General features: G+C 74.1%; 100 protein-coding genes, 2 tRNA genes, 2 pseudogenes and 1 riboswitch (1 of these 105 running past the window's edge). Of the genes and pseudogenes, 44 read left to right on the forward strand and 60 right to left on the reverse strand.

The features are described 5' to 3' along the window. Together SNE206_RS08605 and SNE206_RS08610 are read left to right on the forward strand one after the other, a co-directional pair. Nucleotides 1-500, forward strand: the final stretch of a protein-coding gene (locus SNE206_RS08605) for a class I adenylate-forming enzyme family protein (protein ID WP_407912783.1). The gene continues 1,132 nt to the left of window position 1, outside the view; the window shows 500 of its 1,632 coding nt (coding positions 1,133-1,632); its start codon lies beyond the left edge, outside the window; its stop codon occupies nt 498-500. After that, nucleotides 497-877, forward strand: coding sequence for a hypothetical protein (locus SNE206_RS08610; protein ID WP_407912784.1), 381 nt, complete (start codon nt 497-499; stop codon nt 875-877). The genes SNE206_RS08605 and SNE206_RS08610 overlap by 4 nt, the downstream gene beginning before the upstream one ends. Nucleotides 878-1,072: 195 nt before the next feature. On the opposite strand, the gene SNE206_RS08615 is transcribed toward SNE206_RS08610, so the two are convergent. Beyond that, complete coding sequence (locus SNE206_RS08615) at nt 1,073-2,263, reverse strand: hypothetical protein (protein WP_407912785.1); 1,191 nt, start codon at nt 2,261-2,263, stop codon at nt 1,073-1,075. A gap of 98 nt (nt 2,264-2,361) precedes the next feature. Continuing rightward, nucleotides 2,362-3,057 (reverse strand): HAD family hydrolase, encoded by a 696-nt coding sequence (locus SNE206_RS08620; protein WP_407912786.1) that lies wholly within the window; start codon nt 3,055-3,057, stop codon nt 2,362-2,364. A gap of 197 nt (nt 3,058-3,254) precedes the next feature. Here SNE206_RS08620 and SNE206_RS08625 point away from each other — a divergent pair, with 197 nt between their 5' ends. From SNE206_RS08625 to SNE206_RS08635, 3 genes are all read left to right on the forward strand, one after another. Then, complete coding sequence (locus SNE206_RS08625; protein ID WP_407912787.1) at nt 3,255-3,887, forward strand: ScbR family autoregulator-binding transcription factor; 633 nt, start codon at nt 3,255-3,257, stop codon at nt 3,885-3,887. A gap of 221 nt (nt 3,888-4,108) precedes the next feature. Then, nucleotides 4,109-5,134: a ScbA/BarX family gamma-butyrolactone biosynthesis protein gene (locus SNE206_RS08630; protein ID WP_407912788.1), complete on the forward strand. Its 1,026-nt coding sequence runs from the start codon at nt 4,109-4,111 to the stop codon at nt 5,132-5,134. After that, nucleotides 5,134-5,652 (forward strand): LysR family transcriptional regulator, encoded by a 519-nt coding sequence (locus SNE206_RS08635; protein WP_407912789.1) that lies wholly within the window; start codon nt 5,134-5,136, stop codon nt 5,650-5,652. Before SNE206_RS08630 ends, SNE206_RS08635 begins: the two co-directional genes overlap by 1 nt. Here SNE206_RS08635 and SNE206_RS08640 read toward each other — a convergent pair. The 4 genes from SNE206_RS08640 to SNE206_RS08655 all read right to left on the reverse strand — a co-directional run bounded on the left by SNE206_RS08640 (nt 5,553) and on the right by SNE206_RS08655 (nt 9,648). Continuing rightward, nucleotides 5,553-6,146, reverse strand: a complete 594-nt coding sequence (locus SNE206_RS08640; RefSeq protein WP_405012396.1) for a TetR family transcriptional regulator — start codon at nt 6,144-6,146, stop codon at nt 5,553-5,555. The two genes, SNE206_RS08635 and SNE206_RS08640, sit on opposite strands and share 100 nt — an antisense overlap. A 185-nt stretch (nt 6,147-6,331) precedes the next feature. Further along, nucleotides 6,332-7,999 carry an AMP-binding protein gene (locus tag SNE206_RS08645; protein ID WP_407912790.1) on the reverse strand — a complete coding sequence of 556 codons (1,668 nt, stop codon included), beginning with the start codon at nt 7,997-7,999 and terminating at the stop codon, nt 6,332-6,334. Then, nucleotides 7,996-8,769: a class I SAM-dependent methyltransferase gene (locus tag SNE206_RS08650; protein ID WP_407912791.1), complete on the reverse strand. Its 774-nt coding sequence runs from the start codon at nt 8,767-8,769 to the stop codon at nt 7,996-7,998. Before SNE206_RS08650 ends, SNE206_RS08645 begins: the two co-directional genes overlap by 4 nt. A gap of 147 nt (nt 8,770-8,916) precedes the next feature. Next, nucleotides 8,917-9,648: a helix-turn-helix transcriptional regulator gene (locus SNE206_RS08655; protein WP_407912792.1), complete on the reverse strand. Its 732-nt coding sequence runs from the start codon at nt 9,646-9,648 to the stop codon at nt 8,917-8,919. A gap of 301 nt (nt 9,649-9,949) precedes the next feature. Between SNE206_RS08655 and gap the strand changes: the two genes are divergently transcribed. The 3 genes from gap to hisC all read left to right on the forward strand — a co-directional run bounded on the left by gap (nt 9,950) and on the right by hisC (nt 13,171). Beyond that, nucleotides 9,950-10,957, forward strand: coding sequence for a type I glyceraldehyde-3-phosphate dehydrogenase (gene gap / locus SNE206_RS08660; protein WP_407912793.1), 1,008 nt, complete (start codon nt 9,950-9,952; stop codon nt 10,955-10,957). Nucleotides 10,958-11,168: 211 nt separating this feature from the next. Further along, entirely contained in the window at nt 11,169-12,068 is a 900-nt protein-coding gene (locus SNE206_RS08665; protein WP_407912794.1) for a pyridoxamine 5'-phosphate oxidase family protein, read from the forward strand. A 29-nt stretch (nt 12,069-12,097) separates the two neighbouring features. After that, nucleotides 12,098-13,171, forward strand: a complete 1,074-nt coding sequence (gene hisC / locus SNE206_RS08670; protein WP_407912795.1) for a histidinol-phosphate transaminase — start codon at nt 12,098-12,100, stop codon at nt 13,169-13,171. Nucleotides 13,172-13,265: 94 nt separating this feature from the next. On the opposite strand, the gene aroA is transcribed toward hisC, so the two are convergent. The 12 genes from aroA to SNE206_RS08730 form a co-directional block, all read right to left on the reverse strand. Further along, on the reverse strand, nt 13,266-14,504 hold the full coding sequence (gene aroA, locus SNE206_RS08675) for a 3-phosphoshikimate 1-carboxyvinyltransferase (RefSeq protein ID WP_407912796.1): 1,239 nt from the start codon (nt 14,502-14,504) through the stop codon (nt 13,266-13,268). Next, a complete protein-coding gene (locus SNE206_RS08680; RefSeq protein ID WP_407912797.1) occupies nt 14,501-14,974 on the reverse strand; it encodes a type II 3-dehydroquinate dehydratase in 474 nt (157 codons plus the stop codon). The genes aroA and SNE206_RS08680 overlap by 4 nt, the downstream gene beginning before the upstream one ends. Before the next feature lie 13 nt (nt 14,975-14,987). Continuing rightward, entirely contained in the window at nt 14,988-16,151 is a 1,164-nt protein-coding gene (locus SNE206_RS08685) for a prephenate dehydrogenase (protein WP_407912951.1), read from the reverse strand. Beyond that, nucleotides 16,151-16,525 carry a chorismate mutase gene (gene aroH, locus SNE206_RS08690; protein WP_407912798.1) on the reverse strand — a complete coding sequence of 125 codons (375 nt, stop codon included), beginning with the start codon at nt 16,523-16,525 and terminating at the stop codon, nt 16,151-16,153. Before aroH ends, SNE206_RS08685 begins: the two co-directional genes overlap by 1 nt. Further along, on the reverse strand, nt 16,525-17,910 hold the full coding sequence (locus tag SNE206_RS08695; RefSeq protein WP_407912799.1) for a class II 3-deoxy-7-phosphoheptulonate synthase: 1,386 nt from the start codon (nt 17,908-17,910) through the stop codon (nt 16,525-16,527). Before SNE206_RS08695 ends, aroH begins: the two co-directional genes overlap by 1 nt. 217 nt (nt 17,911-18,127) lie before the next feature. Next, on the reverse strand, nt 18,128-19,387 hold the full coding sequence (locus SNE206_RS08700) for a multidrug effflux MFS transporter (RefSeq protein WP_407912800.1): 1,260 nt from the start codon (nt 19,385-19,387) through the stop codon (nt 18,128-18,130). 138 nt (nt 19,388-19,525) lie between these two features. Then, a complete protein-coding gene (locus tag SNE206_RS08705; protein ID WP_407912801.1) occupies nt 19,526-20,164 on the reverse strand; it encodes an NAD(P)-dependent oxidoreductase in 639 nt (212 codons plus the stop codon). A 46-nt stretch (nt 20,165-20,210) separates the two neighbouring features. Continuing rightward, the gene (locus SNE206_RS08710) at nt 20,211-21,011 is read right to left on the reverse strand and encodes a class II aldolase/adducin family protein (protein ID WP_405012409.1); all 801 of its coding nucleotides are present in this window, start codon (nt 21,009-21,011) and stop codon (nt 20,211-20,213) included. 97 nt (nt 21,012-21,108) lie between these two features. Next, nucleotides 21,109-22,656 carry an FAD/NAD(P)-binding protein gene (locus SNE206_RS08715; protein ID WP_407912802.1) on the reverse strand — a complete coding sequence of 516 codons (1,548 nt, stop codon included), beginning with the start codon at nt 22,654-22,656 and terminating at the stop codon, nt 21,109-21,111. A 157-nt stretch (nt 22,657-22,813) separates the two neighbouring features. Next, nucleotides 22,814-23,833: a hypothetical protein gene (locus SNE206_RS08720; RefSeq protein WP_407912803.1), complete on the reverse strand. Its 1,020-nt coding sequence runs from the start codon at nt 23,831-23,833 to the stop codon at nt 22,814-22,816. Nucleotides 23,834-23,853: 20 nt separating this feature from the next. Further along, nucleotides 23,854-24,351, reverse strand: coding sequence for a flavin reductase family protein (locus SNE206_RS08725; protein ID WP_407912804.1), 498 nt, complete (start codon nt 24,349-24,351; stop codon nt 23,854-23,856). 58 nt (nt 24,352-24,409) lie between these two features. Next, nucleotides 24,410-25,951 (reverse strand): 4-hydroxyphenylacetate 3-hydroxylase family protein, encoded by a 1,542-nt coding sequence (locus tag SNE206_RS08730; protein WP_407912805.1) that lies wholly within the window; start codon nt 25,949-25,951, stop codon nt 24,410-24,412. Nucleotides 25,952-26,198: 247 nt separating this feature from the next. Here SNE206_RS08730 and SNE206_RS08735 point away from each other — a divergent pair, with 247 nt between their 5' ends. Continuing rightward, nucleotides 26,199-26,939 (forward strand): CGNR zinc finger domain-containing protein, encoded by a 741-nt coding sequence (locus SNE206_RS08735; RefSeq protein WP_407912806.1) that lies wholly within the window; start codon nt 26,199-26,201, stop codon nt 26,937-26,939. A 106-nt stretch (nt 26,940-27,045) separates the two neighbouring features. Here SNE206_RS08735 and fbaA read toward each other — a convergent pair whose 3' ends face one another. Then, on the reverse strand, nt 27,046-28,068 hold the full coding sequence (gene fbaA / locus SNE206_RS08740; RefSeq protein ID WP_407912807.1) for a class II fructose-bisphosphate aldolase: 1,023 nt from the start codon (nt 28,066-28,068) through the stop codon (nt 27,046-27,048). Nucleotides 28,069-28,334: 266 nt separating this feature from the next. Between fbaA and SNE206_RS08745 the strand changes: the two genes are divergently transcribed. Next, nucleotides 28,335-29,048: a DedA family protein gene (locus tag SNE206_RS08745; protein WP_407912808.1), complete on the forward strand. Its 714-nt coding sequence runs from the start codon at nt 28,335-28,337 to the stop codon at nt 29,046-29,048. Between the two features lie 152 nt (nt 29,049-29,200). Here SNE206_RS08745 and pyrE read toward each other — a convergent pair whose 3' ends face one another. From pyrE to SNE206_RS08795, 10 genes and pseudogenes are all read right to left on the reverse strand, one after another. Continuing rightward, a complete protein-coding gene (pyrE, locus tag SNE206_RS08750; RefSeq protein WP_407912809.1) occupies nt 29,201-29,740 on the reverse strand; it encodes an orotate phosphoribosyltransferase in 540 nt (179 codons plus the stop codon). Nucleotides 29,741-29,772: 32 nt separating this feature from the next. After that, entirely contained in the window at nt 29,773-30,915 is a 1,143-nt protein-coding gene (locus SNE206_RS08755) for an SRPBCC domain-containing protein (protein ID WP_407912810.1), read from the reverse strand. Nucleotides 30,916-31,111: 196 nt separating this feature from the next. Next, on the reverse strand, nt 31,112-32,800 hold the full coding sequence (locus SNE206_RS08760) for a spermidine synthase (protein WP_407912811.1): 1,689 nt from the start codon (nt 32,798-32,800) through the stop codon (nt 31,112-31,114). A gap of 110 nt (nt 32,801-32,910) precedes the next feature. Beyond that, nucleotides 32,911-33,471, reverse strand: coding sequence for a DUF2617 family protein (locus SNE206_RS08765; RefSeq protein ID WP_407912812.1), 561 nt, complete (start codon nt 33,469-33,471; stop codon nt 32,911-32,913). 295 nt (nt 33,472-33,766) lie between these two features. Then, nucleotides 33,767-33,964, reverse strand: a pseudogene (locus SNE206_RS08770) (aminotransferase); the annotation flags it as partial. A gap of 126 nt (nt 33,965-34,090) precedes the next feature. Beyond that, the gene (locus tag SNE206_RS08775; RefSeq protein ID WP_407912813.1) at nt 34,091-35,266 is read right to left on the reverse strand and encodes a Fic family protein; all 1,176 of its coding nucleotides are present in this window, start codon (nt 35,264-35,266) and stop codon (nt 34,091-34,093) included. Between the two features lie 300 nt (nt 35,267-35,566). Next, nucleotides 35,567-36,733, reverse strand: a complete 1,167-nt coding sequence (locus SNE206_RS08780) for a pyridoxal phosphate-dependent aminotransferase (RefSeq protein WP_407912814.1) — start codon at nt 36,731-36,733, stop codon at nt 35,567-35,569. 148 nt (nt 36,734-36,881) lie between these two features. Next, nucleotides 36,882-37,433: a YbjN domain-containing protein gene (locus SNE206_RS08785; protein ID WP_405012421.1), complete on the reverse strand. Its 552-nt coding sequence runs from the start codon at nt 37,431-37,433 to the stop codon at nt 36,882-36,884. 328 nt (nt 37,434-37,761) lie between these two features. Next, entirely contained in the window at nt 37,762-40,365 is a 2,604-nt protein-coding gene (clpB, locus tag SNE206_RS08790; RefSeq protein WP_407912815.1) for an ATP-dependent chaperone ClpB, read from the reverse strand. Nucleotides 40,366-40,501: 136 nt separating this feature from the next. Next, on the reverse strand, nt 40,502-41,416 hold the full coding sequence (locus tag SNE206_RS08795; protein WP_407912816.1) for a LysR family transcriptional regulator: 915 nt from the start codon (nt 41,414-41,416) through the stop codon (nt 40,502-40,504). 70 nt (nt 41,417-41,486) lie between these two features. On the opposite strand from SNE206_RS08795, the gene SNE206_RS08800 reads away from it, so the two are divergent. From SNE206_RS08800 to SNE206_RS08815, 4 genes are all read left to right on the forward strand, one after another. Then, complete coding sequence (locus SNE206_RS08800) at nt 41,487-42,689, forward strand: C4-dicarboxylate ABC transporter (RefSeq protein ID WP_407912817.1); 1,203 nt, start codon at nt 41,487-41,489, stop codon at nt 42,687-42,689. Nucleotides 42,690-43,567: 878 nt separating this feature from the next. Further along, nucleotides 43,568-44,545: a LuxR C-terminal-related transcriptional regulator gene (locus SNE206_RS08805; RefSeq protein WP_407912818.1), complete on the forward strand. Its 978-nt coding sequence runs from the start codon at nt 43,568-43,570 to the stop codon at nt 44,543-44,545. Continuing rightward, nucleotides 44,538-45,515: a LuxR C-terminal-related transcriptional regulator gene (locus SNE206_RS08810; RefSeq protein ID WP_407912819.1), complete on the forward strand. Its 978-nt coding sequence runs from the start codon at nt 44,538-44,540 to the stop codon at nt 45,513-45,515. The genes SNE206_RS08805 and SNE206_RS08810 overlap by 8 nt, the downstream gene beginning before the upstream one ends. Before the next feature lie 243 nt (nt 45,516-45,758). Further along, nucleotides 45,759-46,721, forward strand: a complete 963-nt coding sequence (locus SNE206_RS08815; protein ID WP_407912820.1) for a LuxR C-terminal-related transcriptional regulator — start codon at nt 45,759-45,761, stop codon at nt 46,719-46,721. 246 nt (nt 46,722-46,967) lie between these two features. Here SNE206_RS08815 and SNE206_RS08820 read toward each other — a convergent pair whose 3' ends face one another. The 6 genes from SNE206_RS08820 to dnaK form a co-directional block, all read right to left on the reverse strand. After that, nucleotides 46,968-47,588: a hypothetical protein gene (locus SNE206_RS08820; protein ID WP_405012428.1), complete on the reverse strand. Its 621-nt coding sequence runs from the start codon at nt 47,586-47,588 to the stop codon at nt 46,968-46,970. 590 nt (nt 47,589-48,178) lie between these two features. Next, entirely contained in the window at nt 48,179-49,192 is a 1,014-nt protein-coding gene (locus tag SNE206_RS08825) for a helix-turn-helix domain-containing protein (RefSeq protein WP_407912821.1), read from the reverse strand. A 225-nt stretch (nt 49,193-49,417) separates the two neighbouring features. Further along, nucleotides 49,418-49,936: a heat shock protein transcriptional repressor HspR gene (locus SNE206_RS08830; RefSeq protein ID WP_407912822.1), complete on the reverse strand. Its 519-nt coding sequence runs from the start codon at nt 49,934-49,936 to the stop codon at nt 49,418-49,420. Nucleotides 49,937-49,940: 4 nt separating this feature from the next. Next, a complete protein-coding gene (dnaJ, locus tag SNE206_RS08835) occupies nt 49,941-51,101 on the reverse strand; it encodes a molecular chaperone DnaJ (RefSeq protein ID WP_407912823.1) in 1,161 nt (386 codons plus the stop codon). Nucleotides 51,102-51,191: 90 nt separating this feature from the next. After that, a complete protein-coding gene (gene grpE / locus SNE206_RS08840) occupies nt 51,192-51,800 on the reverse strand; it encodes a nucleotide exchange factor GrpE (RefSeq protein WP_407912824.1) in 609 nt (202 codons plus the stop codon). Then, nucleotides 51,797-53,641: a molecular chaperone DnaK gene (gene dnaK, locus SNE206_RS08845; RefSeq protein WP_407912825.1), complete on the reverse strand. Its 1,845-nt coding sequence runs from the start codon at nt 53,639-53,641 to the stop codon at nt 51,797-51,799. The genes grpE and dnaK overlap by 4 nt, the downstream gene beginning before the upstream one ends. Before the next feature lie 308 nt (nt 53,642-53,949). On the opposite strand from dnaK, the gene SNE206_RS08850 reads away from it, so the two are divergent. The 5 genes and pseudogenes from SNE206_RS08850 (at nt 53,950) to SNE206_RS08870 (ending at nt 60,432) form a co-directional block, all read left to right on the forward strand. Next, a complete protein-coding gene (locus SNE206_RS08850) occupies nt 53,950-56,172 on the forward strand; it encodes a (Fe-S)-binding protein (RefSeq protein ID WP_407912826.1) in 2,223 nt (740 codons plus the stop codon). A 363-nt stretch (nt 56,173-56,535) separates the two neighbouring features. After that, a pseudogene (locus SNE206_RS08855) lies at nt 56,536-57,600 on the forward strand (sugar phosphate nucleotidyltransferase); the annotation flags it as partial. Between the two features lie 203 nt (nt 57,601-57,803). After that, nucleotides 57,804-58,730: a Yip1 family protein gene (locus SNE206_RS08860; RefSeq protein WP_407912827.1), complete on the forward strand. Its 927-nt coding sequence runs from the start codon at nt 57,804-57,806 to the stop codon at nt 58,728-58,730. Between the two features lie 139 nt (nt 58,731-58,869). Further along, the gene (locus tag SNE206_RS08865) at nt 58,870-59,760 is read left to right on the forward strand and encodes a metal-dependent hydrolase (protein WP_407912828.1); all 891 of its coding nucleotides are present in this window, start codon (nt 58,870-58,872) and stop codon (nt 59,758-59,760) included. Between the two features lie 174 nt (nt 59,761-59,934). Further along, nucleotides 59,935-60,432 carry a hypothetical protein gene (locus SNE206_RS08870; protein WP_407912829.1) on the forward strand — a complete coding sequence of 166 codons (498 nt, stop codon included), beginning with the start codon at nt 59,935-59,937 and terminating at the stop codon, nt 60,430-60,432. Between the two features lie 74 nt (nt 60,433-60,506). Here the strand turns inward: SNE206_RS08870 and dcd are convergent, their stop codons facing one another. Beyond that, nucleotides 60,507-61,082 carry a dCTP deaminase gene (dcd, locus tag SNE206_RS08875; RefSeq protein ID WP_407912830.1) on the reverse strand — a complete coding sequence of 192 codons (576 nt, stop codon included), beginning with the start codon at nt 61,080-61,082 and terminating at the stop codon, nt 60,507-60,509. Nucleotides 61,083-61,165: 83 nt separating this feature from the next. Continuing rightward, a complete protein-coding gene (locus tag SNE206_RS08880; protein ID WP_405012439.1) occupies nt 61,166-61,402 on the reverse strand; it encodes a hypothetical protein in 237 nt (78 codons plus the stop codon). Nucleotides 61,403-61,671: 269 nt separating this feature from the next. Here SNE206_RS08880 and SNE206_RS08885 point away from each other — a divergent pair. Then, nucleotides 61,672-61,745 (forward strand) — tRNA-Gly (locus SNE206_RS08885). A gap of 121 nt (nt 61,746-61,866) precedes the next feature. Here SNE206_RS08885 and SNE206_RS08890 read toward each other — a convergent pair. Next, entirely contained in the window at nt 61,867-62,457 is a 591-nt protein-coding gene (locus SNE206_RS08890) for a hypothetical protein (RefSeq protein ID WP_407912831.1), read from the reverse strand. 39 nt (nt 62,458-62,496) lie between these two features. Next, a complete protein-coding gene (locus tag SNE206_RS08895; RefSeq protein WP_407912832.1) occupies nt 62,497-63,096 on the reverse strand; it encodes a transglycosylase family protein in 600 nt (199 codons plus the stop codon). A 287-nt stretch (nt 63,097-63,383) separates the two neighbouring features. Between SNE206_RS08895 and SNE206_RS08900 the strand changes: the two genes are divergently transcribed. Further along, entirely contained in the window at nt 63,384-64,205 is an 822-nt protein-coding gene (locus SNE206_RS08900; protein WP_407912833.1) for a putative protein N(5)-glutamine methyltransferase, read from the forward strand. A gap of 24 nt (nt 64,206-64,229) precedes the next feature. Here SNE206_RS08900 and SNE206_RS08905 read toward each other — a convergent pair whose 3' ends face one another. Then, the gene (locus SNE206_RS08905; RefSeq protein WP_407912834.1) at nt 64,230-65,219 is read right to left on the reverse strand and encodes a LysR family transcriptional regulator; all 990 of its coding nucleotides are present in this window, start codon (nt 65,217-65,219) and stop codon (nt 64,230-64,232) included. Nucleotides 65,220-65,326: 107 nt separating this feature from the next. Continuing rightward, nucleotides 65,327-65,872, reverse strand: a complete 546-nt coding sequence (locus SNE206_RS08910; protein ID WP_407912835.1) for a carboxymuconolactone decarboxylase family protein — start codon at nt 65,870-65,872, stop codon at nt 65,327-65,329. Nucleotides 65,873-65,996: 124 nt separating this feature from the next. Between SNE206_RS08910 and SNE206_RS08915 the strand changes: the two genes are divergently transcribed. Then, nucleotides 65,997-66,581 (forward strand): TetR/AcrR family transcriptional regulator, encoded by a 585-nt coding sequence (locus SNE206_RS08915; RefSeq protein ID WP_407912836.1) that lies wholly within the window; start codon nt 65,997-65,999, stop codon nt 66,579-66,581. A 64-nt stretch (nt 66,582-66,645) separates the two neighbouring features. On the opposite strand, the gene SNE206_RS08920 is transcribed toward SNE206_RS08915, so the two are convergent. From SNE206_RS08920 to SNE206_RS08950, 7 genes are all read right to left on the reverse strand, one after another. Then, nucleotides 66,646-68,358, reverse strand: a complete 1,713-nt coding sequence (locus SNE206_RS08920) for an AMP-binding protein (protein ID WP_407912837.1) — start codon at nt 68,356-68,358, stop codon at nt 66,646-66,648. Continuing rightward, the gene (locus SNE206_RS08925) at nt 68,355-71,627 is read right to left on the reverse strand and encodes an FAD/NAD(P)-binding protein (RefSeq protein ID WP_407912838.1); all 3,273 of its coding nucleotides are present in this window, start codon (nt 71,625-71,627) and stop codon (nt 68,355-68,357) included. Before SNE206_RS08925 ends, SNE206_RS08920 begins: the two co-directional genes overlap by 4 nt. Continuing rightward, the gene (locus tag SNE206_RS08930) at nt 71,624-72,118 is read right to left on the reverse strand and encodes a cobalamin-dependent protein (protein ID WP_407912839.1); all 495 of its coding nucleotides are present in this window, start codon (nt 72,116-72,118) and stop codon (nt 71,624-71,626) included. Before SNE206_RS08930 ends, SNE206_RS08925 begins: the two co-directional genes overlap by 4 nt. A gap of 164 nt (nt 72,119-72,282) precedes the next feature. Beyond that, on the reverse strand, nt 72,283-72,702 hold the full coding sequence (locus SNE206_RS08935) for a cupin domain-containing protein (RefSeq protein WP_405012451.1): 420 nt from the start codon (nt 72,700-72,702) through the stop codon (nt 72,283-72,285). Beyond that, complete coding sequence (locus SNE206_RS08940; RefSeq protein ID WP_407912840.1) at nt 72,695-73,561, reverse strand: sulfurtransferase; 867 nt, start codon at nt 73,559-73,561, stop codon at nt 72,695-72,697. Before SNE206_RS08940 ends, SNE206_RS08935 begins: the two co-directional genes overlap by 8 nt. 112 nt (nt 73,562-73,673) lie before the next feature. After that, entirely contained in the window at nt 73,674-74,213 is a 540-nt protein-coding gene (locus tag SNE206_RS08945; RefSeq protein ID WP_407912841.1) for an HPP family protein, read from the reverse strand. Between the two features lie 27 nt (nt 74,214-74,240). Further along, nucleotides 74,241-75,755 (reverse strand): vanadium-dependent haloperoxidase, encoded by a 1,515-nt coding sequence (locus SNE206_RS08950; RefSeq protein WP_407912842.1) that lies wholly within the window; start codon nt 75,753-75,755, stop codon nt 74,241-74,243. Between the two features lie 325 nt (nt 75,756-76,080). Here SNE206_RS08950 and SNE206_RS08955 point away from each other — a divergent pair, with 325 nt between their 5' ends. From SNE206_RS08955 to SNE206_RS08965, 3 genes are all read left to right on the forward strand, one after another. Next, nucleotides 76,081-76,992 carry a BTAD domain-containing putative transcriptional regulator gene (locus SNE206_RS08955; RefSeq protein WP_407912843.1) on the forward strand — a complete coding sequence of 304 codons (912 nt, stop codon included), beginning with the start codon at nt 76,081-76,083 and terminating at the stop codon, nt 76,990-76,992. A gap of 230 nt (nt 76,993-77,222) precedes the next feature. Continuing rightward, the gene (locus SNE206_RS08960) at nt 77,223-77,720 is read left to right on the forward strand and encodes a hypothetical protein (RefSeq protein ID WP_407912844.1); all 498 of its coding nucleotides are present in this window, start codon (nt 77,223-77,225) and stop codon (nt 77,718-77,720) included. A gap of 96 nt (nt 77,721-77,816) precedes the next feature. Further along, nucleotides 77,817-78,707, forward strand: coding sequence for a GNAT family N-acetyltransferase (locus tag SNE206_RS08965; RefSeq protein WP_407912845.1), 891 nt, complete (start codon nt 77,817-77,819; stop codon nt 78,705-78,707). A 3-nt stretch (nt 78,708-78,710) separates the two neighbouring features. Here the strand turns inward: SNE206_RS08965 and SNE206_RS08970 are convergent, their stop codons facing one another. After that, nucleotides 78,711-79,286, reverse strand: coding sequence for a TerD family protein (locus SNE206_RS08970; RefSeq protein ID WP_405012458.1), 576 nt, complete (start codon nt 79,284-79,286; stop codon nt 78,711-78,713). A gap of 239 nt (nt 79,287-79,525) precedes the next feature. Between SNE206_RS08970 and SNE206_RS08975 the strand changes: the two genes are divergently transcribed. The 3 genes from SNE206_RS08975 to SNE206_RS08985 all read left to right on the forward strand — a co-directional run bounded on the left by SNE206_RS08975 (nt 79,526) and on the right by SNE206_RS08985 (nt 81,870). Further along, complete coding sequence (locus SNE206_RS08975; RefSeq protein WP_407912846.1) at nt 79,526-80,065, forward strand: BlaI/MecI/CopY family transcriptional regulator; 540 nt, start codon at nt 79,526-79,528, stop codon at nt 80,063-80,065. Between the two features lie 9 nt (nt 80,066-80,074). Next, a complete protein-coding gene (locus tag SNE206_RS08980) occupies nt 80,075-81,013 on the forward strand; it encodes a M56 family metallopeptidase (protein ID WP_407912847.1) in 939 nt (312 codons plus the stop codon). Nucleotides 81,014-81,111: 98 nt separating this feature from the next. Beyond that, nucleotides 81,112-81,870, forward strand: a complete 759-nt coding sequence (locus SNE206_RS08985) for a sporulation protein (protein ID WP_407912848.1) — start codon at nt 81,112-81,114, stop codon at nt 81,868-81,870. 106 nt (nt 81,871-81,976) lie between these two features. On the opposite strand, the gene SNE206_RS08990 is transcribed toward SNE206_RS08985, so the two are convergent. Continuing rightward, nucleotides 81,977-82,387, reverse strand: coding sequence for an organic hydroperoxide resistance protein (locus tag SNE206_RS08990; RefSeq protein WP_407912849.1), 411 nt, complete (start codon nt 82,385-82,387; stop codon nt 81,977-81,979). Nucleotides 82,388-82,512: 125 nt separating this feature from the next. On the opposite strand from SNE206_RS08990, the gene SNE206_RS08995 reads away from it, so the two are divergent. The 8 genes from SNE206_RS08995 to SNE206_RS09030 all read left to right on the forward strand — a co-directional run bounded on the left by SNE206_RS08995 (nt 82,513) and on the right by SNE206_RS09030 (nt 87,057). Further along, nucleotides 82,513-82,980 carry a MarR family winged helix-turn-helix transcriptional regulator gene (locus SNE206_RS08995; protein WP_407912850.1) on the forward strand — a complete coding sequence of 156 codons (468 nt, stop codon included), beginning with the start codon at nt 82,513-82,515 and terminating at the stop codon, nt 82,978-82,980. Nucleotides 82,981-83,086: 106 nt separating this feature from the next. Beyond that, on the forward strand, nt 83,087-83,509 hold the full coding sequence (locus tag SNE206_RS09000) for a cupin domain-containing protein (protein ID WP_407912851.1): 423 nt from the start codon (nt 83,087-83,089) through the stop codon (nt 83,507-83,509). Between the two features lie 29 nt (nt 83,510-83,538). Beyond that, nucleotides 83,539-83,967: a MerR family transcriptional regulator gene (locus SNE206_RS09005; RefSeq protein WP_407912852.1), complete on the forward strand. Its 429-nt coding sequence runs from the start codon at nt 83,539-83,541 to the stop codon at nt 83,965-83,967. 9 nt (nt 83,968-83,976) lie between these two features. Continuing rightward, nucleotides 83,977-84,333 carry a thioredoxin gene (trxA, locus tag SNE206_RS09010; protein ID WP_407912853.1) on the forward strand — a complete coding sequence of 119 codons (357 nt, stop codon included), beginning with the start codon at nt 83,977-83,979 and terminating at the stop codon, nt 84,331-84,333. Nucleotides 84,334-84,537: 204 nt separating this feature from the next. After that, on the forward strand, nt 84,538-84,819 hold the full coding sequence (locus SNE206_RS09015; RefSeq protein ID WP_407912854.1) for a hypothetical protein: 282 nt from the start codon (nt 84,538-84,540) through the stop codon (nt 84,817-84,819). A gap of 72 nt (nt 84,820-84,891) precedes the next feature. After that, entirely contained in the window at nt 84,892-85,308 is a 417-nt protein-coding gene (locus tag SNE206_RS09020) for a PPOX class F420-dependent oxidoreductase (RefSeq protein WP_407912952.1), read from the forward strand. 99 nt (nt 85,309-85,407) lie between these two features. Beyond that, on the forward strand, nt 85,408-85,965 hold the full coding sequence (locus tag SNE206_RS09025) for a flavodoxin family protein (protein ID WP_407912855.1): 558 nt from the start codon (nt 85,408-85,410) through the stop codon (nt 85,963-85,965). 327 nt (nt 85,966-86,292) lie between these two features. Continuing rightward, nucleotides 86,293-87,057, forward strand: coding sequence for a MerR family transcriptional regulator (locus SNE206_RS09030; protein WP_407912856.1), 765 nt, complete (start codon nt 86,293-86,295; stop codon nt 87,055-87,057). Nucleotides 87,058-87,192: 135 nt separating this feature from the next. On the opposite strand, the gene SNE206_RS09035 is transcribed toward SNE206_RS09030, so the two are convergent. Next, the gene (locus SNE206_RS09035; protein WP_407912857.1) at nt 87,193-88,281 is read right to left on the reverse strand and encodes a hypothetical protein; all 1,089 of its coding nucleotides are present in this window, start codon (nt 88,279-88,281) and stop codon (nt 87,193-87,195) included. 229 nt (nt 88,282-88,510) lie between these two features. Continuing rightward, nucleotides 88,511-89,548 (reverse strand): helix-turn-helix domain-containing protein, encoded by a 1,038-nt coding sequence (locus SNE206_RS09040; RefSeq protein ID WP_407912858.1) that lies wholly within the window; start codon nt 89,546-89,548, stop codon nt 88,511-88,513. Between the two features lie 168 nt (nt 89,549-89,716). On the opposite strand from SNE206_RS09040, the gene SNE206_RS09045 reads away from it, so the two are divergent. Continuing rightward, the gene (locus SNE206_RS09045) at nt 89,717-90,169 is read left to right on the forward strand and encodes a rhodanese-like domain-containing protein (protein ID WP_407912859.1); all 453 of its coding nucleotides are present in this window, start codon (nt 89,717-89,719) and stop codon (nt 90,167-90,169) included. A gap of 495 nt (nt 90,170-90,664) precedes the next feature. Here SNE206_RS09045 and SNE206_RS09050 read toward each other — a convergent pair whose 3' ends face one another. Both SNE206_RS09050 and SNE206_RS09055 read right to left on the reverse strand, forming a co-directional pair. Beyond that, entirely contained in the window at nt 90,665-92,158 is a 1,494-nt protein-coding gene (locus SNE206_RS09050; RefSeq protein WP_407912860.1) for an aminopeptidase P family protein, read from the reverse strand. Nucleotides 92,159-92,326: 168 nt separating this feature from the next. Continuing rightward, the gene (locus SNE206_RS09055) at nt 92,327-93,799 is read right to left on the reverse strand and encodes a PP2C family protein-serine/threonine phosphatase (protein WP_407912861.1); all 1,473 of its coding nucleotides are present in this window, start codon (nt 93,797-93,799) and stop codon (nt 92,327-92,329) included. 463 nt (nt 93,800-94,262) lie between these two features. On the opposite strand from SNE206_RS09055, the gene SNE206_RS09060 reads away from it, so the two are divergent. After that, the gene (locus tag SNE206_RS09060; RefSeq protein WP_407912862.1) at nt 94,263-94,913 is read left to right on the forward strand and encodes a bifunctional DNA primase/polymerase; all 651 of its coding nucleotides are present in this window, start codon (nt 94,263-94,265) and stop codon (nt 94,911-94,913) included. 308 nt (nt 94,914-95,221) lie between these two features. On the opposite strand, the gene SNE206_RS09065 is transcribed toward SNE206_RS09060, so the two are convergent. The 4 genes from SNE206_RS09065 to SNE206_RS09080 all read right to left on the reverse strand — a co-directional run bounded on the left by SNE206_RS09065 (nt 95,222) and on the right by SNE206_RS09080 (nt 99,583). Next, entirely contained in the window at nt 95,222-96,202 is a 981-nt protein-coding gene (locus SNE206_RS09065; RefSeq protein WP_407912863.1) for a DUF5926 family protein, read from the reverse strand. A gap of 97 nt (nt 96,203-96,299) precedes the next feature. Next, the gene (locus SNE206_RS09070) at nt 96,300-96,893 is read right to left on the reverse strand and encodes an ATP-binding protein (RefSeq protein WP_407912864.1); all 594 of its coding nucleotides are present in this window, start codon (nt 96,891-96,893) and stop codon (nt 96,300-96,302) included. A 331-nt stretch (nt 96,894-97,224) separates the two neighbouring features. Further along, a complete protein-coding gene (locus SNE206_RS09075) occupies nt 97,225-98,049 on the reverse strand; it encodes a glycerophosphodiester phosphodiesterase (RefSeq protein WP_407912865.1) in 825 nt (274 codons plus the stop codon). Nucleotides 98,050-98,173: 124 nt separating this feature from the next. After that, entirely contained in the window at nt 98,174-99,583 is a 1,410-nt protein-coding gene (locus tag SNE206_RS09080; protein ID WP_407912866.1) for a purine-cytosine permease family protein, read from the reverse strand. Continuing rightward, nucleotides 99,576-99,718, reverse strand: a riboswitch (TPP riboswitch). Its footprint overlaps the gene before it by 8 nt. A gap of 217 nt (nt 99,719-99,935) precedes the next feature. On the opposite strand from SNE206_RS09080, the gene SNE206_RS09085 reads away from it, so the two are divergent. From SNE206_RS09085 to SNE206_RS09095, 3 genes are all read left to right on the forward strand, one after another. Beyond that, complete coding sequence (locus tag SNE206_RS09085; RefSeq protein WP_407912867.1) at nt 99,936-101,681, forward strand: S1C family serine protease; 1,746 nt, start codon at nt 99,936-99,938, stop codon at nt 101,679-101,681. A 60-nt stretch (nt 101,682-101,741) separates the two neighbouring features. Beyond that, nucleotides 101,742-101,829: transfer RNA gene (locus SNE206_RS09090), tRNA-Ser, on the forward strand. A gap of 234 nt (nt 101,830-102,063) precedes the next feature. After that, on the forward strand, nt 102,064-103,428 hold the full coding sequence (locus SNE206_RS09095; protein WP_407912868.1) for an FAD-binding oxidoreductase: 1,365 nt from the start codon (nt 102,064-102,066) through the stop codon (nt 103,426-103,428). Between the two features lie 675 nt (nt 103,429-104,103). Here the strand turns inward: SNE206_RS09095 and SNE206_RS09100 are convergent. Next, nucleotides 104,104-105,144 (reverse strand): EamA family transporter, encoded by a 1,041-nt coding sequence (locus tag SNE206_RS09100; RefSeq protein ID WP_407912869.1) that lies wholly within the window; start codon nt 105,142-105,144, stop codon nt 104,104-104,106. Nucleotides 105,145-105,284: 140 nt separating this feature from the next. On the opposite strand from SNE206_RS09100, the gene SNE206_RS09105 reads away from it, so the two are divergent. From SNE206_RS09105 to SNE206_RS09115, 3 genes are all read left to right on the forward strand, one after another. Continuing rightward, entirely contained in the window at nt 105,285-106,160 is an 876-nt protein-coding gene (locus SNE206_RS09105; RefSeq protein ID WP_407912870.1) for a DUF1906 domain-containing protein, read from the forward strand. A 152-nt stretch (nt 106,161-106,312) separates the two neighbouring features. Continuing rightward, the gene (locus SNE206_RS09110; protein ID WP_407912871.1) at nt 106,313-107,971 is read left to right on the forward strand and encodes a long-chain fatty acid--CoA ligase; all 1,659 of its coding nucleotides are present in this window, start codon (nt 106,313-106,315) and stop codon (nt 107,969-107,971) included. Between the two features lie 84 nt (nt 107,972-108,055). Then, nucleotides 108,056-108,565, forward strand: coding sequence for a DUF4396 domain-containing protein (locus tag SNE206_RS09115; RefSeq protein WP_407912872.1), 510 nt, complete (start codon nt 108,056-108,058; stop codon nt 108,563-108,565). 78 nt (nt 108,566-108,643) lie between these two features. On the opposite strand, the gene SNE206_RS09120 is transcribed toward SNE206_RS09115, so the two are convergent. After that, a complete protein-coding gene (locus SNE206_RS09120; protein ID WP_407912873.1) occupies nt 108,644-112,306 on the reverse strand; it encodes a PAS domain-containing protein in 3,663 nt (1,220 codons plus the stop codon). Between the last annotated feature and the right edge of the window lie 213 nt (nt 112,307-112,519).

Raw genomic sequence — 112,519 nt, forward strand, 5'->3', positions numbered from 1 at the left:
ACGGCGACGCCCCCGCGCCGTCGGTGCTGGTCGACCTGGCGGACGGCCAGGGCCCGCGCCCGTTCCTGCTGACCGGGGACGACGGCGTCCTCGACTACGAGGGACGGCTCGAACTGACCGGCCGCACGGCCGGCGCCGTCCGGGTCCGCGCGGCGGGCGAACAGGACAGCGCCTTCTTCGGGCTGGAGACCGAGCTGCTCGACCAGCCCGCGGTGCACGACCTGGCCGTGCTCCGGGTGAACGTGCCCGACCACGGTCCGGTGCTCGCCGTGCCGTTCGTGCCGGTCGGCCGCGACGTGGAGACCGCCGCGTACCGCGCCGTCAGCGCCGTCTGCGCCCGGCGGGTGCCGTGGATCACGGCCCACGTCATCGCGGTCGAGGCCATTCCGTACAGCCCCACCGGCACCATCCGGTCCGCCGAACTCCTGACCGAGATCATGCCGCTGGTCAACCTCTACATCCACCTGGACAAGCAGTCAGCTACGGAGATCCCCGCATGACCACGCCTGTTCCGCCGCAGACCTCCGACGACGAGCTGCACGAGGACGACATCGAGTCCCGGCTGCTCCTGCTGGAGCGGGCCCTCTCCGAGCTGCCGGCCTCCCGGCAGACCGCCGTCATGATCGGCGAACTGCCCGCCCACGGGGACCTGCTCATCGTCGCCTTCGTGCCCGCCGACGCCGGGCGCGAGGAGTCCACCCAGCGGGCCGCCCGGGCCGCCTGCGCCCGGCTCGTCCCGGCGCTGCCCGCGCTGGTCGTGCCGGTCGACGACATCCCCTACACGCTGGACGGCGAGCTGCGCGGCCAGCAGCTCTTCGACGAGATGCTGCCGCAGATCGCCCGCGACCTGCTGCTGCCCACCGAGATGTCGGCCTGAACCGCCGCCTCCTGCCGCGGGCACACCCGCCCGGGGCAGGAGGCGGCGGGCGGCCGCCCGGCAGCGGCGCACTGCCACGGCGGCCTCCACGGCCCGCAGCAGGCGGCCCCGGTACGGATCCCTCCGTACCGGGGCCGCCTGCCGTCCCGTGCCGTCCCGTGCCGTCCCGTGCCGTCCCGTGCCGTGCGGGCCCGGTCAGCGGGCGAAGGCGGGCAGCTCCGTCCGGGTGTACTCGGCGGCCGCGGCCTCCCAGTTGAGGGCGCCGTGCGCGGCCAGCGTGTGGACGTCGCGCCAGGCGCGCTGGACGGCGGAGTTCTGCTCCTGGGCGGCGATGCCGCCGGCCCGGTAGAGGCGCTCCACGGCGGCCACCGTCTGCTCGACGGCGAGGGCGATGTCCCGCAGGTTGCGGCCCACCGCCTGCTCGGTGACCGGGCCCTGGTCGGCGCGGGCGGCCGCGCCGGCGAGCAGCGACTCCGCGATCTCGATCTCCGCCGAAGCGCGCGCGAGCACCTCGCACCGGGCCGGGCTGACCTGGGCGGCTCCCGGGCCCGTCCGGGCGTCGGCCAGCGGTGCCGCCCACGCCCGGAGCGCCCCGCGGGCCGCGCCGATGGCGGGCGCGGCGAACGCCAGGCCGGCGACGAGCCGGGGCGGCACGCCGTGACAGCGGGCGACGTCGGTGCGGGCGGACTGCCGCAGGACGTCCGTGAAGCCCATGCACCGGTGGGCGGGCACGGTGAGCGGTTCCGCGAGCGCGATGTCGTGGCTGCCGGTGCCGCGCAGGCCCGCGCTGTGCCAGGTGTCGTGCACGGTGACGTCCGCGCGCGGCACGGCGACCACGAGGAAGTCGCCCGGCCGTGCGGCCGGGTCGGGCACCGCCAGGAGCACCCACGCGGCGTGCTCGACCCCGCTCACGCACCTCCAGCGGCCCTCGACGCGTGCGCCGCCGTCGGGCGTCCTGGTCATCCGGCCGGCGGGCGGCACCACGGCGGCGGCGATCGGCACGTCCGCGGAGCCGCTCCAGATCTCGGCCCGGCCCGCCTCGGGGAAGTACGCGGCGAGGCGCCCGTGCGCGGCCTGGAGGGCCGCCCACCACGCCGCGGAGGTGCAGCCCTCGGCGAGCAGCGCGGTGGCGGTCACCAGGTCGGTGAAGGTGCCTTCGGCGCCGCCCCGGTCGGCGGGCACGAAGTGCCGGGCGAAGCCCGCCTCGACGAGGCGCGCGGCCAGCCCGGGTGCGAGGGTGCGTTCGCGGTCCGCCTCCGCGGCGCCGTCGAAGGCGGTGGCGGGCAGGGCGCGCGCCGCCGCGGTGAGCGGTCCGCCGAGGGGGGCGAGGACGCCCTCGGAGAGCGGTGCGGCGGGTACGGCGTGCGGACGGTCGACGGTGGTCACAGCTGTTGTCCCCCTGGATCGATTGACGGTGTTCTCCGGGAGGCGCCGGCGCGCCCGGTGGGTGCGGTGCGTCCGGCACGTACGGCGCCCCGGGTGGTTCAGGCGGGCCGGCCCGCCGGGGCCCGGTCGATGCCGGGCAGCCGCCGCCAGCCGAACCGTTCGGCCCGGCGGCGGAGTTCGGGATCGTCGCCGACCACGACCGGGCGTCCCACGGCGTGGAGCAGCGGCAGGTCGGTGGCGTCGTCGGCGTACGCGGTGGCGTCCTCGGCCCGGGCGCCGAGGCGGTCGAGCAGGGCGCGGGCGGCCACGGCCTTGCCGGCGCCGATCAGGGGCTGCCCGGTCTCGCCGGTGAGCTGCGGGTCGGGGCCCCCGGTGGTGCGGAGTTCGGTGCCGAGCACGTGCGTGATGCCCAGGTGGTCGGCGATCGGGCGGATGCAGGCCTCGCAGGAGCCGGAGATGAGCACCGGGACGTCGCCGTCGCGCTGGTGCCGCCGCACGGCCTCGACGGCGGGCGGGTGGAACAGCCCGCCGTCCCGTACCTCCGCGAACCAACGGATCCCGCTCTCCTGCAGCCGGTGCAGCGGGCTGCCCGCGAGATGGCGGAAAAACGCACGGTTGAGCGTCTCGCGGGGCGTGCCGGCGGCCACCATGGCCCAGAGTTCGCGCAGGATCCGGTCGGTCTCGCCGGCCGGGTGCCCGGAGTCCGTGCGGTGGCGCACGAAGAAGCCGGCGAGGCTCTTGACGGTGATCAGGGTCTCGTCGACGTCGAAGAAGGCCAGCCTGGGACCGTTCACGGTCTCCCCCTCGGTACTGTCGTCGGGTGCCGCCGGACGTTCTCCGGCGGGCTGGTGCCGTGCCGTGCGGGCTGCCGGGACGCCGCGCCCGGCGGGTTCGTCCGGCCGTGCGCTGTCGGAACATACCTTCGTGACGTTATGCTTTCCGCGCACCGCCGGTACGATGCGGGCCCCGCGCCCCTCTGGAGGGTTGAGAGATGACCACACCGAAACCAGGGGGCGCCGTCGCCAAGAGGGCCGCCGAGCGGACGCCCGGGCCCCGGCAGGCCCGCGCCGTCCGCACCCGGGCGCTCGTGCTGGAGGCCGCCGCCCAGCTGTTCGCCAGGCGGGGCTTCCAGTCCGTCACCATCCAGGACATCGCCGAACTCGCCGGCGCCACCAAGGGCGCCGTGTACTTCCACTTCGCCAACAAGGAGGCGATGGCGGTCGAGCTGGTGCACTCCTTCTACACGGCCGCCACCCGCCAGGCCTCCGAGCTGGTGGACCCGAAGCTGGAGCCGCTGGAAGCCGTGCGCGAGCTGACCCGCGCCACCGGCCGGAGCCTGCGGGACGAGCCCGTGGCCCAGGCCGCGGTGCGGCTGCAGGCGGAGCGCGTCAGCATCGACGTGGACCTGCCGCTGCCGTTCGTCGACTACATCGCCTTCATCAGTCTGCTGCTCACCCGGGCCGCCGACGCGGGCCTGCTGCCGGCCCACGTCGAACCGGCCGCGCTGGCAAGGACGCTGGTGAGTTCGTTCTTCGGTGTCCAGCATGTCTCGTGGATCCTCAACGATCGGGCGGACATCGTCGAGAGGATCGACGAGCTTCTCGATCTGCTGCTTCCCTCGTAGCGAGGGGGAGCACCGGAGCCCGTGCCGCATCTGCGGCGCGGGCTCTCTGTGTTTTCTGTGGAGGTCCTGTGGTGGTCTCGTTACAAATCTCGACCCCTTCGTCACTCTACAGCGAGCAACAGGCTTGGCAACATACCTTCTCGTAGGTATATTTTTTCGCAGTCCGAGCCTGGACTTCGGCTAGAGCCACGTTGTTCACAGCCCTGCGGGGGAGGCTTGCGATGAACACACTTGCACCAGCCCACCGGATCGCCGCCGCGGATGCCGTACCGGCACCGAGGGCGGCCGCGCAACTCGACTTCCACCGGACGGTATCGCGGAAGCTGGTCCACAAGTCGGCAGTCTCGGAGGTTTTTCTGACCGACTCCGAGCGGGCCGCCGGCGACCGCTTCCTGCTCGCCGCCCAATGGCCGCGTGATCACGCGGTCTTCCAGCCGGGCCCGGGAGGGCTCACCGACAGCATGGTCGTGGTGGAGACCGCGAGACAGGCGTCCATATTCGTCTTCCACCGTTATTACGGTGTGCCGCTGGACGTCCCGTTCCTCGTGCGTTCCATGGACTTCGCCATCACCGATCTCGACGCCCTGGCGGACCCTTCCGGGCCCCAGGAGGTCACCCTCGACCTCACCGTCGAACTGCCCGCCGGGCGGTCGGCGTCGAGGATGCCGGTGCTCACCCGTGCGGTGGTGCGCACCGCCGACGGGAGGCCCTGTGCGGAGGTCTCCATGGCCGGTGACATCCTTGACCGAAGGATTTACCAACGGATCCGCGGCAGGCGCGCCCTGCCGCCCGTGAACCGTGCCCCGGCCCGTCCGGACGGACCGTGCGCCGTGGAGGTGCCGCCCGCGGCGGTCGGCCGCCGTCGCGCCGACGACGTCGTGCTCGTACCGGCCGGTGACGACCGCTGGCGCTTACGCGTCGACCAGCACCACCCGACCTTCTTCGACCACTCGTCCGACCACGTCCAGGCGGTGCTGCTGCTGGAGGCACTGCGGCAGTACGGCATGCTCGCCGCGGAGGTCCGGTCCACCAGGCCGTCCGACGTCCTGTGCGGCCTGAGCGTGGAGTTCCACGGCTACGCCGAACTCGACTCCGCCATCCTGCTCGCCCCCGGTCCGGCCGCGCACGCCGACCGCAGCACCGGGGAGCGGGTCGTACGGGCCCGCGCGACCCAGGACGGCGCCGTCATCCTCAGTGCGCGGCTCGCCTTCAGATCGGCCTGGCAGCACGTATCCGAGGAGATCTGATGGAACTGCAGCACCTGCGCTCGTTCCTCGAGGTGTCGAGCGAACTGAGCTTCACCCGGGCCGCCAAGAAGCTGAACTACGCGCAGTCCAGCGTGACCGCCCAGATCCAGCACCTGGAGGCCTCGCTCGGCGCGGTGCTCTTCGACCGGCGCGGACGGCGGATCGCCCTCACCGAGAGCGGCATGCGGCTGCGGCCGGTGGCCGAGCGGATCGTCGCCCTCGCGGACCTGGCCCACCGCGAGGTGGCCGGCGCCGAAGGGCGGCCCGGAGGCCCGCACGCGGGGCGCCACGGCACCCGCGGCGCCGCCCTGGAGCGCATCGCCGACCGGCGGCCCGAGCGCCTCCCCGAAGGCGCCCTCGGGCGGGTGGGTCCGGCCGGGCGGCCGGGCCCATCGCTCCCGCCCCGGCGGGTCGCCGTTCAGCTCACCCAGCGGGCGCCCAGCGCCGGCAGCAGGACGTCCCAGGAGGATCTGACCCGGGTGATGAGGTCCAGCTCCTCGCGGACCGAACCGAGGTAGTGCGCACCAAAGATCACGGTGGTCATCAGCTGCGCCACCGGCTCCGCCGGGTAGCCGGCGTCCATCTCGCCCGACTGCTGCGCCTGCACCACGAGGCGCAGCAGTGTGCGTTCCACGTCCGACACGAAGGCGGGCGTGCGCTTGGTCGACTGCGCCTCCTCCAGCAGCAGCCGCAGGGCGGCGTTCACCCTGATGTCGCGGTGCAGCCGGGCGACCAGCGCGCAGGTGACGTGCTTGAGGGTCTCGACGGGTGAGTCGGGGTGCTCCCCGACGCCGTCCTCGATCAGTTTCCAGGCCTCGTCGAGGTGTTGGACGAGAGCTGCGGCCAGTTCCTCCTTGGAGGCGAAGTGGCCGTACAGGGCCCCCTTGGTCACGCCGGTGCTCGATGCGACGTGGCCGAGGTTGGTGTTGGCGTAGCCGTGCGCGGCGAATTCCCGGGCGGCGGCGTCCAGCACCGCCTCGTACGTCCTGCGGGCCCGCTCCTGTTGTGCCATCGGCTTCCTCTCGCTCAGCCCAAGTGGCCATGAACTCAGGTACCGCACTTCATGGTTCGAGGGCAAACCCCGGTCCGGCCGCACGGCCGGGCCGCGGGCCGGATCTCCGTGGAACACGGCGAGCGGCCCTCGGCCGGTTCGGAGTCCGGACCGGGGGCCGCTCGTGCCGTGCGACGGGCGCCGGGTCAGGCCCGGGCGGCCGGTCCGGCGGCGCTGCCCGCCTCGTGGCGCTTGCGGAGCTCGGCCCGGCGGAGCTTGCCGATGCCGGTCTTCGGCACGTCCTCGCGGGCGATCGCGACGACCGCGCCGAGCCGGATGCCGTAGCGCTCGGTGACGAGGTCGCGGATGCGGCGGTCGGCCTCGTCGGCGCTCTCCGGGCCCCGGGGGTGGTAGAAGACCACGAGCTCCTCCCCGCCGGCGGGCGAGGTGCAGGGCGAGACGATGGTGAAGGACGGCTCGACGAAGGGGAGTTCCTCGACGAGGGCCTCGATCTCGTGGCCGTGGTACTCGGCGCCGTTGAGCCGGATCAGGTCGTCGACCCGGCCGGTGACGGTGAGGATGCCGTCCTCGATGACGGCGAGGTCGCCGGAGCGGAACCAGCCGTCGTCGGTGAACGACTTCGCGTTCTGCGCGGGGTTGTCGTAGTAGCCGGAGAACACCGGGGCGCCGGTGACGTGCAGCCGTCCGACGGTGCCGGCGGGCAGCACGTTCTCGTGCTCGTCGACGACGCGCAGCGAGACGCCGGGGTGCGGGCGGCCGACCGGCACGAAGCGCTCGTCGCCCATGGTCTCGGGGTCGAAGACGAAGTCGACGACGCCGGCGGACGTCTCCGACATGCCCCAGCCCGGGTGCATGGAGGTGCGGGGCAGGCCGAACGGCGCCAGCAGGTCGAGGAAGCGGCGGATGACGCGGGCCTTGACCGACTCGCCGCCGTTCATGATGTAGCGCAGGCTGCGCAGGTCCCAGTCGCGGCCGGCGATCTCGGCGGCCCGGTCGTTGACCAGGTTGAACGCGAAGTTCGGTGCCCACGTGGTGTCGCAGCGGTGCCGGGAGATCTGGTCGAACCAGCGGGTCGGGTCCTCCAGGATCCAGTCGGTGCCCGCGTGCACCTGGGTGCAGGCGAGCAGCACGTCCCGGGCGTGGAACATCACCAGGCCGCCGATGTGGTCCAGCGGCATCCAGTTGAAGGAGCGGCTGGTGGCGTCGAGGCGGCGCACGGCGGCGGTGGCCGTCGAGCGGGCCAGGATGTTGCGGTGGGTGAGGGCGACGGCCTTGGGCACGCCGGTGCTGCCGGAGGTGAGCAGCAGCACGGCGAGGTCGTCCGGGGCGGCCCGGTGCAGGTCGGCGGCGGGCTCGTTGGTGCGGAGCTCGCCGGTGCGGCCGAGCCAGCGGCCGGTCCCGGCCATCGCGGGGCCGGGGGCGGCCCCGTCGTCGCCGACGACCACCCAGGGGCGCTGGTAGCCGGACCAGATCCACTCCAGCTGCTGGGCGGCGGCCTCGGGGGCGTCGGCGCGGCCGGGCGGCACCGGGATCGGCACGAGGCCGCCGAGCACCGCGGCCCAGAACGCGGCCAGCTGGTCCGGGGCGTTCCGGATCTGGAGCAGCACCCGGTCGCCGGGCTCGGCGCCGCCGGCCCGCAGGCCGGTGAGGATGCGCCGGGCGGCGTCGAGGAGGTCGGGGTAGCCGAGGTCGACGGCGGAGCCGTCCGGGCGGACGAAGTGCAGGCGTCCGGCGTCGGGCCGGCCGGCGGCGCGCACGAGCGCGGAGCCGAGGTCGGGCACCGGGAACTCGGGTGCGGGGCCGCCGTCCAGGAGGGCGAGCGGCAGGGTGCGGGTGACGGCGGGCGCGGTCATGCGGCGGCCTCCTGGCCGGTCGTGGCGGAACGGGCGACGAACAGCAGCGGGCCGCGGCCTATGCGCGGCCCGGGCTCCTTGCGGAAGCCGCCGTACTCGGCGACCACCTCGAAGCCGGCGTCGAGGAGCAGGTCGCGCACCTCGGGGGCGGTGAAGACCGTCTGGTCGAAGAAGTTGGCGTACATCGAGACGGTGCCGTCGCCGCCGCGCGCGATGATGGTCTCCTCGTTGCGCCACACGGCGCGGTGCGCGTGCACCGACTGCCGGGCGAGGCGGGTGACGAGGAGGCCGTCGCCCTGGTGGTGGGCGATGATGTGCGGCTGGTAGCCGTCGACGAAGTTGAGCAGGTGGCCGATGTCGATGACGACGTGGCCGCCGGGCGCGAGCCAGCCGTGGACGGACTCCAGGAGCTGCCGGAGCTCGGCCCTGGTCAGCTGGTTGAGGGTGCTGAAGAGGCTGTACACCAGGTCGTAGCGGTGGTCGGTGGTGTGGTCCTCGGCGCGGGTGTGCACGTACTCGACCTCGGCGGAGCCCGGTTCGGTGGCGGCCGCGGCGGCGTACGCCGTGAACGCGGCGCTCTGGTCCAGGCCGGTGCCGGGGTGGCCGAGCGCGGCGAGCGCCCGCAGGTTGCCGCCGGTGGCGCTGCCGATGTCGAGCACCCGGCCGCCGGGCGGCAGGTAGGAGGCGAGGAACTCGGTCTCCGCGGCGAGGTCGCGGAAATCCTTGCGGATCACCTCGTAGAACTCGCCGGGGTATTCGAAGCTGGACAAGGAGAGGGCCTTTCGGTCGGGACCGGGCGGCGCCGGTCGTCCCGGGTGGATCCGTCGGGGCGTGCGTCGGTACGGCCTGCGCCGGTCCGGCGGTGCGTCGGTACCGGCCGGGCATGCGGAGCGGCCGCCCGCGGGTGCGGCGGTGCGTCAGGCGGCCTCGTCCAGGGCGGTGTGGTCGCGCCGGTACGCGCGCGGCGAGATGCCGTAGCGGTCCCGGAACAGCCGGCTGAAGTGCGAGGCCCCGTACAGGCCGGAGCGCTCGCCGATCATGGCGATGGTGAGGTGGGCGAGCCGCGGGTCGCTCAGCTCGGTGCGGCAGCGGTGGAGCCGTTCGTCGCGGATCCAGCTGGCGGGGCTCTCGCCGTGCTCCTGGAAGAGCTTCTGCAGGTAGCGCAGCGAGATGTGGTGGTGCTGGGCGAGCATCTCGGGCTTCAGCTCGGGGTCGGCGAGCCGGCTGCGCGCGAAGTGCTTGACGCGCTGCAGCATGGCGCGGCGGGCGAGGCCCGAACTCCGGGTCACAGCGGGGCCCTGCGGGCCGCGGTCCATGTAGTCGGCGCAGGCCTGCGCGACGAGTCCGCTGATGCCGCGGGCGAGCAGCTCGGCGGTGCGGTCGGCGGGAAGGGCTCCCTGGTCCGCGAGTTGGCGGAGCAGCTCGGGCACGGCGAAGGGATCGGCGAGCGGGCAGCTGACCCTGAGGTAGGCCTCGCCGGCGCGGGTGCGGTGCGGCGGCAGCCGTACGTCGTCACCGGGGGCGTCCTGCGGGCCGCCCTCGACGATCGTGATCCGGACGCGTCCGAGGCTGACCTCGCTGACGTGCTCGGCCTGAGGCTGCAGGAGGACCCGGTCGGGTGGCTGGGTCTCGGTGCGCACAACATCCATGGCTCCCCCGTGGGACATGAGGCCGATCGCTGACAACCCGGTCCGCTCCGGGAGGGCGGACCCCTCCATCATGAAAACATACCTTCTCGAAGGTATCCGGGTTTGATCGGCAGTACTGATGCGGCTGCCGGGTGGGAAGCCGTCAGGGCGGATCATGCGTCAACTCGCAACAAGCCGTGCGCGAATCGGCAAGACCGGGCCCGGGCGCCCGCCTAGCGTCGGCGGTACAGATCAGTGCCGGGCGCGCGGATCACCGGCGCTGCGCGCGCTCCCTGTGCACCCACCAGAAGGGGCCCCACCCGTGGCAATCAAGGTAGGCATCAACGGATTCGGCCGGATCGGCCGCAGCTTCCTCCGCGCCGCACTTGAGCAGAACGCCGACATCGAGATCGTGGCGATCAACGATCTGACCGACGCTGCGACCCTGGCCCACCTCCTGAAGTACGACAGCACGCTGGGCAAGCTCCCGGTGCCGGTGACCGCCGGCGCGGGCGAGATCGTCGTGGACGGCCGCACCATCCGCGTGACCGCCGAGCGCAACCCCGCCGACCTGCCCTGGGGCAAGCTCGGCGTGGACGTCGTCGTGGAGTCGACCGGCGTGTTCACCGACGCGGAGAAGGCCAAGGCGCACCTCGCCGCCGGCGCCCGCAAGGTGATCATCTCGGCCCCGGCCACCAACCAGGACCTCACCATCGCCTTCGGCGTCAACGACGAGGCGTACGACGAGAACGTGCACACCATCGTCTCCAACGCCTCCTGCACCACCAACTGCCTCGCCCCGCTGGCGAAGGTGCTCAACGACGCGCTGGGCATCGAGCACGGCCTGATGACCACCGTGCACGCCTACACGCAGGACCAGAACCTCCAGGACGGTCCGCACAAGGACCTCCGCCGGGCCCGCGCCGCCGCCGGCAACATCGTGCCCACCAGCACGGGTGCCGCGAAGGCCATCGGCCAGGTGCTGCCCGAGCTCAACGGCAAGCTCGACGGCTACGCCCTGCGCGTGCCCGTCACCGTCGGCTCGGTCACCGACCTCACCGTCACCGTCGGCCGCGACACCACGGTCGAGGAGGTCAACGCGCTGTTCGCGGCGGCCGCCGAGGGGCCGCTCGCCGGCATCCTGCGCTACACCGACGAGCCGCTCGTCTCCGCGGACATCGTCACCGACCCCGCCTCCTGCATCTACGACGCCGGCCTCACCAAGGTCATCGGCGGCCGCCAGGTGAAGGTCGCGGGCTGGTACGACAACGAGTGGGGCTTCTCCAACCGGGTCGTCGACACCGTGCTGCTGATCGGCAAGCACGCCTGACCGGCGGCGCCGACCGCACACCGCGGGCCGGGTCCGGGGGGATCGCCCCGGACCCGGCCCGCGGCCGTGACCGGGCAACCGTCCCGACACGAACCCCGGCACCCGCCCGTGCACCCGGTGTGTACGAACCCCGAACACCCCTGGCATCCCGAAAAACCCGAAAGCCCCGAAAGCCCCGAACCCCGAACACCCGCACAGAGAGGGCCGACCGATGGTCAAGACGCCGTACCACGAAGGTGAGCAGGCGGTGCAGCAGCGGGCCGGCGAGGGCAACCCCGGCTGGGGCTCGCCGATGTTCGACTCCGCGATCCCGCCCCAGTTCGACATGTTCCTGCGCCGCCAGCGGATGATCGTGATCGGCGGGGTGGACGGCGCGGGCGCGGCCTGGTCGACCGTCCTCACCGGCCCGCGCGGCTTCACCGGCGCCGTGGACACCCACACCATCCACGTCAAGGCCCTTCCGGTGCCCGGCGATCCGCTGGAGACCGTCTTCGACGGACGGCGCGACATCGGCATGCTCGCGATCGAACCGCAGACCAGCCAGCGCATCCGGATCAACGGCACCGCCGAGCGCGACGGCGACGTCCTCGTCGTCACCACCGAGCAGGTGCTCGGCAACTGCCCCAAGTACCTCCAGCAGCGCGTGCTGCGCCCGGACCGCCCCGGCCCCCTCACCCCGGAGGTCCGCCGCTCGACCGTGCTCGACGCCGGCCAGCAGGCCTGGATCACCGGCGCCGACACCTTCTTCATCGCCAGCCGGGCGCCCCAGCACGGCGCCGACGCCTCGCACCGCGGCGGCGCCCCGGGCTTCGTGCAGGTCACCGCACCCGACCGGATCGTCTGGCCCGACTACTTCGGCAACTCCTTCTACATGACCCTCGGCAACCTCCAGCTCGACCCCGCCTGCGGCCTGACCTTCCTCGACTGGGAGTCCGGGCACGCGCTGCACGTCTCCGGCACGGCCCGCATCGACTGGGACGAGAGCCGCACCAAGGCCGTCCAGGGCGCCCTGCGGCTGGTGGAGTTCGCCGTCGAGCAGGTGGTCGAGGTCCGCGACTTCACCACCCTGCGCTGGAAGTTCGCCGCACCCTCGCCCTTCAACCCGACCTGATCGGACCCCGACCGCAGGAGGCAACCGCCATGAGCCGCTACGACGCCCCCCGGCTCAGAGCCGCCCTGGCCGCCGTGCCGGAGTACGTGCCCGGCCGCGTGCCACGCCAGGGCTGCGAGAACCTCAAGCTCTCGTCCAACGAGAACCCGTACCCGCCGCTGCCCGCCGTGGTCGCCGCCGTCCGCCGCCAGGCCGGCCGCATCAACCGCTACCCCGACCCGGCCTGCACCGCGCTCGGCGAAGCCCTCGCCGACCGCCTCGCGGTGCCCGCCGACCGCCTCGTCTTCGGCACCGGCTCGGTGGCCGTCGGCCGGCTGCTCGTCCGGGCCGCCGCCGGTCCCGGTGACGAAGTGCTGTACGCCTGGCGGTCGTTCGAGGCCTACCCGATCATGGCGGACGTCTGCGGAGCCACGTCCGTACGGGTGCCGCTGCGTCCGGACGAGACGCACGACCTCGACGCCATGGCCGACGCCGTCACCGACCGCACCCGCATCATCTTCCTCTGCACCCCCAACAACCCCACCGGCACGGTCGTCCGCCGCGCCGAACTCGCCCGCTTCCTCGACCGCGTGCCCGCCGACGTCCTCGTCGTCCTCGACGAGGCGTACATCGAGTTCGTCCGCGACCCCGAGGCCGCCGACGGCATGGAGTTCCAGCGCACCCACGGCAACGTCGTCGTGCTCCGCACCTTCTCCAAGGCGTACGGTCTCGCCGGCCTGCGCATCGGCTACGCCGTCGCGCACCCCGACGTGGCCGCCGTGCTCCGCAAGGTCGGGCTGCCGTTCGGCGTCAGCCAGCTCGCCCAGGACGCCGCGACGGCCTCGCTGGCCGCCGAGGACGAACTCCTCGCCCGGGTCGAGCTGCTGGTGAAGGAGCGGGACCGGGTCACCGCCGCCCTGCGCGAGCTCGGCTTCGGCCTGCCCGACAGCGACGCCAACTTCGTCTGGCTGCGCCTCGGCGACCGCACCGCCGAGTTCACCGAGGCGTGCGCCGTGCTCGGCGCCGCCGTCCGGCCGTACGGCGCCGACGGCGTGCGGATCACCGTCGGCGAGCCGTCCGCCAACGACACCGTGCTCCGCGCCGCCGCCGGCTGGCGCCACTGACGCCGCCGCACCGGCACCACGACAGGAGGGGCGCCACCCGCCGCGGGTGGCGCCCCTCCTGTCGTGGTGCCGTCCGGGACGGCGGCCCGTGCCGTCAGCCGAAGAGCCGGCCGAACTCCGTGTGGAACTCCGGGAAGGTCTTGCCCACGCACGCCGGGTCGTCCAGCGTGATGCCCGGTACCCGCAGGCCCAGCACCGAGAAGGACATCGCGATCCGGTGGTCGCGGTGGCAGGCGATCAGGCCCGGACGGACGGGCCCCGGGTGCACGGTGAGCCGGTCCGGCCCCTCGGTCACCTCGACGCCCAGCGTGCGCAGGTTGCCGGCCACGGCGGCGATCCGGTCCGACTCCTTCCACCGGGCGTGCGCGATGCCGTGCACGGTGATCGGCGCGTCCGCCAGCGGGGCGATCGCGGCGAGCGTCATGAAGGTGTCCGAGATGTCGCCCATGTCGACGTCGAAACCGCCGCGCAGCGGCCCGGTGCCGGTCACCGTGGTGTCCTCGGCGCCGATCTCCACCCGGGCGCCCGCCCGGCGCAGCACCTCCACGAAGCGCAGGTCGCCCTGCAGGCTGTCGCGGCCCAGCCCGGGCACGGTCACCGACCGGCCGGTGACGGCGGCCGCCGCGAACACGTACGACGCGGTGGAGGCGTCGGGTTCGATCCGCAGGTCGGTCGCCCGGTAGGCGCCGCTCACCCGCAGGCTCCCGCCCGGGCCCTCCTCGACGGTGGCCCCGAAGCGGCGCATCAGCGCGACCGTCATGTCGATGTAGGGGCGGCTGACCAGGCCCGCCGCGTGCACCGTCAGCGGGGTGCGCATCAGCGGGGCGGAGAGCAGCAGGCCGGTCAGGTACTGGCTGCTCGTGGTGGAGTCCAGCGCGATCTCGCCGCCCTGCAGGCCGGTGGTGGTGATCACCAGCGGCAGGCCGCCGTCCGGGCCGGCGGTGACGCCGGCGCCGAGCCGCACCAGCGCGTCGGCGAGCGGCCCGAGCGGGCGGGCCCGCAGCTGCGGGGTGCCGTCCACCTCGAACCGGCCCGACCCGGCCGCCGCCAGCACCGGCAGGAACCGGGCGGCGGTGCCGGCGTCCTCGCACCAGATCCGGGCCCGGCCGTGCGGGCCGCGGCCCGTGCCGGTGACCCGCCAGCCGTCGTCCTGCCCGGTCACCGGCACGCCGAGCGCCTCCAGGGCCTGCCGGAAGGCCACCGTGTCGTCGCTGACCAGCGGCGCCCGCAGCAGGCTCGGGCCGAGGGCGGCCGCGGCCAGCAGCAGCGCCCGGTTGGTGATGCTCTTCGACCCCGGGATGCGGGCCGTCGCCCCTCGGGCGGTGGTGGTCACGCGCTGGCTCCTTGACGCTCCTGATGGGGGGCGCCCGCCCCGGCGAGGCGGGCGACGGCGTGCAGGCCGAGCCGGTAGGAGTCCGGCCCGAGGCCGGTCACGGTGCCGTCGACCACGTCGGACAGCACCGAGATCCGCCGGAACGGCTCACGCGCGTACGGGTTGCACAGGTGCACCTCGACCGCCGGCGCCCGGCGCAGCGCGAGGGCGTCCCGCACCGGGTACGAGCAGTGGGTGAGGGCCGCCGGGTTGAGCACCAGCGGCACGCGCTCCGCCGCCACCCGGTGCAGCCAGCCGACCAGCTCGGCCTCGCTCTCGGTGCGCAGCACCACGGCGCGCAGGCCGAGGGCCCCGGCGGTGTCCTGGCAGAGCCGGACGAGCGCGGCGTAGGCGCCGGGTCCGTCCGGGCCGTCCGCGGCGAGGCCGAGCCGGTCGAGGTTGGGTCCGCCGAGGACGTGGACCAGGGTCATCTCCGGTCCTCCGTCAGCCCGGCACGGAGAGCCGTGCGGGGGTCTCGCGCTCCGGGCCGCCGTACGGCCGCGCGGTCGCGGTCGGGTAGACCGGGCGGATCCGCTGGACGGTCCAGTTCGCGGCCAGCAGCCGGTCGGCGAGCAGACCGGCCGTGTCGGTCGACACCACGAGTTCGACCAGGCCGCTGGGCCGGCCGGTGGAGTGGTCGATGGAGACGTCCTCGACGTTGATGCCCGTCTCGTGCACGGCGGCGAACAGCCGCGCCAGCTCGCCCGGACGGTCGCCGATCACCACGGGCACCAGGGCGCCGCCCGCCGCTCCCGGCTTGCCGGGCAGGCGGGCCCGGCCGGCGTTGCCGCGGCCGAGCAGGTCGATCACGCGGGTCATCTCCTCCGCCCGCTTGGCGGCGTCGACCTCGGCGAGGCTGCGCAGCGCGGTCACGGTCGTCGCGAGGTCGTCGGCGAACTCCGCGAGCACGTCCGCGACCGCGGTGGCGTTGGCCTCCAGGATGTCGCCCCACAGGCCGGGGTCGCCGCCGGCGATCCGGGTCATGTCGCGCACGCCCTGCCCGGCCAGCCGGGACGCCTCCTCGGGCGCGTGCTCCAGCCGGGCCGCCATCAGCGCCGCCACCACGTGCGGGGCGTGCGAGACCAGGGCCACGGCCCGGTCGTGCGCGGTGGCCTCCATGACCACCGGTACGGCCCCGCACATCGCCACCACGGCCAGGGCCCGGTTGAGCGTCTCGCGGGAGGTGTGCGAGCACGTGGTCAGCACCCAGGTGCGGCCCTCGAAGAGGTTGGCGCATGCCGCCAGCGGCCCGGAGCGCTCGCCGCCGGCCATCGGGTGGCCGCCCACGAAGCTGGTCGGGTCGGGGGCCGCGTCGAGCACGGCCAGCTCGGGCTCGTGCTTGACGCTGGCCACGTCGGTGTAGGTGTGGGCGAGCCCGCGGCGCTGATGCTCGGCGAGCACCCGGCCGATCGAGCTCGGCGGCACCGCCAGCACGGCGATGTCGACGGGCTGTTCCGGCGCGCAGTCCACACCGCCGCCGAGTGCGACGGCGGTGCGGACGGCGTCCGCGTCGGTGTCGATGAGGTGCACCAGCACCCCGCGTCTGCTCAGTGCCAGCGCGACCGAGGTGCCGATCAGGCCCGCCCCGACCACGGCGGCGGTACGGATCACCGGGCACCTGCCATGCGTTCCGCCAGGTCGGGCCGCAGGGCGCGGGCGCCGCCGAGGTAGACGTGGCGGACGCGGTCGCGGGGGAGCGGGGTCTCGGCGGTCACCAGCACCCGGACGGTGCGCGGCAGGCCGCCGTCGATGTCCAGCTCCTGGGCGCACATCAGCGGCACGTCGGTGAGACCGAGGTCGCGGGCGGCGCGGGCGGGGAAACCGCTGCGCAGGTCGGGGGTGGCGGTGAAGAGGATGGAGACCAGGTCGTCGTGGACGAGCGAGTTGGCCGCCATGATCTCCTCCAGCAGCAGCCGGGTGGCTTCCATGACCTCGCCCGGGTCGTCCCGGTCGACCTGAACGGCCCCGCGGACGGCCCGCATCAGCGCACCGCCCGGCTGCTCGACGAGGTGCCGCGGCCGCGGTACATCTCGGCGACGAGGAAGGCGAGGTCGAGCGACTGGCTGCGGTTGAGGCGCGGGTCGCAGGCCGACTCGTAGCGCTGGTGGAGGTCCTCGGCGACCAGGCCGAAGCCGCCGCCGACGCACTCGGTGACGTCGTCGCCGGTGATCTCCACGTGGATGCCGCCGGGGTGGGTGCCGAGGCCGCGGTGCACGTCGAAGAAGCCGCCGACCTCGTCCAGCACCGCGTCGAAGCTGCGCGTCTTGTGGCCGGTGGACGCGGTGAAGGTGTTGCCGTGCATCGGGTCGCAGACCCAGGCGACCTGGGCGCCCTCGGCGGTGACCTTCTCGACCAGGTCGGGCAGCAGGTCGCGGATCTTCTCCGCACCCATGCGGGTGATGAAGGTCAGCCGGCCGGGGGTGCGCTTCGGGTCGAGCCGGTCGATCAGGGTGAGGGCCTGGTCGACCGTGGTGGTCGGGCCCAGCTTCACCCCGATGGGGTTCCGCACCTTGGAGGCGAACTCCAGGTGCGCGCCGTCGAGTTGACGGGTGCGCTCGCCGATCCAGATCATGTGCCCGGAGACGTCGTACCGCTCGTTGGAGCGGCTGTCGAGCCGCGAGAGCGCGCACTCGTAGTCGAGGATCAGCGCCTCGTGGCTGGTGTAGAACTCGGTGCGGTGCAGCTCGGTCGGGTCGACCCCGCACGCCCGCATGAACGACAGCGCGGAGTCGATCTCCTCGGCGAGCTGCTCGTACCGCTGCCCGGCCGGGGAGGTGCGCACGAAGTCCTGGTTCCAGGAGTGCACCTCGCGCAGGTCGGCGTAGCCGCCGGAGATGAAGGCGCGCACCAGGTTGAGGGTGGCCGCGGAGTGGTGGTACATCCGCAGCAGCCGCTTCGGGTCCGGCGTGCGGGCCTCCGCCGAGAACTCCAGGCCGTTCACCGAGTCGCCGCGGTACGTGGGCAGGGTGACGCCGTCGCGGGTCTCGGTCGGCTGCGAGCGGGGCTTGGAGTACTGGCCGGCGATCCGGCCGACCTTCACCACCGGCACGGAGGCGCCGAAGGTGAGCACGGCGGCCATCTGCAGCATGGTCTTCAGCTTGGAGCGGATCTGGTCGGCGGAGACGCCGTCGAAGGTCTCCGCGCAGTCGCCGCCCTGCAGCAGGAACGCCTCGCCCCGGGCGACGGCGGCCAGGCGCGCGGTGAGGTTGTCGCACTCGCCCGCGAAGACCAGCGGCGGGTAGGTGCGCAGTTCGTCGTAGACCTCCTCCAGCGCCTCTGGATCGGGCCAGTCGGGCTGCTGGGCGGCGGGCAGGGTCCGCCAGGACTCCTCCCGGGGCAGGGTCTGGGTCGAGGTTCCGAACGGCATGGCGATCTCCGGCTCGTGAAGTGGAAACGTGCGGCTGGGCGTGACGGCAACCGAGGGGAGCGGTGTTCCGTGGTTCCGGGGCATGACGGGCATGACGGGCATGACGGGGCGCGGCAGGGCACGGCGGGCGCTGCGGCGCAGCAGGGGGGACGGCGGGCGAGGAGGAGGGGTGCGGCCGCCCCGCCGGGCGGGTGCCGGGCGGGGCGGCCGGGGAGGATCAGGCGTGCGCGGCCTGCTCGGCGACGGCCTCCGGCACACCGGCGGCCGCCGGGGCGGCCGGGGCGGCCGCCCCGCGGGTCAGCGCCGCGAACGAGCCGAGGGCGCCGACGCCCAGCACCGCGATGACGATGCCCATCGGCACCGCCGTGCTCTCGCCGGCGAGACCGACCAGCGGCACCACGGCCGCACCGATGACGTGCTGCGACAGGCCGAGCAGGGCGGCCGCCGAACCCGCCGAGTCGCCGTGGTCCTGGAGGGCCAGCGCGGTCGCGGTCGGCATGACGAGGCCCACGCTGGAGACGACCACGAACAGCGCGACGAGCAGCGGCACGAGACCGCCGCCGGCGAGCACCGTGACCAGCAGGCCGAGGCCGCCCACCGCGGAGCCGGAGAGGCCGGTGGCCAGCAGCGCGCGCGGGCCGGTGCGGTGCACGATCCGGCCGCAGATCTGCGCGGCGATCACCAGGCCGGCGGCGTTGACCGCGAAGACCGCGCTGAAGCCCTGCGGCGACATGCCGTGGATGTCCTGCAGGACGAACGGCGAGCCGGCGATGTAGGCGAACATCGCCGCGAACGCCAGGCCGCAGGCCAGGTTGTAGCCGACGAACACGCGGTCCGACAGCAGCTTCCGGAAGACCGGACCGGTGGCCCGCAGGCCGCCGGTGCGGCGCCTCGCGACCGGGTGGGTCTCCGGCAGGGCGACGGCGACGACGGCGAGCATGAGCGCACCGAGGATGCCGAGCAGGGTGAAGATGCCGTGCCACGAGGTGAAGCGCAGCAGCTGGCCGCCGGCCACCGGGGCGAGCACCGGCGCCAGGCCGGTGATCAGCATCAGCAGGGCGAAGTACTTGGCGGCCGCGGCGCCTTCGTGCTTGTCGCGGACGATCGCGGCGGCGATGACGATGCCGACCGCGCCGCCGAGGCCCTGCACCGCGCGCAGCGCGACGAGCAGCCAGATGTTCGGCGCGACGGCGCACAGCAGGGCCGCCACGGTGTAGACGGCCAGGCCCCACAGCAGCGGCTTGCGGCGGCCGGCGGCGTCCGAGATCGGGCCGGCGAAGAGCTGCCCGAAGCCGAGGCCGAGCAGGCAGGCGGTGAGGCTGAGCTGCCCCGCCGAGGCGCTGGCGTTCAGGTCGTGGGTGAGGTCGGGCAGGCCGGGCAGGTAGGTGTCGTTGGACAGCGGGCCGAGCGCGGTGAGTGCGCCGAGGATGGCGACGACCGCGCCCCCGCCCTTGGCCCTGGCGTCGGTGGATGACATGGTGTTCGGTTCCCTCCGGATGGTGGCCCGCCGGGCGCCGGGTGGGGCCGGCGCCCGTACGGGCCGATGGTGCCGATTCGAGGTGCGGACCGCCGGGTGGGGGCCGGCGGTCCGCGGTACGCGGGGGCAGGTCGTCCGTCAGTAGGCGACGGAGACCCTGGTCCGCAGGGCCTGCCCGCCTTCGATCTGGTCGGCGAAGGCGACCGCGTAGTCCGGGATGCTGATCCGGGTCCGGCCCTCCGCGTCGACGAGCAGGTCGTCGCCGCTGAGCCGGTAGACCCCGGTGCGCTCGCCCGGCTCGATCAGCTTGGCCGGCGAGATGTACGTCCAGTCGAGGTCGTCGGCCTCGCGGTAGCGGCCGAGCGCCTCGATCTGGGCGAGGGCGTTGGCCTTCCACAGCTCGGGGAAGTGCGGGTCGTCGACGACCCGGGTGCCGTCGGCGGCGCGCAGGCTGCCGGCGCCGCCGAGCACGACGAGGCGCCGCAGGCCGGCCTTGCGCAGGCCGCCGATCAGGCCGTCGGCGGCGCCGAGGATGATGGTGCGGTCGTCGTCGGCGCCGATCCGCGGGCCGACCGCGGAGGCGACCACGTCGTGGCCCTGGGCGAGCTCGGCCACCTGCTCGGCGTCGGCGACGTCACCGGCGACCAGCGGGACGGCCGAGCCGGTGCCGGCGCCTGCGGAGCGGGTCACGCCGGTGACCTCGTGCCCGCGGGCGGCGAGTTCGGCGGCGATGGCACGGCCGATGTTGCCGGTGGCACCGAACAGCAGAACCTTCATGACCACTCCTCCGTGTCGTGTGCGGGTGCGGGTGCCCGACGGGTCGTCACTCGTCGAGCAGGTCGGGCTGCTCGTGGACGATCTCGTCCCAGAGCAGCTGGAAGCTGAAGCGGCCGAGCTGGGCGTCGCCGAAGCCGGCGCCGGCCGAGAGGGCCTGTTCGTGGGTGAAGCTCTCCGGGGTGCCCGCGGCGAGGGCGAGCAGCTGCACCTCGGCGCAGCTGTCGAAGGTGAAGAACCAGTGCACGGCCTCCTCCAGCGACCCGCCGACCGTGATCAGGCCGTGGTGGCGCAGCAGGATCGCCCGGTTGTCGCCGAGCTTCTCGGCGATGTCGCGGCCCTGCTCGACGGCGACCGAGGGGCCCTCGTACTCGCCGTACAGCACCTGCTTGCCGTAGAACGCCGCCGACTCCTGGTCGATCGGGTCCAGCAGCCGGCCGAGCGACCCCAGGGCCCGGGAGTGCGCGGTGTGGCCGTGTGCGGCGGCCTCCGCGTCCGGGTTGAGGTCGTGGATGGCGGAGTGGATGACGAAGGCGCTCGGGTTGACCTTGTGCCGGCCCTCGACCACGGCGCCGGTGGAGTCGACCAGGATGAGGTCGCCGACGGTCACCCGCTTGAAGGAGACACCGAACGGGTTGACCCAGAAGTGGCCGGGCAGCTCCGGATCCCGGACGGATATGTGGCCCGAGATGCCCTCGCCGAAGCCGTACTTGCCGAAGAGGCGCAGCGAGGCGGCGAGCCGCTGCTTGCGGTGCCTGCGCTCCTCGGCCGGGCTCGCGAACGCGGCGTCGCCGGGCAGCGGCAGACCGGTGGCGGTGTCCGCGAGGTAGCTCGGGGTGGTCGTGGTCACGGGGGTGCTCTCCTTCGGCTGTGGCTCGTGCGGGTGCTCGTGCGGGTGCGGTGCGGTGCGGTGCGGGTACGGGTGCTCGTGCGGCGGGGCCGCGGTGTCAGGCGTGCTGCAGGACGCGTTCGGCGCGCAGGCCGGCGATCCGGTCGGAGTGGGCGAGGACGGCGCGGACGATGTCCTGGCTGCGGTCGACCAGCGAGGGGATGCCGAAGGTGAAGAAGAGCGTGCCGGCGGCGATGTTGCCGAGCGCGTACCAGCGGGGCTCGGGCCTGCCCTCGACCGCGAGGCGGCTGGTGGCGCGGGCGATGTGCAGGCCGCCGTGCGGGTGGCGGTCCGCGAGCCGGTTGCGGGTCAGGGAGTTGACCAGCGGCGCGGCGGCGTTCGGGATCTTGCCCTCGGAGGCGTTGACGGCGTTGATGACGACGTCCGCGCGGAACGCCTCCTGCTCGGAGGTCTCGACGGTGAAGCCGCCGTCGGGGGCCGCGGAGATGTCCTGCAGGCCGGAGATGATCGAGAGCCGGCCCTCGTCGGCCAGGCGCAGCAGCTCGTTGGCGCTGCTCGGCGGCATCGGGCAGCAGAGGCTCATGATGGTGCGGTAGTGGGTGCGCAGCAGCTCGACCTTGTCGCGCTCGGAGAGCAGCGGCCAGATGTCGGGGCCGGTGTCGGGCACGGCCCGCTGCAGGATGCGCAGGCCGAGGTCGGGGGAGTCGACCTCGGAGAGCTGGCGGCGCAGCCGCTCCACCGGGTCCTCGCGGTGGGCGCCGGTGATCTCCTCGATCACGGCGGTCAGGTCGGCGCCGGCCTCGGCGAACTCCTTGCCGATGAGGTCGGCGATCTCGGCGATCCGCAGGCTCGTCTGGCGCTTCGACAGCCGCTGCATCCGCTCCGGGGTGACGTGCTTCAGGTCGAAGTGCACCGGCTTCTGGCGGACGCCCGGCAGCATGCCGCGGCGGGAGAGCAGGCTGATCCGGCCGCGGTGGCCGCGGGAGGCCAGCGAGATGATGATGTCGACGGAGGTCAGGCCGCTGCCGACCACCGCGACGTGCTGGTCGGGGCCGACGGCCTGCAGCTTCTGGGTGATCGGGTACGGGTCGGCGACGAATCCCTGGTTGCCGTTGAGCCCGTACACGTCCTTGGGGCTGTCTCCGCCGACGCAGAGCACCGCGTAGTCGAAGGCACGGACCCGGCCCTCGTTGGTGCGCAGCATGGCGCGCCCGGCGGCGAGGTTCGCCGAGGTCACGGACTCGCTCACCAGGTCGACCCGCCAGCCGCGCAGCCGCAGCTTGGCGAGCGCCGCGTGCGCGGTCTGCTCCAGGTACTCCCCGTACTCGGTGCGCGGTGCGAACCGGGCGCCGGCCTTCGGATCGAGTCCGGTGGTGCCCTCGGGGAGCCCGAGGATGCGGTCGCGGGTCATGAGCCAGCGCTCGAAGTGCCGTAAGTCCCCGGCCCGGACCGACATGTCGTCGGGGGTCGCGTTGACCCGGACCGTCGTGGTGTCGGACTGGTACGCCCGGCCCCGCCACAGGTGCGGCGAGGGCTCGAAGACCGTGATGCTGCCCGGGGCGGTGTCCCGCTGGGCCAGGGCATCGATCAGGCAGACCGCCGAGGCCCCGCCTCCGATGACTGCGAGTGAGATCGCCGATGACATGTCAGATTCCTGCCACTCGTGGATGTCCGGCGCCGTCCATGCGCTCTCCTCCGAGTATCCGAACGGCCTGTGGGTGTGGCCCGGCACCGGGAGCGGGGGTGTCCCCCGGGTGCCGGGCCTGTGGCAGGACGGGGGAGAGCCCTGCCGGTGGGATGGCTCAGCTGTGCTGGTAGTTCTCCATCGAGACGGTGAAGTCGCCGCGGTTGGCCCGGTACTTGATGCAGTAGTTCTTCGGGTAGTACCCGGAGACCTGCCAGGCCTGCGGCTGGGGTATCGGGAAGCACGTGCTCGGGTTCGCGCCGGAGGCCAGGCCGTCGAAGTACGCCTTCGTGATCATCGGCTCCAGGAAGCTGATCTTCGCGTCGTAGGCGCCGTAGATGAACGTCTGGGTGAACGGCGTGCCGTGCCACTCCGGCGAGCTCTGGTCGATCAGGTGGTTGCCCATCGCGACCTCGGCCACGCCGTTGTCGACGTAGCCGGCCGGCAGGTACGGCGCCGGGATCGGCTTCGTCGCCGTGGCGAAGTCCTCGCAGTTGATCGCGAGCGCGCACGGTCCGGGGCGGATCGCGTCCCGCTCGGCCTTCGGCTGCACGTAGAAGTGGAAGTCGAAGTGCGGGGTGTCGTAGATGCCCTCGGGGCCGTGGCCCATCGAGTTGAAGTTCAGCAGCGCCCACTTGTACGGGATGCCCGAGGAGCCGGTGAGCGCGGCCGGCAGGTCGAGCGGACGCTCGTGGCCGCCCATGCACTCGGTGTGCTCGTCGACGACGCCGTTGCCGTTGATGTCGAAGCAGTGGTGCTGGTCCGTCATCGTGGTCGGCAGGTTCTGCAGGGTGGTCTTCGGGAAGACGAACCCGATCGAGAGCGGCTTGCCGGTCGCGTCCTGCTGGGCGTACGTCCGCACGTTGCCGTTGCCCAGCGCGCTCGGCGTGCCGTACGCGGCGCACGGGCCGAGGTACGACGGGGTCGACTGGAGCACCGGCTCGACCGCGACCTTCGGCAGCGTGACGTTGACCTCGTTCGTGGTGCTCGTGGTGCCGGTCAGACAGACCTTCACCGGTGTGGTGTCGACCGCGGCGCTGGCCGAGGTCGCGGTCGGGGCCACCAGTGCGGCGGTCCCGAGCAGCGCTGCCGCGGCCGACGAGGCGATCAGGGGTCTCTTGTAGCGGTTCTTGCTCATGGTGGTGCGATCTCCGTAGATCAGGAACGGGTGAGTTCGAGGGTGTGGAATCCGCCCTGCAGGAAGATGAGCGGCGCGGTGGAGTCGGCGGCGCCGAGCCGCACGACCTCGCCGATCACCATCACGTGGTCGCCGATGACGAGCTCGTCGCGGTACGCGACCTCCATCCAGCCGGCCGCCTCCAGCAGCAGCACGCCGGTGGCGTCGCCGAAGCTGTGCGCGGCGGAGGCCATCGAGGCCTGGCGGGATTCCGGGTCCTTGGCGAACGCCCGTGCGTGGCCCTCGGATTCGCGGTCGAGGATCGACACGCCCCACACCCCGGCCGTCCGGAGATCGGCGAGGAAGCGGGAGTCGTGCCGGAAGCAGAGGGTGATGATCGCCGGGTCCAGCGAGACCGAGGTCAGCGAGTTGACCGTGATGGCGTCGTGCCGGCGCCCCTCGGCACCGTCCGTGTAGGTGCTGACGACGCAGACACCGGTCGCGAAGTGACGCATGACAGTGCGTAGATCGTGGTTCATTACCGCCTCCTGTGAGCGAGGCGGGCGGCCGCCGGGGCGGCCGCCCGCACCGGCCGGATCAGTCGGTCTCGGCCCAGCGGCCGTTGCGCCAGCCGTCGAGGTCGTAGTCGTCCATGGCCTTCTGCACGAAGTCGCCGTACTGGTCGAGCAGTCCGGCCGCCCGGGTCCAGTTCAGGGTGTCCAGGCGCACCTGGTCCGGGCCGCCCGCGTAGTTGAGCTCGTACAGCTCGTGGCGGGCGCCGAACTCGGAGCCGATCGCGTCCCAGGCCAGCTTGAACAGCTTGGCGCGCTCCTCCGCCGTGGTGCCCGAGCCGCGGTAGTAGCGGTCGAACAGCGGGCGCAGCTCGGGGTTCTGCAGGTCGAGGTGGCTGGAGGGCGTCATCAGCAGCGCGCCCGCCAGGTGCTCCTCGAAGAACTTGTGGGTGCGGTCCCAGCTGATCGGGGCGAGTGCCCGGTAGCCGGCCGAGTAGTCCATGCGCGGCAGCACGGTGCCGCCCTCGCCCGCCTCCGGGTCCATCGCCATGGCCGTGGTGACGGCCCAGGTCTGGTGGCGCCAGGCGAGCAGCTCGCCGAGGCCGGCCTGCACGCCGCGGAACTTGTCCGTGCCGTTGAGGCGGGTGCCGCGGTCGAGGATGCCGGCCATGAACTCCAGCTTCACGGCCATCCGGATCGCGCCCTGGAAGAAGCCGCGGCTGAGCAGGCCGGACCGCGGGAAGTACTGGTGGATCTTCTCGGTGTCCCGGTAGATCAGCACGTTCTCCCACGGGATGAACGCCTTGTCGAAGACCAGGACGGCGTCGTTCTCGTCGAACCGGCTGGAGAGCGGGTTGTCGAACGGGCTGTTGGCCTTCTTCTCGTACGACGGCCGGCAGATCACCTTCATGCCGGGCGTGTTGAGCGGCGCCATGAAGGCCAGGGCCATGTCCTCGGCCTTGCCCTTCTCAAGGTTGGCGAGGTGGATCTGGCCGACGAACGCCACGTGGGTGAGGGCCGAGGCGGTCGCCATCAGCTTGGCGCCCTCGACGACGATGCCGTCGTCGCGCTCCTCGACGACCTTCAGGTAGACGTCCGGGATGTCGTGCGCGGCCTTGTGCCGGTCGACCGGCGGGTTGACGATCGCGTGGCTGATCGAGAGGCCCTGGCGGGCGTACTTCTCGTACCAGGCACGGGCGTTGTCGCCGAAGGGCTCGTAGAACGAGTGCGTCACGGCCAGGCCGGCCATGAAGGAGGCCTTGTAGTCCGGCGTCCGGTTCATGAAGCCGAAGCTCAGGCGGGCCCAGTGCTCGATCGCGTCGCGGGCCTTGACCAGGTCGTCCGCGGAGTGGGCCGGGGTGAAGAACCGGTGCACCCGGGCGCCGGTGTACCGGTCGACCGTGGTCATCATGTCCTTGGTGTCCGGGTGGTGCAGCGCGTCGTAGAGGTGCGCCATCGAGCGGGCCGCGTTGCGGAACGCCGGGTGCTCCGTGACGTCCTTGACCAGCTCGCCGTCGATGTACACCTGGCGCCCGTCACGCAGGCTCTCCAGGTAGGCATCGCCGGTCAGAAGGTCGTTGGGCGCCTCGGCGCCCGGCTGTGCCAGGTCAGATTCGGCCTGAGCCATCGTGCTTCACTCTCCCCATCGGGCGTTCGGATCTGCGTGTCCGGGTCTGGCACCTCCGAAGCTAGAAAAGATTCCCGCCGGTCAGTTATGGAGGCGCGCACGGCCTCTGACCGTTGCGCGCACACCGGGCGTGCGGCCGTTCCGGCCCGCGGGGCCCCGGCGCCAGACTGGCCGGGAGCCGCCGCACTGCGCGTGCAGTGCCCGCCCGGAGGGTCCGGGCCGGCGGCCCGGCCGGCCGGGGGAGTCCATGCGCGCGCACGGCACACCGCTCACGGCCCTGGCGGACGCCCGGGTCACCCTGCTCGACCTCGCGCTCGGCGCGGGACGGCCGGAGGCGCGCTGGCACGGACCCGCGGGCGCCGCCGTCCGCACCTGCGACCCGGCGGACCGGCGCCCCCTGCCCGGCGAACCCCTCGCCCTCGACCTGCTCAACACCCGCTGGGACGCCGCCGCCGGCCCCGCCGACCTGCTCGACGGCCTCGACGGCTACCGCGTCTGGCTGTCGTCGGCGGGCCTCACCGGGCTGTGCCCGGCCGACGGCACCGGGCTCGCCGCGACCCGGCACGTCCGCGAGGTGCTGCTCGCCGCCGTCGCCCCGCCCGGCGGACGGCAGCACCCCGGGGAGGCCGCCGCCGGCCCGGACGCCGTCCGCGAGGTCAACCGGCTGCTCGGCCTGGGCACCCTGCGCTACCGGCTCACCGAGGCCGGCCCGGCCACCACCGTGGAGGTCGACGACCCGGCGTGGCTCGCGGGCTGGCTCGCCCTCGACGACTACCTGCAGCTGCTCGGCACCGCCCCGGACCGCATCCGCAGCTGCGCGGGCCCGCACCACCACCCGCTGTGGTTCCTGGACACCTCGCGCAACGGCATGCGCCGCTGGTGCTCGATGGCCGGGTGCGGCAACCGGGCGAAGGCCGCCCGGCACTACCGGCGGGCCCGCGGCGAGCCTGCCGCGCCGGGCGGCGGCGCCCGGGTCGCGGTCGGCTGACCCGCGCCGGAGCACGACGACGGCCGTGCCCCCGGGAGAGGTCTCCCGGGGGCACGGCCGTCAGGTCGTGCGCGGCCCGCGCGGAGCGGGCCGGTGCTGCTGGGCCCTACTTGAGGCGGGTGCCCGCCGAGCGCAGCTGCTGCGCGGCCTCGGTCACGCGGGCGGCCATGCCGGCCTCGGCCAGCTTGCCCCAGGTGCGCGGGTCGTAGGTGTTCTTCTTGCCGACCTCGCCGTCGACCTTCAGCACACCGTCGTAGTTGCGGAAGATGTGGTCCACGACCGGGCGGGTGAAGGCGTACTGGGTGTCGGTGTCGAGGTTCATCTTCACGACGCCGTTCTCCAGCGCGGTGGCGATCTCCTCCGCGGTGGAGCCCGAGCCGCCGTGGAAGACGAAGTCGAACGGGTCGGTCTTGCCGTACTGCTTGCCGAGCTCGTCCTGCAGCTCGCGCAGGAGCTCCGGCTTCAGCACGACGTTGCCCGGCTTGTAGACGCCGTGCACGTTGCCGAAGGACGCGGCCAGCAGGTAGCGGCCCTGCTCGCCCAGGCCCAGGGCCTCGGCGGTGCGGACGGCGTCGTTGACGGTGGTGTACAGCTCGTCGTTGATCTCGTGCGAGACGCCGTCCTCCTCGCCGCCGGTCGGGGTGATCTCGACCTCAAGGATGATCTTGGCGGCGCGCGCCTGGGCCAGCAGCTCCTTGCCGATGGCCAGGTTGTCGGCGAGGGTCTCGGCGGAGCCGTCCCACATGTGCGACTGGAAGAGCGGGTTCAGGCCCTTCGCCACGCGCTCGGCGGAGATCGCCAGCAGCGGGCGGACGTAGCCGTCCAGCTTGTCCTTCGGGCAGTGGTCGGTGTGCAGCGCGACGGTGATGTCGTACTTGGCGGCCACGATGTGCGCGAACTCGGCGAGCGCGACGGCGCCGGTCACCATGTCCTTGCTGTACTGGCCACCCAGGAACTCCGCGCCACCCGTGGAGATCTGGATGATGCCGTCGCTCTCGGCCTCGGCGAAGCCGCGCAGCGCGGCGTGCAGGGTCTGGGTCGAGGTCACGTTGATGGCCGGGTAGGCGAACTTGCCCGCCTTGGCCCGGTCAAGCATCTCGTTGTAGACCTCGGGAGTTGCGATGGGCATGCGAATCCGCTCCTGTCGGTGTGGGGCGATCGGACGACGCTGTCCGATGCTCGATACGCCTCTGGTTCACGGCGCGCATCGCGGTACGAGAAGAGGGTGGTCCTCGACCGCGGGCCGGACACCTGGGCCATCTTCCCAGACTCGTCCGCCGGGGTCACCCACGGCCCGCCAGTCGGGACGGCGGGCCCCCTCCGGAGCCGCGGGCCGGGGCCGGGACGGCCGGTCCCTTTAGGCTCCTCTCAACTTCGGAGCGCTATCCTGCGCCCGTGGACTACAACCAGCTCGCCGTCAATCTCCTTGACGCAAAATCGCTGATCGCGTCACTGGGCGCCATCGGCCTCCTCGCGATCATCTTCGCCGAGACCGGCCTGCTGGTCGGGTTCTTCTTCCCCGGCGACTCACTGCTCATCCTGGCCGGCGTGGCCGCCTCCGGCGCCGCCTCCTCGGTGCTCGGGGAGGGTGCCAAGCTGCCGATCGCCGTCCTGCTGATCGGTGCGCCGATCTGCGCGATCGCCGGCGCCCAGCTGGGGCACTTCATCGGCGCCAGGCTCGGGCCCAGGATGTTCGACAAGCCGGAGTCGAAGATCTTCCGCCGTGAGTACGTGCTGAAGGCGGAGGAGTACTTCGACAAGTTCGGCCCGGGCAAGGCCGTGGTGATCGCCCGCTTCATCCCGATCGTCCGGACGTTCCTCAACCCGGTCGCCGGCACCCTGGAGATGCCCGCGAGGACCTTCTTCGTGTGGAACGTCGTCGGCGGCGTGCTCTGGACGGAGTCGATGCTGCTCATCGGCTACTTCTTCGGCGACGCGATGGCCCCGGTCATCGACAAGTACCTGATCCCCGCGATGGCGCTGATCATCCTCGTCTCCGTCTCCCCGATCCTCGTCGAGGTCGTGCGCGAGCGGAAGAAGAAGAAGGCCGGCGGCGAGGAGTCCGCCCCGGTCGAGCCGGTCGCCGGCGGCCGTCACCGCAAGGGCTGACCCACCGCAAGGGCCGACCCACCGACCCACTCACCCGGACGCACCGACGGCCGGTGTCCCCCGCGACGAACGCGGAGGACACCGGCCGTCGCCGTGTCCGGAGCCGTACGGCCCGCCGGGGCAGGAGCCCCGGGGCCCGGCGGCCCGCGGGCTCAGAGGCCCAGGTCGTCCAGGGTGTAGGCGGTCACGTACGGCAGGTCCGCCGCCTCGATCGCCGGGGCCGCGCCGCGCTCCACGATCACGGCCACGCCCACGACCTCGGCACCGGCCTCGCGCAGCGCCTCCACGGCGGTCAGGACGGAGCCGCCCGTGGTGGAGGTGTCCTCGACGGCCAGCACCCGGCGGCCCTTCACGTCCGGGCCCTCGATCCGGCGCTGCAGGCCGTGCGCCTTGCCCGCCTTGCGCACCACGAAGGCGTCCAGGGTGCGGCCGCGGGCCGCGGCCGCGTGCAGCATCGCGGCGGCCACCGGGTCGGCGCCCAGGGTCAGACCGCCGACCGCGTCGTAGTCCAGCTCCGCGGTCGCGTCCAGCATCACCCTGCCGACCAGCGGCGCCGCCACGGCGTCCAGCGTGATGCGGCGCAGGTCGACGTAGTAGTCGGCCTCCAGACCGGAGGAGAGGGTGACCTTGCCGTGCACGACGGCCTTGTCCTTGATCTGCGCCAGCAGGGCGTCGCGGTCCTCAGTGCTCATGAGCAGCCAGTCTAGGGGCCGCGCGGTGCGCCTCAGCGCCGCCGCAGCGCCCGCACCAGCACCACCGCACCGCCCAGCAGGGCCACGCCGCCGCCGATCACCCACGGCATGGCGTTGCGCTCGCCGCCGTTCCCGGTGAGCAGGGTCGGCTCCGCGCCGCCCCAGCGGCTCGCCGCCCGGGCCCGCGCGCTGCGCGACGGCGGAGTGGGGGCGTACCGCCCGTGCGGCGGCGCGTGGTCCACCTCCTCGGCGGAGCGGCCGACGATCGACCGCCGCACCGGGCCGCTCAGCGCCGGGTCCGGCTGGTAGCCGTACGCGGCGGCGGGCTCCTGCTCGGGGGCCGGCAGGCGGTCGCCGTCGCCGTCGCCGTCGCCGTCGGCGCTGGCCTGGTCGTGGTCGTCGCCGGAGAAGGCGATCAGGTCGGAGAGGTCGTCGTCGAGGTCGCGGACGGCGTGGTCCTCCAGGTACACGACGGTGGCCTCGGCACCGTCAGGGTTCTCCTGACCGTCCTCGTCCCCGGTGTCCTCCGCGGCCGCGTCCCTGTCCTCGTCGTCCTCGCCCGCGGGTTCGTCCGGCTCCCCGTCCGTGCTGCTGTCGTCCTCGGCCGCTGCGTCGTCCCCGGCCTTGGCGGCCTCATCGGCGAGGGCTCCGGCGGCCTCCTCGACGGTGTCCTCGGCGGCCTCCTCGGCGGGTGCCCCGTCCGCGTCGGTGGTGTCCCCGGCCGGGGCGGTGTCGCCCGTGAGCTCGCCCGCGAGGTCCGCGGCGAAGCGGTCGAGCAGTCGGCGGCCGGCCGTGTCCAGGCTCTCCCCGGGCAGCTCGGCGAGCCTGCCGTCGGCACTCAGGTCGGCGGAGAACCGCAGCAGACTGCCGTCGGCGTGCTCCTGCACACCCAGCCGCACGGTCGCGGTGACCTCGCCGCTGCCGCGGGCCTCCTGGCCCTCGGCGAGGGCGGTCAGCACGCCCTCGCGGCCCTCGATCAGGGAGAGCGAGCCGCGGTAGGTGATGGTGGAGCCGCCGATGCGCAGCTTCAGCCGTCCGTCGATCTGCCCGGCCGGGGCGCCCGCGGCGGCCGCGTCCGTGCTGAGCCCGGGAATGCACCGGGCCAGCAGCTCGCGGTCCTGCAGGGCCTGCCGGACGACGGTGGCCGGCAGCGGGACGACAACCTCATGCTCCATACGGCGAGCCTACCCACCCGGCCCCCTGCTGCGGAGGGTTGGCGTCGGGTCGATCGGCCCTCCCCCCGAGCTGTACACGGACGGCCCCGCGGTGTCCGGCACCCGGGCCGCCCACCGCCCCGCCCCCGGCGCGGGCCCGGTGGCGCCGCGCCGGGCCGCGGGTACGGGCCGCAGGGACGGCCGCGCCCGTGCGGCCTCAGCCGAGCAGCCGGTACGGCTCCGGCGGGTGCGCGGGCCGCCGTGCCGCGAGCCGGGCGGCGGACTCCTGCAGGCCGGCGGCGGTCAGCGAGCGGGGCGGCGGGGCGTCGGTGCCGAGCGACAGCCGGGGCTGGGCCCGGGCGGCGAGCAGGAAGGCGGGGCGGCGGTCCGCCGGGTCCGCGGCGGCGGGTGTGCCGGACCGGCCGCGGGCCGCGTGGGTTCCCGGGCAGGCCGGGCCCGCGGGTCCGGCGGCCTGGTAGGCGACCGTCCGCAGGCCGTCCGCGCGCAGGCCGGCCTCGGCGGCCCACAGGCCGTCGGCCACCGGACCGCCGCGGACGGCGAGCCGTCCGCCGGGAGCCAGCCGCCGGGCCGCCATGCCGAAGAACTCGCGGGTGTGCGCGCTGCGGCCGTCGTCCCCGAGCGGTGCGGGCAGGTCGGAGACGATCACGTCGTAGGGCCGTGCGCCGCCGCCGTCCGCGGCGCGGTGCAGCCAGGTCAGCGGGTCGGCCTCGACGCGCCGCACCCGGGGGTCGTCGTAGGCGTGCGCGGTGAGTTCCGCGAGGGCGGTGTCGCCGCGGACGACGCCGGTGAGCACCGGGTCGGGGTCGACCACCAGCACCTCGCGGACGCCGGTGTGCCGGAGCACCTCGCGCAGGGCCATGCCCTGGCCGCCGAGCACCAGGACCCGTCCGCCCGGGCCGCCGCCGAACGCCGGATGCACCAGGGCCTCGTGCTCGCGGTACTCGTCGGGGCCGCAGACGGCGAGCCGGCCGTCCAGGAAGACCTCCAGCGGGCGCCCTCCGCCGGGTGCGCCGCCCGCCACCACGATCTCCTCCGCGCGGCCCTGCACGGCGAGCCGCACCTGGGCGCCGTACAGCGCCTGCCGGGCGGCCCGCTCGATCGCCCCGGTGAACGCGGCGGCGACGGCCAGCACGGCCAGCACCAGCGCGCAGCACGCCCACAGCAGCAGGCGGGCGCGGGGCGCGGGCTCCTCGCGGAACAGCCAGAGCACCACGGCCGCGCCGGCCGCCGCGTTGACGGCCCCGGTGGCGAGCGCCCCGGTGGCCGGGCCGAGGGCGGGCAGCAGCAGGAACGGGAACGCCAGGCCGCCGACGAGCGCGCCCACGTAGTCGGCGGCGAAGAGGTCGGCGACGGCCCGGCCGGCGTGCTCCCGGCGGATGCGCTGGATCAGCGTCATCAGCAGCGGGATCTCCGCGCCGATGAGCAGGCCGATCAGGAAGGTGGTGCCGGTCAGGCCGACGGTGACCGCCCGCTGGCCGCCGAGCCAGGCCCAGGCGGAGTGCAGGGCCAGCACCGACAGGCCGCCGGTCAGCGCGAGCGCGCTCTCCACCAGGGCGAACGAGGCCGCTGGCCGCCGTGCCATCCGCTTCGCGAGCAGCGAGCCGAGGCCCATCGCGAAGACCATGACCGACAGCACCACGGAGGTCTGGGTGACGGAGTCGCCCAGCAGGGTCTGCCCGACGGCGACCAGCTCCAGCTCGTACACCAGGCCGCACGCGGCGCAGATGAACGCGGCCAGCAGCACCAGCGGCCGGGCCGCCCGCCGGCGCGGCCCGGGGGGTGCCGTACCGCCGCTCCACGGCCTGGTCAGCGCGTGCACGCGCGGTGCTCCGGCACGGTGGTCGAGACCCGGCTGGGCGGGCGGACCCGCCGGACGGTTGATCATGCACGAACGCTAGCGACATCGGCGCGCCACGGCCGCATCCGTCCGTCGGACACTGCGGGGGGCGTGTTTGACGGGTCGTCGGTGTGTGCGAAGCCGTTCACCCGCACGGGTCACCCGTGCGTCCCGGACCCGGCCGGGCCCTGCAGCACCAGGGACGACCGGGTGCACACCAGCCGTCCCTCCTGCGGGTAGGCGTGCCAGGTGCGCCACAGCACCCGGTGCTCCTCGCACTGCGCCACCATCGCGGTGAAGGCGCACGGGTCGCCGGGGAAGATCCCCGCGAGGCCGCGCGGATGTTCGGCCACCAGCGCCAGCAGTTCCTGGGCGCGCGCCGCGAAGGTGTGCGCCGGCAGGGCCTCGATCCGCGCGGCGAACTCGTACTCCCACCCCGCCACCCGCTCGGCGACCCGGGCCGGCAGCGGTGTCCGGCGGCCCGGCAGGCAGGCCACCGTCTCCAGGCAGTCGCCCGGGCCCGCGGCCAGCACCACCTGGTGCGAGGCGCCGAGCAGGCGCAGTTGCAGCGTGGCACCCGTCCGGCCGCCCCCGTCGGGTCCGGGGCCGTCGAAGCTGAGCTCCCGCACCGCGAGCGCGGGCAGCGGCTCGCCGCCCAGCTGCCAGGCGAGGTCGCCGGCCCGGGTGTCGGTGTAGGAGGTCTGCAGTGTGGTGAGCATGCTGGCTCCGCGTTTCGAACTCCGTAGCGCACCCCTGCCGGCAGCGTCCGACCCACCGATGGGCTGTTCGAGGCTGTGCGGTCCGGGACGCGGCCGACCGTGGAAGGAGGGATTCCGGCTGGAGACTCAGCAGCAGCGAAGCACGAATTCTCCGGTTCCGTCGGGGATTTACCCATCCGCGCCCCGCATTCACCGTTCCGGGTGCAAGCGGCGGTGCAGCTCGGTCAGTCGGGGTGTCGACTCTGCGAACCGTGTTCCCATGCACCCGCGCACGCGCCGCCCACGCCGGAGGTGCGCCCCGGCGCGCCCCCTGTTCGGCAAGCAGGTCGCGCTTGCGCGTGAGGTCGGCGCGGAGGGTGTCGAAGTAGGCGCGGGGGAGGCGCAGTGCCTCGGCGACGGCGTACTGGAACGGGCCGGCGCTCACGTAGGTGAGGTACTGCTTCGCGGTGCGGACCGCCGCGACCAGGTCGGGGCTCGCCGTCACCCAGCCGACTCCGCGTTCGTGCAGCCATTCGCGGCGGCATCACCTCGGGCCCCTGCATCAGGGAACTCGCGCCCGTAGCCGTCGGTCCTCCGGCCGCCGACCGGCTGGCACCGCGCCCAGGATCCGCTCGGCAGGTCAGCCGACCAGCACTCGCATCGTCTCGTCATTGATGAAGATCCGGCCGTACTTTCCCTCCGAGAACTGGCGCAGCAGTCCGAGGCTGACGAGCTTGTTCACCGCATTGCTCGCAGCCGGGTAGCTGACGCCGTGGCGCTCGGCTGCCCAGGTGATCGTCAGCATGGGGTAGCCGACCAAGTCATCGACGATCCGTTGCGTGACGCCCTTGGACCCCGCACGGTGCAGTGTGTCGAGCATGTTCTTCTTCAGGTCGACGAGGGTCCTGATGCGCTCGACGGCCTCCTTGGCCTGTGCGGTCACCGCATCGCAGAAGAACTGGACCCATGGCTCGAAGTCGCCGGTGGCGCTGACCTCGAACAGCTGGTCCTGGTATTCGCGGCGCCGTGCCTCCAGCCACGGGGACAGAGCGATGACGTGCAGCGCCAGCTCCCTGGCGGACATCAGCTGGAGCATCGCCACCAGCCTGCCCAGACGGCCGTTTCCGTCGTTGAAGGGGTGCAGGGTCTCGAACTGGTAGTGGCCGATCGCCATGCGTACCAGTAGGGGCATGTCCTCGCTGTCCTGGTTGATCCAGCCCTCCCATTCGAGCAGGCCGTCCCGCAGGTAGTGACCATGTGGACAGGGAACGAAGCGGGCGTTCTCGACATCGGCGGTCTTGAGACCGATGAACACATCCGTCGTGCGCATCCGGCCGGCTTGTGCCGTGTCGCTGGAGGTTCCGCGTACGAGGATGCCCTGCAGGTGCTCCAGAAAAGCAACTGTGATCGGCCGGTCCTTGACCCACTCGGTCGCTGTCTCCGCCGCGGTGACGTAGTTCTGGATCTCGGCCACTTCGGGGCTGATGCTGGAGGCATCCTCGAAGTCGGCCCTGAGGATGTCTTCCATCGCAGCGTAAGTGCCCTCGATCGCGGAGGTGCTGAGGGCTTCGCGCCGGATCGCAAGCCGGGCAAGCAGGTCCGGATTCGGGAGCTGGGAGACTGCTTGGTCGGCGCGAGCGACCATGCTCGTGGCCCGCGTGACGGCCATGTAGGTCCGCGCGCTCAGCACGACCTCGCCCGGTGGTGGTGCGGGCAGGAAGGCGTGAGTGGTGTATGCGCGCTGGTTGCGCGGATCGAATCCGCTGATCGGGATGAGCGAGCCGACGGGTGACTCGGCGAGGCGGGAGGTATCCACGAAATTCAACTGTATCGGCAAATACTTGAAAAGGTTGGCCAGGTTTTCAAGTCGGCTTGGGTGTGCTTCACATGCGTCCCGTCCCTGCCCCAGCAGGGTAGAGCCATTCGATCGGGCATGTAGGCGGGCTTGAGAACCAGGGTCTCAAACTCAAGACCGCGGAAAGAGGCTCCAGCCGTGCGTGGCGAGCCCGCGCAGCGATGCGACCTGCGCAGGCGATGCGTCCATCTGCGGGGGAGGACAGTGTGCCGCCGTGGGGTTCTCGCTCCACTGCCACTCGCTCGGTCGTGCCGTGCCGGTTCAGGTCCCCAGGCGCTGCAGACGGCTGGCGGCTTCCTCCAGCACCTCTGTCTTCTTGCAGAAGGCGAAGCGCACCAGGCTCCGGCCGGCCTCGGTGTCGTCGTAGAACACGACGTTGGGGATGGCCACCACACCGCAGCGGGCGGGGAGGGAACGGCAGAACTCCAGGCCGTCCTTCTCGCCGAGGGGCGTGATGTCGGTGGTGATGAAGTAGGTGCCCTCCGGTCGGAAGACCCGGAAGCCGGCCGCCTCCAGTCCGTCGGCGAGCAGGTCGCGCTTGTGCGCGAGGTCGGCGCGGAGGGTGTCGAAGTAGGCGCGGGGGAGGCGCAGCGCCTCGGCGACGGCGTACTGGAACGGGCCGGCGCTCACGTAGGTGAGGTACTGCTTGGCCGTGCGGACCGCCGCGACCAGGGCGGGGCTCGCCGTGACCCAGCCGACCTTCCAGCCGGTGAAGGAGAAGGTCTTGCCGGCGGAGGAGATCGAGACGGTGCGCTCCCGCATGCCGGGCAGGGCGGCGATCGGGTGGTGGGCGCCGGTGTACACGAGGTGCTCGTAGACCTCGTCGGCGACGACCAGCAGGTCGTGCTCGACGGCGAGCGCGGCGATGCCGGCGAGCTCCTCCGCGCTGAGCACGGTGCCGGTCGGGTTGTGCGGGGTGTTGATCAGGAGCAGGCGGGTGCGCGGGGTGATCAGCGCACGGAGTTCGTCGAGGTCCGGGCGGAACGACGGCGCCCGGAGGGTGAGCGGCACGCGGACGGCGCCGGCCATGGCGATGCAGGCGGCGTACGAGTCGTAGAACGGCTCGAAGGCGATCACCTCGTCGCCGGGCTCCAGCAGGGCGAGCAGGGCGGCGGCGATGGCCTCGGTGGCGCCGGCCGTGACGAGCACCTCGGTGTCTGGGTCGTAGGCGAGGCCGTGGAAGCGCTGCTGGTGCTCGGCGACGGCGGTGCGCAGCTCGGGGATGCCGGGGCCGGGCGGGTACTGGTTGCCGTGGCCGTCGAGGACGGCCCGGGCGGCGGCCTCGGCGATCTCGCGCGGCCCGTCGGTGTCCGGGAAGCCCTGGCCGAGGTTGATCGAGCCGGTGGCCGTGGCGAGGGCGGACATCTCGGCGAAGATCGTCGTGCCGAGGCCCTCCAGGCGGCGGTTGAGCAGCGGCCGGGCGTCCATGGGCGTCTCCAGGGTCTCGACGGATGGGCCCACGGTAGTGCTGCCGCGCGTCCGCGGTCACCCGTCCGCGGGGAGGCCACCGGACGGCGGACGGTCGACGGGCCCGCCCCCGTCGGCGGGGGCGGGCCCGTTCAGGGTCACGCGGGGCTCAGGACTCGTCGCCCTCGGGGGCGTCGCCGCCCTCCTCGTCCTCGATCTCGCTCTGCAGGCCGAGGCGCTCGACGATCCACTGCTCGAAGCCGACCGAGGCCTGCGTCCAGTTGGCGGTGGTGGTGACGAAGTACTCCAGGCTGACACCGGTGCCGATGATCATCTGGGACTCGCCGATCAGGCGGACCACGCCGTCCTCGTGCGTGTGGGTGTAGACCTTCGGCCAGAGGGTCTCGCGGTTCCACTCGTCGATGAGGTCGAGGATCTCGCCCTTCTTCTCGAGCGGGTAGGAGCGGTCGTAGAAGGCGCGGACCGCGAAGAGCTCCTTGTTGTCACCGCGGAACATGTAGTAGACGCGGAAGCCCTCCCACGGAGCCGTGAGGTCGCCCTCCTCGTCGACCACGTGCTTCAGCTGCATCTGGTCGAGCAGCTGGGCCACCAGGTTCTGGTCCGGCACGACCACCGGCGGCGGGCCGGCGGGCGAGCCGCCGGGCTGGCCGCCCGCGGGCTGCGCGCCGAACGACGGGATGGACGACGGGTCGATGCTCATGGTGGTCCTCAATCTCACAGCACGGGGTGGTCGGCAATGAGAGGCCGCCCTTGCATGTCCCATCCTGCCTCATCCCGGCGCCATGGCACAGGGTGTCCCGGGCCGGGCCGCGGAAGGCCGCGCCGGAGCGCCGCGGGGCGGGCCGGACGTGCCGGGCCGGTCGGCGGCCGGCGGTCGGCGGGGGCGGCGGCCCGGCTCCTGCGCCGGTCGTTCTCCCAGGTCCGCGGGCGCGCGGGGCGGTGGTGCAGTACAGCAGATCGCCGCCCGTGCGACAAGGTGCACGGCGGGGGCGGACAGGCCCGCGGGCCTGTCCGCCCCCGCCCGTCGGTCACTTCGTGAGCGGGGTCCGCGTGCCGACCGAGAGCCGGTCGTGCACCTCGTCCCGGTCGACGACCACGGTGTCGCCGTCGTGCACCCGGCCGGAGAGGATCTCCTTCGCCAGCTGGTCGCCGATGGCCGACTGCACCAGCCGCCGCAGCGGCCGTGCACCGTACGCGGGGTCGTAGCCGGTGAGCGCCAGCCAGTCGCGGGCGGCCTCCGTGACCTCCAGGGTGAGCCGGCGGTCGCGCAGCCGGCCGGCGAGCCTGGAGACCTGCAGGTCGACGATGCGGCTCAGCTCGGCGGTGCCCAGCGGCTCGAAGACCACGATGTCGTCGAGCCGGTTGAGGAATTCGGGCTTGAAGGCGGAGCGCACCGCCTCCAGCACGAGCTCCTTCTTCCGCTCCTCCGGGGTGGCCGGGTCGACGAGGTACTGGCTGCCCAGGTTGGAGGTCAGGAGGAGGATCGTGTTGCGGAAGTCCACGGTGCGGCCCTGGCCGTCGGTGAGCCGGCCGTCGTCCAGCACCTGGAGCAGCACGTCGAAGACCTCCGGGTGGGCCTTCTCGACCTCGTCGAGCAGCACGACGCTGTACGGGCGGCGCCGGACGGCCTCGGTGAGCTGGCCGCCCTCCTCGTAGCCGACGTACCCGGGCGGGGCGCCGACCAGCCGCGAGACGGAGTGCTTCTCGCCGTACTCGCTCATGTCGATGCGGACCATCGCCCGCTCGTCGTCGAAGAGGAAGTCGGCCAGCGCCTTGGCGAGTTCGGTCTTGCCGACACCGGTGGGGCCGAGGAAGAGGAAGGAACCGGTCGGGCGGTCCGGGTCGGCGATGCCGGAACGCGTCCGGCGCACCGCGTCGGACACCGCCCGGACGGCCTCGGCCTGGCCGATCAGGCGGCGGCCGATCTCGTCCTCCATGCGCAGCAGTTTGGCGCTCTCGCCCTCCAGCAGCCGGCCGGCCGGGATGCCCGTCCAGGAGCCGACCACGTCGGCGATGTCGTCCGGGCCGACCTGCTCCTTGACCATGGTGGCGTTCGGCGCGTCGGCGGCCCGGTCCTGGGCCTCGGCGAGTTCGCGTTCCGCGGCCGGGACCTCGGCGTACATCAGCTTGGAGGCCCGCTCGAAGTCGCCGTCGCGCTGGGCGCGTTCGAGGGCGCCGTGGAGGTCGTCGAGGCGTTCCTTGAGCTCGCCGACCCGGTTGAGCGACTTCTTCTCCTGCTCCCAGCGGGCCGTGAGCACGCTCAGGTGCTCCTGCTTGTCGGCGAGATCGCGGCGCAGCCGGGCGAGCCGGTCGACCGACGCGGGGTCGGACTCCTTCTCCAGCGCGAGCTCCTCCATCCTCAGCCGGTCGACGGCGCGCTGGAGTTCGTCGATCTCGACCGGCGAGGAGTCGATCTCCATGCGCAGCCGGGAGGCGGCCTCGTCGACGAGGTCGATCGCCTTGTCGGGCAGGAAGCGGGCGGTGATGTAGCGGTTGGAGAGGGTGGCGGCGGCGACCAGCGCGGCGTCCGAGATCTCGACCTTGTGGTGCGCCTCGTAGCGGCCCTTGAGGCCGCGCAGGATGGCGATGGTGTCCTCGACCGAGGGCTCGCCGACCAGCACCTGCTGGAAGCGGCGCTCCAGCGCCGGGTCCTTCTCGATGTGCTCGCGGTACTCGTCGAGGGTGGTGGCGCCGACCATGCGCAGTTCGCCGCGGGCGAGCATCGGCTTGAGCATGTTGCCGGCGTCCATCGCGGAGTCGCCGCCCGCGCCCGCGCCGACCATGGTGTGCAGCTCGTCGATGAAGGTGACGACCTGCCCGTCGCTGTCCTTGATGTCGGTGAGGACGGCCTTCAGGCGCTCCTCGAACTCGCCGCGGAACTTCGCGCCCGCGACCATCGCCGAGAGGTCCAGCGCGACCAGCCGCTTGCCGCGCAGCGACTCCGGGACGTCGCCCGCGACGATGCGCTGCGCCAGCCCTTCGACGACGGCGGTTTTGCCGACGCCGGGCTCGCCGATCAGCACCGGGTTGTTCTTCGTCCTGCGGGAGAGCACCTGGACGACCCGGCGGATCTCGGTGTCGCGTCCGATCACCGGGTCGAGCTTGCCGTCGCGGGCCGCCTGGGTGAGGTCGGTGCCGTACTTCTCCAGCGCCTTGTAGGTGCCCTCCGGGTCGGCGGAGGTCACCTTCGCGCTGCCGCGGACGTCCTTGAACGCCGCGAGGAGCGCCTTCGGGGTGGCGCCCTGCTGCACGAGCAGGTCGGCGACGGCGCCGCCCTCGGCGGCGAGGCCGACCGTCAGGTGCTCGGTGGAGAGGTACTGGTCGTCGAGGTCGGCGGCGCGCCGCCCGGCCTCCTCCAGCACCGCGAGGGTGTCGCGGGCGAGCTGGGGCGCGGCGACCGTGGAGCCCTGGGCGGCGGGCAGGGCGGCGGCCTGCTGCCGGGCGGCGGCGAGGGTGCGCGCGGTGTCCGCGCCGACCGCCTCCAGGAGCGGGCGGGCGATGCCGTCGGGCTGCTCCAGCAGGGCCAGCAGGATGTGCACCGGCTTGACGTCCGGGTTTCCTGCGGCGCTGGCCTTGCGGATCGCGGCGGACAGGGCGTCCTGGGTCCTGCTGGTGAACTTTCCTGCATCCACGGCTGAGGGGCTCCTCTCGTGCGGTCGTCAGTGTCGGGTACCCGCGGTACGGGTTGCCTTGTTCAGCATTCGGTAAGTTGAGTCTATTCCGCTCAACTTTCCGAGTCCAGCGGATCCGGGGTGCGGCACCCGCTGTTCACCCGGGCCGCACGGGCTCCCGGGTCAGCCCCAGCAGCAGCCGGGCCGGGCCGGCCGGGCGGCGCCCCACCGGCCACACCGCGCGCAGCGGCCGCTGCAGGTCGAGACCCTCCACCCGCACCTCCACCAGACGGCGCGTCGACAGCTCCTCCACCACCGCGAGCTCGGAGAGGCAGACCGGTCCGGCGCCCGTCATCGCCGCCGCCTTGAGCGCCGTCGACGAGGCCAGCTCCAGCCGCGGAGGCGCCGTCCCGCCGTACGGCGCCAGGGCCCGGTCGAGCACGTCGCGGGTGCCCGAGCCGTGCTCGCGGAGCACCAGCGGGGTGGCCGCCAGCTCCGCCGCGGTCAGCGGTGCCCGGCGCCGCGCCCAGGGGTGCTCCGGCGCGACGACGACCACCAGCCGGTCGGACGCCACCACCGCCCCCGCGAGCCCGGCCGGCGCGCCGGGGCCCTCGACGAAGCCGAGGTCCGCGTCCCCGGCCAGCACGTGCGCCGCGACATCGGCCGAGTTGGCCGTCCGCAGGGTCACCGCCGTCTCCGGGCTCACCCGGTTCAGCGCCAGCAGCCAGCCCGGCATCAGGTACTCCGCCACCGTCAGGCTCGCCACCACCACCAGCCGGGCGTCCCTCCGGCCGCGCAGCGCGTCGATGCCCGCGTCCAGCGCCTGCGCCGCCTCCACCACGCCGCGCGCCCACCCGACCACCAGCAGACCGGCCTCGGTCGGCCGCGAACCCCGCGGCGAGCGCTCCAGCAGCCCCACCCCGATCTGCCGCTCCATGCCGCGGATGCGGGCGCTCGCCGCCGGCTGGCTCACCCCGAGCTCCGCCGCCGCACGCCCCACGCTGCCCAGCCGGTCGACCGCCAGCAGCAGTTCCAGGGCGCGGATGTCGGGAACCCGCGGGGAGAGAGACATACAGGCAGGTTATGTCCCCATAGGCCGGGCGCCGCTACCGCCCGTCCGGGCCCGCGGCCAGGCTGGTGCCATGCCCGCGTCCGCCCCGGCCCCCTCCGCCGCCCCGGCCCCCTCCGCCGCCCCGCCCACCGCCGTCCGGCCCGCCGTGCCGGAGGTCCCGGCAGCCTCCGCCGTCCCCGCCGGTGCCGCGCCCCCGCCGTCCGGCCGGTCCGGACCGCACGCATCCCGCCGGCCGCTCGGTCCGCCCGGGCCGAACTGGTACGCCGCCGTCATGGGCACCGCGATCGTCGCCACCGGCGCCGCCGCCGTCCGGCCGCGCGTGCCGGGCGCACCCGGCCTCGTCGGCCTCGCCGAGGTCGCCTGGCTGCTCGCCGTCCTCGCCCTGGCGGCCCTGGGTACGGCCTCCGCCGTCCGGCTGCTGCACCGCCGCCGGGGTCCGCGGCCCGCCCGCGACCCCGCCGCGGCCGTGTTCCACGGCTGCCCGCCGATGGCGCTGATCTCCGTCGGGTCCGCCACCCTGTCCGTCGGCGCGCGGCTGGTCGGCACCGGTCCGGCGGCCGCCGCGGGCCTCGCGCTGTGGACGGTCGGCACGCTCCACGCGCTGGCGGTCGCCGCGGCCGTGCCGTACCTGATGATCACCCGCCGGGCGCCCGGCGCCCCGGTGCGGGCCGACCCGACCTGGCTGCTGCCCGTGGTGGCCCCCTTGGTGGCCGCGGCGGCGGGCCCGGCGCTGCTCCCGCACCTGCCGGCGGCCTGGCGGCCGACGGCGCTGCTGGGCTGCTGCGGGCTGTTCGGCGCCGGGCTGCTGGGGGTCCTGCTCGTGCTGCCCGCGGTCGTCGGCGGGCTGTGGCAGGGCGGTCTGCCGCAGGGGCTCACGCCGTCGCTGTTCCTCGTGCTCGGCCCGCTGGGGCAGTCCGCGACCGCGGCCGGCGCCCTGGCCGACGTCGTGGGCCCCGCGGCGGCCGGGCCCGCCCGCCGCCTCTCGGTGGCGTACGGGGTGGCGGTGCTGGGCTTCGCGCTGCTGTGGCTGTGCGTGGCGGGCGGGGCCAACCTGCGGGCCGTCCGGGCGGGGATGCCGTTCGCCATGACGTGGTGGGCCTGGACCTTCCCGGTGGGCACGCTGGTCACCGGCACCGCCGCGCTGGCCCGGCACACCGGTCTCGCGGCCTTCACCGGGGCGGCCGTGCTGCTGTACGTCCTCCTGCTCGCCGCCTGGGGCGTCGCCGGGACGCGCACCCTCGCCGCCCTCGCGGTGACCGGCGTCCGGCGCTGACCGCGCCGGGTGCCGGGGGGAACGCCGGCATCCGGTTCGCCGCCCCTGCACCGACCGGCCTTCCGGTCGGTGCGGAAATGTGGCGAAGGACACACCCGGCGGGGTGCCGGGCTTTCCCGCGCCGGCCTTCCGTCCGCAGGGGGTCGGCGGAATGCGGGCCGCCGGGGGGAATTCGGCCGCGGGGCGCGTGCCGATTCCGCCGGGCCTCGCCGCCGGGCCCCGGAAGGCCCCGGCGTGCCGGGCATCGTCGCAGGTCGGGGCGGTTCGGATGGGTGTGCCGGTCCGCGCGGCCGGACGGGCACGGGAGCATCTCTCCGGCCGTCGGCCGGATTTCCGGGGAGGGGGGGCTCCGAAATGTGGAGGGCCTGAGGTCGTCGAATGGACGTTTGGTAGGTGGCGCACCCCGGCCGGACACCCGGAACTCCTGCGCCGGGACATTTCGGAGCCCTTCCCCGCGGCGCCTGGTTTGCGCGTTCCTGCACTTGCGGAAACCTGCAGCCGGTGGCCACTTGTGACCCGGCCGTCACGCTGTGAGGGTGGAGCTACGCCAGCCGTCCGGGCAACCGCAGCCCGATGACGGCGACTTGCTCTTCAGTGTGGGTGGCGGTGCGTCCGCACCACCACCACGGGGGGAAGAGCGCCGGCCGGGACGCCATGTGTGGTGATGGCCCCCGGAACCGGATCCGGCGAGGCGTTGCTGCTCCGCCTCGCCGGAAGCGCCATCGGCATCGGCGTGTCACGACGGGCCCCCGGGTCCGGCGCGCATCTGCGCGTCGGACCGGGGGCGCGTCAAACCGGGGTACCGAAGCTCTCCCGATCCGAACTTGTTGAGATCATGATCCGACACCGAGGGGAAAGTTCGGCAGGGAGAGTGCGAGGTGGCTGCGGAACCGATGGCCGACCGTGGCGCCGGTCTGCCCGACGAGGCAGGGCGCGAGCTCTATCTGGCCGTCCTGGCCCAGGGCGGCCGCATTCCGCTGTCCGCCGTCGGCCCGGCCGACCACGAGGCCGTCGACCAGCTCGTCGCCCTCGGCCTGCTCATCCCCAACCTGATCGACGGCGCCTACGTCGCCGTCAGCCCCCGCGCCGTCGGGGAACGCATCGGCTCGGAGATGCGCTCGGCCGCGGCCGACCTGCTCTCCCGCGCGGAACGCCTCCCCACCGCGCTCGACCCGCTCACCCGCGCGTACGAGGCCCTGCCCCGGCACAGCGACGACCCGCAGCGCGCCACCTACGTCGACGGCCGCGACCGCATCCGGCACCGCATCGCCGAGCTCGTCTCCGAGTGCAAGCAGGAGCTGCTCACCGCCCAGCCGGGCCCCCGGCAGCCCGCCACCATCACGCTGGCCCGCTTCCAGGACCTGGCGCTCGTCCAGCGCGGCGCCCGGATGCGCACCCTCTACCAGCCGTCCGTCCTCGGCGAGCCCTGGACGATCGGCTACGCCGCCGAGCTCACCGGCGAGGGGGCCGGCCTGCGCATCCTCGACGAGTCCTTCGAGCGGATGCTGATCATCGACCGGTCCGTCGCGGTGGTCCCCGCCGCGGACGACTACAGCCGGGCCGCCTTCATCTCGGACCCGGCCGCCGTCGCCTTCCTCGTGAAGATCTTCGAACGGGACTGGGCCCGGGCCGACGTCGTCCAGTGGGCCGAGGTCGACGTCCCCGGTGTCTCCGCCTCCGTCGGCAACAGGGTCGGCCGCCTGCTGGCGCAGGGCCTCACGCAGCGCGCCGTCGCCACCCGCCTCGGGCTGAGCGAGCGCACCGTGGCGGCCCACATCTCCCGCCTCCGCGACCGGTACGGCGCCCGGACGCTGTTCCAGCTCGGCTGGCTGATGCGCGGGAGCCGCCATGACTGAGCACCCGGCCGGCGGGACGTTCCCCCCGCTGCCCGACGAAGGGGCCCGGCAGCTCTACCAGCGCCTGCTCGACGAGGGCGGCCGCGTCCCCGCCGACTCCGTCCCCGCCGACGACCGGGCGGCCCTCGACCGGCTCCTGCTGGTCGGGCTCGTGACCCGGACGGAGGGCTCGTACTGCGTGGTCAGCCCGCGGGCCGTCAGCGGCAGGCTCGGCGACGAGCTCCGGACCGCCGCCACCCGCCTGCTCGTCCGGGCGGAGAGCCTGCCGGAGATGCTCGACGGGCTCACCAAGGCCTACGACGGCGCCCTGCCCCGGCCCGAGCCCTCGTCGGGGGGAGGCTTCCAGGTCGTCGGGCGGGAGCAGATCCGCCAGCAGATCGTCCGGCTCGCCAACGACTGCCGGGACGAGATCCTCACCGCGCAGCCCGGTCCCCGGCCGGCCGAGACGCTCGCCCAGGCGCTCCGGGTGGAGCGGCCCGTCCTGGAACGCGGCTGCCGCATGCGCACGCTCTACCAGCCCTCGGCGCTGACCGAGCCGGCGGCCGTCGCGTACGCCACGGCCGTCACGGCCCTCGGGGCGCGTGCCAGGGTCCTCGACGCGCCGTTCCAGCGGATGCTCGCCTTCGACCGCAGCACGGCCGTCATCTCGGCCGCCGACGACCACGGAGCGGCGGTCGTCGTCACGGACATCGCGGTGGTCGCCTACCTGGTCGCCGTGTTCGAGCGCGACTGGGCCGGTGCCGACGTCGTCCAGTGGGCCGACCTCGGCCGCCCGCACCGCAGCCCCTCCGCGGCGGGCGAGCGGGTCGGCCGCCTGCTGGCGCAGGGCCTCACGCAGCGCGCCGTCGCCACCCGGCTCGGGCTGAGCGAGCGCACCGTGGCCGGCCACATCTCCCAGCTCCGCGACCGGTACGGCGCCCGCACGCTGTTCCAGCTCGGCTGGCTGATGCGCGGGAGCCGCCGTGACTGACCCCGCCGGTGCCGTCCCCGCCGAATTCACCGCCGGACGCGGGGCGTGGATTCACGCAATCCGCGCGGGGGAGCGGTGGATTCCGAATTCCGGGAGCCCTTCGACGGCTTTTCCCGCGGTCGGAGGGCGTTTTTCGGCGGCCATTGCCGGTGATTCCGTGGAAACCGCGGCGCGGGGCGCGGCCGTGGTGCCCGGCACCGGTGGCCCGGGAGCCGCGCGGCCGCCGCACGCAGGGGGGCGGCGGTGAGCGGCCCGCCCCTGGACGAGGCGCTGGCCCCGATGCCGGACGACGCCGAGCAGGCGCTGTACCTCCGGCTGCTCGCCGACGGCGGCCGGCTGCGGGCCGACGCCGTCCAGGCCGACGACCGGCCCGTGCTCGACCGGCTCGTCCGCGTCGGGCTGGTCACCCGCACCGACGACTCCTACGCCGCCGTCAGCCCGCGCGCCCTGAGCGGCCGCCTCGGCGCCGAACTCCGCTCCCGGGCCACCCGGCTGCTGGTCCGCGCGGAGAGCCTGCCCGACCTGCTCGGCGGCCTCACCCAGGCGTACGACACCGCGCTGCCCGCCCCGGCCCCGGCCGGACCGGTGGAGGTGCTGCACGACCGCGCGGAGATCCAGCACCGCATCGCCCGGCTGCTGTCGGAGAGCCGGCACGAGATGCTGACCGCGCAGCCCGACCCGCGACCGGAGGCCGGCCTGCGCCTCGCCCTGCAGCAGGACCTGCCGTTCCTGCGGCGCGGTGGCGGCATCCGCACGCTGTACCGGGCCACCGCCCTCGACGAGCCCGGCACCGTGGCCTACGCCGCGGAGGTCACCCGGCACGGCGGCCAGGTGAGGATCCTCGACGAGCCGTTCCGCCGGATGCTCGTCTTCGACCGGCACACCGCCGTCATCCAGGCGGGCCCGGACCGCTTCAGTGCGGCGTTCGTCAGCGAGCCGGCGATGGTCGACCACCTGGTCTCCTCCTTCGAGCGCGACTGGCGGCACGCCGAGGCGGTGGGCTGGGCGGGGCCCGACCCGGCCGGCGGGGTGCCCGAGCGCATCGGCCGCCTGCTGGCGCAGGGCCTGACGCAGCGTTCCGTGGCGACCCGGCTCGGGCTGAGCGAGCGCACCGTGGCCGCCCACATCGCGCGCCTGCGCGACCGGTACGGCGCCCGCACGCTGTTCCAGCTGGGCTGGCTGATGCGCGGGGGCCGGCGCGACTGAGGGCACCGGCCCGGTGCTCCCGGACGGCGGGGAGCGTCACCGCCGTCCTGGGGCTGCCGGGGACCGGGCGGCCCGTACGCCTGCCGGCAGGTGCGGGTGCGGGAGCCGGAGCCGGAGCAACGGGCCGGCCGTGCGGTGACGGGGTACATCTCACGCCTTCGGGAGATGTACGGCGCCGACGCGTTCTTCCGGCCCGGCCGGTGGTTGCGCGGGAACGGGGGTGGTCCCACGCGGGGTGGTCCGGCGTCAGCCGGTGGCGATCTCCGAGGACCAGAAGCCGAACGAGTCACCGCTCGACTGCCGGGGCATCGGGAACTGCTCGCCGGGAGCCGTCCAGAAGCCCTCGCGCAGCGACAGGGCCATGCCCGCCCAGTCCAGCGCGGTCTCCACGGTGTGCTGCAGGGCGTCCTGCGACCAGGTGTCGTCGAAGACGAGCGGCAGCACCGGCGCGACCTGCTCGATCGTCGCGATCAGCGGGTTGTGGGTGATCGCCTCGTCGACGAGCAGCACGATCGGCTTGCGCAGCGCCGACGCCCAGCCGAGTTCGAGGCTCACGCCCGCCGACAGCGGTGCGCCGATGTAGGCGAAGACCAGGTCCGAGGTCTGCAGCGCACGGAAGTCGGACGGCACGCGCGGCTCGGGGGACCGGCCGGCCACCGTCCAGGCGTCGCTGTGGTGGGCGCTGTACACGGCCGCGCCGCTGCGGAGGAGGGTGCTCCGCAGTGTCGTGAGGCGGGTACGGCTGGCCATGGTGACGACACTGTCCGCCGGTCCGGTCAGCCGCATCAGCGGCGCGGCCAGGAAGACCCGTGCACGTCGGCCCTCGGGGGATTGGGCGGTCCGATGGCGCAGGTAGGGCTCACTCATGACGACTCCGGGGGAAAGGCCGACCGAAGGAGCATCGGGATCTCTGTGGGCGGCGGGGATCTTTGCTGGTAGATCGGGTCATTCGTGCATTGCGGAGCGCGGTGCCGAATTCTTGAAGGTGCATCGGCAAGTGTGGTGTTCGAGCCGATACCCATTGCGAGCAAACTGATCGTCTACCGCTCCGACGGCCTGCGTCCACAGCTTCGAGGTGTCATCTGGCTGCCTGGCAGGGAGATGACGCACTTCCGCCAGCGGCGCGATCGTGACACGCGAGCGCTATATACGGCATCATGTGGACGATTGTGCGAGTCGAAGTGATTTGTTCGCCCGTATCGAGAGCTCACAGACAGGGAGTGGTTGCATGTCCCGCGTGCGCCGTTTCGTTCGTATCACGGTCGTGGCGCTGGCTGTTGGCGCTGCCGCACTGATCGGCGTCAGCACGTCCTCGCCGGCGGATCCGCCGGCAGTTGCCACGGTGACGGCCTTCGACACTTCGTGGTCCTGAGCTCAGGAGCTGCGATGTCGTACACGGGGGAGTGCCGTCCGGAGTCCGGTAGCGCCGGCGCCTGACGGTCCGTCCGTGACAGTGGTCACACGAGATCGTCGGGCGCCGGCGGCGGGTCGATGCTGGTGCGAGCCAGCACGTAGCCGAGCTGGAAGAGCGACTCGACGTTGTGCTCCTCGCGCATCTCGGCGATGTGGCGGGCCAGGGTGCGCTCGCTGATGCCGAGCTTCCGGGCGATCACCCGGTGGTTCGTGCCCTTGAGCAGAAGGTCGATGATGGCCTGGCGGAGGCCGGAGACCACCTCCTGGGGGACGGCGTTCGAGCCGTCGAAGTCCAGGCCGCGGTTCCAGTTCCGTTCGAAGACCTCGTCGATGAGGTAGTTGACCACTGCCTCGTCATGGACGAAGGCCGCCACGTTGAGGTCCCCGGCGACCGGGATGACCGCCGTGCGACGGTCGATGACGATCAGCCGCGTGTAGGAGTCGTCCAGCGTGCGGACGCGTGCCCCCCCACTGGTGATCGCCGCGACGAACTCCCTGCTGGGCGCGTGGTAGCGGGTGCTCGGGTGGTAGAGCAGGCGGAGCTTCACGCCGCGGCGCAGCGCCTCCAGGTCGCGGTCGATGACGCCGGCGAGGGCGTCCGGCGGGCGGGGGCCGCCCGGCTGGGCGGTGAGGATCTCCGTCGCGCAGCCCGCCACGAGTTGTTCCAATTGCTGATTGATCAGAACTTTTCCGCGTACGTACTGGATGGTCCCGCCGACCTGTTCCGGCGTGTTGAACGCCTCGGCCAGTTCCTGCAGGTCCGACGGAAGGGCGATCGCCCGGGTCAGCAGGTCGAGCGCCCTGCGCTGCCACGCGGCGCTGAGCGACGCGGAGAGGCGCTGGGGATCGACGGCTATCAGGAGGGTGGCGTCGTCGGTGTCGGGCACGAGGAGCCCGATCTCCTGCAGTTCCTTCAGCGGGGCGGAGTCGGTCGCCGTGCCGTCCGAGGCCGGCAGCCGGCCGCCGCAGCCGATGATCGAGCGGTACAGCACGCGTGCCTCGTCGGAGAGCACGCCGGGGCCGCCGGAGGTGACGCCGGACTCGGCTGTCTCACTCATGTGCGGCTCCCGGGGAGGACTGGACTCGGCGTGACCCTGTGGTCGGCGGTGTCGTGCAGCCGCCGGTTGCGATTTTAGGCCGTGACAAGCACCCTGCGGCTGTTGTTTACACCCGGTCTCCCGGTGGATTCACCCCGCACTCTCTCACCAACGCCGAGCCGCCGGCACCCCCCTGTCGGAGGGAACCGGCGGCTGCGCGCGGCGGACGGTCGCGGTCGCGGCCGGTCAGCGCTTCGGACGCCAGACGACCAGGGCGCTCGACTGCTGCACCTGCTGGTAGGGAACGAGGTCGCGGCGGTAGGAGGCGTGCACGGCGGCCTCGCGCTGCTGGAGGGCGGAGGCGGCGCCGTCGAGGGCGTCGGCCAGCTCGGAGATCCGCGACTGGAGGGCGGCGACCTGGTTCTCCAGCTCGATGATCCGCTTGATGCCGGCGAGGTTGATGCCCTCGTCCTGGGAGAGCCGCTGCACCTCGCGGAGCTGCTGGATGTCCCGGGCGGAGTAGCGCCGGCCGCGGCCCGCGGTGCGGTCCGGGCAGACCAGGCCGAGCCGGTCGTACTGCCGCAGGGTCTGCGGGTGCAGGCCGGAGAGTTCGGCGGCGACCGAGATGACGTAGACGGGCGTGTCCTCGGTCAGGACGTAGTGCGGCGCCGGGGTGGTGCGGCCGGCGGACGGCCGGCGGCCGGGGCCGCCGGGGAGTCCTTCGCCGATGCCCGGGCCGATCGGGCTGTCAGGGGTCGTCGTCATCTGGTCACGCTCCCTCCGCCGCCTCGAAGAGGGCGGCTCGCGGGTCGTCGGAGGCGGTGGCCTCGCGGTACTGCTCCAGTGCGGTCAGCGCGTCGCCGCTGACGTGCTTGGGGACGACGACCTCGACGGTGACCAGGAGGTCGCCGCGGGTTCCGTCCTTGCGGGTGGCGCCCTTGCCCCGGGCCCTGAGGGTGAGGCCGTTGGCGCTGCCGGACGGCAGCTTCAGCCGCACCGCGGGGCCGTTGAGGGTCGGGACCTCGATGGTCCCGCCGAGGGCGGCTTCGGGGAAGGTCACCGGCACGGTCACGGTGAGGTTGTCGGCCTTGCGGCCGAACACCGGGTGGTCGTCGACGTGCACGCTGACGTAGAGGTCGCCCGGCTGGCCGCCGCGCTCGCCCTGGGCGCCCTTGCCCTTGAGGCGGATCCGCTGGCCGTCCTGGACGCCCGCGGGGATGCGCACCTGCATGGTGCGGGCGGACGAGGCGCGGCCGCTGCCGTGGCAGACGGTGCACGGGTCGTCGACGAGCATGCCGCGGCCCTTGCAGTCGCGGCAGGGCTCGGACAGCGCGAACGCGCCCTGGCCCCGGCTGACGGTGCCCGCGCCGACGCAGGTCGGGCAGACCCGCGGGGTCGTGCCGGCCTTGGCGCCGGTGCCCGCGCAGGTGCGGCACGGGGCCTGGCTGGTCATCCGCAGGGGCACGGTTGCGCCGTCGACGGCCTCGACGAAGGCCAGCGTCACCTCGGTCTCGACGTCGGCGCCGCGCCGCGGCTGGGCCTGCCGGCCGCCGCGGTTGAACAGCCCGCCGAAGACGTCGCCGAGGCCTCCGCCGCCGCCTCCGCCCCCGCCGCCGGACCCGGCGAAGAGGTCGCCGAAGTCGAAGTTGTAGTTGCCGCCGCCGTTCGGGCCGCCGGACCGGAAACCGCCGGTGCCGAAGAGGCTGCGGGCCTCGTCGTACTCCTTGCGGCGCTTCTCGTCCGAGAGCACGTCGTACGCCTCGGAGATGTCCTTGAACCGCTCCTCGGCCTTCGCGTCACCCTTGTTGGCGTCGGGGTGGAACTCGCGGGCGAGCTTGCGGTAGGTCTTCTTGATCTCTGCGGGTGTGGCGTCCTTGGGCACGCCGAGGACCTTGTAGTAGTCCTTCTCCACGTAGTCCTTGGTGCTCATGGCTGCCGCCACCTCCCGAAATGTGTTCAAACGGCGCTGCGGAGTCGTACCCGACGACGTCGGTGGTACGACTCCGCAGCGCACAGATTGTCAGCTGTCCGCCGCGCCGTCACCCTTGTCGGACTCCGCCTTGTCGGCGGCGTCCGGGGCGGACGTGGTCTGGGTGCCCGGCTGGGGCTCCGCGACGGCGACCATCGCCGGGCGGATGATCCGCTCGCCGATCCGGTAACCCGGCTGCAGGATCTGCACACAGGTGTCCTCGGTGACGTCCGAGGAGTAGCTGTGCATCAGCGCCTCGTGCAGGGTCGGGTCGAAGGGCTCGCCCTCCTTGCCGAACTGCTGCAGGCCCAGCTTGGCGACCACCGTCTCCAGGTTGTCGGAGACGGACTTGAAGCCGCCCGTCACCTCACCGTGGTCGCGGGCACGGCCGATGTCGTCCAGCACCGGGATCAGCGCCTCCAGGATGTTGGAGACGGCGATCTCACGGACCGTCAGACGGTCGCGCTCGACCCGCTTGCGGTAGTTCTGGTACTCCGCCTGCAGGCGCTGCAGGTCGGCGGTGCGCTCGCTCGCCTCACGCCTGGCGGCGGCGAGCTCGTCGGCGCCGGACCCGGCGACGGCTTCCTCGGCGGCCTTGAGGACGGCCTCCTCGGCGGCGGAGTCGTCGCCGGGCTTGCCGCCCTGCGGCTTCTCCGTCATGCGGCACCGCCCTTGGGCTTCTCGTCGTCGATGATCTCCGCGTCGACCACGTCGTCGTCCTTGGCACCCGCGCCCGCGTCGGCGCCCGCACCGGCCGCACCGGCGGCGTCGGCCTGCGCGTACAGCGCGGCGCCGAGCTTCTGGGCGGTGGTGGAGACCTTCTCGGTGGCCTCGCGGATCGTGGCGATGTCCTCGCCCTTCAGCGCTTCCTTGAGCTCGCCGATCGCGGTCTCGACCTCGGTCTTGACGTCGGCGGGGAGCTTGTCGGAGTTGTCCGCGATGAACTTCTCGGTCGAGTAGACGAGCTGCTCGCCCTGGTTGCGGGTCTCCACGGCCTCGCGGCGCTTGGTGTCCTCCTCCGCGTACTGCTCGGCCTCGCGGCGCATGCGGTCGACCTCGTCCTTCGGCAGCGAGGAGCCGCCGGTGACGGTCATCCGCTGCTCCTTGCCGGTGCCGAGGTCCTTCGCGCCGACGTGCATGATGCCGTTGGCGTCGATGTCGAAGGTGACCTCGATCTGCGGCAGGCCGCGGGGGGCCGGCGGGAGGCCGGTCAGCTCGAACATGCCGAGCTTCTTGTTGTACGCCGCGATCTCGCGCTCGCCCTGGTAGACCTGGATCTGCACGGACGGCTGGTTGTCCTCGGCCGTCGTGAAGATCTCGGAGCGCTTGGTCGGGATCGTGGTGTTGCGCTCGATCAGCTTGGTCATGATGCCGCCCTTGGTCTCGATGCCGAGGGACAGCGGGGTGACGTCGAGCAGCAGGACGTCCTTGACCTCGCCCTTGAGGACACCGGCCTGCAGGGCGGCGCCGATGGCGACGACCTCGTCCGGGTTCACGCCCTTGTTGGCGTCCTGGCCGCCGGTCAGCTCCTTGACGAGCTCGGCGACGGCCGGCATGCGGGTGGAGCCGCCGACCAGGACCACGTGGTCGATCTCGGACAGCGCGATGCCGGCGTCCTTGATGACGTTGTGGAACGGGTGCTTGCAGCGGTCCAGGAGGTCAGCGGTGAGCTGCTGGAACTGGGCGCGGGAGAGCTTCTCGTCCAGGTGCAGCGGGCCCTCGGCGGAGGCCGTGATGTAGGGCAGGTTGATCGAGGTCTCGGAGGACGAGGACAGCTCGATCTTGGCCTTCTCGGAGGCCTCGCGGAGGCGCTGGAGGGCCATCTTGTCCTTGGAGAGGTCGACTCCGTGACCGGAGTGGAAGACCTTCACCAGGTGGTCGACGACGCGCTGGTCCCAGTCGTCGCCGCCGAGGTGGTTGTCGCCGTTGGTCGCCTTCACCTCGACGACGCCGTCGCCGATCTCCAGCAGGGAGACGTCGAAGGTGCCACCGCCGAGGTCGAAGACCAGGATGGTCTGGTCGTCCTTGTCGAGGCCGTAGGCCAGGGCGGCGGCGGTCGGCTCGTTGACGATGCGCAGGACGTTGAGGCCCGCGATCTCACCGGCCTCCTTGGTCGCCTGGCGCTCGGAGTCGTTGAAGTACGCCGGGACGGTGATGACGGCGTCGGTGACCGTCTCGCCCAGGTACGACTCGGCGTCCCGCTTGAGCTTCTGCAGGATGAAGGCGGAGATCTGCTGGGGGTTGAAGTCCTTCCCGTCCAGGTTGATCTTCCAGTCGGTGCCCATGTGGCGCTTGACCGACCGGATGGTCCTGTCGACGTTCGTGACCGCCTGGCGCTTGGCGACCTCGCCCACCAGGACCTCGCCGTTCTTGGCGAAAGCGACGACGGACGGCGTGGTCCGAGCGCCCTCGGCGTTGGTGATGACCGTGGGCTCACCGCCCTCAAGAACACTGACGACAGAGTTCGTCGTACCGAGGTCGATGCCGACCGCGCGTGCCATCGTAAATACCTCCACGAAGAGTTGAGTGGTACGCGCTCAAGCATGCACGACCGATCGTGGACCGTCAACAGGCCTGAGCCGGTGGCGCTCAACTTTGCTGCGCGGAAGATGCTCCGTCCGGGTGGGAGTGCCGTGCGGCGTGCGGCGCCGTCCGGCGGGTGAGTATGTCCTTAGTGACAGTCGCCATATCTTGAGCATCTTCTGATGGAGTGCTACGGGACGGTAATGTCCGGGCGTTGGGGCGAAAAGTTACCGACCAGTACACTCAGGGGGAACCCCTTGACCCAGCCGCTGGAGACGGAGAGCCGATGCAGCTAGCAGCGATCGTCATCTCGCTGGTCACCACTGTGATCGGCACCGCGCTCGCCGCACGCGCGGCCGCGTACATCTACAAGGTGGTGAGGACCGGCCAGCCGGACCCCACCCGTACCGGACAGCCCGTGCAGCGGGTGAAGACGGTCGCGGTCGAGTTCCTCGGCCACACCCGGATGAACCGCTGGGGCGTCGTCGGCGTCGCCCACTGGTTCGTCGCGGTCGGTTTCTTCTCGCTCGTGCTGACCCTGGTCAACGCCTTCGGCCAGCTCTTCGACGCCGAGTGGGTGCTGCCGGTCATCGGCCACTGGCTGCCGTTCGAGGTCTTCACCGAGCTCATCGGCACCCTGACCACCCTCGGCATCGCCGCCCTCATCGTGATCCGGCTGCTGAGCCTGCCGTCCCGCGCCGGCCGCAAGTCCCGCTTCGCCGGCTCGATCGCCTGGCAGGCCTTCTACGTCGAGTACACGATCCTCGGCATCGGCCTCTGCATCATGATCCTCCGCGGCCTGGAGGGCGCGCTCGCCGGCGTCGAGTCGTACGACCCGGCCTACCTGATCTCCTACCCGCTGGTCGCGGCCTTCCGGGGCCTGTCGCACGGCACGCTGGAGAACCTCGTCTACCTCTTCGCGATGCTGAAGATCTGCATCTCCTTCGCGTGGGCGATCACCATCGGCGTCAACCCCTCGATGGGCGTCGCCTGGCACCGGTTCCTCGCGTTCTTCAACATCTACTTCAAGCGCGAGGACGACGGCGGCACCGCCCTCGGCGCCCTCCGCCCGATGACGAGCGGCGGCACGCCGATCGACTTCGAGGACCCGGCCGACGACGCCGTCTTCGGCGCCTCCCAGGTCGAGCACTTCTCCTGGAAGGGCATCCTCGACTTCTCCACCTGCACCGAGTGCGGCCGCTGCCAGTCGCAGTGCCCCGCGTGGAACACCGGCAAGCCGCTCTCCCCGAAGCTCCTCGTCATGAGCCTCCGCGAGCACGCCTTCGCCAAGGCCCCCTACCTCCTCGCCGGCGGCGGCAAGGACATGGAGGGCGAGGAGCGGGCCACCGCCGAGCAGCTCGCCGGCGTGCCCGCCGCGGCCCTCGCCGAGGCCGAGCGCCCGCTCGTCGGCACCGCCGAGGAGGGCGGTGTCATCGACCCCGACGTCCTCTGGTCCTGCACCACCTGCGGCGCCTGCGTCGAGCAGTGCCCGGTCGACATCGAGCACATCGACCACATCGTCGACATGCGCCGCTACCAGGTCATGATCGAGAGCTCCTTCCCGACCGAGGCCGGGACGATGCTCAAGAACCTGGAGAACAAGGGCAACCCGTGGGGCATGGCCACCAAGGCCCGCCTCGACTGGGTCAAGGAGCTCAAGAAGGAGACCGGCATCGAGGTGCCGGTGATCGGCGAGGACATCGACCCCGCCGAGGTCGAGTACCTCTACTGGGTCGGCTGCGCCGGCGCGCTGGAGGACCGGGCCAAGAAGACCACCAAGGCCTTCGCCGAACTCCTGCACACCGCGGGCGTGGCGTTCGCGATCCTCGGCAAGGAGGAGTCCTGCACCGGTGACTCCGCCCGCCGCCTGGGCAACGAGTTCCTCTTCCAGATGCTCGGCGCGCAGAACGTCGAGACGCTGAACGCCGCGCTGGAGGACGCCCCGGTCAAGCGGATCGTCGCCACCTGCCCGCACTGCTTCAACACCATCGCCAACGAGTACCCCCAGCTGGGCGGCCACTTCGAGGTCATCCACCACACCCAGCTGCTGCAGCACCTCATCGACGAGGGCAAGCTCGTCCCGGTCAACCCGGTCGAGGGCCTGATCACCTACCACGACCCCTGCTACCTGGGCCGCCACAACAAGGTCTACAGCCCGCCGCGCGAGATCATGGACAAGGTCCCGGGCCTCCGCCAGCAGGAGATGCACCGCCACAAGGAGCGCGGCTTCTGCTGCGGCGCCGGCGGCGCGCGGATGTGGATGGAGGAGCGGATCGGCAAGCGCATCAACACCGAGCGCGTGGACGAGGCGCTGTCCCTCAACCCGGACATCGTCTCCACCGCCTGCCCGTTCTGCCTCGTCATGCTCTCCGACTCGGTCAACGGCAAGAAGAACGAGGGCGCGGCCAAGGAACACCTGAAGGTCGTCGACGTGGCGCAGCTGCTGCTCGACTCCGTCAAGGCCCAGCCGGTCGAGCCCGAACCCGATCCGGAGCCCGTCGACGCCTGACGGCCCGCCCGCAGGCCCCACCGGCCCCGTACGCCCCCGCGGCGCACGGGGCCGGTGCCGTCCGAGCGGTGGCGGAACCGGGCGGTGGCGGCACCGGGCGGGGCGAAGGCGGTGCCGGGGACCGCGGCGCCCGGACCTGGCCGGGCCCGCGCACGGAGCGCCGCGCGCCGGTGGAGGAGACAACCGGGGAGCCTCGGGAACGAGGGCCCCCGGGAGCAAATACAGTAGGCGCTGGACGCGCGGTCTGCGGGTCTGCTGGCGGAGGGCCGGAGGGGCCCGGAGCCAGCCACGCCGTCGAACACGGCACCGGTCGCCGATGACGAAGACCGGGCCTGTACCGGAACTAGGGGAGAAGCTCACACCATGACCGAAGCGATCATGCTGGTCGGTGGCAAGGGCACCCGGCTGCGCCCGCTGACCACCCACACGCCGAAGCCGATGCTGCCCGTCGCCGGGGTGCCCTTCATCGCGCACCAGCTGGCCCGCGCCGCCGCGGCCGGCGTCACCCGGGTCGTGCTCGCCACCTCCTACCTCGCCGAGGTCTTCGAGGACCACTTCCAGGACGGCAGCCCCTACGGCATCGAGCTCGTCTACTTCACCGAGAAGGAGCCGCTCGGCACCGGCGGCGCCATCCGCAACGCCGCCGCGGGCCTCACCTGCGGCCCCGACGAGCCGGTGCTCGTCTTCAACGGCGACATCCTCTCCGGCCTCGACATCGCGGCGCTGCGGGACGGCCACGTCGCCGCGGGCGCCGACGTCACCCTGCACCTGACCCGCGTCGAGGACCCGCGCGCGTTCGGCCTGGTGCCGACCGACGCCGACGGCCGGGTGCTGGAGTTCCTGGAGAAGCCCGAGACGCCCGAGCAGATCGTCACCGACCAGGTGAACGCCGGCTGCTACGTCTTCACCCGTTCGGTGATCGACCGCATCCCGGCGGGCCGCGAGGTCTCCGTCGAGCGCGAGACCTTCCCGGAGCTGCTCTCCACCGGGGCGCACCTCCGCGGGGTCGTCGACACCTCGTACTGGCTGGACCTCGGCACGCCCGCCGCGTTCGTCCGCGGCTCCGCCGACCTCGTCCTCGGCAAGGTCGACTCCCCGGCCGTCCCCGGCCCGACCGGTGAGGCGCTGCTCCTGCCCGGGGCCCAGGTCGACCCGGGAGCGGTGCTCGGCAACGGCACCGTCGTCTCCGAGGGCGCCGAGATCGAGGCCGGCGCGATCGTCGAGGGCAGCGTCGTCCTGCCCGGCGCGGTGATCGGTGCCGACGCGTTCGTGAAGGACTCCATCGTCGGCGCCTACGCCGTCATCGGCGCCCGCACCTCGCTGGACGGCGCCGTCATCGGCGACGGCGCCACCGTCGAGTCCGACAACGAGCTGCCGAGCGGCCTGCGCATCGCCTGCGGCACCCTGCTGCCGGTCGGCGCCGTCCGCACCACCGCAGGCCCCGGCGGCTGCCCGGCCGGCGAGTCCGCGGCCGCCGCCGTGCACGGGCCGGCCATCGGCGCCCAGCGCTGACCCCCGGGCCGCCTGCCGGACTCCCGGCAGGCGGCCCGGTCGTCACAGGACGGCTGCAATCCGGCGCCCGCCCCGCGCTCGGCCGACGGCCGGTCAGCCCGAGCAGGTACCGTCGAGACGTGGCTGGCAATCGATACGACAACGGGCAGGGCGCAGATCCCCGACGGGGATGGTCCGCGCCCGCGGACCCGTCGCCGCGGCAGCAGTCCGGCGGTGGGCCCACCGGGGAGCCCGAGTACTTCACGGCGCCCTACCAGGGATACCCCGGACCGAACACCCCGCAAGGACCCGACGGACCGCCCCCCGGGGCCGGCGCGCCGTACCCGGGCGGGCCGCTGCACCCCGGCGGCCCCGCGGACGGCTACGGCGCCGACCAGCAGGGCTACACCCGGGCCTTCCCCGTCGCCGGCGACCACGGCTACCAGGACGAGCCGTACGCGGCCACCCAGGACAACGTCGGCGTCTACCGGGCCGGCGGGCAGGTCGCCCCGCGCATCGCCGGGCCCCGGCCCGGCTGGAAGGAACTGCTCGTCGGCATCTACCGCGAGCCGGCCCGCACCTTCGACCGCATGCGCGACCACCAGGCGTGGCTCCCGGCCCTGGTCGTGTCCCTGGTCTACGGCGTGCTCGCGGTGTTCGGCATGGGCTCCACCCGCGACGACATCGTCAACTCCACCTTCTCGGTCGCCGCGTGGGCGCTCGTCGCCGCCGCGATCGGGTTCGCGCTCGCCGGGGCGATGCTCGGCGGGGTCACGTACGCCCTCGCCCGGCAGCTCGGCGGGGACGGCCCGTGGCAGTCGACCGTCGGCCTGGCGGTGCTGATCGGCTGGACGAGCGACGTGCCGCGCCTGCTCCTGGCGCTCTTCCTGCCCGGCGACAACGTGGTCGTGCAGGTGGTCGGCTGGGCGACCTGGCTGGTCTGCGCCGTGCTGCTGACCACGATGGTCCGCCGGGTGCACGACCTGCCCTGGGGCAAGGCGGCCGGGGCCTCCGCGCTGCAGCTGCTCGCGCTGCTCGTCCTGATCAAGCTGCCGACGCTCAGCTGACGCCGCACCGCGGCCGCCGGGCCGGGCGGGAACGGAACCCGGCCCGGCCGGGCGCCGCGGACCGCAGGGGGCCCGGGCTGCGGCGATAGGGTGGACGGTCCGTCCTCCTCCCTCCCACGCCGCTGCCCGGAGCACCCTCATGACCCTCCCCACCACCCACGTCACCTTCCCGTCCGGCGCGGTGAGCGGCGACTCCCCGGTGCTCGCCGTGCACCCGCTGGACGGCGGCCGGTACGCCGTCGTCACCGCGTCGACGCCCTTCCACCCGCTCGACCATACCTGGCCCGACCAGCCCGCCGACCTCGGCACGCTCACCGTCGGCGGTGTCGTGCACCCCGTGGTCGACTGCCTGACCGGCGCCGTCGGGCCCGACGGCGGAGGCCTGCTGGTCGGCGCCGACATCCCGGTGCGCCGCGGCGACGAGGCGTGGTCCTGGCTGGTGCTGCACGTCGTCGAGGACGAGCCCGCCGACGCCGTCGGCAGCACCGCCGGGCTGCAGGTCGACGCCGGACGCCGCGCCCTGCTCTCCGCCGCGCACAGCGGCTGCCACCTGCTCGCCCTCGCCCTCAACGCCGCGCTCGCCCCGCGCTGGCGCAAGGACCCGGGCCGCAGCGACGCCTTCGGCAACCCCGACTTCGACAGCCTCGCCATGGCGTCCTCGGTGATGGACACCGAGGCCAGCACCGACACCTACCGGCTCGGCAAGTCGCTCCGGAAGAAGGGCTTCACCACCGAGGCCGGCGACGGTTTCGCCGCCCTCGCGGACGACCTGCAGGCCGTCACGGAGGCGGTCGACGAGCAGCTCGCCGCCTGGGTCGCGGCCGACGCGGCCGTCCGGATCGACGTGCCGGGGCCCGAGCTGACCGCCCGCCGGCGCTGGCAGTGCGAGCTGCCCGCCGGCCGCGCCGAGATCTTCTGCGGCGGCACCCACCTGCACCACCTCGGGGAGCTCTCCGAGCTGCGCACCGAGCTGCGCCTCTCCGCCGACGGCAGCGAGCTGGTGGCCGTCACCCGGCCGAAGCGGGCCTGAACTCACCGAAACGGCGAGAAGTTCCGGTATTTGTCCGGATTCGGCGTTGCAGATCCATAACGCAGTGCGGTATTGCGGCATTTGATCGAATTGTGCAGGGCGGTTCGTCCGTGCCCGTCGGTAGCGTTCGGCTGCAATCCACACGAAGCAGACCGATCACCGCCGAGGACCACCATGACTTCCCCGCAGCCGCCCTACGGCCAGCCCACCGCCGACCCGTCGGCTCAGGGGGCCTCCGGCCCCGCCGAGGCCTACGGTCAGCCCGCCCCCGGCCAGCCCGCCCCCGGCTACGCCTCGCCCGGCCAGATGCCCGGCGGGTACGCCCAGGCCGTCCCGCCGGCCGCACCGAAGAAGGGCAAGGCGAAGAAGATCATCGCCGGTGTGATCACGTTCGTGGTCATCGTCGGCGTGAAGGTCGTCGTCAGCGACCTCCTCTCGGACGACCCGGTGCACGCCAAGCCCGGCCAGTGCGTGAAGGTCAGCGGCAGCGACAACAACCCGGACGTCAAGACCCTCGACTGCAGCGACGCCGCCGCCAACTACAAGGTGCTGTCGGTCGTCGACAACAGCTTCGACCCCCAGGTCTGCGAGTCCGTCGAGGGCTACACCGCGGGCCTCGCCCAGCAGCTGGGCAGCGAGAAGTTCGTGCTCTGCCTGACGGACACCAAGTAACGCACCCGCACGACAGCGGGCCGCCGATCACCGATCGGCGGCCCGCTGTCGCATGCGCGGGGTGGAGAACCCGGTCAGACGTCCGTCCGGTGGAAGTTCAGGTACGACCGCGACGGCGTCGGGCCGCGCTGGCCCTGGTAGCGCGAGCCGTACCGCGCCGAACCGTACGGGTGCTCGGACGGCGACGACAGGCGGAACAGGCAGAGCTGCCCGATCTTCATGCCCGGGTAGAGCTTGATCGGCAGGGTGGCGACGTTCGACAGCTCCAGCGTGACGTGACCGCTGAAGCCCGGGTCGATGAAGCCCGCCGTGGAGTGCGTGAGCAGGCCCAGCCGGCCCAGGCTCGACTTGCCCTCCAGTCGCGAGGCCACGTCGTCGGGCAGCGTGATCACCTCGTACGTCGAGGCCAGCACGAACTCGCCCGGGTGCAGGATGAACGCCTCGTCCCCGTCCGGCTCGACGAGCCTGGTCAGGTCGGGCTGCTCCTCGCGCGGGTCGATGTGCGGGTACCGGTGGTTCTCGAACACCCGGAAGAAGCGGTCGAGCCGGACGTCGATGCTGGACGGCTGGACCATCCCAGGCTCGAACGGGTCGACGACGACCCGGCCCTTGTCGATTTCGGTCCGGATGTCCTTGTCAGAGAGCAGCACGCAGTCGAGGTTACGGGCAACGAAGGGCCCCGGACGAATCAGGATCCGCCCGCCCGGGGCCCGCCGCCGCTGCCCGACCGCCCTCAGGCGAGGAACTCCACGGCCTCCAGCCGCATCGCGCGCGCCAGTTGCGCTCCCGACAGCTCGCTCACGTCCGCCGGCACCGAACTCCGCAGCCGTCCGCACTGCGGACACCTGATGAGCCGGCCCGGCCCCAGCCGCGCAGGCCCGAGATTCTGCATCGGGAACGTGGTGGTGCTGAACAGGTGCCCCTCGGCACAACGAACGACGGTGCGCTGCTCCATCGATCCCCTTCCCATACTTCCCCGTGTTCCCCGTCCGCCTCGCGCCGCGGCGCGGCCGTCGGCCTGGGCCCTGGTCCGCGCCGCGAGCGCAGCGTCACATTAGGGGATGTTCCGGACATTCCGCGGAGCGGCTCGCCGCCGCCCGCCACGGGAACGGCCCACACAGTACGCCCCCCGGCCACCCGCCCGCACGGCCCCGCGGCGCGTCCGCGGGGGACGCCGTGCCGCTCGCCGGATGGGGTACAGTGGTGATCGATCGAGCGGTCGCTGACGGCTCGTCAGATGCGGGCGTAGTTTAATGGTAGAACATGAGCTTCCCAAGCTTATAGCGCGAGTTCGATTCTCGTCGCCCGCTCCAGCAGTGAAGGCCCGGCTCAGGGACATGATCCCCGAGCCGGGCCTTTTGCTGTGCCCTGGTCTCCGGACGGGGTCGAACTGCCGGGCCGGGCGGGGCGGATGGGGGACGTGGGTGGCCCGTCCTAGGCTGCGCGGCGCTCCGCCGTGCGGGTGTCTGCGCGTGGCAGCAGGGCCGCGGCGAGGGCGGCGCGGTGCGGCAGGGGCACGCCGACGGCGGTGAGGGCGCTCGCGACGGTGACGGCGGCGTCCGAGGGCAGGACGGCGCGGCGCAGGGCGGGCAGCAGGAGGAGCAGACGGGCGTGCCGGCCGGTGATGCCGTGGCCGTCCCCGGGCCTCCGGGCCGCGGTGGTGAGGGCCTGCCAGGTCAGGCCGGGGCCGTCGGAGGCGTCCCCCGTCCGGGCGAGCCGGCTCGGGTGCCGCCGGCCGGGCCGGCTCAGCAGGATGTCGGTGCCGGTGCGGGCGGTGGCGTTGCGGTGGACGACCAGGATGGTGCAGCCGTGCGGCAGGGGGAGGCGCAGCACGGGCCAGGCGGCCGGGTCGGTGAGCGCGGCCAGCGCAGCCTCCGTGTCCGCGTCCGCGTCGTCGAGGCCGTGGTCGGGGCCGGGTCCGCCGTCCGGTGCGAGCCGCCGCAGGTGGGCGGTCCAGAAGCCGGGGCGCGCCGGCAGGTCGTCGCCCGGGGTGAGGGGGGCGTCCTCGTATCCAGGGATCAGCACGTGGGCATGGTGCCACCGGGCACCGACAACCGCGACGGGTCAGGGGCCGGTCAGCCGCAGCACCTGGCCCGGCAGGAGGAGGTCGGGGTCGTCGCCGAGGGTGTCGCGGTTGAGGTCGTGGAGGGCCGGCCAGCCGCCGGGGACGTGGTGCGCCTCGGCGACGGCGTCGAGGGTGTCGCCCTCCTGGACGGTCCAGTGCGCCGCTTCGGCGTGGTCGGTGTTCGCGGGCGGGGGCTGCTCGACCGTCCGGGCCGCGCGGGCGCCGCACACGGGCCAGGGGGCGAGGCCCCGCAGGGCGGCGAGGTGCTCGGCGACGGCGATCTGCTGCTCGCGGGTGGCGAGGTCGGCACGCGGTGCGTGGCGGAGGCCGCCGTGCTCGCGCCAGGTGGCCCGGTCGAACTGCAGGCCGCCGAAGTAGCCGTTCCCGGTGTCGATGTGCCACCGGCCGCCGCTCTCGCACCGGGCCAGGGCGTCCCAGTCGACGCCGGCGGAGGCCGGCGCGGCGGAGACGGGTGCCGCGGAGGCGGGCTGTGCGGCGGCTGCCGCGGTCTGGCCCGGCAGGGCGGACAGGCCGGAGAGGCACAGCAGGAGCAGCAGGAGTTTCGGCACGCTGCGGGGCAGCGGCGGGCGGACCGGCACGGGCACCTCATGGCGTCGGGGACGGGGGACGGACGCCCGGGGGCGCCGCGTTCCACCCATGCACGCCGCCGGGCGGGGCGGGCGGCAGGCGGGTCCGGAGGCTCACCCGTCCGGCCGCCGCGGTCCACCCGGGTGGCGGCGGGGCCCTGGTAGGGTCCGTGTGCACCAGTTGGTGACCAGTCGAGGAGGTGAGTCCGATCAACGCACGTGCAGGTCGGGTGTCCCCCTCCGGTGGCCTTCTGTAGGTGGGCCGTGGGACACCTGTCGGTTGTCCCCGAGAGGCTCTCATGTCTGTTTTCTTCTCCGCCCAGGTCGTCTCCGCCGTCGTCGGCAGGCTGCGTGCCGCGGGCTGCGTCTTCGCCGAGGACGAGGCGGAGCTGCTCGTCTCCGCGGCGCGTACCCCCGACGAGCTCGACGCCCTGGTGGCGCGGCGGGCCGAGGGCGGTCTTCCGCTCGAACACGTCCTCGGCTGGGCCGAGTTCTGCGGTCTGCGGATCGAGGTCCGGGAGGGCGTGTTCGTGCCGCGGCGGCGGACGGAGTTCCTGGTCGCCCGGGCGGTCGAGGCGGTCGACGGGATGCCGTCGTCCGCGGTCGTGGTCGACCTGTGCTGCGGGGCCGGGGCGGTGGGCGCGGCGGTGGCGTCGGCGCTGGGCCGGGCCGAGCTGTACGCGGCGGACATCGATCCGGTGGCGGTGGACTGCGCCCGGCGCAACGTCGGGCCGTTCGGCGGTGCGGTGTACGTGGGCGATCTCTACGAGCCGCTGCCGTCGTCGCTGCGCGGCCGGGTCGACCTGCTGGTCGTGAACGCGCCGTACGTGCCGACCACCGCCCTCGCGCTGCTGCCGGCGGAGGCCCGGGACCACGAGCCGCCGGTCGCCCTCGACGGCGGCGCCGACGGTCTGGACGTCCAGCGGCGGGTGGCCGCGGGGGCGCCGGAGTGGCTGGCGCCGGACGGCCGGCTGCTGATCGAGACGAGCGGCCGTCAGGCGGCCGGCACGGTGGCGGCCTTCACCGCGGCCGGGCTGGCCTCCCGGGTGGTGGTCTGCGAGGACCTGGAGGCGACAGTGGTGGTCGGCACCCTCCTCGGCCGGGCGGGCCGGGCAGGCTGAGCGGGCCGTCCCCGCGGGCCGGGGTCATACCGGGCAGGTGAGTGCCAGCCGGATGGCGTCGGCGAGGCCCTGGCGGTGGCTGTCGCGGATCTCCTTGCCGCGGGCGCCGAGCAGCGAGACCGTCCACTGCATCCGCGGTACGCCGGGGATGGGCGCGAGGCCGGCCCCGTCGGCGGAGCCGGCCAGGCCGGACGGCAGCATGGCGCAGCCGAGGCCGCCCTGCACGGTGGCGTGGACGCCGTCCATGGAGCCGAGTTCGAGGCTCTCGGGCGTCTCGCCGCCGCGCAGGCGCAGGAATTCGGGGAGCCAGCGCTGCGAGGGGCAGTCGGGGTCGGCGACGACGACCTGCCGGCAGGTGCCGGTGATCCGTCCGACGGCCCGGGTGCTGGGGGTGAACTCCAGCTCCTGGACGTCGATCTCGGCCTGGAGCCCGTCCGTACGGCCGGGTGCGGCGGAGGCGCGCCGGGCGAGGACGGCGGTCCGCGCCTCGGCACCGGCCCGGCCGGCCGTGGCGGGCACCGTGGCCGCCGGCACGGTGGCGACGGGGCGGTGGTGGTCGCGTCCGGTGAGGAGGATGGCGCCGTCGAGGGTGCCGGTCCGGAGGGCGGTGTGGATCTCGGCGGTGCCCATCACCCGGAGGGCGAGCTGCACGTCCGGCAGCAGCCGGCGGCCGAACCGGGCGATCCTGGCGAGCTGTTCGCCGTAGGCGAGGGCGGGTGCCAGGCCGACCTTGAGCCGTGGGGCGGGAGCGGTCGGGCCGCGCAGGGCGTGCTCCATCTCGCCGACCAGGGTGAGGAGTTGGCCTGCGTAGCCGCGGAGCGTGGAACCGGCGGTGGTGAGGCGCACGCCGTTGGGCAGCCGCTGGAAGACGGGTTCGCCGACCTGTCTCTCCAGGGCGCGCATCTGGGCGGTCACGCTCGACTGCGAGTAGCCGAGCCGCTGGGCGGCACTCGTGAACGAGCCGGTTCTGATGACCTCGCAGAACGTTCTCAGGGTCTTGATGTCGATGTCCACTGCTGCTCCCGCATGCCGCCCGTGTGGTGCCCGTGGTGTGGTGGGGTGACGGCTGTCGGTGGGCGGCGGGGCCGGCGTGCCGAGGTCCGGCCCCGCGCCGCGGCCCGTCAGTCCAGGGTGTGGGCGTCGACCAGCGGGAAGTCGAGCTCCGGCTCGGCGACGTGGTTGAAGAAGTTGGAGAGCACGTTCAGGGCGACGTGGCCCACGATCTCGGCGATCTCGGCGTCCGTGACGCCGGCGTCGCGGGCCTCGGCGAGCGCGGCGTCGCTCACCCGGCCGCCGCTGGCCATGACCTCGCCGGTCAGCTTGAGCACCTGGTCCATGTGCGGGTCGGTGTCGGTGCCGCGGCGGGTGGCGATCAGCTGGTCCTCGCTCAGGCCGACGCGGCCGCCGCGCATGGTGTGCGCGGAGACGCAGTAGGTGCAGCTGTTGCGCTGGGCGATGAAGAGGGCGAGCTGCTCGCGCTGCTTGGTGCTGAAGGTGCCGCCGACCAGGGCCTCCCGCATCGCCAGGTAACCGCGCAGCGCGGCAGGGCCGTTGGCGAGGGCGGCGTAGAGGTTCGGCACCTTGCCGAGCTGCTTGAGGGTGCTCTCCAGGAGTTCGCGCTGCTCCTCGTTGGCGGTCTCGGCGGTGAGCTGGGGCAGACGGGACATGGTGTCTCCTCGGTGGCGGCGAAAGATGGAACCGATCGGTACCGAACACCTAGGACGGTACCGATCGGTACCGACATGCGTCAACGCCCATCGGAGAATCAGAACCGAGTGGTACCGTTTCCGGATGCCGAGCAATGCGAGAGAACGCCTCCTCACCGCGGCTGACCGGCTGTTCTACGAGGAGGGCATCCGCGCGGTCGGGATCGAACGCATCCTGAGCGAGTCCGGGGTCGGCCGCGCCTCCTTCTACCGGCACTTCCCCAGCAAGGACGACCTGGTCGTCGAGGTGCTCCGGCGCCGCGACGCCGCCTGGCGCGCCTGGCTCGCCGACACCGTCGACGCCAGCCCCCGCCCGCCCGGCGACCTGGCGCTCGCCCTCTTCGACGGCCTCGCGCAGCGCTTCGCAGCCGCGGACTTCCGCGGCTGCGCCTTCATCAACACCATGGTCGAGGAGGCCGACCCGCAGAGCCCCGCGCACCAGGTCGCCGCCGAGCACAAGCAGAAGGTCGTCGCCTACCTGGACACCCTGCTGGCCGCCGCCGGGTACCGCGGCCACCTCGACCTCGCCCGGCAGCTCGCCCTGCTCGGCGACGGCGCCATCATCACCGCCCTGCGCGAACGCACCGTCGACGCGGCACCGCGGGCCCGCGCCGTCGCCGAGGCCCTGCTCTCCACCGCCGACCGCGGCGCGGCGCCGACGGCCGGCTGACCGCACCCTCCCGCCGCTCCGGAGCGGCGGGAGGCCACCGCCGCCGCCCGCAGGGCCGGGGCGGTCAGCCGCCCGTGAACCGTGCGGCCAGCTCCGCCCGGCGCACCTTGCCCGACCGGGTCCGCGGCAGGTCGGCCGCGAACTCCAGCCCGCGCGGGACGAACATCGGCGCGAGCCGCTCGGCCGCCCGCGCCAGCAGCTCGCCGCGCAGCCGGGCCGCACCCGGGCCCTGCGGGGGCGCCCGGTGCGTCGCCACCACCGCGTACGGCACCAGCCCGCCCGCCGGGTCGGGCCGCGGCACGACCGCGGCGTCCGCCACCTCGGGGTGGCTGCGGAGCACCGCCTCGATCTCCACCGGCGACACCCGGTGCCCGTACGACTTGAACACCTCGTCGAGTCGGCCGAGCAGGCGGATCGAGCCGTCCGCGCAGCGTTCGCCGACGTCGCCGGTGCGGTACAGGCCGTCGGCGAGGGCGGAGGCGGTCCGGACGGGGTCGTCCGCGTAGCCGGCCATCAGACCGACCGGGCGCTCGGACAGGTCGAGGCAGACCTCGCCGGAGTCGCCGGACAGACCGGTCGCCGGATCCCGCAGCACCACTGTCCAGCCGGGCAGCGGGTGGCCCAGCGGGGAGACCGGTGCGGGACCGCCCGGGGTGCGGCCGATCAGGGCGGTCGCCTCGGTCTGCCCGTAGCCGTCCCGGACCTGCACGTTCCAGGCGGCGGCGACCGCGACGGACACCTCCTCCGTCAGCGGCTCGCCGGCCGCCGTGGCCTCCCGCAGCCGGACGGCCGCACCGCCCGTGCGGTGCAGGTGCGGAAGCATCGCCCGCCAGGCGCTGGGCGGCGCGCAGAAGCTGTCGACGGCGTGCTCCGCGAGCACGCCCGGCAGCACCTCCGGGGCGAGGCCGCCGTCGGGCGGGGCCAGCACCGTGGCGCCGGCCGTCCAGGGCACGAAGAAGCTGCTCCACGAGTGCTTCGCCCAGCCGGGGGCGGAGAGGTTGAGGTGCCGGTCGCCGGGCTGCAGGCCGTTCCAGTAGAGGCTGGAGAGGTGGCCGACCGGGTAGCTGGTGTGGGTGTGCTCGACCAGCTTCGGCAGCGAGGTCGTGCCGGAGGTGAAGTAGCAGAACGCCGGGTCGTCCGCGGGCGTGGGGCCGTCCGGCAGGTAGGGCCGGTGCACCGAGCGGGTGTCGGGGTACGCGTCCCAGCCGGGCCCGGGCCGGTCGCCCAGGGCGATCCGGCGGCCCGGCACCGGCAGGCCGTCGACCAGGGCGGCCGCGTCCGCGGAGCAGAGCACGTGCCGGATCCGGCCGCGGACGATGCGGTCGGCGGCCTCCTCCCGGGTCACGTCCTGGTAGGACGGCACCACCACCGCACCGAGCTTGAGACAGCCGAGCAGGCTCTCCCAGAGCTCGGTGCGGGTGCCGAGCAGCAGCAGCACCCGGTCGCCGCGGGCCACGCCCAGGCCGGCCAGGGCGACCGCCAGGGTGTCGGACCGCGCCGAGAGTTCGGCCCAGCCGGCCTCCTCGGCGACGGCCGCCCGGCCGTCCGGGCCGGGGGGCGCCAGCAGTTGCAGGGCCGGGCCCGCGGCACCGGCCGCCACGACGTCGAACCACTCCAGCGCCCAGTTGAACGCGGCCGGCCGGGGCGGCCGGTGGGCGGCGCGGGCCGCCGCCAGGTCGCCGCGCAGGTCGAGCAGCCGGTCGCGGGCCTCGCGGAACGCGAGGTGCGCCGCCGTCCTGCGGTGCGTCCAGTAGCCGGCGGGGAGTTCTCCGGTCACCGGCCCGCCCTCCCGGCCGGGACCGCGGCGGCCACCTCGGCGTCCGGCGTCCTCGCCCCTGCCAGCAGCGACTCGGCGATGGCGTCGGCGTCCCGGGTGAACGCGCCCCACGGCCCCGGACGGCCGCTGCCGACCTGGGTGAACCAGCGGGTGTGCTCGCTCGGGATGCCCAGCACGTACATGCTGCGCTCGATCGCGCCGTCGGCCCGCACCGGATGGAACGGCGTGTCGGTGGTGGCCATGCCGCCGGTGTCGAAGGCGCCGCCCGCCCAGGAGTTGACGAAGGTGCGGATCACGCCGTCGGCGAGCAGCCCGCGGATCAGCGGATCGCGGTCGGAGCGCAGGTCGGTGCTGGGCACCCGGGCGTCGATCAGGGCGGCGAGCCGCACCCGGGAGTCCTCGACCTGGCCCGACTCGACGGTGAAGCAGCCGAGCTCGCGGTCGGTGCGGAACCGCGCGGCCGGGCCGGCCGGCGCCAGCACGCCCGCTTCGAGCAGGGCGAGGAACTGTTCGGTGCGCTGCGCGGGCGGCCCGGTGGAGATCACCGCGGCGACCGGGTTGAAGTCGGCGAGGAAGCGCCGGTGCGAGTCGGGGGTGAGCCCGGCGAAGTCGACGACGGACCGGATCGTCGCGCGGACGTCGCGCAGCACGTCGCTCGCCGCCTTCACCGGGCCGTCGACGTTGCCGCGCAGCGCCTCGGCGCAGTCCTCGCGGAGCCAGGTGGTGAGGGCCCGCCGGTAGTCCGCCGGGCTGGCGAATCGCTGCCCGGCGAACGGCCGGGAGAGCCGCCAGAGTGCCCCGAGCGGCTCCCCGGCGTCACCGAAACCGCTTGCCAGCACGCCGAGTTCGGCCGGGCTGGGCGGTTCCTCACGGAAGGTCGCCGCGGCCAGGTCGCCGAACGCCCGCTCCGCGTCCGGGCCCGTGCTGTGCCGCAGCCGCGTGCCGAGGAGGACGAGGTTCATCTCGGCCAGCAGCCAGGGCAGCACCTGCGACTGGAAGTCCACCGGCCCGGCGGCGCGCACGGCACCCATCCGCTGCGCGGTGAACAGCCGTGCGCGGTACCGGAAGTCGGCGCTCTTCTGGTTGCGTCCGCGGGTCAGCAGCGGGATGCCGCTGCGTGAGGCGGGCACGATCAGCGGCTCCTGCCCGCTGGGCAGGTAGCGCAGGCCGCCGCCCTCGGCGGGCGTGAACCGGCCGCCGCGGCCGAGCGTGAGCGCGGCGACGACGTCGTAGAAGGTCAGGCCCATGCCGAGGATGCCCGTCGTGGTGCCGGGCGGGATGGTGTCGAGCGGCATCTCGGCGGCGGAGTCGCCGGTCACGTACCGCAGCGGCGGACGCTCCTCGGCGAAGGCCTGCCACTCGCGCTGCTGCTCGTCGAGCTCGTTGGTGGGGTGGCCGGAGGCGAGCACCAGCCGGTCGACGGTGATGACGTCGCCGCGCTCCAGCCGCAGCCGGTGCACCGGCTCGCCGAGGGCGTCCGGGCCGTTGCTGTTGCCGTTGCCGTTGCCGCGGCCGTGGCCGTGGCCGCGGTCGGCGGTCAGCACCCGCGACCGCACCGCACGGATCGTCAGGCCGGGTGCCTGCGCGTTCATCACGAGCCCGAGGACGAACCGCAGGTACCGGCCGTAGACGACGCGCGGCGCGTAGCCCTCGGGCTCGGCGTGCTCGGGGTCGTCGGCCTCCCACCACTCGGCGAGCGTCGGACCGGCGCCGGGCCGGGCCGGGCCGCCGTCGGACGGCCCCGAGAACATCGTGACCTCCCGCGCCGGGGTGTTCATCAGGAACCACCGGGACTGCTCCGGCCGCCAGATCCGGCCGACGCCGATGCAGTACGGGTCGATCGCGGTGACCTCCACCGGCCGGGCCGGCGGCTGCTCGGCACAGCGGGCGACGAGCCGCTCCAGCACCGACAGGCCGCGCGGCCCGCCGCCGACCAGGCCGATCCGCAGCGGCGCCGGCTCGGTGTGGACGGCCTCCGGCTCCGGGGCCTGCCGGGCGGCCTCGCGGTCGTGCTGATCGGCGACCCGGCGCAGCATCTGCGACAGCCGGGTGGACGTCATCGCGCCGGACCGGCCGACCGTGGCGAGCAGCGGCATCGCACCGACCTCGGACCAGCGCAGCCGGCCGTCGTCGGTGATGGTGCCGCGGGCCGCGCCCCGGTTGTCGGGGTGCAGGCAGTACGGGACGTCAAGGATGCCGCGGTGGAACGCGCGCAGCAGCGCCGTGCCGACGTCGTCCGAGAGGGAGAGGACGGCGGTGATGAGCGCCCGCGCCTCCAGCAGCACCTCGGTGGCCTCGCCGCCCGGTTCGCGCGGGGGGTCGGCGAGTTCGCGGCGGGCCCGGCGGGCCTGGGCCGCGGCGGTGCGCAGCGCGGTGAGGTTCTCGGCGACCGTGGGAATGCGGTGCGCCTCGGTCTCGGTCTTCACGATGAGGCGTTCGGCGCCGCCGCGGACGGCGAGTTCGGCGCTGCGGGCGAGCAGCAGACCGGCCCCGGGCACGCTGCGCGGGAAGACGCCCATGTAGGTGTAGAGCACCACGTGGCGGTCGACGCCGGGCGGGAGGAGTTCCTCCGCGAGCAGGCGGAGGGCGGCCAGCGCCTCGACGTCCTGCTGCGGACTGGTCTGCTGCGCGTAGCTGAGCGAGACGCTCGTCATGCCGTTCTGGGCGAAGAACAGGCACTCCAGGACCGACATCGCGACCAGCAGCGACGGCGGGCACAGCTGCCCGAGCAGGCAGCCGCCGAACGACTCCAGGTGGGCCCGGACGCCGTGCGCCCGGCTCTCCTCGGCGAGGGTGCGGACGGCCTCGCGCCAGGCGGCGACCGACTCCGCGAGCGGGGTCCGCCCGTAGGGCAGGCAGTACGAGACGGGGCCGCCCTCGCTGGTGCCGAGGCCGGCGGCGGCCATCGTGCGGAAGATCGCGCGGGGGTCGGCGGAGCCGTGTCTGACCTGGACGGGGGTGTGGCGTCCGGCGGCGGCGGCCACCTTGGCGGTCGTCCGCGGGCCGTGACCGACCAGCGGGAAGCCGTTGAGCGGCTTGCCGGCCCGGACGGCGGCGACGGCGGCACTGTGGTCGCCGACCCGCGTGTAGCTGTCGAGCGTGATGGTGGCGACGGTGCGCTCGGCCAGGCTCGCGACCGCGGTGAGTCCGGCGGCCATCTCGCTCGGGACGGCCATGCCCATGCGGGGCTGGACGACGAGTTCGCCGGCGGTGGCGGCGGCGCGGACGTAACTGCCGAGGTCCGGTGGGGATGCGGGGGAGCGGCTCACGCGGCGGCCCGCTCGGTACACAGGACGGGCAGGTCGGCGAGGAAGGCGAGCAGCACGGACGGGTCGGTGCCGTCCGGGTGCACCTGGTCGAAGCCGGCCGCGAGGAGTTCGGCGGTGCGCTGCTCCGCGCCCTCGGGGGAGATGCCGAGCAGGCCGCCGATGACCATGGGGATGTCCCGGGTGGTGCGGTCGGCGCGCAGGGCACGGGCGGCGCGCAGCCCGTCGAGGTGCCCGTGGCCGTTGACCGAGCTGAGCACGACCAGGTCGGGCCGGGTCAGCTGCGCGGTGTCGACGAGCAGCTGCTCGGGCACGCAGGGGCCGAGGTTGAGCACGGAGTGGCCGTGCTCCTCCAGCAGCAGCTGCAGGTGCACGAGGTTCCAGGTGTGCGCGTCGGACGAGCCGGTGGTGAGCAGTACGCGGCGGCTCTCGGCCGGCTCCAGCGGTGCGGCCGGGCGCAGCGCGTACGGCGTGGCGGTTCGGGAAGGCGACATGGCTACTCCTCGGATGGCGGCGGGGCGGCGCAGGGCCGGGGTGGTGCCGGCGGCGTCCGGTGGTGCCGGGCGCGCCCGGTCGGGGGCGTCCGTCGTGCGGCCGGGCACCGGGCGCGGCGTGGTGGTGCGCGCGTCCGGTGCCCGGCCCGTGCCGGGCGTACGGGTCAGGAGGCGGCTGCGCCGACCCCGGTGGTGATCTCGCCGTCCTCGGGGCGGCGGGCGGCGGCCGGGCGGGCGCGGACGGCGAGCACCGTGCACCCGTCGGAGCTGGACATCTGGTGCCGGGTGCCCGGGTCCTCGACGACGAGGTCGCCGCGGTGGAAGCTGCGGCCGTCGCTGTGGTCGAGCACGCCGTCGAGCACCAGCATCAGCTCGTGGCCGAGGTGTTCGTGGAAGTCGCCGTGCGCGCCGGGCGGGAAGCGCAGCAGCAGGGCGGCGGAGTCCTCCCCCTCGGCGGCGTCGGGGCCCCACAGCACGACGAACTCGACGCCGACACGGCCGGGTTCGGTCCACGGAACCCACGGCAGGTCGGTCATGTCGAAGCCGTTGCGCAGCACGTCGCGCATGACGGTCACGTCAGGCATGGGAGACCTCCGCGGCCCGGACGACGCCCCAGGGGAGCGGACCGGCGACGATGGGTGCCGCCACCAGGGAGCCGAACTCCCGCCAGGCGCCGTCGTAGTTGGCGACGCCGTCGCGGCCGAGCAGCTCGTGCAGCACGAACCAGCTGTGCGCGGAGCGCCAGCCGATGCGGCAGTAGACGACGGTGGGCGCGGCCTCGTCGAGCTGCGAGTAGAGCGCCTCCAGCTCCTCCCGGTCACGGAAGGTGCCGTCCGGGCGGACGGTGGCGCTCCACGGGATGTGCTGCGCGGACTCCGCGTGGCCGGGGCGCACGCCCTGGTCGTCCGGCACGCCGGGCGGCGCGGTGCGTTCGCCGAGGTACTCCTCCAGCGAGCGGCAGTCGACGAGGTTGATCGCCCCGATGCCGCCGATGACGGTGTCGCGGCGTGCGCGCAGCGCCTCGTCGGCGGGCCGCACGGGGTACTCGGCGGGGGCGCGGGTGGGTGCCTCGACGGTCAGGTCGCCGCCGAGCGCCTCCCACCGGGCCCGGCCGCCGTCGAGCAGGCGCAGCTCGCGGTGGCCGTGCAGGCGGAACTGCCAGAAGCCTGCGGCGGCCCACCAGTTGCTGTTTCCGCTGTAGAGGACGACGGTGTCGTCCGGGCCGATGCCGTGGCGGCCGAGCAGCGCGGCGAACGCCTCCGGGCCGACGAGGTCACGGCGGACGCGGTCCTGGAGGTCGGTGGTCCAGTCGAGGCTCACCGCGCCGGGTATGCGGCCGGCGGGGTTGGCGCCGCCGTCGGTGATCTCGACGATGACGACGCCCTCGTCGGAGCCGTGGGCCCTGACCCAGTCGCAGTCGACCAGGATGCTGTGCCGGTCCATCGGTTCTCCTTTCCTGTCGGTGTCTCAGCTGTCTCGGGTGGGTCCGGCGTGGCCGGTCGGTGCGGTGGGCCGTCGCCCCGCGGCGGGCCGGGCAGGCCCGCCGCGGGTGCGGTCACCACCAGTAGGTGGGGTACTTGCCGATCGCGCCGATCCGCGAGGCCGCGAGGCCGACGAGGATCAGCAGGACGCTGCCTGCGGCGAGCAGCAGCAGGAAGCGGACGGGCGCCGGGTGCTGCACGACGACCAGCACCGCGGTGGCGGCGGCGGGCGCGTGCACGGCCCGGAGCAGGCCCATCAGTCCGACGGAGAGGCCTGCGGCGACGGCCGCCGTCCACAGCGAGCGGCCGGCGACGGCGGCCGCCGCGTAGCCGATCAGGGCCGAGCCGAGCTGGCCGAGCAGCACTCCGCGGGGCTGGGCGGGCGGCAGGGCCGGGCTGGCGCAGATGATCATCGCGGTGGCGGCCAGCGGCGCGATCAGCAGCAGCGAGCCGGTGGCCTTGCCGAGCCCGGCCAGCACCAGCAGCGACACGATGGTGGTCAGCGTGCCGGCCACGGTGGCGCGGGTGCCGGCGAAGGCCGGGGCGCGGCCGCCGCCGGGCCGGGCGGCCGGGGCGGGTGCGGCGGCCGGCCGGTTGGTGGTCTGGTTCGTCATGGTCGGTCAGCTCCCGTGGTGGCGGAGTCAGGCGTGCGAGCCGTGGAGGAGGTCCTCGGCCTTCCGGTGGACGACGCGGCCGATCTTGTGGCCCATCTCCAGCCCGGGGCCGTTGTCGAAGCTCCAGTGCATGCCGCCGTAGAGGCGGGAGATGCCGGCCTGCTCGGCGGCGGCGGTGAAGGTCGGCCAGGTCAGCGTGACGTCCACGGCGGGGGTGAGGCCGGGCTCGATGGTGGAGGTGCCGGCCTTGAAGAGGTACGAGTCGCCGAAGGAGTCGGTGCCGGTGAAGCGGCGCAGGAACTCGGCGGCCGCGCCGGAGAAGGTGGAGTGGCCGGAGACGGTCGCCGGGAACGGCGGCACCGGCACGTAGGCGCGCCAGTGGAGACCGTCCATGGTGACGGTGCCCTGGCCGGGCCCGCCCCAGGAGCGGATCTGCTGGCCGCGCCGGTCGTAGGGGATCAGGGTGGACGGCCGGGCGAAGTCGAACTGCCGCTTGATCGCCCAGGAGCCGATCGCGGCGTCGCACTCGGCCATGTTGAGGCCGAAGAAGAGCGGCGCGTCCTCGTCGACGCCGTAGCAGTCGCGGGCGGAGACGAAGCGGCCCCACAGCTGCTGGGCGCCGGGCGGGGTGACGTCCGCGTTGAGCCAGAACTCCGCGATGGCCTTGCGCTCGTCGGTGAGGTTCTCGCTGATCTCCAGCAGTTCCTCGATGGCGTCCGAGAGCCGGGTCGACGGGTAGGCGGGCGGCGCGGGCACGGAGAACTGGTCGGGCCGGGTCAGCGCGAACGGCGTCATCACGGCCATCTGCGGGGTGAGGAACTTCTGGGTCCTGCCGTTGACGATCATCGGCAGCCAGTGCTCGGGCGCGGTGACCAGCGCCGGGTCGAACGCGGCGACCGCCTGCGGCTGGTTGCGGGCGACGTAGCCGGTGGTGTCGCTGTAGGCGGGCGTGCCGAGCTGGTTGGCGCCGTCCTGGTGGCGGAAGTCGAGCACGGCCTGCGCGGTGCGGCGGCCGATGCCGGCGGGGGTGTCGGGGCCCGCGGCCGCGTCGGGCTCGTAGCCGAGGCTGCGGAGGAAGGAGTCGGCGGCGGGGGCCTGGTTCGGGAAGAGGTCGCGCATCGCGGTGTGCGCGGCGTAGCTGATCGCCTCGTTCTTGTTGGCGAGGGTGCGCTCGCGGCGCGGCCGGCGCAGCGCGCCGCCGAAGCGGGTGCCGGCGGCGCGGGCGTCGTAGCAGGCCCAGGCGTCGAAGACGGCGTTGTGGACGACCGCCAGGGCGCGGGCGTTGACGGTGGCCGGGCCGAAGACCGTGCCGGCGATCTTGTACTCCGCGAGGATCGCGTCCATCACGGCCTGGTTCCAGCGGACCACGACGCTGACCTGGTGGGTGCCGGGCGCGCGGCGGCCGGTGCGGGTCTCCGCGGCCCAGGCGCCGGTGGCGGGCAGCAGCCCGGTCGCGGGAAGGGCGAGTGCGCCCGCGGCGCCGAGGCCGGCGGCGATGACCCGGCGGCGGGTGGTGCGGGAGGGGGATACGGGCTGAGTCATCGGTGCGTCGTCCTTCTCGCGTACGGGCCGGAAGCGGGGAAGCGGCTTTTCGCGGAAGGTATGTGACGGCTCGTGGCATGCACGTTGCAGCAGCATTGCACCGTGTTGCGCGAGAGTGGCCGTGCACTCGTCAAACATTTGTTCGGGCCGGAATCGACGCTGCTCACGCGATCGGGCCGGACCACCCGGCCGATCGGCTTCTTCTATGGCTCCCATGCAATGCGGCGATGGCGCTCGCAGCCGTGGACATCCGGTCGTTAGCGTGGAAAGCAGGTGAAGGACACGGGGGCAAGCCATGATCCAAGCACTGCCAGGAGGCGTCGGCATGCGAGCCGTCGCCACCGCGGGCCCGGCGCGCCGGAGCGCCGTCGCCGACCGCGCACCACAACGACCACGCGCCCTGCGCGCCGCCGACGGCACCGACGGGCACCGTCCGTGCCCCGCCGGCCGCACCGGCACCGGGGTACGGCTCGACCTGCTCGGCAGCTTCGCCCTGCAGATCGACGGCGAGGAGGTGCAACCGGGCATCGGCGCCCGCCGCCTGCTGGCCCTGCTGGCCGTCGAACCCGGCGGCCTCACCCGCACCAGGGCCGCCGCCGTGCTCTGGCCCGGCCTCGACCAGGGCCGCGCCGGTGCCGCCCTGCGCACCGCCCTGCACCGCCTGCCGGGCAGCCGCACCGACCTGCTCCACGAAGGCCGGGAACGCCTCAGGCTCGCCCCGGAGGTCTCCACCGACCTCACCCCGCTGCGCGACACGGCGGCCCGGGTGCTCAACCTCGCGCTCCCCCTGGACGCCGAGGAGCTCGGCCGGGCCGCGGGCTGCGACTTCGGCCACGACCTGCTGCCCGACTGGGAGGAGGACTGGCTCGACCACCACCGCCTCCGCTGGCGCGAACAGCGCCTGCACACCCTGGAGGCGCTCTCCTTCCGGCTGGTCCAGGCCGGATGGGTGGGGGCCGCCGTCGACGCGGCGCTCGTCGCGATCCAGGCCGACAACCTGCGCGAGAGCGCCCACGAGACGCTCGTCGCCGCCTACCTGGCGGCGGGCAACCGGATCGCCGCCCAGGCCTACCGGACGTCCTACCGGGAGCTGCTGCGCCGGGAGCTCGCCGGCCGCGACACCACCGGCCGCGACACCGCAGGCCGTACCGGCGGACCGCGCGAGGACCGGCCGGAGACCGTCCGCAGTCTGCGCAGCCTGCACCGGCCGGCGGGGATCCGCCAGGACGGCACCTGACCGTCCCGCGGACCGCTCCGCTCCGCTCCGCTTCGCGCCCGACCCGCCCGTCCGTACGTCCGCTCGTCCGTCAACGTGCCCGCCGTCACCCGCCGCACGCCGTGTGCCGCACCCGTGCTGCCCGGCGGCACCCTGCGCCGCCGTCCGCGTGCGCCGCCGTCCCGCTGCGGGCCCCGGCGGCCGCAGCCTGCCCCGCACCACCGTCAGCCGTGTTCTGGAGGGACGCCGCCGTGACCGTGATCCCCGATTTCCGCCCGCTGCCCGCCACCGTGCCCGCACCGGAGTCCCGTACCGACCGCCTGCTTCCCGGCCTGCACCGGTGGGGCCTCACCCTGCTCAGGGCCGGCCTCGGCCTGCTCTACGTCTGGTTCGGCGTGCTGAAGGTGATGGAGCGCAGCCCCGCCGCCGTGCTGGTGACGGGCACCGTGCCCGGCCACCCCGGCGGCTGGATCGTGCCCGCGCTGGGCTGGTTCGAGGTCGCGCTCGGCCTCTGGCTGCTGACCGGCCGCGTGCTGGTGCTCGCGCTGCCCGTGCTCGGCGCGCACCTGTGCGGCACCTTCGGCGTGCTCGTGCTGATGCCCGGCACCGCCTTCGCCGGGGGCAACCCGCTGATGCTCACCCTGGTGGGCGAGTTCGTGGTGAAGAACCTGGTGCTGCTCGCCGCCGTGCTGGTGGTGACGACCGGCTCCGCCCGGCGCCCGGTGGAGGCGGTGGCCGCCGCGGGCTGAGCCCGGCCGCGGGGCGGTCCTGCGCAAACCGGTTGCGGCCGGCACCGGCGCCGCCTACGGTCACCGGGCCGTCCACCGCCTCAGCCTGGAGCCCCCGTGCCGATCCGCCTCACCGCCCTGACCGATCCCGCCGCCGCCCCCGGCGCCCGCCGCGAGGTGTGGCTGGCCGAGGAGGACGGCGTGCCGGTCGGCTCGGCGCACCTGCGGACGTCCGACCGGGACGACCGCTGGCACCTGGCCGAGCTGGAGCTGACCGTCCACCCGGCCGAGCGGCGCCGCGGCACCGGCGGCCTCCTGCTGGACGCGGCGGCGGCCGCGGCCCGGGCGGCGGACCGGAGCGTCCTGCTCGCCGGGGCGGACGAGGGCGGGCCCGGCGAGGCGTTCCTCGCCGCGCGGGGGCTGCGCCGCGTGCTGGTGCTGGCGGCCGCCCGGCTCCCGCTGGCGGAGGCCGACGAGGCCGCCCTGACCGTTCTCGCGGAGCGGCCGCACCCCGGCTACCGGCTGGTCTCGTGGGACGGCACGGTGCCTGACGACCTGCTCGACCGGTACGTCGCGGCCCGCCCGGCGATGGACGACATGCCGGTGGGGGACACCGGCTTCGGCGCCGTCCGGTGGGACGCGGACCGGCTGCGGTCCGCCGCGGCGGCCGTCGCGGCGCGCGGCGACCTCCTCACCACCACGGCGGTCCTGGCGGACGGCCCGGCCGGGGAGGGCGGCGGGATGGTCGCCTTCACCGAGCTGGTCGTGCCCGGGGACGGCACCGGGGACGCCCAGCACTACGGCACCGGCGTGCTGCCCGGGCACCGGGGCCGCGGCCTGGCCGGGTGGATGAAGGCGGAGCAGATCCGGGCCGTGCGGCGCCGCCACCCCGCACTGGCCGGTCTGCTGACCGACACCGCGGAGCACAACGTGCCGATGCGGCGCGTCAACGAGGCCCTGGGCTACCGTCCGACGCACCGCACCTGCCACTACCGGCTGGACCTCTAGCGGTCAGACGTTGACGCCGTAGTCGAGGGCGATGCCGCGCAGCCCGGAGGCGTAGCCCTGGCCGATGGCGCGGAACTTCCAGTCGGCGCCGTGCCGGTAGAGCTCGCCGAAGACCATCGCGGTCTCGTTGGACGCGTCCTCCGTGAGGTCGTAGCGGGCGACCTCGCGGCCGGTGGCCTGGTCGACGACGCGGATGAAGGCGTTGCGGACCTGGCCGAAGTTCTGCTGGCGGTTGTCGGCGTCGTAGATCGACACCGGGAAGACGACGTTGGTGATCGTCGGCGGCACGGTGGCGAGGTCGACCTTGATCTGCTCGTCGTCCCCGTCGCCGCCGCCGGTGAGGTTGTCACCGCTGTGCTCGACCGAACCGTCCGGGCTGGTGAGGTTGTTGTAGAAGACGAAGTGCTCGTCGGAGACCACCCGGCCGCCGGCGTCGCACAGCAGGGCGCTGGCGTCGAGGTCGAAGTCGGCTCCGGTGGTGGCGCGGACGTCCCAGCCGAGACCGACGATGACCGCGGTCAGGCCCGGGGCCTCCTTGCTCAGCGAGACGTTGCCGCCCTTGGCCAGCGAGACTCCCATGGTTTTCCCTCCCGGAGGCGCGCGCCGGGCCCGTACGCCCGGCCGGCTTCGATCACTGTGAGCCATGAATCTACAGCACTGTAGAGCTGGCGGCGCTGCCCGGAACGGACCCTGACGGCGCATCGGCCCGGCCTCCCGCCGGAGGCCCGCTCAGTAGGATGACCCGCGCACCGCCCGCCCCGGCGGACGGGCCGCCGGGAGGGCGCCGCCCTCGCCCGCACGGACAGGAAGGCGCCGCCATGGCCCACGAACGACCCGCCCCCGGCGGGGGCTTCCGGGCCCGCCGCCGCGGCCAGGGCGAGCTGGAGGCCCAGGTGCTGGCCGTCCTGCGGCAGGCCCCCGGGCCGGCCACCGCCGGCTGGGTGCAGGAGCACCTCGACGGCGTCCTCGCCTACACCACCGTGGTCACCATCCTCTCCCGGCTGCACGCCAAGAACGCGGTCTCGCGGACGCGTTCCGGCCGCTCCTACCTCTGGCTCGCCGCCTCGGACGCCGCCGGGCTGGCAGCCCTGCGCATGCGCCGCCTGCTGGACGGCGAACGCGACCGGGACGCGGTGCTGGCGAGCTTCGTCACCGCCCTCCTCCCGCACGACGAACTGCTGCTGCGCGCGCTGCTCGACGCCGTCCCGGCCGCGCCCGCCGGGCATCCCGACGCCGGGCATCCCGACGCCGGGCACGCCGACGCCGGGCATCCCGACGCCGGGCACCCCGACGCCGGGCACCCGGAGACCGGTCGTCCGGCGGCCGGGGCCGCCGCGCCGGACGGCCGTGAGGGCTGAGGCCGGGCGATGGGCGTCTTCGTCTTCCTCCCGCTCGTCCTGCCGCTGACCGTGCTGCCGATCGCCCGGCTCGCCGAGCAGCACCTGCACCCGCGCGCCGCGACCCGGCTGCTCACCGGCTTCGGCCTCGCCATGGCGGGCTGCAGCGCCCTCTGCCTCGGCCTGCTCGGCGTGCTCGGCACCGCCCGGATCCCGGGCAACCCGCTGCCGGACGGCTGGTCCGGCCCCGAGGTGCGCGACCTGGTGCCCTTCCCCGTGGAGACGGACGCCTGCGCCGCCGTGATGCTCGCGGCGGTGGCCGCCGCGGTCGTCCGCACGCTGGTGCGCCACGTGCGGGTGCGCGCCCGGGCCCACCGGGCGGTCGGCGGGCTGCCGTCCGGCGACGGCGTCGCGGTGCTGCCCGACGCACTGCCGTACGCGTACGCGCTGCCGGGCGGGCCGGGCCGCGTCGTCGTCTCCTCCGGCATGCTGGCGCACCTGACCGGCGACGAGCGGGCCGCGCTGCTGGCCCACGAGCGGGCGCACCTGGCGCACCGGCACCACCGCTACCTGCTGGCGACCCGGCTGGCGGGCTGCGTCAACCCGTTCCTGCGGCCGCTGCACCGGGCGGTGGCGTACGGCGCGGAGCGGTGGGCCGACGAGGAGGCCGCCGGTGCGGTGGGCGACCGCCGGGTGGCGGCGCGGGCGGTGGCCAGGGCGGCGCTGGTGAGCCGCGGCGCCGCGGGGCCGGACCTCCCCGCGTTCGCCGGCCCGGCCCCCGGCCCGGTGCCGCGGCGGGTGGCGGCGCTGCTAGGCCCGGTGCCGCCGGGACGGTCCTGGCCGCCCGCGCACAGCCCGGCCGGCCGGGCGGCGATGCTCGCGGCGGCGGGCACGGCGGCCTCGGCGCTGTCCGCGCTGAACGCGGCGACGGCGTTGCTGCTGGTCCTGAAGGCCGTCACGCCGCTGTAGGCCCGCCGGGCCGGGGGCGGCCCTGGGCCCCGGGGGCCGCGGAGGGGCGAAGTACGATCGAGCGGCCTCACCCCCGTGACTCCCAAGGAGTGCATCCGATGGTGTTCAAGCGGCTTCTCGGCGCTCTCGGCGTCGGCGGACCCACCGTGGACACGGTGCTGTCCACGCCGACCGTCCGCCCCGGCGGCTCGGTCTTCGGCCAGGTCAACCTGGTCGGCGGTGAGCGCGAGGCCGAGATCAACGGCATCACGCTCAGCCTGATCGCCCGTGTCGAGGTCGAGTACGAGGACCACGAGGGCCACACCGACCGCACCTTCGCGTCCGCGGTGGTCAGCGGGCCGCTGCGGCTCGCGGCGGGCCAGAACCTCGCGGTGCCGTTCTCGTTCCCGGTGCCGTTCGAGACCCCGGCGACCGCGATCGGCGGGCAGCACCTCTCCGGCATGGTGCTCGGCGTGCGGACCGAGGTCGACATCGCGGGCCAGCTCGACAAGGGCGACGTCGACCCGCTCGCGGTGGAGGCGCTGCCCGTGCAGCAGCGGGTCCTCGACGGGCTGCTGGCCCTCGGCTTCCGCTTCTCCCGGGCCGACCTGGAGGCCGGGCACATCCGCGGCACCCGGCAGACGCTGCCCTTCTACCAGGAGATCGAGTTCAAGGCGGCGCCGCAGTACGCGCACCGCTGCAACGAGATCGAGGTGACCTTCGTCGCCGACGCGTACGGCGTCGAGGTGGTGCTGGAGTTCGACAAGCGCGGCTTCCTGAGCAGCGGTGACGCGGTGCGCACCTACCGCCTGGAGCACGCGGCGGCGCAGCAGGACCTGACCGCCGTGGTCGACGGCTGGATCCGCGCCGCGCTGTAGGCGGCGGGCGGCGGGCGGTGGCCCGCGCACGACGGAACGACGGAACGGCGGACGGCCGGGGCGCGCACTGCGCCCCGGCCGTCCGCCGGTGCGGCGCCCCGGAGGGTCACTCGACGACGAGCTCCACCGGGATGTTGCCGCGGGTGGCCTTCGAGTAGGGGCACACCTCGTGCGCCTGCTTGACCAGCAGCCGGCCGGTCTCGCCGGAGAGGGCGTCGGGCACCTCGACGCGCAGCACGACGGAGAGGCCGAAGCCGGCGCCGTCCTTGCCGATGTTGACCTCGGCCGTCACCGAGACCTCGCTGGTGTCGACCCCGGCCTGCCGGCCGACCAGGCCCAGGGCGCTGGCGAAGCACGCCGCGTAGCCGGCCGCGAAGAGCTGCTCGGGGTTGGTGCCCTGCCCGTTGCCGCCGAGCGCGGGCGGCATGGCCAGCGGCAGGTCGATCTGCCCGTCGGAGCTGACGGCCCGGCCCTCGCGGCCGTTGGCGGTGGCGACAGCGGTGTACAGCGCGTCCATGGTGAACCCGTCCCTTGCTCGGAGTCGGTCGGCGGCCGGAGTACCGGGCCGCCCGTCCCCATCAGTAGAGCACGCAATTCAATTGTGCACAACTCACATGCCCGCGGCGCGGCTATCCTGGAGCCATGACCACACCGCTCCCGGTGCCGGACGGGCAGCTGCTCCGCCTCGACCACCAGATCTGCTTCTCGCTGCACGCCGCGTCCCGCGCCTTCAACGGCGTCTACCGGGTCGTCCTGAAGGACCTCGACCTGACCTACCCGCAGTACCTGGTGATGCTCGTGCTCTGGGAGCACGGCGACCTGCCCGTCAAGCAGATCGGCGAGCGGCTGCGCCTCGACTCCGGCACCCTCTCCCCGCTGGTCAAGCGGCTGGAGGCGGCCGGCCGGGTGCGCCGAGAGCGCAGCACCGAGGACGAGCGTTCCGTCACCGTCCGGCTCACCGCCGACGGCGCCGCCCTGCGCGAGCGCGCCGCCGACGTGCCGCGGCGCATCCTCGCCGCCTCCGGGGTGTCGGTGGAGGAGCTCACCGGCCTGCAGCAGCTGCTCGGCCGCGTCACGACGGCGCTCGACGCCGCCGCCTCCGCGGGCTGACCACCGCCCCCGCGGACCGTACGGCCTCCCCGCCGGACCGCCGGACGCCCCCGAACGAGTCGGATAATCTGACGGATCCACAGGAGTCGACCGTCCGGGGGGACCGGTGACCAGCACACCGACCGGCGACCGGCCCGCGGCACCCTGCGGGATCACCGCCACCCTGCTCGCCGCCGGCACCTGCGACACCGGCATCACCGCCCGCGTCGGCGGCCGCGCCGAGGTGACCGTCCAGGAGATCACCCTCGCCCCCGGCGCCTCCACGGACTGGCACTACCACCCCGGCCCCCTGATCGTCGTGGTGCGCTCCGGCACCCTCACCCGCACCCTCCACGACCGCACCCGGCTCACCCAGGCCGCGGGCAGCGCCTTCGTCGAACCCGCCGGCCCGCACCGCGTGCACCTCGGCAGCAACCTCGGCACCGAGCCCGTCGTCCTGCTGATCACGTACGTCCTGCCGGCCGGCAGCCCGCTCGCCCGGCCCGCCCCCTGCCCGTTCCCGGCCCTCCCGGCGCCGGGCTGGCGTTGACGTCCGCGGCAAGGTCTACCGTCGGAGGCATGCGGATCGGCGAACTGGCCCGGCGGGCGGGCACCACCACACGGGCACTGCGGTACTACGAATCGCGCGGGCTGCTGCCCGCCCGGCGCAACGGCAACGGCTACCGGGAGTACGACGAGGAGGACCTCCGGCTGCTCCGGCAGATCCGGACCCTCCAGGACTTCGGCTTCGAACTGGAGGAGACCAGGCCGTTCGTCGAGTGCCTGCAGGCCGGACACCCGGCCGGCGACACCTGCCCCGCCTCGCTCGACGTCTACCGCGCCAAGCTCGCCGAGCTCGACGACGTCGTCGCCCGCCTCGCCGCCGTCCGCGACGAGGTCGCCGCCCAGCTCGCCCGCGCCGAACTCGAAGCCGGCGCCGACCTCCCCGGCGGCCCCGAACCACGCTGCGAGCTCGCCCCGCACCCCGCCACCCGCCACCACACCTGAGGAGACAGCATGGCCGTCGCACAGATCGAAGGGGTCGCCGAGGTCACCGACGCGACCTTCGCCGCCGAGGTGCTCGCCGCCGACGGGCCCGTCCTGGTCGAGTTCACCGCCGACTGGTGCCCGCCCTGCCGCATGCTCGCCCCGGTGCTCGCCGACGTCGCCCGCGAGGAGGCCGGACGGATCCGCATCGTCCAGGTCGACGTCGACACCAACCCGGAGACCCAGGCCCGCTACGGCGTGCTCTCCATGCCGACCCTCGTGGTCTTCCGCGGCGGCGAGCCGGTGAAGACCATGGTCGGCGCCCGCGCCAAGGCCCGCCTCCTCCGCGAACTCGCCGACGTCCTCCCCTCCGGCCCCGCGGCCTGACACACGGTCACCGGCCCTCCCCGGACCGGTGTTCCCCCACCGCCCCCGGGCGGGTACGCTCACCCACGGTGTGCCGGGAAGTCTGGTCGGCGAGTTGCCCGACCCTGCCCCGGAGGCCCCCGTGGACCGTACCCGCCCCGCGCCCGCTCCGTTCGACGACTCCGTGCGGTCCGCCACCGGCCGCCCGCAGGGAGACGTGCAGCGGTGAGCACCCAGGCCGTCTTCTTCCTCGCGTACTCCGCCGTCATGCTGCCGGTCCCCGTCGCGCTGCTCGCGGGCTGGACCCCGCCGCGGTGGCGCGACCGCCCTGCCGCCCGCCGGCCGCTCGCCGCCGGGCTCCTGCTGATCTGGGCCTGCGGCGCCGTCAACGCCTGCGCCCGGCTGCTCGGGGCGTCCCCCGCGGCGCTCCTGGTCGTCACCGCGGCCGGTCTGCTCCTGACCGCAGCCGGGTTCGCCGTGCTCCTGCGGGCCGCCCGCCGGCGCTGACCGCGCCACCGGCCCCGGCGCGGCGCACCGGACCGGCCGCCCCCCGACGCGAGGATGGACCGCATGACCCGGATGACCGAGCCCGAGTGGCGCTCCTTCCTCAGCCACGGCACCCGCACCGCCAAGCTCGCCACCACCCGCGCCGACGGCCGCCCGCACGTCGCGCCGGTCTGGTTCCTGGTGGACGGCGGCGACATCGTGCTCAACACCGGCAAGGACACCGTCAAGGGCCGCACCCTCGCCCGCGACCCCCGCGTCATGCTCTGCGTCGACGACGAGCGCCCGCCCTTCTCCTTCGTCCTGGTGCAGGGCACCGCCACCCTCTCCGAGGACCCGGCCGAACTCCGGCACTGGGCCACGCGCATCGCCGCCCGCTACATGGGCGAGCACCGCGCCGAGGAGTTCGGCGCCCGCAACGGCGTCCCCGGCGAACTCCTCGTCCGCATCCGCATCGACCAGGTCAACGCCCAGGGCGGCATCTCGGACTGACCGGCCCGGCCGAGGGGAAGAACCGCACCGCGGACCGTTGTTGCACGCGTACGCCGGACACCGCCCCGGCCACGCCCGCCGCAACCACCGGAGCCCCCCATGGCCGACCAGGCCCAGCGCCGCCACCTCTTCCTGCTCGGCTCGACCCGCCCCGGCGGCAACGCCGAACTCCTCGCCCGCCGCGCCGCCGAACACCTCCCCGCGGGAGCGGAGCAGCGCTGGCTCGGCCTCGACGGACTCCCGCCCTTCACCGACCGCCGCCACGACGGCGACGGGATCTACCCCGAGCCGACCGGCCACGCCCGCACCCTGCTCGACGCCACCCTCGACGCCACCGACCTCGTCATCGTCTCCCCGCTGTACTGGTACAGCGTCAGCGCACCGGTGAAGCTCTACCTCGACCACTGGTCCGCCTGGATGCGCGTGCCCGGCACCGACTTCACGTCCCGCATGGCGGGCCGCACCCTCTACGGCGTCACCGCCTACGCCGGCAGCGACCCCTCCGACGCCGACCCGCTCACCGGCACCCTGCGCCGCTCCGCCGACTACCTCGGGATGCGCTGGGGCGGCGTGCTGCTCGGCAGCGGCAACCGGCCCGGCGACGTGCTCGCCGACGAGTCCGCCCTGCTGCGCGCGAAGTCCTTCCTGGCCACCTGACCCGCCCCCGGCACCCCGAGGAGCAGCCCGCCCAGGGCCGGACCCGGCACCGCGCCCGCCGTCCGCGCCACCACGAACCCCGGCACCGGCCCCGGCGCGATCCCCGCGTACGTGTCGCTCGGCGACCGCGCCGCGGTCGGTGCCGGGTTCGCGACCCCCCGTCGTCATGCCGCCATCGTGTCCGGCCCGCCGTGCGGCGACAATCGTCCGGTGCACCCGGCCCCGGCCCGCCCGCGGCACCGTCCGGTCGGAGCTCGCACGGGACCGCGCTTGACCCTCACGCACCGTGAGGCCCGACGCTGGAGGCCACGAGGAGGGAACGACCCGATGAGCGGACGCACCGTGGGCCAGGTGGCCGGGCTGGCCGGCGTCACCGTACGCACCCTGCACCACTACGACACGATCGGCCTGCTCTCGCCGGGCGGCCGCACCCCCGCCGGCTACCGCCGGTACGAGGACGCGGACCTCGACCGGCTGCGGCGGATCCTGTTCTACCGCGAACTCGGCTTCCCCCTCGAAGAGATCGCGGCGATCCTGGACGACCCCACCCTCTCGCCGGACGAGCACCTGCGCCGCCAGCGCCGGCTCCTCGGGGAGCGGATCGGCCGGCTCCAGGAACTCGCCGCGGCCGTCGAACGAGCCATGGAGGCACAGAAGATGGGCATTCGGCTGACACCCGAGGAGAAGTTCGAGGTGTTCGGGAGCGACTACCGGGAGAGCTGGGAGGGCGAGGCCGGGGAACGCTGGGGCGGCACCGATCCCTGGAAGGAGTCGCAGCGCCGCACCGGCGGCTACACGAAGGACGACTGGCAGCGCATCAGGGACGCGGCGGACGCCCTCGACTCCCGCCTCGCCGAGGCGTTCACGGCCGGTGTGCCGGCCGACTCGGAGCAGGCCGCGGCGCTCGCCGAGGAGCACCGCGGGCACATCACCGGGCACTTCTACACGTGCCACCACGCCATCCACCGCGGGCTCGCCGAGATGTACGTCGCCGACCCGCGCTTCACCGCCGCCTACGACCGGCTCGCCCCCGGCCTGGCCCGGTGGCTCCACGACGCCATCGTCGCCAACGCCGAGCGCCACGGCGCGTAGCGGGCACCGGGGACGGCTCCGTCGGCGGGCGCCGGCACCGGCCGCAGGGAGCGGGGGCCCTCCGGTGCCGGTACCGGTGCCCGCTCTACGCGCCGGTGCCGCCCCGGCCGGGTCCGGGCCACGGCCCGGCCGGGCTCACCGGGCCGAGGCCAGGACCGCGGAGGCGGTGCCGAAGTGGGCGCCGGTGGCGGCGTCCACGCTGCCGAACTTCGTCCAGGTGCCGTTCGCGTTGCGGAGCGTGTGGAACAGCTTGCCGTTGCTGTCGAGGACGGCGACCTGCAGCACGTCGCCGTCGGTGTACTGGTTGCTGCCGCCGACGGCCACGCCGGTCACCGTGCCGAGCGGGGTCCGGGTGGCCGCCTCGACGTCGCCGAAGACCGTCCACGCGCCGGTCGTGCGGCGGACGGCGTGGTACACACCGGTGCCGTTGCCGGTGGTGACCACGGCCTGGAGCTCGCCCTTCACCTCGGCGGCCGAGACGTGCTGGGCGGTGCCGGGGCCGGACGAACCGGCGAAGACGTCCGACCACGCCGAGAAGGCGGAGGCCGAGGCCGCGCGGGCGGTGTGCCACAGCTTGCCGCCGGCGACGGCGAGCAGCTGGAGGTCACCGCCGGTCAGGGTCACCGCCGAGAGCTCGGTGATCCGGCCGGGGAGGACGCCGGGCACCGACACGTCCTGCCAGGTGCCCCACGTGCCGTCGCCGTGCCGGACGGCCTCGTGGAGGGAGCCGGCGGCGGTGCGGGCGAAGAGGTGGAACTCGTTGTCGACGAACGCCGAGCCCATCAGCCTGGTCAGACGGGCGGTCGGCGGGGTGTTGCCGGAGTGCAGGATCGGTACCTCGTCCGCGATGGGAGCGGTGAGGTCGGTCGGCGAGTTCCAGGTCCCGTCGGTGTCCCGGATCAGGAACTGGATCGCCGAACCCATCGCGGCCAGGAAGGTCCGGCCTCCGGCCTCGACCTGGGTCACGGACGTGGTGGCCGAGGGGAGGTAGTACATGTCGGGGACACTGCGCCACGCCGTCCACGTGCCGTCCGCGTTCCGGACCGTCAGCTGCGGGTCGACCTCCGTGGCGATGGTGAGCTGGAATTCGGCCGCGGTCTTCACGGTGCCGGTGGATCCGCCCGTGACCGCCTGCGCCGGGGTACCGGTCACGGCGCCGCAGAGCGCGACGGCTGCGGCGGCGGCGAGGCCGGTGGTGGCATGCCGAAGGCGCCGGTTATTCACAATTACCCCTAGGGAAAGCATTGTTGACGGTACGCCCGAAAAGCGCCGCGATCTGCCGGGTGTCGGGACCGGGGCAGTCTACCGTCGTCGTCGATCAGCTGTGCGATGAATTCGACGGGCCGTCCGGCCTGCGGATCGGACCCCGGAAATCCGTGCGGGGAAATGTGGCGCCCCATTGTGCGGTGGGTGATTCGCGTGCGGAACGGGTGGATCCGTGCCGTGCCGCGGTCTATGCCGCGCCCCGGCCGAAGGTGCGGCGGTACGCCGTGGGTGAGGTCCGCATCGTGCGGCCGAAGTGGTGGCGGAAGGTCGCCGCGCTCTCGAAGCCGACGGCGGCGGCGACCTCCTCGACCGTGCCGGTGCCCGCCTCCAGCAGGGGCAGGCTGGCCGCGATGCGCTGGGTGGTGACCCAGCGCATCGGGCTGGTGCCGTTGCGGGCGGTGAAGTGCCGCAGGTAGGAGCGGTCGGACATGCGCGCCGTGCGGGCCAGCAGCGGCACGGTGAGCGGCCGGGCGAGGCGGTCGAGCGCCCACTGCATGGAGCGGGCGACGCCGTCGTCCTCGTCGGCGACGGGCTTCACCGCGGCCTCGATGAACTGCGCCTGGCCGCCGTCCCGGTGGGGCGGTACGACGAAGCGGCGGGCCACGGCGTTGGCGACCCTGGCGCCGTGGTCGCGCCGCACCAGGTGCAGGCAGAGGTCGATGCCGGCGGCGCTTCCCGCGCTGGTCAGCACGGCACCGTTGTCGACGTACAGCACGTCCGGGTTGACCCGGACGTCCGGGTGGCGGCGCTGCAGCAGTTCGGCGTAGCGCCAGTGGGTGGTGGCCTCCAGCCCGTCCAGCAGGCCGGCCGCGGCGAGGGCGAACGCGCCGGAGCAGATGGAGACGATGCGGGCGCCGCGCCGGTGCGCGGTCCGCAGGGCGGCGACCAGACCGGGGGAGACCTCGCCGCTGAAGGCGTTGGGCACGCCGACGACCATCACCGTGTCGGCGGCGGCGAGTTCGTCCAGGCCGTGGCGGGCGGTCAGGCCGAAACCGCCGACGGCGTTCAGCGGTGTCCCGGGCTCGTCGGCGCACACCACGACCGTGTACCAGGGGGCGGTCAGCAGACTGCCCAGCTCGGGCCGGGGCAGGCCGAACACCTCGACCACCACGCCGAGTTCGAACGGAGCCATGCCGTCGAAGGCGTACACGGCCACGGTGTGCACGGGGTCGGGGCGGCGGCCGACGGTGACGGAGACCGGGCCGCTCGACGGCTGCGCGGGCATGCTGCTTCCCCTCGTCCGGGCTGGCGGGATCTTGGCGAGTGTAGTCGTCCACGCCACTGTCCGCGGGCGAGGGCCGGCCGCGAGGATCGGAGTCGTCGCCGCAGCACCCGCATCGCACAGCACCCGCACCGCACCCGCACCCGCACCCGCACCGCCAGGAGACCGCAGATGACCACCACCGCCTCGCCCGTCACCGAGATCCCCGCGGCCTCCCCGGAGCGCGCCTTCGCCTTCTTCGCCGAGCGCCTCGGCTGCCAGGCCGACCCCGCCGACGTCTGGTACGCGCTGCGGGACGGGCAGCAGGATTTCACCCTGGTCGACGTCCGGGCCGAAGGCGCGCACCGCAAGGCCCACCTGCCGGGGGCGATCAGCCTGCCGATCGCCGGCATCACCGCGGAACGGGTCGCCGCGCTGCCCGCCGGGCTCCTTGTCGTGTACTGCTGGGGCCCCGCCTGCAACGGCTCCACGAAGGGCGCGATGAAGCTCGCCGCGCTGGGCCGCGAGGTCAAGGAGATGATCGGCGGCCTCGAGTACTGGGTGCGGGAGGGCTGGCCCACCGAGGGCCGCCGCCCGATCGACCCGAAGACCGCCACCCCCGCCGATCTCGGCCTGGTCCGCTGACCGGGCGGGGGCCCCGGGGCGGCCGGATTGTCAGTGTCCGGCCGTAGTCTGTAGGTGTGTCCAGGGGCCGGCAGCGGTCCACGGCGGGGTTGTGAAAAAGCAGTGGGAGTCCACTGCACCCGTCCGGGAGGATGCAGGCACGCCACGACGAGGGTTCGGGGGAACGACGCCGGTCCGGCAGGGCCGACCGGCGGGCCTCGTCGCACACGCCCATCACCACACCCGCAGTGATCTCTTGGGGGGTCTTGCCATGCGTGCGTCCGTTTTCACCACCTATGCGAAGAACATTGCCGCGCCCACCCGCATGTCCGGCTGGGGCCGGCGCGGCGCGCGCCGCTGACACGCCGCACACGAACACCCGGGGCGCCGCGCACCGGCGGCCGGCGGTTCTCCGTCCCACCCGCCGGTGACGCCCGCACCCTCGTGCCGGTCCGCCCCCGACGCCGGACGGCCGGACCCCCGACAGGGGCCCGGCCGTCCACGGACGCCGCGGGGTCAGCCCGCGAGGCCCGCCATCCACGACTCGACGTCCTCGGCGCGGCGGGGGAGGCCGGCCGACAGGTTCTCGTTGCCGTCGGCGGTGACGAGGATGTCGTCCTCGATGCGCACGCCGATGCCGCGGTACTCCTCGGGCACGGTCAGGTCGTCCTGCTGGAAGTACAGGCCGGGCTCGACCGTCAGCACCATGCCGGGCTCCAGCACCGCGTCCACGTACTGCTCGCGGCGGGCGTGCGCGCAGTCGTGCACGTCGAGGCCGAGCATGTGGCCGGTGCCGTGGAGGGTCCAGCGGCGCTGCAGGCCGAGCTCCAGGACCTTCTCGACGTCGTACACCGACGCGTCGAGCAGGCCCCAGGCGAGCAGGCGCTCGGCGAGGACGCGCTGCGCGGCGTCGTGGAAGTCGCGGAAGCGGCCGCCCGGCTTCACCGCGGCGATGCCGGCCTCCTGCGCGTCGTACACCGCCTCGTAGATCTTCTTCTGGAGGGCGTCGAACCGGCCGTTGATCGGCAGGGTGCGGGTGACGTCCGCGGTGTAGAGGGTGTCCGTCTCGACGCCGGCGTCGAGCAGGAGCAGCTCGCCGGGGCGGACGTCGCCGTCGTTGCGGACCCAGTGCAGCGTGGTGGCGTGCGGGCCGGCGGCGCAGATGGAGCCGTAGCCGACGTCGTTGCCCTCGACGCGGGCGCGGCGCCAGAAGGTGCCCTCGATCCAGCGCTCCGAGGTGGCGACGGCCTGGCCGAGCTCGCGGACGACGTCGGTGAAGCCCAGGACGGTCGCGTCGCAGGCGGCGCGCAGCTCGCCGATCTCCCATGCGTCCTTGACCAGGCGCAGGCCGGAGAGGAAGACCTTCAGCTCGTCGTCGTGCTCCGCGTCGAGGACGCCGGTGAGGGCCTCCTCCAGGGCGGCGTCGTAGCCGCGGACGATCCGGGTGGGCACCGCGGTCGCGGCGGCGAGCTCCTCGGCGGCCTTGCGGACGTCGCGGGCGGGCAGGCCGAGCAGGGCCTGCGCCTCCTCCAGGCTGTGGCGGCGGCCGACCCACAGCTCGCCGTGGCCGTCGAGCCAGAACTCGCCGTTCTCACGGTTCGAGCGGGGCCGCAGGTAGAGGGAGAAGTCGTGGCCGGTGCCGTTCGGCTCGGCGACGAGGACGGCGTCCTCGGTCCGGTCACCGGTGAGGTGCACGTACTCGCTGGCGGCACGGAAGGCGTAGTCCGTGTCGTTGGCGCGGGCCCGCAGGTTGCCGGCCGGGACCACCAGCCGCTCCCCCGGGAAGCGGGCGGAGAGCTTCGCCCGGCGTTCGGCGGCGTGGCCGGCCTGGGCGATCGGGGTCAGACCGCGGAGCTCGGTGTCGGCCCAGCCCGACTTCATCGAGGTGCCGAGCTCGTCGGAGATCTCGCCGTACAGGCCGTTCTTGCGGCCCTTGATCGGCTCGTCCTCCTCGTCGGCGGCCAGGCCCTCGGGGTTGTCGGACACAGCCGGAGTGCGGTCCTCGGTCACGTACGTCGCCTCCTTGCGCGTAATGCCGCCCCGGACACCTCGGATCGCGAGGTGCGTGGGCGGCCGTGCCCCCATGGTACGAGGGCGGACCGAACGGACCGTACGGGTGTCGGGCATCCGTTCGCCCGCGGCCCGCCGGCCGGCCCGCGGGCGGACGGGGCCGCCGGGTCAGCCGAAGCGGAGGGCCAGCAGCACGAGGTCGTCGGTGCCGGTGGTGGCGCCGCCGGTGACCTCCAGCAGGTGGGCGCAGAGCCGGTCGGGGTCGAGCCGGGCGTCGCGCGGGGCGTCGGCCGCGGCGCGGCGCAGCGCGGACTGCCCGGCGTGCAGGGTGGGACCGCAGCGGCGGGCCAGGCCCTCGGTGTAGAGGACGAGGAGGTCGCCGGGCTCGGCGGTGAGCTCCACGCCGGGCGCCTCCCAGCAGCTGAGCACGCCGAGCGGGGCCGAGAGGGAGGTCTCGACGAAGGAGGCGCCGTCCCGGTTCACGAGGATGGGCGGGCAGTGTCCGGCGCCGGCCAGGGTGATGCGGCGCTCGGCGGGCTCCACCCAGCCGTAGACGGCGGTGGCGGTGCGGGCGGGTTCGGTGGTCTTGAGGAGCAGTTCGAGGTCGCCGAGGACGGAGACCGGGTCCTCGCCCTCCAGCACGGCGTAGGCGCGCAGCGCCGCCCGGATGCGTCCCATGGCGGCGGCCGCGCCGGGGGCGGAGGCCGGGCCGGCGCCGGGGCCGTCGCCGGAGACGCTGCCGACGGTGACGGCCAGGGTGCCGTCGGGGAGTTCGACGGCGTCGTACCAGTCGCTGCCGGTGGCGTTCTCCAGGCCGGCGGCCACGCAGCGGGCGGCCAGCCGGACGCCGTCCAGCACGGGGAGGCGGTCGGGCAGCAGGCCGCGGCGGAGGGCGTCGGTGGCGCGCCTGGTCCGGTCGGCGGCGAGCTGGCCGGCCAGTACGGGGGCGGCGAACTCGCAGTATCGGCGCAGCAGTTGCTGGCGTCGCTCGCTGGGTTCGGCGGGTTCGTCGTAGAACCACGCGGCGGCGCCGAGCGGGCCGTCGTCGCCGGTGCCGAGCGGTAGCGCGAAGCAGGCGCCGAGGCCGAGGTGGGCGGCCACCTCGCGGAACCGCGGCGCCACGGACGGGTCCGCCGCGAGGTCGGCGACGAGGAGGCGGCCGCCGGTGCCGGCCCGGCCGAGCAGGCCGGCGAAGGGCCCGTGCTCGACCGGGACGGTCTCCAGGCAGCCGACGCCGCAGCGGTCGAGCCCGAGGCCGACGGGCCGTCCGGCGCCGCGGGCGGTGGTGGTGATCAGGCCGCGGCGGGCGCCGAGCAGGGCGGCCCCGGACTCCAGCACGGCGGTGAGGGCGGCGTCCAGGCCGCGGGCCCGGGCGAGGAGTTCGATGTGCTCGTGCAGGCTCGTGAAATCGGACAGCCATCCGGCCAAACGGTCCTGCAGCCCCGCGGCGTCGTCCTCACCGGGGAACCCCGTGCCGAGCAGGTCGGAGAGGGGTGCGGCCGGGGCCAGCACGCCGCCCGCGGGCGCCGGGGGGCACACCGCCGCGGCGGTCCCGCCCGCCGTCTGGGCCGTCCCGCGTGCCGCCGGGCCGGACGGCGCCCCGCCGGACACCGTCAGTCCGCTCGGCTGGGCGTCGGTCATGTCGCAACTCCCCACATACTGGTACGTGTCACGCAGGAACCCCGAGAGCCGGACCAAACGATTGCTATCTCACTAGTCGGCAGCAATCCACCACTTGTACACAGGCCGATCGGGGCATGTCCAGAAGCGTGACGAGGTCGGTGCCTCCCGCTTCCGCGGCCCGTGACGGCAGCCGGCGGGCATGCCGGAGCGGGCCCGCGGCGGTCCTGCGCGGTCTGCATCGGCTGACGCTCGGTCAACCGGTGGTCCGGATCGTATGCTTCCGCCTCCCGGCGGCCCTCCGGGCCGGGTTCGACTCACTCGTACGGTGGAACCAACGGCCCGTGGGGCGCGTCCATCCGGCCGTATGGGGGATTCTCGTTCCAGGGCCGTCCTTCCGGTGACCCTCCCTCATCTCACGCCGGTCGCGGCCCCGCCGCCCGGCCGTCCCGAACCCCACGGTCGCGGAGAGGAACGAGCGCCCATGCGTCGGATGCAGTTGCGGTGGCCGGGCAGCCGCCGCCGGGAGCAGGGCGCGCTGCTCGTGGCCGCGCTGGAGTCGGCGGAGCGGGGATGGCCGGTCGTGCCCGGCGCCCGTGCGGCCCGGGGGGTGTTCGGACCGTGCTCCTGCGAGGACCCGCGCTGTTCGCAGCCCGGTGCCCATCCGCACGACCCCCCGTTGGCCGCGGCCACCACCGACGGGCGGATGGTCCAGTGGTGGTGGGAGAACCGGGCGCCCGGGGCGCCGCTGCTCGTCGCCACGGGCCGCACGGTCTGCGCGGTGAGCCTGCCCGCCGCGGCGGGTGTGCGGGTGCTCGCGCACTTCGCGGAGCTGGGGGTGCCGGTCGGCCCGGTGCTGGCCACGCCCTCCCGCTGCGCGCTGCTCGTCGCGCCGTTCACGCTGGAGGAGCTCGGCGGGCTGCTGGCCGAGCGCCCCTGGGTGCCCGGTTCGCTGCGGTACCACGGGCCCGGCGGGTACGTGATGCTGCCGCCCTCGCAGGGCGGGGCCGGCGCGGTGCACTGGGTGTCGCCCCCGGTGGAGGGCGGGCTGTGGCTCCCTCAGGTGGGCACGCTGCTGGAGGGGCTGATCGCGGCGAGCTCGGCCGAGCCGGACGGCAGCCGACTGCCGTACTGACGCGGGCGGGCGGGGCTCCGCGGGCCGGGCGAGGCTTTGAGGGCCGGGCGTGGTGACCGGCGGGGCTTCGCGGGCCGATCGCCGTGACCGGCGGGGCCGGTGCGGCCGCGAACGGGTCGGCAGGTGCGGGCCGGGAGCACGCGCTGCGCCGGACAACGAAAAATCCGGCCGCTGGCGACGGGGGATGCACCAGCGACCGGACTGTTTAAACAGTAACAAAGATCCGGCGGGGAGCCAATTTGTCCGGCCCTGGCCGACCTGGGATTCTCCGGACTCCCGCCGGAAATGTGACGGGAGTCACATCGCCGTCAGTTCAGGGTGACCTGACGGTTCACCAGGTTGGCGCGGGCCCGGCGCTCCTCGGCGCTCAGGGGAGCGCTTTCCTGCAGCGCACCCGCCAGCCGTTCCGCGAACTCCGCCGCGGGCTTCTCGCAGTCGTCCGCCGAGAACTCCACCGGGAGGTCCCACACGGGCACCGTCAGGCCGTGCGCACGGAACGAGCCGACCAGCCTGGTGCCCTCGCCCAGGGAGGACAGGCCGGCGGCGGAGAGCCGCGCGAGCGCGTCCAGCAGCTTCTCCTCCGGCACCGTCATCACCCAGCGCAGGTGGTTCTTGTCCGGGGTGCCGCACCAGTACGCGGCGTCCACGCCGGCGACCTTCTCGGTCGGGATCGCCGAGGCGTTGGCCCGCTCCAGGGAGGCGGCCACCTCGCCGGAGGCCGCCTCCGCGTCCTCCAGCCAGAACTCGAAGCCGGTGTGCACCGCCGGGTCGAACCCGGCCGCGGTGTCGAGCAGGTCCTGCAGGCGGCGGCCGCCCGGCACGGTGCGGCGGGCCGGCACCGGAGTGCCCGGCTCGGTGGCGAGCGCCAGCTCCAGGGCGTCGCCCAGGTCGCGGCTCAGGTCGCCGGAGCTCGACTGCGTCTGCAGGCCCAGCAGCACCGAGCCGTCCGCGCGCCGCAGCGCCGGCCAGGCCAGCGGCAGGACGGTCGCCAGCGTCACCGAGGGCACCTCGCCGACGGCGCCGTCCGCCACCCCGGCCGCCAGCGTCAGCGGCACGGTCGCGGCGGGCACCAGCTCGCGCAGCGCGACCCAGTCGGCCTCGCCCGGCAGGCCCTCGAACGGACGGTGCACCAGTTCCTGCACGGCGTGCGCGGCCTCCCGGCCGTGACACGCCTTGTAGCGGCGGCCCGAGCCGCAGGGGCACTTCTCCCGCGCGCCGACGACCGGGATCTCGCCCGTGGCGGTGGAGGTGCTGGGCTGGGACGAGGACTTCGCGGCCTTCTTGGCCATGGTGGGGCTCCCGGGTACGGCGACAGTGCACCGGAAGCCTACTGAGATTCCGGGCCGCCGCCGTGCGCCCGCGCGCCCGGGGCCCGCCGGGCGCGCGCTACGCCACCGGCTCGCCGCTCTTGCCGTCGCGCAGGGACAGGGCCGCCCACACGGTGACCTCCCCGGGCGCGTCGCGGACGCCCCACGCGCTGGAGAGGCGTCCCACGATGCTCAGACCGCGCCCGCCGCGCGCGGTCAGCGACGGGCTGGCGGGCAGCGGCCGGGTCGGTGCGCCGCCGTCGGTCACCTCCACCGTCAGCCCGTCCGCGTGGGTCCACCAGCGCACCAGGATGCCGCCGGGCCCAGGCTCGGAGACGTCCTCCGGATCCGCCCGACCGGCGTTCCTGGCACGGGTGGTGACGGCCGATGTCAGGACGTCCGCCAGCTCCTCCGCGGTGCGTTCCTCGACGGTCCGTTCGTCGAGTTCCGCGAGCTTTCCGAGCGGCTGCGCGTACCGACAGGAATTGCTCAGCAGTTCGGAGAGGATCAACACCGCGTCGTCGATGACCGTCTCCGGTATCGCACGGTCACCGAGCTCCCGCCGCATCCGTCGCCGCGCGGCGCCGACACCGGCCGGACCGTGCGGCACCGCCAAGGTCGACGAAGTCGGCCCTGCCTTCTCGGGCACAGCACGCGCCACCATCAACGCCACCCCCGGGACCTCCTTCAGCGTCTGACGAGGGATGGATGCCCCTCCGGAATGCGTCGGAAACGAGCCCCGGGCGATCGCGCGCGGACATTTCGAGGCGCCGCGACGGACGGTATTCAACCGGCGAAAAACTGCTTACGGTCCGTTGTGAAAGTCACAGGAATTGAGCGTCCGTTGAGCCCCGTTCAGGGGATTGACCGCCCCGCGCACGCTGTTGTGCGCATCCTGTACACCCGGCTCCGCCCCGCGCCCGGCCGGTGCCGGACGGGGTGCCGGACGGAGTGCCGCCGACCGCTCCCGGGCACCCCACCGGACACCCCGTCGGACGGTCCGCTCAGCGCCCGAGCCGGGCCAGCACCTCGCGCGGCCGGTTGGTGATCAGCGCCTCCACACCCAGCTCCAGGCAGAGGTCGACGTCGGCCGGCTCGTCGACCGTCCACACGTGCACCCGGTGCCCCGCCCGGCGGAGCGCCGGGACCAGCCCGGGACTGCGCCGCACCAGTTCGATCCCGGGACCGGCGATGCCGGCGCCGCCGGGCAGCGACCGCGTGCGGCCGAGCACCGGCCACCGGCGCTCCAGCAGGTACACCGTCGGCACCGCCGGCACCGCGCGGCGCACCCGGTGCAGGGCCAGCTCCGAGAAGCTCATGATCCGCACCAGCGACTCCTCGGCCGTCCGCGGCAGCAGGCCGTAGTGGTCGAGGAGCCGGACGAGCTCGGCCTCCGTGCGGCCCGCGCGGCGGGTCGGGTGCTTGGTCTCGATCGCCAGCCGCACCGGCCGCCCGGCCCCCGCGACCAGTTCCAGCAGCTGCGCCAGTGTCAGCACCGGGCTCGGCTCCGGTGCGTCCGGCGACTTCCAGGAGCCGAAGTCCAGCGCGGCGAGCTGGTCGAGCGTCATCGTGGAGACCACGCCCCGGCCGTCCGAGGTGCGCTGCACCGTCCGGTCGTGGACGCACACCAGCTGCCCGTCGGCCGTCAGCCGGACGTCGCACTCCAGGGCGTCCGCACCCTCGTCGATCGCCCGGCGGTACGCCGCCAGGGTGTGCTCCGGCAGGGCCGCCGAGGAGCCGCGGTGCGCGACGACCTCGACGGCGCCGCGGTCGGGGGCGGGGCCGCCCGGCGCCGCGGGAACGGTCCGGCGGAGTCTCTGGGTGTCCACGGCAACACCCTACGAGGGCAGGGATGCCCGGACGCACCCGCCACGGGGAACCTGCGGTGAACAGCTCCGGCGCCGCCTCACCTCGGGCCGCTGCCTGCCGGGGCCCGGTCGGCCGGGACGGCCGTCAGCGGGCGTCCGCCCCGGTGCCGGAGGTCCGGCCGGTCAGCGCCGTCAGGGCCCAGGTCGCGAGCGCCGCCACGAGGAAGCCGAACAGCGAGGCGGACGTCCAGGACTGCGGCGTGAAGCCGACCGCGTCCCGCAGCCGCATCCAGAAGTCCGTCCACCAGTCCGCGATGCCCGTCGGCGCCAGGAACTGGTACGCGGCGAAGCCGAGCACCCACGGCAGCAGCATCAGCGGCCGGGCCGGGGCGTCCTGCGCGGTGTTCCAGCCCTGCCGGCCGGCGCCGAAGAAGTAGTCCACGGCGAGCACCGCCAGCAGCGGCACGAAGACCGCGCCGATCAGGTAGAGGAAGTTCGCGTAGGTCTCGTAGAACTCGCCCTCCTGGATGCGCAGCGCCAGCAGGGTCACCAGCGCGCCGATCCCGCCGGTGAGTAGGCGGCGGTCGACCCGCGGCAGGAGGTTGTGGACGGACATGGCCGTCGAGTACACGTTGGCGAACGACTGGTCGGTCTCGCGCACCACCAGCACCAGCAGGAACACCCAGCCGGCGGCCACCCCGGTGAAGGAGGAGAACACCTTCGACGGGTCGCCGCCCGACTGCAGCAGCGCGATCAGGCCGAGGGCGTAGCACCAGGCCTGGGCCAGCGAGTACCCGGTGAAGCTGCCCCAGAAGGCCGACGCCGCGGTGCGGGCGTGCCGGGTGTAGTCGGCGGCCAGCGGCACGAAGGAGACCGACACCGCGATGACCGCGTCGGTCGCCGTCAGGAAACCGTGCCAGTTGCCCGCGCCCGGATCCGGGAAGCCCTGCCGGCCGAGCTGGACGGTGAAGTACACCATCGCCACGCCGACCGCGACCGCCACGTACTTGCGCAGCACCGCGATCGCGCCGAGCGGCCAGATCGTCAGCACCGTCGTGACCACGCCGGCGAGCAGCACGAACAGCCAGCGCCACCCCTGCGTGCCCGCCACCGTCTGCGCGCCGCCGGCGATCACGATCAGCTCGAACACGCCCCAGCCGATGCACTGCAGGATGTTGAGCACCGTCGGCAGGAAGGAGAGCCGGGTGCCGAACAGGCCGCGCAGCATCGCCATCGCCGGCGCACCCGTCCGGGCGCCGATCAGCGCCGCCACGCCCAGCATCGAGGTGCCGATGACCGTGCCCGCGACGATCGCCGTCACGGCCGCGGCGAAGGACAGCTCACGGCCGCCCACCACCAGCACCGTGACCGCGCTCTGGAAGCCGATCAGGCTCACGCCGAGGTTGGCCCAGAGGGCGAACTGCGCCCGGAAGTCCAGCGTCCGCGGGGGCGCGGTGTCCAGCACCAGCGGCGCCTCGACACGCGCGCCGTTCGGGGCGACGGGCTCCGGCCCGGTTCCCGGATCGGAAAAGGAGGCAGGCGAAACAGCCGTCATGGCCGATACTCCCTACGCCGGCATTACCCGGACAGGTTCAGGCGGTCTGCGCCACCTCGGTCCGGCCGGTCACTGCCCGGCCGGTCGATCGGCGCACTCTCAGCCTGGAAGGTCCAAGCTCCCGCGTGTTCAGATAGGACGACAGGCTATCCGGCGCAGTCCCGGAGGCCAAGGCCCGGAGGTCCGTCGTCCGGATCGCGGGACCGGAGCAGGGGCTCCGGACCAGGTCGGAGGGCGGATCGTCGGGGACACCTAAGGATTCTTAGGCGTTCTTCAGGGGGCTCCTTACGGCAACCGAATCCGTGATGCGAAAAACTATGGTTCTAGGTCCTGTCAGCTATGGAGGTCGTCCGTGAGCACCGAGCACGCGAGTGGGTCCACCGGGCCGCAGGAGGGCCAGCCCTCCGGTGCGCCCCAGGCGGTGGGTCCGGCTCACGACACCGCGTCGGCCGCCGCGCCGCCGGTCGTCGAGTCCGCGCCCACGCTCGCCTTCGCCAAGCTGAGCGATGCCCCGGCCGCGCCGCCCGCGCCCGCCGCGCCGTCCCCCTACATCGATGCCCCGCCGCCGGCCGCGCCGCCGGCCGCGCCCGCCTACCTGGACGCCCCGCCGCCCGCCGCACCCCCGGCCGCGCCCGCCTACATCGACGCGCCGCCGCCCGTCGTGCCCCAGCCGCAGGCGGCCAACCCGTACGCCGTCCCGGTCGCGGCCGACCCGTACGCCGCCCCTGTGGCGGCTCCGGCCCCGGCCCCGGTGGCACCGGTCACCGCGTCGACCGACCCGTACGGCACGCCGGACACCCCCGGCACCCCGCCGCCCGCCGCACCCTCCGCCCCGACCGAGGCGCACCACCCGTTCGGCGCGGGCCACCCCGTCGGCGGCTGGGGTCACCCGACCGGCGGCCCCGGGGTTCCCGGCGGACCGGCCGAGCCCGGCGGCCCCGGTTACCCGTACGCCTCCGCGGGCGGTCCCGCCCCGCGCCGCAAGCGCGGCGGGCTCATCGCCCTCGTCGCGGCCGTCGCCCTCGTCGCCGGCGTGGCCGGCGGGGCGATCGGCGTCGCCGTCTCCGACGGTGACAGCGGCGGCAGCAGCGCCGGGCACTCCAGCACCACGGTCAGCGTCAGCGACAGCCGCAAGGTGACCGACCGCGCCCCCGACTCCGTGGCGGGCATCGCCGCGAAGGCGCTGCCCAGCACCGTCACCATCAAGGCGACCGGCTCCCAGGAGTCCGGCACCGGCACCGGCTTCATCTTCGACACCGAGGGCCACATCCTCACCAACAACCACGTGGTCGCCCCCGCCGCCAACGGCGGCAAGCTCACGGTCAAGTTCTCCGACGGATCCTCGTACGACGCGTCCGTCGTCGGCCGGGCCCAGGGCTACGACGTCGCCGTCGTCAAGCTCGACAACCCGCCCAAGGACAAGCTCAACCCGCTGCCCCTCGGCGACTCCGACAAGGCCGCCGTCGGCGACGCCACCATCGCCATCGGCGCCCCGTACGGCCTCGAAGGCACCGTCACCACCGGCATCATCAGCGCCAAGGACCGCCCCGTCGCCTCCGGTGACGAGACCGGTGCCCAGGCCTCCTACATGAACGCCCTGCAGACCGACGCCTCGATCAACCCCGGCAACTCCGGCGGCCCCCTGCTCAACGCCTCCGGCGCGGTCATCGGCATCAACTCGGCGATCCAGTCCAACACCAGCGGCTCCGGCCGGGCCGGCTCGATCGGCCTCGGCTTCGCCATCCCGATCAACCAGGCCAAGTGGGTCGCCGAGACCCTCATCAAGGACGGCACGCCCGTCTACGCCATCCTCGGCGTCCTCCGCAACGACGACTACAAGGGTGACGGCGCCCAGATCCAGACCGCCGCCGTCCAGGGCCAGGCGGCCGTCACGCCCGGCGGTCCCGCCGACCAGGCCGGCCTCAAGCCGGGCGACGTCATCACCAAGCTCGGCGGCATCCCGATCGACAGCGGCCCGACCCTCGTCTCCGAGATCTGGACGCACAAGCCCGGCGAGAAGGTCGAGGTCGAGTACACCCGTGACGGCAAGGCCGCCAAGACCACCGTCACCCTCGGCGAGCGCAAGGGCGACAGCTGACGCCCACCCGGAAACGGTGTGCACCGAGGAGGCCCCGAACCGTTAGGCTGACCCCCGCCAGGAGGGTTGCCCGAGCGGCCTAAGGGAACAGTCTTGAAAACTGTCGTGAGGTGACCCCTCACCGTGGGTTCAAATCCCACACCCTCCGCAGGTGAGGCGAAAGCCCGGCTCAGGGCGGGTACCGACGCAAGTCGGTACCCGCCCTTCGCGCTGTGTGCGCCCGGCGGCCGTCCAGTGACCGCCCGGGGCCCGTTCGGGGGCGGACGCGGTCGGGGGCGGGGTCCGGCGGCGGCGTGATCGGTGATTGTGCACCGTCCTTGCCGCGGGCGTCCGGCAGGGGCAGAGTGCAGGGCGGACGGGTGTGCGAGAGCTGGAGGCTGCCGTGGGTGATCTGGTCGACCGGTTGTTGGCGGGGCTCCCGGAGGCGGCGGTGGCCGTGGACGTGGATGTCGTGGCGGCGTACGCGCACGACATGGCGGGGTTCTGCGAGGCCGGGGTGGCGGCGGTGGTGGTCTTCCCGGAGACGGTGGAGCACGTGCAGCACGTCATGCGGACGGCGACCGAGCTGCGGGTGCCGGTGGTGCCGCAGGGGGCGCGGACCGGTCTGTCGGGCGGGGCGAACGCCGTCGACGGCTGCATCGTGCTGTCGATGGTGAAGATGAACCGCATCCTGGAGATCGACGCGGTGAACCGGATCGCGGTCGTGCAGCCGGGTGTGGTGAACGCCGAGCTGTCGCGGGCCGCGGCCGGGTACGGCCTGGCGTACCCGCCGGATCCGTCGAGCTGGGAGTCCTGCACGATCGGCGGCAACATCGGGACGGGCGCCGGCGGCCTGTGCTGCGTGAAGTACGGCGTGACCAGCGAGTACGTGCTGGGCCTGGAGGTCGTGCTGGCGGACGGGCGACTGCTGACGACCGGTCGGCGTACGGCGAAGGGCGTCGCCGGGTACGACCTGACGCGGCTGCTGGTCGGGTCGGAGGGCACGCTCGCGGTCGTGGTGGAGGCGGTGGTGGCGCTGCGTCCCGCGCCGGCCCCGCAGTTGGCGCTCGCGGCGGAGTTCCCCAGTACGGCGGCGGCGAGCGCGGCGGTCTGTTCGGTGATGGCGTCGGGCCACGTGCCGTCGCTGATGGAGCTGATGGACACGACGACCGTCCGCGCGGTGAACGCGATGGCGAAGATGGGGCTGCCGGAGTCGACGCGGGCGCTGCTGCTGGTGGCGTTCGACGGTCCGGCGAAGGAGGCGGAGCTGGCGGCGGTGGCCGAGCTGTGCCGGGCGGCGGGTGCGAGCGAGGTCGTGCCGGCCGAGGACCAGGCCGAGTCGGACATGCTGCTGGAGGCGCGGCGGCTCTCGCTGCCCGCGATGGAGCGGCTCGGCACGACGATGATCGACGACGTGGCGGTGCCGCGGTCGCGGCTGGGGGAGATGCTGGACGGCGTCGAGGAGATCGCCGCGCGGCAGCGGCTGACCATCGGCGTCGTCAGCCATGCCGGTGACGGCAACACCCACCCGGTGGTGATCTTCGACGCGGACGACCCGGACGAGACGGCCCGGGCGAAGGCCTCCTTCGACGAGATCATGGCGCTGGGGCTGGACCTGGGCGGCACCGTCACCGGTGAGCACGGTGTGGGTCTGCTGAAGCGGGAGTGGCTCGCGAAGGAGCTCGGGCCGGTCGGGTCGGCGTTGCAGCGGCAGATCAAGGCGGTGTTCGACCCGTTGGGAATCCTGAATCCCGGAAAGGCCGTGTGACGTCCGGTTGTCCGACGATCTGTCCGGGGGCGCGCCACGTCCGAATCATGCGCCCCGGCGGACGGTACGGCGCACGGGAGGCGTTTTCCGGGCGCCCACGAATCGGGTGAACCTGCAGGTGGGGCGGCCGTGATGGCGTTCTTCGGCTATTCCTCCGCCGCGCCGGGATCACGCTAACGGGCGAAAAGGTCGAGTCGAGCTATGCCTTTGTCGATTTGTTACGGAAGTCTTCTTCCTCGACGGCGGGCTCCGGCCCGGCGTGCTTCGATCCCCGCCACTCCTGCACGACGGAGGAAAACCATGGCGTACTCCCGTCCGACGGCCCCGCCCACCGGCCCGGCTCCGACGGCCGCTCCACCGCGGGTGGTCCGTGCAGCGGTCCCGGCCCCGGTCGTCCCGCCGATCGCGCCCTGACCCCGGAGGCGCGGGCCGCCTGAGGGGACCGGGCCGTCCGGCCGTCGGCGGGGGCGCCGATCGGCAGGGTGGTAGCAACGGTCCGGCGGCCGGCGCGCGGAGAGGGACGACACCCGGGCGGGGAAAGGGTCTGCCGCAGCGGGTTCCGGCGGGCGGGTGCCGTACAGCGGCGCCCGCCCGCCGTCCGTTCCCGGGAACCGGACGGCGTATCGCAGCCGCGCCGGTGACGTCGGCCACGTCGGCCACGCCGGTGACGCCGGGTCAGCGGCGCGCGGTGAGGGTCGCGCCGACGCTCGCCGCGACGACGCACCCGATGCCGGCCAGTTGCACGCCGCCCAGGAGCTGGCCCAGGACGACCAGTCCGACCAGGGCGCTGATCGCCGGGTCGAGGCTCACCAGCACGCTGAACACCCGCTGCGGCATGCGCCGCAGGGCCGTCATCTCCAGCGCGTACGGGAGGACGGGGAAGAGCAGCGCGACTCCCGCCACGGCGAGCAGCAGCAGTGCGGGGGAGGGGGAGGCGGCGAGCCCGTGCCAGGCCTGGGCCGCCCCGAACGGCGCGACGACGAGGGTGGCGACGGTGAAGGAGACGGCCAGGCCCTCGAATCCGTGGAAGGCGGCACCCACCCGGTGGGTGAGGAGGATGTAGCCCGCGTAGCAGGCGGCCGCCCCGAAGGCGTAGCCGAGCCCGGCGGGGTCGAGTGCGGCTCCGCCGCTGCCGTGGCCGACCAGGGTGAGCAGGGCGACTCCGGCGGCGGCGAGCATGGCCCAGAGCAGGTGTCCGGCGCGGCGGGAGAAAGCGAGGGCGACGGCCAGCGGGCCGAGGAACTCGATGGTGGCGGCGGTGCCCATCGCCAGCCTGCTGGTGGCGGCGGCGAAGAGGAGCGTCATCCCGGCGGAGGCGATGCCGAGCCGGGCGGCGGCGAGGAGGTCGCGGCGGCTGCGTCCGCGCAGCCGGGGGCGGGTGAGCGCGAGGAGGACGACGGCGGCGACGGCCAGTCGCAGGAAGGTCGCCCCGGCCACGCCGACGAGGCCGAACAGCGAGGTGCAGGTGGCGATGCCGAGCTGGCAGGCGGCCATGGCGGTGATGCAGAGCACCGGTGCAGGTACGCGGGCCAGACCGCGTCCCGCGGGCCGGCCACCGGCGGAGGACGCGGCGCCGGCGGGCGCTGCGGTCCTGCTGTCCGGACCGGTGCCGATGGTGCCGGCAGTGCCGGCAGTGCTGACAGTGCCGGTGGTGCCGGTGGTGCCGGTGGTGCCGGTGGTGCCGGAGGGCGGTGCGAGGGTGTCGGCGGCGGGCATGGCGACGAGTCTGACGTAAGGACCGCATGGGCTGCAAATCCCTTACATGGGCTCCGGAACTCCGACCGGCCGGGTGAATCGCGCCCGGGCGGCCGCGCGCCTGCCCCACCGATCCGACGATCGGTCAGTACGACTGTGGCGTGCGTACCTTGGGAACAGCCGCGCTGGCCGCGGCCTCGACCGTCCTGCTGATCGGCGCCACCGGCGTGCCCGCGGCGGGGGCCGCGCCACCCGGGGCCGGCCCCCGGCTGAGCCGCACCGTGCTCGACGACCCGGCGGCCGCGCCGGGCGGCCGGCTGGTCGAGGGCGAGGTCTACCAGGGCGCCGGGTTCGACGCCTGCACGGCGCCGCCCCTGGCCACCATGCAGACCTGGTGGGACGACTCCCCGTACGGCGCGGTCGGCATCTACACGAGCGGCAGCCAGCGCGGCTGCACGCAGTCGCGGCTCACCGCGGACTGGGTCGCCCAGTCCCGCGCGATGGGCTGGCGGTTCGTCCCCACGCACGTCGGCCGGCAGGCGCCGTGCAGTACGAGCGGCAGCAAGCCGCAGCACATCGACCCCGGCGACGCCGTGGGGCAGGGCCAGCAGGAGGCGGCCGAGGCGGTCGCCTCGCTGCGCGGGCTCGGCTTCGGCGCGGGCACGCCGGTCTACCTCGACATGGAGGCCTACCCGCGCGGCGACGACGCGTGCAGCCAGGCCGTCATGGACTTCACCGTCGGCTGGACCCAGGCCCTGCACGCGGCCGGGCACCGGGCGGGCTTCTACTCCTCCGCCGAGTCCGGGGTCGCCGACCTCGCGGCGGCCGCCCGGGCCGGCAGCTCCCCGCTGCCCGACGCCGTCTGGTACGCCCGCTGGGACGGCCGCGCGACGGTCACCGACGGCGCCGGCGACCTCAACCCCGACCTGTGGACCGACCGCAGCCGCATCCACCAGTACCAGGGCAACGTCACCGAGTCGTACGGCGGGGTCTCCCTCTCCATCGACCGCGACGAGCTCGACTCGCCGGTGGGCTGATCCGGGCTCCGGCCTGCACCGGAGATGCTGGTCTCAACTCGACCACGAATGCTGACACCGGGCCCGGGGCGGACCAGAATCGGCATGCCGGCCGTGGCTACCTGCGAGTAGCCCCGCCGGTGTCTGCCGCCACCCGGTCAAGGAGGACCCGCGTGTTCAGCACCATGCAGGACGTACCGCTCACCGTCTCCCGGATCCTCGCGCACGGCTCCACCGTGCACGCCGGCTCCACGGTCACCACCTGGGACGGCACCGGCCCGGTGGTCCGCAGCTACGCCGAGGTGGGCGCCCGGGCGGCCCGCCTCGCGTACGCGCTCCGCGACGAGCTCGGGGTGAACGGCGACCAGCGGGTGGCGACCCTCATGTGGAACAACGCCGAGCACCTGGAGGCGTACCTCGCGGTGCCGTCGATGGGTGCCGTGCTCCACACGCTGAACCTCCGGCTGCCGGCGCCGCAGCTCGCGTACATCATCAACCACGCCGCCGACCACGTGATCATCGTGAACGGCAGCGTGCTGCCGCTGCTGGCCGGGGTGCTCGGCCAGCTGGACGAGACCCTGCGCCACATCGTGGTCAGCGGCGAGGGCGACCGCTCCCTGCTGGACGGCTTCTCCGGCACCGTCCACGAGTACGAGGCGCTGATCGCCGACCGTCCGGCGGTATACCCGTGGCCCGAGCTCGACGAGCGCCGGGCCGCCGCGCTCTGCTACACCTCCGGCACCACCGGTGACCCCAAGGGCGTCGTCTACAGCCACCGCTCGGTCTACCTGCACTGTCTGCAGGTGATGGCGGCCGACAGCTTCGGCCTCACCGCGCGCGACGTCGCGCTGCCGGTCGTCCCGATGTTCCACGTCAACGCGTGGGGCGTGCCGCACACCGCCTTCATGTCAGGCGCGAGCCTGCTCATGCCCGACCGCCACCTGCAGCCCAAGCCGCTCGCCGAGATGATCGACCGGGTGAAGCCCACCGTCGGCGCGGCCGTCCCCACCATCTGGAGCGGCCTGCTCGACGAACTCGACGCGGGCGACTACGACACCTCCACCCTCCGCATGGTGGTCATCGGCGGCTCCGCCTGCCCGCCCGCCCTCATGAAGGCGTTCGAGGAGCGGCACGGCATCAACGTCGTGCACGCCTGGGGCATGACCGAGACCTCTCCGCTCGGCACCTTCTCCCTCCCGCCGGCCGGGCTGACCCCCGAGCAGGAGTGGCCGTACCGGCTCACGCAGGGCCTGTTCCCGGCCTCCGTCGAGGCCCGGCTCGTCGGCCCGGGCGGCGAGCGCATGCCGCACGACGGCGAGGCCGCGGGCGAGCTGGAGGTCCGCGGCCCCTGGATCGCGGCCGCGTACTTCGGCGGCGCCGACCGCGAGCCCGAGCGGCCCGGGGACAAGTTCAGCGAGGACGGCTGGCTGCGCACCGGCGACGTCGGCACCATCACCGCGGACGGCTACCTGACGCTCACCGACCGGGCGAAGGACGTCATCAAGTCGGGCGGGGAGTGGATCTCCTCGGTCGAGCTGGAGAACCACCTGATGGCCCACCCCGAGGTCGCGGAGGCCGCGGTCGTGGCCGTGCCGGACGAGAAGTGGGGCGAGCGGCCGCTGGCCACGGTCGTCCTGCGGCCCGGTGCCGCCGCCGGCCTGCCCGAGCTGCGGGCCTTCCTCGCCGGGCGGGTCGCCTCCTGGCAGCTGCCGGAGCGCTGGGCGCTCGTCGAGTCGGTGCCGAAGACCTCGGTGGGCAAGTTCGACAAGAAGGTGATCCGGGCCGAGTACGCCGCCGACGGGCTGGACGTCACGGTGCTCGGCAAGGAGTAGCCGGCCTCCTCTCCCTCGCGGGAATACCCCCTGGGGGTATGTGGTTCTCCGGAGCGGAACCCGCGAGGGAGAGGAGCCCGCACCATGGAGCACCACCATCACCCCCAGCACCCCCAGCACCCGGCCGACCCGCACCGGCCCGCATCCGCATCCGCCTCCGTGTCCACCTGGGGGACCGCCGCGCTCGCCACCCTGCACTGCCTCGTCGGCTGTGCCACCGGCGAGGTGCTCGGCATGATCGTCGGCACCGCCCTGGGCCTCGGCAGCGGTGCGACCGTCGCACTGTCGGTGGCCCTGGCCTTCGTGTTCGGCTACGCGTTCACCATGCGGGGCCTGCTGCGCTCCGGCCTCGCCCCCGGTGCGGCGCTGCGGGTCGCCCTCGCGGCCGACACCGTGTCGATCCTCGTCATGGAGCTCGTCGACAACACCGTCATGGTCACCGTGCCCGGAGCGATGGACGCAGGGCTCGGCCGGCCGCTCTTCTGGGCGTCCCTGCTGCTGTCGCTCGGGGTGGCCTTCGTGCTGACCGTGCCGGTCAACCGGTGGCTGATCACCCGCGGACGCGGCCACGCCGTCGTCCACGCCCACCACTGACCGCCACCGATCGCCACCGATCGCTGCCCACCACCGCCCACCACCGCGCGGGCCGGCCCCGGGGCCGGCCCCGCGGTGTCAGCCGCCGACCGCCGAACCGGCCACGGCACCGCCCTCGGCGAGCGAGCCGATCCGGCCGAGCAGGTCGACGATGCGCGCCTGGACGTCGTCCGAGGTCGAGCGCTCCGCGAGGAAGAGCACCGCCTCGCCCGTCCGCAGCCGCGGCAGGTCCTTCGGATCGAGGTCGACCGACGTGTAGACGACGAGCGGGGTGCGGTGCAGCCGGTCGTTCGCGCGCAGCCAGTCGAGCAGGCCGACCCTGCGGCGGCGGATCTGCAGCAGATCCATCACCACCAGGTTGGGCTGCACGCTGCTGGCCCGGGCCACCGCCTCGTTCTCGTCGGTGGTGTGCTCGACGTGCATGCCGCGGCGTTCGAGGCTGGCGATCATCGCGGCGGCGATGTCGGCGTCGGACTCGACGAGCAGCACGCGCGGCGCGTGGCTCTCGCTGTCCCGCGGGGCCAGCGCGCGCAGCAGCACGGCGGGGTCGGCCCCGTGGGCGGCGTCGCGGGCGGCCTGGCCGAGACCCGCGGTGACCAGCACCGGCACCCGCTGGTTGAGCGCGGCGGTGCGCAGCGACTCCAGGGCGGTACGGGTGATCGGGCCCGTCAGCGGGTCGACGAAGAGCGCCGCGGGGAAGCCGGAGACCTGCGCGTCGACCTCCTCGCGCGAGCGCACGATGACCGGCCGGTAGCCGCGGTCCTGGAGGGCCTGCTTGGTGGAGGCGTCCGGTTCCGGCCAGACCAGCAGCCGTCGCGGCCCGCCGTCGACGGCGGGCACGAGCACGGTCGGCTGCTCCGTCGGAGCCGGAGCCGGAGCCGGGACCGGGGCCGGGGCCGGCATCGGGACCGGTACACCCGCCGGTGCGAGCTCGGAGAGCGGACGCGGCGGTGTCCGCTGCTCCGCCGCCGCAGGGGTGGGGTCCGCGGCGCCGCCCGGGCCGGTGGCCGCGGGCAGGGCCGGCAGCTCCGCCGGGGTCACCGGGGCGGGGTCCGCGGGCGCCGCCGCAGGCTGCGGGAAGGCGCTCGGGAAGGCGGACGCGAACGCGCTCTGCAGCGGCCGCGGCGGGCTCAGCTCGCCCAGCCCACTGCCCACCGGCTGCGGGGCGGCCGGGGCGGCCGGGGCGGCCGACGGCAGCTCGGGCGCGGCGGACCGCGTCGGTGCGAGCTCGGCCGAGACGGCCGGGTGGGCCGGGGCCGGGACCGGCAGCGCGACGGCGGACTCCGTCGCCTGACCGGGCGGCAGCGCGACGAGGCCCTCCGCCGGTGCGTGGTCCGCTGCGGACTGCGCCGTGGCCGGTGCCTCGGGCGCCGCGTTCTCCACCGGCGCGCCGGGGTCGGCGGGCACGGCGAGTCGGCGCCTGCGCCCGGTCGGCTGGACGGCGGGCACCGCGGCAGGCGGTCCGCCGACCGGCAGTGCGTGTTCGAGTCCCGGGTAGAACGGCAGGCCCGGCTCGGGAGCCCCGGGCAGCGGAGCGGCGCCCGCGGACGTCTCGTCGGCGGCGGGCACACCCCGGCGCCGTCTTGACGGCCGCCCGGCCTCCTGGCCGGACCCCGACGCGCCGTCAGTCGGCTGCCCCGCGGCGGGCACGCTGCCGGGCGGGGTCGACAGGTCGTCCGCGGAGCTGCCCGCGAAGCCGTCCGCGGGAGAGGACGGGCCGGGGCCGAGGGCGATCGGCGCGTGCGTGCGCTGTCCGGGAACGGCCGCTTCGGGCGCGGTCGTGCCGTCGGAGGACCGGCCGGACCGGCCGGACCCGCCGGGCTGCGGCTCCGCCGGGCCCTGCCCGTTGCCTGCGCCGGGTCCGTGCTCGCCGGCCTTGTGCTCACTGTGCCCGTGCTCACTGTGCCCGTGCTCGCCGTGGCCGTGGTGCGGGGCAGGACCGTCGGGGCCGGGGGCCGGGGCCGTCCCGACGGACGGACCGAGGGCGATCGGACCGCGCCGGCCGTGCTCGCCCGCGGCGGCCCCGGCCGGGTCGATCTGCGGGCCGGACTGCGGGCCGGACTGCGGGTCGGTCTGCGGGTCGGTCTGCGGGCCGGGCTGCTCGGCGGGGGCGTCCTCGCGGCGCTCGGCCGGGGGCAGCTCCGGGAGGTCCGGCAGCATCGCGGTGTCGGTCTCCTTGGGCACGCTCGGCCGGCCCACCGAGGCCGCGCGGGCCGCTGCCGCGTCCAGCGGCAGCTCCACGACGTAGGTGGTGCCGCCCCCGCCCGGCAGCTCATGCCGCTGCAGCACGCCGCCGTGGCGCTCGACGGTGCCCCGGGCGATCGGCAGGTGCACGGGGCTGCTCCGCAGGGCGGGGCCGCGCACCTCGATCCGGGCGACCTCGCCGCGCTGGGCCGCGGCGACGACGACCATCGGGGCGTCCCCGCCGGCCGGCGGCAGTGCGGGCACGCCGAGCGAGGGCATCGCGCCGGTGCCCGGCGCGTCGAGCGAGGGGCCGATGCCGCTGACGTCGGCGACCAGGTGGGCGAGGGCGCGGCCGAGCCGCTCCTTGTCCGCGGTCACCTCGACGGCGGCGGCGTGCACCGAGTAGCGCACCCGGCCGGGCCCGACGAGTTCGCCGGCACGTTCGACGGCGCGCTGCACCACGGTGTCCAGGCCGACCGGCCGGCGCTTCAGCTGCTGCTTACCCGTCTCCGCCGAGGCCTCGAACGCCTGGTGCGCGAGCACCCCGTCGATCAGGGTGCCGAACCGGCGGCACTCGTCGGCGAGCCGCCGCAGCGTCCAGTTCGCCTCCGGCCAGAGCTGTCCGGCCGGGTCGCCGGCGAGCGCGTCGATCCGCCGGTGCAGGGCGGTGAGGGCATCGCCGAGCTCGGTCTCCAGCACGGCCGTGAGGTGCTCGTTGCGCGCGACGAGCGCGAGCTCCTTCGTGCGGTCGGTGAAGGTCATCACCGCGCCGACCAGCTGCTCGCCGTCCCGTACGGGCGCCGTGGTGAGGTCGACGGTGACGGGAGTGCCGTCCTTGCGCCAGAGCACGGCGCCGCGCACCCGGTGCTTGCGGCCGGAGACCAGGGTGTCGAGCAGTGCGGAGGCCTCCAGCGCGAGCGGGGTGCCGTCCGCCTGGGAGTGCTGGACCAGTGGGTGCAGCTCGCGGCCGCCGAGCTCGCTCGCCCGGTAGTCGAGTATGTGCGCGGCGGCCGGGTTGACCAGCACCACGCGGCCCTCCAGGTCGACGCCGAGCACGCCCTCGGCCGCCGCGCGGAGGATCATCTCGGTCTGCTTGTGCTGGCGCCGCAGCTCCGCCTCGATGCCGAGCCGCCCGGTGAGGTCGCGCACCAGGAGCAGCAGCAGGTCCTGCCCGGACCCTTCGCGGTACGGGTCGTAGGGGACGTAGCCGCGGTCCTCGCCGCCGGTGCCGTCGTCGCTGAAGTCGTTGCCCGAGACCTCCACGGGGAAGGTGTCGCCGTCGGTGCGGCGGGCCGTCATCCGGACCGGCTTGTCCAGCCCCTCGCTCTCCGCCGCAGGCGGGCGCATCGAGCCGGGGATGCGGCTCGGGTCGAACTCCGGGAGGAGGTCGAGCACGCCACGCCCCACGAGCGAGGTGCCGGGCGCCTGGAGGCTCTCCACGGCGGCCTTGTTCGCGTCGACCACCGTGCCGTTGCTGTTCACCAGCAACAGGGCGTCCGGCAGGGCGTCGAGTATGGCGGCGAGGCGAGCAGCGCCTCGGGTCGGCCTGCTGCTCACGTCGACAGGTCTCCTCACGGCTTCGGGCCACCACAGCGATGGCTCGCCGGCTGGTCACGGCGGGCGCTCGCGGCTCGCGCTCTCCTCGGGCCCCGGCAGTATCTCATTGTTCTTTGCGCTGTGGACGACCCGGCTAGTAACGTTGTCGGTGGTTGGTGTCGGGCCCCTGGGCTGTGGCATCATCACTTGCGCACGGAGTGCGCCCGAGCAGTG

The organism is Kitasatospora sp. NE20-6, assembly GCF_045862635.1.

Bases quoted from the DNA above. Each gene is read 5' to 3' on its own strand.
- SNE206_RS08720 (WP_407912803.1), bottom strand. From the start codon at position 23,833: ATGAGCAAGAACCGCTACAAGAGACCCCTGATCGCCTCGTCGGCCGCG.
- SNE206_RS08975 (WP_407912846.1), top strand. From the start codon at position 79,526: ATGGCCCACGAACGACCCGCCCCCGGCGGGGGCTTCCGGGCCCGCCGC.
- SNE206_RS09005 (WP_407912852.1), top strand. From the start codon at position 83,539: ATGCGGATCGGCGAACTGGCCCGGCGGGCGGGCACCACCACACGGGCA.
- SNE206_RS08780 (WP_407912814.1), bottom strand. From the start codon at position 36,733: ATGGACGCCCGGCCGCTGCTCAACCGCCGCCTGGAGGGCCTCGGCACG.
- SNE206_RS08655 (WP_407912792.1), bottom strand. From the start codon at position 9,648: ATGGATGTTGTGCGCACCGAGACCCAGCCACCCGACCGGGTCCTCCTG.
- trxA (WP_407912853.1), top strand. From the start codon at position 83,977: ATGGCCGTCGCACAGATCGAAGGGGTCGCCGAGGTCACCGACGCGACC.
- SNE206_RS08945 (WP_407912841.1), bottom strand. From the start codon at position 74,213: ATGACGAACCAGACCACCAACCGGCCGGCCGCCGCACCCGCCCCGGCC.
- SNE206_RS09080 (WP_407912866.1), bottom strand. From the start codon at position 99,583: ATGACGGCTGTTTCGCCTGCCTCCTTTTCCGATCCGGGAACCGGGCCG.
- aroH (WP_407912798.1), bottom strand. From the start codon at position 16,525: ATGCGGGCCGTCCGCGGGGCCGTTCAGGTCGACCGGGACGACCCGGGC.
- hisC (WP_407912795.1), top strand. From the start codon at position 12,098: ATGAGCCGCTACGACGCCCCCCGGCTCAGAGCCGCCCTGGCCGCCGTG.
- SNE206_RS09065 (WP_407912863.1), bottom strand. From the start codon at position 96,202: ATGGCCAAGAAGGCCGCGAAGTCCTCGTCCCAGCCCAGCACCTCCACC.
- SNE206_RS09030 (WP_407912856.1), top strand. From the start codon at position 86,293: ATGAGCGGACGCACCGTGGGCCAGGTGGCCGGGCTGGCCGGCGTCACC.
- SNE206_RS08880 (WP_405012439.1), bottom strand. From the start codon at position 61,402: ATGGGAAGGGGATCGATGGAGCAGCGCACCGTCGTTCGTTGTGCCGAG.
- SNE206_RS08825 (WP_407912821.1), bottom strand. From the start codon at position 49,192: ATGAGTGAGACAGCCGAGTCCGGCGTCACCTCCGGCGGCCCCGGCGTG.
- SNE206_RS08990 (WP_407912849.1), bottom strand. From the start codon at position 82,387: ATGGACGCGCTGTACACCGCTGTCGCCACCGCCAACGGCCGCGAGGGC.
- SNE206_RS08915 (WP_407912836.1), top strand. From the start codon at position 65,997: ATGCCGAGCAATGCGAGAGAACGCCTCCTCACCGCGGCTGACCGGCTG.
- SNE206_RS08850 (WP_407912826.1), top strand. From the start codon at position 53,950: ATGCAGCTAGCAGCGATCGTCATCTCGCTGGTCACCACTGTGATCGGC.
- SNE206_RS08610 (WP_407912784.1), top strand. From the start codon at position 497: ATGACCACGCCTGTTCCGCCGCAGACCTCCGACGACGAGCTGCACGAG.
- SNE206_RS08645 (WP_407912790.1), bottom strand. From the start codon at position 7,999: ATGACCGCGCCCGCCGTCACCCGCACCCTGCCGCTCGCCCTCCTGGAC.
- SNE206_RS08760 (WP_407912811.1), bottom strand. From the start codon at position 32,800: ATGATCAACCGTCCGGCGGGTCCGCCCGCCCAGCCGGGTCTCGACCAC.
- SNE206_RS08935 (WP_405012451.1), bottom strand. From the start codon at position 72,702: ATGCCTGACGTGACCGTCATGCGCGACGTGCTGCGCAACGGCTTCGAC.
- SNE206_RS08680 (WP_407912797.1), bottom strand. From the start codon at position 14,974: ATGACCCTGGTCCACGTCCTCGGCGGACCCAACCTCGACCGGCTCGGC.
- SNE206_RS08865 (WP_407912828.1), top strand. From the start codon at position 58,870: ATGACCCTCCCCACCACCCACGTCACCTTCCCGTCCGGCGCGGTGAGC.
- SNE206_RS08735 (WP_407912806.1), top strand. From the start codon at position 26,199: ATGCGCGCGCACGGCACACCGCTCACGGCCCTGGCGGACGCCCGGGTC.
- pyrE (WP_407912809.1), bottom strand. From the start codon at position 29,740: ATGAGCACTGAGGACCGCGACGCCCTGCTGGCGCAGATCAAGGACAAG.
- SNE206_RS09040 (WP_407912858.1), bottom strand. From the start codon at position 89,548: ATGCCCGCGCAGCCGTCGAGCGGCCCGGTCTCCGTCACCGTCGGCCGC.
- SNE206_RS08995 (WP_407912850.1), top strand. From the start codon at position 82,513: ATGACCACACCGCTCCCGGTGCCGGACGGGCAGCTGCTCCGCCTCGAC.
- SNE206_RS09045 (WP_407912859.1), top strand. From the start codon at position 89,717: ATGACCACCACCGCCTCGCCCGTCACCGAGATCCCCGCGGCCTCCCCG.
- SNE206_RS08950 (WP_407912842.1), bottom strand. From the start codon at position 75,755: ATGACTCAGCCCGTATCCCCCTCCCGCACCACCCGCCGCCGGGTCATC.
- dnaJ (WP_407912823.1), bottom strand. From the start codon at position 51,101: ATGAGCACCAAGGACTACGTGGAGAAGGACTACTACAAGGTCCTCGGC.
- SNE206_RS08870 (WP_407912829.1), top strand. From the start codon at position 59,935: ATGACTTCCCCGCAGCCGCCCTACGGCCAGCCCACCGCCGACCCGTCG.
- SNE206_RS08940 (WP_407912840.1), bottom strand. From the start codon at position 73,561: ATGGACCGGCACAGCATCCTGGTCGACTGCGACTGGGTCAGGGCCCAC.
- SNE206_RS08795 (WP_407912816.1), bottom strand. From the start codon at position 41,416: ATGTCTCTCTCCCCGCGGGTTCCCGACATCCGCGCCCTGGAACTGCTG.
- SNE206_RS08630 (WP_407912788.1), top strand. From the start codon at position 4,109: ATGAACACACTTGCACCAGCCCACCGGATCGCCGCCGCGGATGCCGTA.
- SNE206_RS08900 (WP_407912833.1), top strand. From the start codon at position 63,384: ATGTCTGTTTTCTTCTCCGCCCAGGTCGTCTCCGCCGTCGTCGGCAGG.
- SNE206_RS08820 (WP_405012428.1), bottom strand. From the start codon at position 47,588: ATGAGTGAGCCCTACCTGCGCCATCGGACCGCCCAATCCCCCGAGGGC.
- SNE206_RS09060 (WP_407912862.1), top strand. From the start codon at position 94,263: ATGCGTCGGATGCAGTTGCGGTGGCCGGGCAGCCGCCGCCGGGAGCAG.
- grpE (WP_407912824.1), bottom strand. From the start codon at position 51,800: ATGACGGAGAAGCCGCAGGGCGGCAAGCCCGGCGACGACTCCGCCGCC.
- SNE206_RS08625 (WP_407912787.1), top strand. From the start codon at position 3,255: ATGACCACACCGAAACCAGGGGGCGCCGTCGCCAAGAGGGCCGCCGAG.
- SNE206_RS08640 (WP_405012396.1), bottom strand. From the start codon at position 6,146: ATGGCACAACAGGAGCGGGCCCGCAGGACGTACGAGGCGGTGCTGGAC.
- SNE206_RS08980 (WP_407912847.1), top strand. From the start codon at position 80,075: ATGGGCGTCTTCGTCTTCCTCCCGCTCGTCCTGCCGCTGACCGTGCTG.
- SNE206_RS08715 (WP_407912802.1), bottom strand. From the start codon at position 22,656: ATGTCATCGGCGATCTCACTCGCAGTCATCGGAGGCGGGGCCTCGGCG.
- SNE206_RS09020 (WP_407912952.1), top strand. From the start codon at position 84,892: ATGACCGAGCCCGAGTGGCGCTCCTTCCTCAGCCACGGCACCCGCACC.
- SNE206_RS08730 (WP_407912805.1), bottom strand. From the start codon at position 25,951: ATGGCTCAGGCCGAATCTGACCTGGCACAGCCGGGCGCCGAGGCGCCC.
- SNE206_RS08635 (WP_407912789.1), top strand. From the start codon at position 5,134: ATGGAACTGCAGCACCTGCGCTCGTTCCTCGAGGTGTCGAGCGAACTG.
- SNE206_RS08725 (WP_407912804.1), bottom strand. From the start codon at position 24,351: ATGAACCACGATCTACGCACTGTCATGCGTCACTTCGCGACCGGTGTC.
- SNE206_RS08700 (WP_407912800.1), bottom strand. From the start codon at position 19,387: ATGTCATCCACCGACGCCAGGGCCAAGGGCGGGGGCGCGGTCGTCGCC.
- SNE206_RS08705 (WP_407912801.1), bottom strand. From the start codon at position 20,164: ATGAAGGTTCTGCTGTTCGGTGCCACCGGCAACATCGGCCGTGCCATC.
- SNE206_RS08910 (WP_407912835.1), bottom strand. From the start codon at position 65,872: ATGTCCCGTCTGCCCCAGCTCACCGCCGAGACCGCCAACGAGGAGCAG.
- SNE206_RS09055 (WP_407912861.1), bottom strand. From the start codon at position 93,799: ATGACCGACGCCCAGCCGAGCGGACTGACGGTGTCCGGCGGGGCGCCG.
- SNE206_RS08970 (WP_405012458.1), bottom strand. From the start codon at position 79,286: ATGGGAGTCTCGCTGGCCAAGGGCGGCAACGTCTCGCTGAGCAAGGAG.
- SNE206_RS09100 (WP_407912869.1), bottom strand. From the start codon at position 105,144: ATGCCCGCCGCCGACACCCTCGCACCGCCCTCCGGCACCACCGGCACC.
- SNE206_RS09025 (WP_407912855.1), top strand. From the start codon at position 85,408: ATGGCCGACCAGGCCCAGCGCCGCCACCTCTTCCTGCTCGGCTCGACC.
- SNE206_RS08810 (WP_407912819.1), top strand. From the start codon at position 44,538: ATGACTGAGCACCCGGCCGGCGGGACGTTCCCCCCGCTGCCCGACGAA.
- SNE206_RS08830 (WP_407912822.1), bottom strand. From the start codon at position 49,936: ATGACGACGACCCCTGACAGCCCGATCGGCCCGGGCATCGGCGAAGGA.
- SNE206_RS08930 (WP_407912839.1), bottom strand. From the start codon at position 72,118: ATGTCGCCTTCCCGAACCGCCACGCCGTACGCGCTGCGCCCGGCCGCA.
- SNE206_RS08755 (WP_407912810.1), bottom strand. From the start codon at position 30,915: ATGGAGCATGAGGTTGTCGTCCCGCTGCCGGCCACCGTCGTCCGGCAG.
- SNE206_RS08695 (WP_407912799.1), bottom strand. From the start codon at position 17,910: ATGCCGTTCGGAACCTCGACCCAGACCCTGCCCCGGGAGGAGTCCTGG.
- SNE206_RS08955 (WP_407912843.1), top strand. From the start codon at position 76,081: ATGCGAGCCGTCGCCACCGCGGGCCCGGCGCGCCGGAGCGCCGTCGCC.
- fbaA (WP_407912807.1), bottom strand. From the start codon at position 28,068: ATGCCCATCGCAACTCCCGAGGTCTACAACGAGATGCTTGACCGGGCC.
- SNE206_RS08765 (WP_407912812.1), bottom strand. From the start codon at position 33,471: ATGCTCACCACACTGCAGACCTCCTACACCGACACCCGGGCCGGCGAC.
- SNE206_RS08785 (WP_405012421.1), bottom strand. From the start codon at position 37,433: ATGAGCATCGACCCGTCGTCCATCCCGTCGTTCGGCGCGCAGCCCGCG.
- dnaK (WP_407912825.1), bottom strand. From the start codon at position 53,641: ATGGCACGCGCGGTCGGCATCGACCTCGGTACGACGAACTCTGTCGTC.
- SNE206_RS08985 (WP_407912848.1), top strand. From the start codon at position 81,112: ATGGTGTTCAAGCGGCTTCTCGGCGCTCTCGGCGTCGGCGGACCCACC.
- SNE206_RS08800 (WP_407912817.1), top strand. From the start codon at position 41,487: ATGCCCGCGTCCGCCCCGGCCCCCTCCGCCGCCCCGGCCCCCTCCGCC.
- SNE206_RS09115 (WP_407912872.1), top strand. From the start codon at position 108,056: ATGGAGCACCACCATCACCCCCAGCACCCCCAGCACCCGGCCGACCCG.
- SNE206_RS08665 (WP_407912794.1), top strand. From the start codon at position 11,169: ATGGTCAAGACGCCGTACCACGAAGGTGAGCAGGCGGTGCAGCAGCGG.